This window comes from Nonomuraea sp. SYSU D8015, from assembly GCF_008065375.1.
Lineage (GTDB): Bacteria > Actinomycetota > Actinomycetes > Streptosporangiales > Streptosporangiaceae > Nonomuraea.
Genome location: NZ_VJYI01000007.1, coordinates 169053 through 281913, shown reverse-complemented (window position 1 = coordinate 281913; position 112861 = coordinate 169053). Strand labels below are relative to the sequence as shown.

Here is a 112861-nt window from a genome sequence, read left to right as displayed (position 1 = left end):
GTCGGTCATCACGGGGACGGGCAGGCCGTCGGCGGCGCGGGCGGTGGCGTACCACTCCCCCAGCCGTCTGGTGTCGAACGGCGCCGACTCGACCCCCCGCCCCACCTTGCCGCCGGGCCGGTCGGGGTAGTAGTCGGGATAGTCCGGGCAACGCCGCCAGCGGACCCCGAAGCGGCCGAGCAGCCGCATCACCTGCGGCCCGCTGTCCAGGAACGCCCGCCGCCGCTTGATCGACGAGGCCGGGCCCGCGTCGCCGATGGCCTCCTGCATGTACTGGAGGGCCTCCTCGACCGAGTCCCGGACACCGTCCCGGATCATGAGCGGATTGACCGGCATCCACAGGCCGCCTCCGGAGACGGCCGTGGTGCCGCCCCACTTCGGCGTGCTCTCCACGACGAGGACGTCGAGCCCGGCCTCGGCGGCGGTGATGGCCGCCGTCAGCCCGGCCGCGCCCGTACCGGCGACGAGCACGTCGACGACGTTGTCCCACTGGTCTGTCATCGTGCTGACCCTCCTGAAACCGGACAGCTATGTCCGGTTACACCGTAGCCGCTGGCCCCGACGTACGTCGAGACCAGCGGTCATCCTTAGGCTCCGGCCGAAATGTCAGACCCCTAGGTTGGCAACACCCGGAACCAGAGGAAGGACGAGCATGACCGACGGGATCCCGGCCACCGACGAACGCGAACCGGCGCTGGTCGTGACGACGATGATCGACCACGTCCTGGAGCTCGCGACGACATGGACGGCGTGGGACCGCCGTCCACTGCCTGCGGACGACCGGATCTACACGCCGCACAAGGCGATCCGCCGGGTCGCCGACCATCTCGTCGATCACCTGGCGGAGATGGAAGCACGCCTGGCCGGTCATGAGCCGCTCCCCGACCACTGGCACGCGTCGGCCGTCACCACGCCCGCGGACCTGGCGCCCTTCACCGAGCAGGACCTGGACGAGGCCAGGAGCCGGCTCACCCGGCTGGCCCAGATCTGGACCGCCCGGCTGAACGCGCTCACTCCGGAGCAACTCGACCGTTCGCCCGGTGAGGGGTGGACGTTCCGGCAACTCGCGTTCCATCTGGCCGGATCGGTCTACTATGCCGACTCCGTCGGGGATCTCTCGAAGGGCTCAGCGGGCTCCACGACGTCGTAGTGCGTGACGGTGGAGTCGGAACTCTTCCGGTCGCCTCCTCATCAAACCTGACATGAGCCATACGTCAGGGCGAACACGCATCGCGACCGCGCTCATGTGGTCGGCGCTCCCGAACGGCCTGGTGATCGTGGCGGCGCTGGCCGTCGCGGCCGTCATGACCCACCGGCGGCTGCCGTTCATCCCGGTGCTCACGAACGAGCCCATGGTTCAGGCGGCGGTCGCCGGCTACGGAGGCTTCGCCGCCGCCCGCATCGCGCTGATCGCGGCCTTCCTGCTGCTGGCCGGGATGCCGTTCGACCCGGAGATGGCGGCTCCGGCCGGCTATCTGACCACGCTCGCCGGCATGCTCCTGCTCGCGGGATTCGCGCAGGCCACGGCGCTGGTCCTGGTGGCTCGGTCCATTCCTGGCGCGGCACGCCGCCGGAGCGCGGCGCCGCTCAGGCTGGCCCCCGCGTTCGTCGCGGCGTACGCCGTGATCAATCTTGTGATCGCGCAGATCGCCTGGAACGAGACCGGCGTCGACTACGTGGCCGCCGACGCCCGCGCCGCGACCCTCTTCAACACGGCTCTCCTGGGCGTGCCCGCCCTGGTGCTGGCGTTGCGCCCCCAGGCGACGGCGATGTGCGGCTTCATGACCGTCGTCTACTTCCTCGCCCTGCTGGAAGCCTGGTGGTTCAACCCGTTGGGCACCAAGGTGCTGTACGACGACCAGTCCGGCTTCAGCGAGGCGCTGCCCTCGTGGCAACCGCACGCGATCACGGTCGTCGTCGTGGCCGCCGCCCTCACCCAGCTGGCCGGTGTCTTCTCCCTGATGCGACGACCAGGTGAGACGGCCACCGGCCGGTCCACGGCCGCGGAGGTCTAACCGATCAGGGAGCGGACGTACTCGCCGATGGGCTGGGTCGGGCGGCCGGCGAGGTCGCGCAGCGTGCCCGGGGTGTCGGCGAGCCAGCCGCGGGAGATCTGGACGTCCACGTCCGCCAGGACACCGGCGTACGGGGCGGGGACGCCGGCGCCGGCCAGGACGCCCGCGTAATCGTCCTTAGGCAGGTCCTGGTAGGCGATCTCCTTGCCGGTGACCTCGGAGATCGCGGCGGCCAGCTCGGCGAGGGTCCAGGCGGTGTCACCGCTCAGCTCGTAGACCTTGCCCTCGTGGCCGTCACCGGCGAGCACGGCGGCCGTGGCGGCGGCGTAGTCGGCGCGGGAGGCCGAGGCGATCCGGCCGTCGCCGGCGGCGCCGTACACGGCGCCGAGCTGGGGAGCCATGGTGATCGACTGCTCGTAGTTCTCGTGGTACCAGTTGTTGCGCAGGATCGTGTACGTGACGCCGGACGCCTTGATGTGCTCCTCGGTCGTCCTGTGGTCGGCGGCGAGCGCGGCCTCGGTGGTGTCGGCCTTGGGCGCGCTGGTGTAGACGAGCGCGGCCCCGGCCTCCTTGGCCGCGTCCACGACCGCGGCGTGCTGCTGCGCCCGGTGCGGGTCGAGGCCCGAGATCAGCAGGACCTTGGTGGCGTCCTGCAGTGCGCTCTTGATCGTCTCGGGCCGGTCGTAGTCGGCCTCACGCACCTCGACGCCGAGGTCGGCGGCCTTTTCGGTGGTACGCGCCGCCGCGACGATCTCCGCGGCGGGGACCCGCTTCTTCAGCTCTTCGACCACGAGCCGGCCCAGGTGCCCACTGGCTCCCATGACGACGATCATGATTACTTCCTCTCAGTGCTGATGGTGTAGTTAGTGCTTTCTATCAGAAAGTGCTGCGACCGCGTACAGTAGCACCCATGGAGGAGGATTTCGAGACCCTGGTAGCCGACGTCTTCTCGCGTAAGTGCACCTCCCGCACGGTGCTGGAGACGATCACCGGCCGCTGGGCGATCCTGGCGCTGGCGGCCCTGTACGAGGGGCCCTATCGCTTCAACGCACTGCGCCGCCGGGTCGACGGGGTCAGCGAGAAGATGCTGTCCCAGACCCTCCAGGCCCTGGAACGCGACGGCATGGTGCTCCGGGAGGCCGAGCACACGATCCCGCCCCGCGTGGAATACAGCCTCACCCCGCTCGGCCGCGAGGCCGCCGAGCATCTGCTCCCCCTCATCACCTGGGTCGAGGACCGCATGCCCCAGGTCATGTCCGCCCGCGAGGACTACCAGGGCCGTTAGACAGGCCGCTTCACCGCTCGTGCCGAGCCCGGCCGAACCAGGTGGCCGAGGCGGCGGCCAGGGTGCCGGCGGGCTGCGGGCCGGCCGTGGTGGAGACCCACGCGGTGTGCCCGTCGGGACGGATCAGCAGTCCTTCGAGGTCGGGCCGCTCGGGACAACGGGCCCGGTAGGCGTCCACCCCGCCGGCCACGTGTGACGCCAGGGGCCGGTCGCCGAGCTCGAGCAGCACCGGACGGGCGGCTCTGAGCAGCTCGGCGACACTGGTGTGCCGGTCGCCGAGGACCAGTTTCAGATTGGGTGTGAGCCTGCCCAGCCATGGATGACCACCGGGGATCCCCGGGTCGTAGCGGGTGCTCACCCCGGCCAAGAGCTCGGCGAGATGTTTGCCGACCGGAGCCAGCTCGGTGAGCTCGCCGAGCAGGTCCCGTAGCGGATCGAGGGCGGGATCGCGACGCCCGAGCACGGCCAGCGCGCGCGTGGTCCGCAGCACGCGGGCCCCCGCCTCGTGCCGTTCCCGGTGATAGCTGTCCAGCAGGCCGTCCGGCGCGTGCCCGAGCACGGTGGCCGCCAGCTTCCAGCCGAGGTTGACCGCGTCCGCCAGGGCCACGTTCACGCCCACGGCCCCCGCCGGCGGATGGATGTGCGCGGCGTCCCCGGCCAGCACGACGCGGCCGGCCACGTACCGATCCGCCTGCCTGGCCGCGTCCGAGAACCTCGTGAGCCAGCGCGGCTCGCGAAGCCGCACCGAGCGGCCGAGCACGTGGTCCAGCACCTGCTGGAAGTAGGCGAGCCGGACCGGCTCGTCGCGGTCGGCGGGCGGCTCCGGCTCGTCGAGCACGATCCGCACGTAACCGGGTCGCGGGATGACGAACACGGTGCCGTGCTCGCCCTCGGTCATCCCGAACGGCAGGTCGGCGGGGTCGGCCATCTCCACGTCCGCGAGCAGCCCGTACGTGGCGGCGGGCGTGCCGGGAAAGCCGATCCCGGCGAGCTTGCGCACGGTGCTGCGGCTGCCGTCGCAGCCGGCGAGGTAGTCCACCCGCCTCAGCTCGTCCACGCCGCCGGCCCGGACGGTGACGCCGACCCCGTCGCCGTCCTGCGCGACGCCGGCCACCTCGTGCCCCCAGGACACCGTCACGCCCAGCTCGGCCAGCCACAGCTCCAGGAGCTCCTCGACCCGGGTCTGGGCGATGCCGAGCACGTACGGGTGATCGGTGTCCATCGCGGTCAGGTCCAGCGGCCGGCCCGGGTCGGCGAACATGCCGTACGGCACCGTGGGGCCCTCGGCCAGGAACCGGTCGACGATGCCGCGCCGGTCCAGCAGCTCCAGGCTGCGGGCGTTCAGGGTGAACCCGCGGCAGTATGGCGAGCGTCCCGGCAGCCGGTCGACCACGGTGACGCCGACGCCGGCGAGCGCGAGCTCCGCGGCCAGCATCAACCCGGCCGGCCCCGCCCCGGCCACCATGACCTGCGCTGATCCCTCGGTGTTCATCGGGCCTCCTCAGTGGCGTCGTCCCGGCTGATCGCGGATTCGGGCCACGTCAGGCGGCCCGCCTCGATGTCGTCGACGATCTCCTCGATCCAGGCCAGCTCGGCCTCCTCCATCCGCACCGCGTACTCGGCCTCCACCACGAACAGCCGCGGCACCTCACCGGCCTCCAGCACCTCGCGGTGCGCCTGCCGGGTCTCCTCCATCGAGGCGCGCACCCGGCCGGCCCGCTCCCGCAGCGCCGCCACGGCGCCGTCGGGGCCGAGCGCACCGAGGTAGCTGACCGCCGACAGGAACTTGGGGTATTCGTCGGCGGGGACGCGGATCAGCTCGTCCACCCACCGCGTGAACTCCTCGCGCCCCAGCTCGGTGTACTGGTAGACGGTCCGCTCCGGCCGGCCGCCGACCCGGATCGTCTCCTGCGCCTCGATCCATCCGGCCCGTTCCAGCGCCCGCACCACGTCGTACAGGGAGCCGGTCGTCACCTTGAACGCCCGGTCCATGCCGCGTTCGCGCAGGGTGGCGGCCATGGCGTGGGGATGCGCCGGCGCCTCCATCAGCAACCCCAGCACGGCCAGGCCCAGCGGGTTTGACACCTTGCGTCGAATACTCGAATCCAAGCGCTCGTCTCCTATCACTCGGATCCGAGTATTCGACGCCAAGCGAGTTCTGTCAACTCACCAAAGGGCGTTGCGGACGCTCCGTTCAACGGAATACTGTCTTTCCCCATGCCGAGGGGAACGTCAGAAGTCAGCGAGCCGATGTACTTCGTGCTCGCCGCCCTGCGCGCGGAGCCGCTGCACGGACACGCGATCAGCAAGGCGGTCAAGGAACTGTCGGGGGGCCGGGTCCAGCCGTCGGTCGGCACCCTCTACGGCATCCTGGAACGCCTCAACGAGCGCGGCGTGATCCAGGTGGACCGTGAAGAGGTCGTCAACGGCCGCAACCGGCGCTACTTCCGGATCACCGACGACGGCCGCGCCCTCGTGGAGGCCGAGGCGCGGCGCATGCAGGCGGCCGCCGCCCTCGTCCTGCGCCCGGCCGCCTCGTGACGACCACGGGGCCGAGCCGCCCCGCCGCGAGCCCGGCCCGCACCCCGTCGGCGCTGGAGCGGCGCTACCGGCGGCTGCTGCTGGCCTACCCGCGTCCCTACCGCGCGGCACACGGCGACGAGCTCCTCGACGTCCTCCTCGAGTCCGCCGACCCGGGCCGGACCGTCCCCGCGCTCAAGGAGGCGTGGGGCCTGCTCGTGGGCGGCGTACGCAGCCGCGTCATCCACCAGGCCAGGGGGAGCGCGTGGGCGGACGGCCTGCACCTGGCGGTCACGGCGGTGGCGGCGGCGAACCTGGCGGCGCTGCTGCCGTACGCGGGCACGCTGCCGCTCTGGACGCCGCTCTCGGCGCTCGCGCTGCTGGCGATCCTGCGCGGACGGGTGCTCGCGGCCTTCCCGCTCACCCTCCTCACCGGCGTCAAGGCGGTCGCCATTGCGGGCGGCTGGCAGCCGCTGGACCTGACCCTGCTGCCGGTCCATCCGACGTTCCTCTCGGACCTCCCCCTGTACGGGGACAGCAGCCCGCCGGCGGTGGCCGCCGGGTACGCGGTCGTCCTGACCGGCCTCCTGGTGCTCGCCTCGCGACGGCAACCGGTGCCCACCCGGTCGTGGTGGTGGTGCGCGGTCGTCCCGGCGGCCGCGTGGGCCGGTCCCGACTGGATGGCCGAGTCGACGGCGCTCCCGCTCAGCCTGAGCAGGATGGCCGTGGAGACGGCGGCGTTCGGGCTGGCGGCGGCCGCCTGCTACCTGGCGCGCGACCACCGGTGGGCGCTCGCGTCCGGCGTCTACCTGCTGGTGGCCTCCGGCCGGTTCATCGAGTTCGCCGATCACCTGACCAGGCAACACCTGGCCTACTGGGGCGTGCTGCTCGTGCTGACCCTGGGCGCCGCCTTCGCGCCCTTCCGCCAGCGGCGCCACTGTCTGGATTGACCATGCTTCGTTGAACGGAGTATGGTCGTCGCCATGCCGAACAGATCCCTGCTGTTTCTGGCCGTGCTCTGCCTCGTCGGGACGGCGGCTTGTGCCTCCGCGACGCAGGCGCGACCCACGCCGGAGACGACCAGCGGCAGGCCGTCCGATCAGCCGCAACGCATCCAGTCGATCATCGCCGACTGCATGAAGCAGAAGGGCTTCAAGTACGTCGCCTGGGTACCCGACCCGAAGATCGACGACGAGTGGAAGAAGGCCGCCTCCGGCGACTACGCGGCGATGCGGAAGGAGCGCCGGGAACAAGGCTTCGGCGTCTTCTTCCTCCTCGCCCACCCAGACCGCAAACAGGTGCTCTGGAGCGAGACCGACAGCCCCAACTTCGCGATCGAGAACGAGCTCTCGCCGGCCCAGCAGACCGCCTACGACAAGGCGCTCACCTCCTGCAAGGCACAGGCGGTCAAGCAGGTCACCGGCAAGGTCGTGAAGTCCGACGAGGACCGGGCCGAGCAGGAGAACCAGATGATCGAGCAGACGCTCGACCGCGAGCTCAACGGCGATCCCCGGCTCGTCGAACTGGCCTCCGCCATGGGCGACTGCCTCAAGGGCAAGGGCTACCGGGTCGACTCCGTCAAGCCGGTGGACATGAGCCACCGGGGCTGGAAGGAGTTCGAGGAGCAGAAGAAGCGGATCGCACTGAACGACGACATCCCCGAGAAGGACCTGCCCGACGGGAAGTACATCGAACCGCGCCTCGCACCGGCCACGGCCCGGCAGTACCTGGCCAAGGAGGTCAGGGCGGCCCTGGACGATCTGGAGTGCGGCAAGGACTTCTACGCCGCCTACATGCCGAAGCAGAACGAGATCAGCCGGCGGGTCGTCCAGCTGTTCGGCGGGGTGGAGCTCGCATGAGGGTCGGGAGCACGTTCCTGGCCGTGGCGGCGGCCGCCGCGATCTCCGGCTGCGGGGGCGCCGCCGAGAGCGCCGCCCCCTCGCCGAGCCCGTCCCAGGACAAGAGGCATCAGCTCGAAGCGGCCAAGGCCGACTGCATGAAGCAGAAGGGCTTCGAATACGTCGCGTTCGTGCAGGAGTTCAAGGGCACGGACCAGGACGACAAGCGCGCGGCCGGCGACTACCAGGCCATGCAGAAATATCGGGAAAAACATGGGTTTGGGGTGTTCTCCCGGCACGTCTACCCCCAAGCGGCCAGCCGGGGCGCCGATCCGGTGAGCAACCCCAACGGGAAGATCCAGTCCTCGCTCTCCTCAGCCCAGATGGGGGCCTACCGGAAGGCGTTGGACGCCTGCACGAGCACGTCCATCAAGCAGGTGCTGGGCTTGGAGGTGAAGTCCGACCGGGACTACTACACCCTGCGGAACAAAGCCGCCAGGAAGGCCGTCGACGGCACGCTCAACACCGATCCCACGCTGGTGGAGCTGGCCTCCGCCATGGCCACGTGCCTCAAGGGCAAGGGCTACTCCATCGCCGACACCACGCCGGCGGCCATGTCCGGCCGCGGCCAGAAGGAGTTCCTCGTCCAGGAGGACAAGCTGGGCCGTGAGCAGTTCGACGACGTGCCCGACGTCACACCTCCGGCGAACGAGGACGAGATCCCGATGTACGTCGCGCCGAACCTCACTCCCGAGCAGGCCAGACCGTACCTGCAGAAGGAGGTCGAGGCGGCCCTCGACGACCTGGAGTGCGGCAAGGACTTCTACGCCGCCTACATGCCGAAGGAGTCGGCGATCCAGAAGCAGGTCAACGACCAGTTCGGCATGTGACGACGCCATGAGGTCCCCCCGCAAACTCCTCGCCGGCGTCCTCACCGGGGTCGTGGTCATCGCCGCACTCGGCTGGGCGCTGAGCACCAGGCTGCGCTCCCCCGCCGACGAGGCGGCCCGCCGCGCCGCGCCGAGGCCCTCGCTCATCACCGCCGCCGTCGAGCGCCGCAAGCTGGCCAGCACGGTCGTGGTCAGCGGCACGCTGGAGTACGGCTCGCCGCTGCCCGTCACCCTCGCCGGCGCGGTCGGCGGCTCCTCCGAGCTGCAGCGCGCCACCCGGCCGCCGCGCAAGGGCCGGCTGCGGGAAGGCGCGGTGCTGATGGAGGTCAACGGCCGTCCCGTGTTCGCGCTGCGCGGCTCGGTGCCGATGCACCGCACGATCGCCCCCGGCGCCGAGGGTGACGACGTCGAGCAGCTGCAACGCGCTCTCCGCAGGCTCGGCTACGGCGCGCCGCGCTCCGGCGTGTTCGACCGGGCCACGATCGCCGCCGTCACCAGGATGTACGCGGCCAAGGGCTACGAGGCCCAGCAGCCCACGCTGACCGACCGGCAGACGTACGACACGCTGCGCAAGGCCGTGCAGACGGCCCAGGAGACGCTCGCGACCGAGCAGAAGGCCCTCGACCAGGGGCGTGACGTGCTCCCGCTGAAGCTCAAGGTCCGCAACGCCGAGGCCGACCTGGCGGCGGCGAAGAAGGCGCTGGCGCAGGCCGGGTCGCGGCGGCTGACGCCCGAGGAGGAGAACAAGCTGGCGGCGGCCGACGCGGCGGTGCGGGCGGCGGAGGAGAAGCTGGCCGAGGCCGAGCAGGCGCTCAACGCCGCGAGGAACCAGCCCACCGGCGCCCCCGCGCCCACCACCTCCCCAGCCGCCGACACAAGCCTGCTGGAGATGCGCGTGGCCAACGCCGAGGCGGACCTGGCGGCGGCCCGCGAAGCCAGGGCCCGGGTCATGGAAGAGGCCGGGCAGGCCCGCGAGACCAGGCTGGCGGAGCTGCGCAAGGGCCTGCGCACCGCGCGCGAGGCGCTGGCCGGCGCCCAGCAGCAGCTGCGCCAGGCCAGGCAGCTCTCCCCCACCAGGCTCAAGGTGGCCAACGCCAAGAAGGACGTGGCGGCGGCCAAGGAGATGCTGGCCGAGTACGCCCGCACGTACGGGACCTCCATCCCGCCCGGCGAGCTGGTGTTCCTGCCGAAGCTGCCGGCCCGGGTGCACAAGAGCTCGGTGCGGGCAGGACAGCAGATCGAGGCCGAGGTCGCCACCGTGACGAGCTCCGCGTTCATGGTGACGGGAGCGGTCGACGCGGCCGAGTCGGAGCTGCTGCGCGCCGGCATGAAAGCGGAGATCGAGCTCGACACCGGCAGGACGCACCCCGCGACGCTCACCGCGGTCGGCGCGGAGGCCAAGGTGCCCGGCGCCGAGGAGCCCGCGAACGGCGCGCAGCCGGTCCTGCTCACGCCCGCCGCGGCCAAGGGCCTGCGGGCGGGAGAAGCCGTCACGGCGCGGGTGACGGTCGGGGCGACCGAGGAGCCCGTGCTCGTGGTGCCGGTGGCCGCCGTGATCACCGGCGCGGACGGCAGGGCGCGGGTGCGCGTCGAGTACGCCCCCGACCGGACCAGGGACGTCGAGGTCCGCACCGGCCTGACCGCCGACGGGAACGTCCAGGTCACCGGCGCGCTCAAGGAGGGCGACCGGGTGGTGGTCGGAAATGGCTGAGCCGGTCATCGAGCTGCGCGGGATCGACAAGGACTTCCCCTCCCAGCCGCCGGTACGCGCGCTCGACGACGTCTCGCTCCGGGTGGACCGGGGCGAGCACGTGGCGATCGTCGGCCCGTCCGGCTCGGGCAAGTCGACGCTGCTGAACGTGCTCGGCCTGCTGGACCGCCCGAGCGCGGGCACCTACCGCCTCGACGGCGTCGAGACCACGAAGCTGACGGACGGGGCCAGGACCCGGCTGCGCGGTGGCCGCATCGGCTTCGTCTTCCAGTCCTTCCACCTGCTCTCCCACCGCAGTGTGGTGGAGAACGTCATGCTCGCCGAGGTCTACGGCAGGCATCCGCGCAGGGGCAGGCGAGAGCGGGCCCTGGCGGCGCTGGAACGAGTCGGCCTCGCACACCGTACGGGCTTCCCGCCCGACCGGCTGTCGGGCGGCGAGCGCCAGCGCGCGGCCATCGCCAGGGCCCTCATGGGCGGGCCGTCGCTGCTGCTGTGCGACGAGCCCACCGGCAACCTCGACAGCCGCAACACCGAGGCGGTGCTCGACCTGTTCGACGAGCTGCGGGCGCAGGGGCTGACGATCGTGGTGATCACGCACGAGCAGGAGGTCAGCGAGCGGGCCGGGCGGCGGGTGCGGATCACCGACGGCGTGCTGGCGGAGGCCTGAATGGACCTTCGCGACCTGGCCGGCGAAGCGCTCGCCGGACTCCTCGCCCGGCCCGTGCGCGCGGCGCTCACCACGCTCGGCACCGTGCTCGGCATCACCACGCTGGTCGTGACGCTGGGCGTGGCGGCCACGGCGGGCAACCAGATCGTCGGCCGCTTCGACGAATTGGTGGCCACCGCCATCACGGTGGAGGTGCCGGAGTCGGAGAACGCGCCGCTGGTGGAGTGGACCGCGATCGACCGGCTGACCAGGCTGCGCGGCGTCGAGTCCGCGGCCGCGGTGTCCGAGTCGGACGACGCGGACAACCTGTACGTGCGCTCCAACGACATCGTGGACCCGACCCGGGTCACCACGCAGACCCTGACCGTGCTGGCCGCCACGACCGGGCTGCCGGAGGCGGCGCGCGGCAGGATCGTGCAGGGCAGGTTCTACGACGACGGGCACATCCGGCGGCGCGACCGGGTGGCGGTGATCGGCGACCAGGCGGCCAAGATGCTCGGCATCACCCGGCTCGACCGGGCGCCGGCGATCTTCATCGGCGAGCACGCGTACACCGTGATCGGCATCCTCGGCGACCTGCGCCGCGAGCGGAACCTGAGCACCGCCGTGATCGTGCCGCCGACCGTGGGGCGGCGGTTCGGGCTGCGTGACGTCACCCGGGTGCTGGTCAACACCGGCCTGGGCGCCACCGGGCTGATCGCCCGGCAGGCCCCGGACGCGCTCAGCCCGGCCAACGCCGACATGCTGCAGGTGATCGCGCCGCCCGGCCCGACCAGAGCACGCGACCAGGCGCAGGAGGACGTCAACGCGTTGTTCCTCATCCTCGGCCTGGTCTCGCTGATCGTCGGCGCGGTCGGCATCGCGAACGTCACGCTCGTCACCGTGATGGAGCGCGTCGCCGAGATCGGCCTGCGCCGCTCGCTCGGCGCGGCCAGGCGGCACATCGCGGCACAGTTCCTGCTGGAGTCCACGCTGATCGGGCTGACCGGCGGCGCGATCGGCGCCAGCCTGGGCGTGGTCACGATCGTCGCCGTGTCGGCGGCCAAGCAGTGGACGCCGCTGCTCGACGTGCGCCTGGCCATCGCCGCGCCCGTCGCGGGCGCCGTGGTCGGCCTGCTGGCCGGGCTCTACCCCGCGCTGCGCGCGGCCGGGATGGAGCCGGTGGACGCGCTCAGATGAGACAGGCGTCCATGCCGGCCGGCACGCGAGCGGGGTCACCCGGTGGTGTCCCAGCGGTCGAGGACCGTGGGGACGGGGTGGCTCTCTCGCAGCCGAGACAGCTCTGCTTCTGTGAGCGAGGCGGCGCCGGGAAAGCTGTCGCCCACTTTCCACCCCGCGTGCAACACGGCGTCCTCAAGCGCCCACACGGGGTTCTGGGTGGCGAGCCAGCCGTGGATGAACGACGCGAAGAGCGCGTCTCCTGCTCCCGCCGTGCTGACCACACCACGCGGCGCGACGGCCGAGGCCTCGACCAGGGTGCCGTCGGCCAATCCCATGAGGCAGCCTCGCCCGCCGAGGCCGACGGCCGCGATCGCACATCCCGGATAGCGTGCGAAGATTTTCGCCACCCACTGTCGTGGCGGGCAGGTCAGGCGTTCGTGACTGCAGAAGATGATGTCAGCGACCTCCAGCCAAGGTCGGTTGTACGCGTCGTCGACATCCGTGATCAGATGGACGTCGACAGCGATCGGCACGCTCTGCTCGCGCGCGTGCCTCAGCAAGGGCCGGACGAACGCCGTGTTGGTGAGTACGGTCAGATCGGCGCCATGGACCAGGCGGCGGAACACCTCGACGGGATACTCGACGGCGTTGACAGCTGCGACGTAGGGATGGCCGGAGCGCCGTCCGTTCGGAGCCACGAGTACCACGCCTAGCGAGGAGCAAGGCGTGCTCACCACCCCGGGGCCCAACAGGCCTCGTGATCGCAGCGACGCGGTGATCGCCTCTCCTGCGATGTCCCGGCCCACGAAGGTGCACAGGCGAGCCTGGTCGCCGAGGGCGTGAAGGGTGTCGGCGATATGGCAGGCGGCCCCGGAGACTTCCGCCCTCATCCAGTCGGGAAACTGCAGCGGCGTGTACGGCAGCGGGAATCCCGCCACCGGCATGGCCATGTACAGACTGGTGACACCGGCTACGACGATTTTGCTGCCCATCTCTTCTCCTCGAAGGCATCGGTCAGAACTAGTCGGTCAGATAGGGCGGTGGGACCGGGTCGGCACGCGGAAGCGTGAGCGGTTGCGGCAACCGCATGAGGCGGTACATCAGGCGTCGCATGTTCAGGTTGAAACGGCCCGGGGCCGAGGTGAGGCGGGCCACGACCGCGGCATGCCGTCCTGGGTGGTTGTGGGCGGCGGCTTCGCGCAGTTGGGCGGCCAATGGCAGATCGGATCGCAGCCAAGGGCCTGCGGAGGCCAACAGTCCCCCGGCGGACTCCGGGTCCACTTCGTCTGCCGCATCGCCCACCAGCAGGACGGAGGCACCGCAAACCGCCGCGTACACCGCGATGGAACCGTGGTCGCCCACCACGTGGTCAGCGGCGACGAGCGCACCGCGCCAGTCCGCCTCCGGCGGTATCAGCGCGAGCTCATTGTGCAGGCAGTCGGCCAGCCAGGTGCGGATCTGCCAGACGCCGTGGCCGAACCAGATGTTCGGATGGAAGAGAGCGGCCACGCGGTAACGGTCGCGAGGCAGTTCGGCCAGCATCCGCTGGAGCAGCCCCGCATGCCGGCCGAAGAGGGACCGTGTTCCCCAGGTGGAAGTCACCAGCACGAGCTCGCGATCGTCCGGGACGCGCAGGGCCCGGCGATAGGCGCGGCGCTCATGCGCGCTGGCAACCAGCCGATCATGAGAGGCGTCGCCGACGATTTCGGCGACCGCCACGGCTTCCGGACAGCTGCGCGCCAGCCGCCGGCGTTCCGCATCGTGGGCGAGCACGATGGCCGACGGAATCACCATGCCGTCCCGGATCAGCTCCTGAGTGCTCAGCCCGTACACGCCCCGAGCCGCCATCGCGCCACCGGCGAGCCGACGACTGACGAGTTTGTTGTAACCGGCGCCATGGGGCACGACTAGGAGCGGCGCGTGGACGTCCTCGATTCCCCCGTAGGCGGCGCAGACGGCGAGGTCGAAGCGCTGGCGGACGGCCAGATGCCAAGGCATTACCACCCCGCCGATGCGCTCGAGGAACTCGCCGACCCCGTTGTTGAAGACATCAGGGCCCATCGTGAAGACCACTTGGACGCGAAGGTCGGTGGCGAGAAGGCGGACGACGTCCAGGAGACGCTGGCCGGACGTGACCGTGTGGACGATCACGAGCACGGTTCGCCGAATCCGGCACGTCACCCAGCGCGGCGCATCCGGCCCTACCGGCACGCGGTACCCCTCTGAACAGGACATCGGACTTTCGAACCCCCCTTTCACATACGGCACGGTTTCGCATCGCCGTTTCACCCGGCCGTAATCCCCGTTTCAATGCTCAATCCGAGAGTCCGCGACTTGCCTGGACAAAACCTTGCAACAACCGTGAAGCAGCAGAGTCAGAGAGTACGCCGCGTATGGACCACTTACCGGGTCTGCGGGAAACTGTCGGCGGGGGTCCTTTGGTCACGGGAAGGACATTCATGGAGTTCCGAATACTCGGCTCCGTGGAGTTGTGGGCCGACGGAGAGGCGTGTGAGCTCGGATCGGCCAAAGAACGCTATGTTCTGGCCATCCTGCTCCTGACCCCCGGACAGCCCGTGCCCATCAATGCCCTGATCGGCCGGATCTGGGGCGACGCGCCGCCGTCAAAGGCGCGCGAGAGCGTCCACAGCTATGTCGCACGCCTACGCGGCCGCCTTAATCGACGGCTCGGCGACACCTCGGCACGGCTGAGTTCCCGCTCCGGCGCATACGTGCTGGAGGTCGATCCCCAAACAGTCGACCTCCACCGTTTTCGACGGCTGAACGCCCAGGCACGGGCCATCGCGGACAGCGGCAATCCGCACGACGCCCTACGCCTGCTGCGAGAAGCCGAGAGCCTGTGGCGAGGCGATCCGCTTTCCGGGTTGTCGGGGGAATGGGCGGCGAAGTTCCGGACCAGTCTGGAAAGCGAGCATCGCGCGGCCATCGGCATGCGCCTGACGCTGGAGCTCGACGAGGGTCGCCACGCCGACCTCGTCGGAGAGTTGTACGGACTCGTCGACCAATATCCCTACGACGAGTCGTTCGTCGAGAATTTGATGGTGGCCCTCTATCGCTGCGGACGCCAGGGGGAGGCGCTGGAGGCCTACCACCGGGCCAGTCATCGACTCGTCGAAGAACTGGGAGCGGAGCCAGGGCCCTCCCTCCGCGGCACCTACGATCGCATACTGCACGGCGATCGGGATCTGGCCACGCCACCCGCACGCCCCCGCGCCCCCGGTGGGCTGCTCGCCGGCAATCTGCCTCGTGACATCCCGGACTTCACCGGCCGGGAGGCGGAGCTGAACCACTTGTACACAGAAGCAGATCGCTCCCCCACGACGGCCGTGATCGAGGCCATTGACGGGATGGCCGGCGTCGGCAAGACGGCGCTCGCCGTCCACATGGCGCACAAACTGGCGGACCGGTACCCGGACGGGCGGTGGTACCTGCATCTTCGGGCGCACGATCCCCACCAGCCGCCGATCGACCCCGCGGAAGGTCTTGAAATCCTGTTACGGCTGCTGGGAGAGGAACCACAGCGCATTCCCGAGGCGCTGGAGCCGCGTGCGGCGCTGTGGCGGGCGCGGCTTGCCGGCCGACGGATGTTGATCGTGCTCGACGACGCGGCCAGCGCCGATCAGGTGAGGCCGTTCCTTCCCGGGGGACCCGGATGCCTGGTCCTGATCACGAGTCGGCGGCGGCTGGCCGGACTGGAGGGAGCGCGACCGCTCTCGTTGGATGCTCTCGTGCCGGCTGAGGCGGCCTTGCTCTTCCGCCGGATCGTCGGTCAGGAGCGGCAACTCGACGCCGGCGACGTCAACCGGCTCGTACGTCTCTGCGGATGCCTGCCGCTCGCGGTCACCATCATGGCGAACAAGCTCCGCCACCGGCCGGCGCGGGGTGTCGGAGACCTCGTGGCGAAGCTGTCGCGCTCCAAGGGCCGGCTGGCCGAGATGTACGCCGGCGACAGCGACCTCGTCACCGCGTTCGACCTGTCGTACCGGGAACTGTCCCACGAACGACGGGAGGCGTTCCGCCGCCTGGGCCTGCACGTCGGCACCGACCTGACCGTCGGTGCCGCGGCCGCGCTGATCGGGTGCGATCTGGCTCGGGCCGAACGCGCGTTGGAAGAGCTGATAGACCGGCATCTGGTGGAAGAGCCTGAGTCCGGGCGGATCCGCTTCCACGATCTCCTGCGGGCGTACGCGCGAGAACGCGCCACCGAGGAGGAGCCCCCGGAGGAACCGCGTCGAGCCGTCCGCCGGTTGCTCGACTTCTACCTGCACACCGCCGACCGGGCCGATCGTCTCCTCTACCCGCACAGGCGCCGCCCCGACGTGGAGATTTCCCATCCGCCCCTCAACCCACCGCCCGTTGACGACCCGCGTTCCGCCGCGGACTGGCTACGAGCCGAGCGCGTCAATCTGCTGATGTGCGTCCACTACTCCGCTGAGCAGGGATTTCTCAGACATGTGGTTCAGCTGTCGCAGGTGGTCGCGACGCATCTGGAACGGTCGGCGCACTGGGAGGACGCCGCCCGGATTCACGATCTCGCGCGTCGCGCCTGCCAGGAGATGGACGACGAGGTGGGGAAAGCGCGGGTGGAGCTCGAGCTCAGCCTGGTGCGAAGCCGCACCGGCCACTACGCCGTGGCCTTCGAGCACGCGAACAACGGCCTCGGCGTCTTCCGCGCACTCGGCGACCGGCGAGGCGAGGCCGAGACAATGGATCATCTCGCCCGCGTGTGCTGGCTCTCTGGGCGCAACAGGGAGGCGCTGGGATATGCGGAGAGGGCTCTCGCGTTGTTCCGCGCCGCGGGGGACCCGCATGGCGAAGGCAATGCGTTGCTGCATTCGGGGATCGCGCTGTCCTATCTGGGGCGCGCGGAAGAGGCGGTGGCGGCCTTCGAGAGCTCGCTGAAGATCGCGAACGGGACGGGCGACGTCGCCACCAAGGCAATGATCCTGAACAATCTTGGCGAGCTGCATTTCAACCGCGGTGATTATCACAACGCGCTCAGGCTCTTCCGGGACGCCCTCACCATTCTGCGCGAGACGGGGTGGCGCCAAAACGAGGCCGTGGCGCTCAACAACATTGCGAATTGCCTCCAGCGAGAGGGACGCTCGGATGAGGCATTGCATTTCTACCGCGAGGCGCTGACGATTTACCGGGAAACGGGTGACCGCCGGAACGAAGCCGACGCACTCAGCAACATCGGGTCGACATATCTCGACATGGCCCTCAACGCCGAGGCGCTGATCCATTTTCAGAAGGCGCTTTCCATTGCCCGGGACATAGGCGACCCGTACGAATCGGCACGCGCACTCCAGAAGATCGGCGACACCCAGCGGTACATCGGCCAGTTCACCCTCGCCCAGGAGACCTACGAGCGGTCGCTCGCGCTCGCTCGCGAGGTCGCCGACCCATTACTCGAGGCCGGCTCACGTCAGGGGCTGGGCGAGGCCCTCCTGTGCACGCGTGGAAGGCAGGCGGCGGAGCGGCAGTGGCAAGAGGCGCTCTCGATCTTCGAGCGGCTCGGCGCGCCAGAGGCGGGCTCCCTGAGGGAACGCCTCGAGACGCTCAAGGCTACTGGGGCATGATCGACCAAAGCGGTAGCGGACCGTAGCTTTCCTGACTACTCTGGCATTGCTCTCGGGGAAGCACTGATATCCCGTGAAACACACAGTGCCGGAGGAAAGCAATTTGTCCACCTTCGTCGTGATTGAGATGATGATGGGCCTTGTGGCCCATATGATGATGGGCTAACCGCACACTCAGTCCATCATGGCCATCGTCCCAGTGGGACGATGGCCAATATCATGTCGCAATTCACGAATAATTCTTCAGACGTTCCAGACGGGCACGAATCCGGATATATCCCACCGATCCTTCCTCTCCCAGTATTTCCAGTGCACTCTCGTACCTCTGTCTCGCCTCGTCGCGGCGACCGGTGCGCTCCGCCAGCTCGCCCAACCCTTCCAGGGCAGCGGCACGACCTGCTGAAGATCCCAGCTCGGACATCGCCTCGAGTCCGGTACGCAACTCTCGATCGGCCTCATCGTGATTCCCCGCGCCGGCATGGGCGTGACCGAGAAAGATGCTCACACGTGCCCGGTTGTAGGCGTCGTCCACGCCGCGAAGCAGGGCACGCGCCTGTTCAAGATGAACAACCGCGTCAAAGGCCTGGCCTCGGGCCAGGAGAACCCCGGCGAGGTCCATGAGTGCGAGCGCGGTGTTTCGCCCGGAGCCGAGCTCACGGTACGCGGCGATGGCCGCCGTGAGCTCGGCGATGGCCGCGTCATGGTCGCCACGACCGGCGGAGACGAGCCCGAGCCGCCGCCGTGTGCCCACCTCCCTCTCCCGCTCTCCCAGCTGACGCCAGAGCTCAAGCGCCTCACCCAGTCGTGCGACGGCCTCGTCGTGGCGCCCCAGGGCGTTCAGGCTCAGTCCCAGGCGGTTCAGCATTTTCGCCTCGGCATACCGGTCACCACAGGAGCGGGCGGCGGCCAGCCCTGTCTCCTCTACCGCAACGCGCTCCATGTGATGCCCCATGAAAAGAAAGAGCGCCCACATGGCGTCGGCGAGCTGCCATGCGGTCGCTTCCCTCCCGCGGTCGTGTGCCATCTCGACGGCGGCGCTCAGGTTCGCGCGTTCGGACTCCAGCCACTGGAGCGCGTCCTCCGGACCACCGAAGTCCGTCAGCTCGGCAGGGCGCGGCTCGGCGTCGCGAGGCAGGCCGGTACGGTGCGGGCGGAGCCGCCGCTCCGCACACGCGGCCGTGGCGAGGTACCAGGCGAGCAGGCGTCCAACGGCGGCCTCCCGCGCCTCGCCCGGGTCTTCGGTCTCGATCAGCTGGTAGGCGTGCGACCGGACCAGCGCATGATGAAAGCGGTAACGGCCGTCCTCGATGTCGGTCAACAGGTTCGCGTCGGTCAGCTCGCCGAGCAGTCGTCTCGCCTCCATTCTCGAGACGCCGGCGAGCGCGGCTGTCGCATCGGCCCCGAACCTGTCTCCGGGAATGAGGCTCAGCAACCGATACAACCGGGCGGTGTCGGGACGGAGCGCCCGGTAGGAGAGGTCCAGCGCGGAGTGCAACGCCACGTCGTCTCCGATCGTCAACGCCGTCAGGGCTCTCTGCTCCTCGGTCAACGCGGTGACCATCTCGCGCAGCGGCCAGCTGGGACGCGCGGCCAGGCGCGCCGCCGCGACGCTCAGGGCCAGCGGCAGGCGCATGCACAGCTCGACCAGTTCGGAGGCCGCCTCCCGGTCCTGCTCCAGCCGTTCGCTCCCTAGCGCGTCGCGGAGCAGAGCGAGGCTCGCCTCGGCGTCGAAGCGGTCCACGTACACACTGCGCGCTCCCCGCATCAGCAGGCTCGCCAGCCGATGCCTGCTGGTCACCAGGGTGATGCTCGCCGGTGAGGCCGGGAGCAGCGGCTGCACCTGAGCGGCGCTCATCGCGTCGTCGAGCAGGACGAGAAGCCGCTGATCCTGGGTCACCGTGCGATACAACGCCGCGCGCTGAGCCAGGTCCCCGGGGATGAGCTCCGCCGGGATGCCGAGCGCTCGAAGAAAGTCGCCCAGCACCTCCCGAGGAGACACCGGCGCGACGTCGGAGTATCCGTGCAATTCCGCGTACAACTGCCCGTCCGGGAAATGTCGGCGGATCATATGCGCCCATGCCAGGGAAAGCGCAGACTTGCCTACTCCCGCCGAGCCTGTGATCAACAGGGTGATCGGGGCATCTGTCGGCGCCTCCCGGAGGCTCTGCAGTTCAGCGAGGGCGGCTTCGCGATCGACCAGGCGGGGGCGTGGCGGAAGCTGGCTCGGCGGAGGCAGGGAAGCCACCTCGTGAAGGTGGACTCCGCCGAATATGTCACGGGCTTGAACCAGCGAACCGTAAATCACCCCGGTCACATCGTTATACAGGATTTCGGACAAATTTCGGTTCGCAGCCCGGGATACTGGCACATCTGCAACAATGACGGATGTTAAAACACGCCGCAATATGAGCGCGTTTATGGCGGGCAGACCCTGACGCTGCATTCCCGTGGGACCGCGACGGGCGGAGCGACCGTGCGCCGGCGGGAACACCCGCAGAGCACTGATCAACGGGCGAGAGCACGCGCATGAGCTGCTTCGGCGTTCCGAGCCCCGGCTATAAGGTGAGTTCTCGTCGAGGAATCGTGACGGTGTGATTCCCTGAGCGGCCGGTCGGAGTGGTGGTGAGCGGCGATGGTTGGCTGCGGGTGCCGATAGGGGCCGAGGCCGGCCTCTGGCGCACGGTCAGGGCCGACCGCAATGTTCTCGCCGTGGCCCGCACGGTGACCTCGGTCAGCAGGCTCCTGGAGTTGTTGCCGCTGTTCCGTTCCGACCCCCGGGTCCAGGTGTTGTTCACCGTCGCGGAGGGGTCGGCCTTCGACGACGGCGTCGGCGACTATCTGCGCAGCGTTCAGGCGCGTACCGTGTCCTGGGCGCAGGCCGTGGACACGCCGTTCCATCTGGCGATCTCCGCCAGTGCCAACGGCGGCCTGCATCGGCTGAAGGCTCCGGTGCTGCTGGTGCCGCACGGTGCCGGGCACAATCGCCTGCTCAGGTCGGCACGCGGTTACCGGGGCGAGGTGTCGGGCCTTGCGCGGCGCCAGCTCGTACGCGGCGGGCAGATCATGCCGGCGGCCATCGCCCTCTCGCACCACGAGCAGCTGACCCGGCTGGAGCGTGACTGTCCCGAGGCGGCTCCCCGCGCCGTGGTGACCGGCGACCTGGTCTTCGATCGAATTGTGGCGAACGCGGCGCGGCGCGACCGCTATAGGCGGGCGCTGGGCGTCCCCACGATCGCCGGCTGGTGCTGGTGAGCTCGACGTGGGGGGAGCATTCCCTGCTCGGGTCGAACGGCGATCTGCCGGCCCGCCTGGTCGCCGAGTTGCCCGTGGACGCCGAGGAGCTGGATCGGGCCCTCCTGGAGAACGCCGCCATCGTGCTACGCCGCGAGGCCGGGGAGCCCGGATGGGGAGAGAGCATCCTGCGACGCTACCCCGGCTGCTTCATGGCGGCCGAGATCATCAGTGACCGGTCGATCCGCCTGACGCTGAAAGCCGGGCGCCGCCTGCGGATCAGCACCACGCCCTCCCCGCGCGGCGATCCGGATCCGCGGTGTCTGCCGTCGGCCGTGTACGCCTGGCTGACCAGCGGCCGGACCGTGGAAGACCTGGGCAAGGGGATCACCGTCCGCGTGGGCGGCCGGACATGCGTCATCACAGTGGCCCCTCGCCCTTTCTGACGTCCAACACCCGTTCCAGACGGGCGCGCAGCGCCGCGGCCTTGGGCCGGTTGCCCGAGGCGAGGCAGACCTCCACGGCCCGGCGTAGCTCGGCCGCGGCGCCCTCACGATCGCCCGCGTCCTCGGCGAGCGCGGCCAGCAGCTCGCGGGCCCGCGTCTCCTTCACCGGTACGCGGCACTCGCGCATGGTGGCCGCGGCCCGCTCCGCGGACCGGATCGCCTGGGCACGGCGGCCGAGCCCGCGGCGGGCCTCTGCCAGGCCCAGGTGGATCCTCCCCTGGCTCAGCTCGTCTCCCACCTGCGCCATGAGCGGCAAGGCGCGGTCGAAGGCGGCCACCGCCTCGTCGTACCGGCTCGCGCGGACGATCGAACGATCGCTCCGCGGTCGCCAGGCGCTCTCGGTGATCGGCCAAGCGCAGGCGGGCGCCCATCGCGGCGTCGGCCGCCGCCACGGACGTCAGATAGCACTCCGCCACCCGGCGCAGCGCCGCCTCCTGCGCCTCGGAGGACTCGGCCCGCCGCGCGCACCGGGCCGCGTGAGGCGGGCCAGGTCGTGCAACCGGTACCGATCTTCTTCGGGCTCCTCCACGAGATTGGCGTCGAGCAGCGCCTCCAGCACCGGCACCGGCTCCTCCTCCAAGAGGGCGCCGGCCACCGCCGGCGTGAAGTCCGCGCCCGGGAGGATGCCGAGCAGGCGGTAGAGCCGCGCCGCCCGCTCCGGGAGCGCTGCGTACGCGGACTCGAAGACCGCTTCCACGATCGCTCCGCCCTCCGTCGTCAGGTGGTCGAGGCGTCGCTCGGCATCGGCGAGCTCACCGGCCAGCCGCTCGATCGACCAGGCCCGCCGCTGGATCAGCCGGGCGGCGGCCACCCGCAGCGCGATCGGCAACCCGCCGCACAGTCTCACCAGCTCTCGGGCGGGCTGCCGCTCGGCGGTGACCCGCTCCTCGCCGAGCATCCCCGCCAGCAGCCGTACGCCCTGCTCCTCCTCCAGCGGGTCGATCCTGACCGGCGCCGCGCCCTCGACGAGCAGCCCGCGCAGTTGCCGGTGGCTGGTCACCACGACAGCGCTGCCTGCGGACGCCGGGCACAACGGCGTCACCTCCGCCGCGTGCTCCGCGTCGTCCACCAGCACCAGCAGCCGCAGCCCTGCCGTCATGGAGCGGAACATGGCCGCCCGCTCCGGCAGCTCCGCCGGGATCCATTCCTCGTGGACGCCGAGCGCGCGCAGGAAACCGCCGAGAACATCGCTCACCGAGGTGCCGCCCCGGCGTCGCACAGCCCCCAGGTCCACGTACAGCTGACCGTCGCTGAAGCGCTCCTGCGACTGGTGCGCCCACCAGCGGCTGATCGCGCTCTTGCCCACGCCTCTCAGACCGCTGACGACGGCGACCGCGGGCCCTTCCTGAAGGAGACGATCGAGCAGCTCAAGCTCCGCCTTCCTGTTGACGAACCCGCGCGGCGTCGCCGGCAACTGCCGCGGAACCCGTGCGGGCGCCGGCGGTGCCCCGGCCACGTTGACCACCCCGATGTCTCGCGCCTGCACGACCCCGCCGGTGACCTGCCCGGACACCTCGTTGCGCACGCGGCCGCCCTCCGCGCCCTCGCCAGGACCGTTCCGCGTACCGCCTTCGCCAGCCACGCTTCAGGAGTGTTCCGCGTCGAACTGGATCGTGGCAACCTCGCCGCCGGCGATCCATATGCATCGGGACAAGCCTCGGCCCATCCCCACGGAGACGTTTTACGCTGACGGTATGGACCCGAGCGTCATCCCCACTCTGGCAGCGGTCATCTCCGCGATCGTCGGTGGCGCCGCAGGAGAGGTCGGCAAGAACGCCTGGACCTCCCTGACCGCCCTCGTACGCCGCCGCTTCGGCGACGACGCCCCCGCCGTCGCGGCCCTGGAGGGTCCGCCGGAGGAGGTGACACGTGCCCTGGTGGACCATGCACAAGCGGACTCCGAATTCCAGCAGGCCCTCACCAAGTGGACGGTCGACACAGCCCGTCTCATTCAGAGCAAGCATGACGTGAGCAACACCATCGGTGGCGAGGCCCGCATCAGCGGTCCCGTCATTCAAGCCGGCGACGTCTACGGCTCGATCAATCTCGGCAAGTCCTGATCGGGCCGGTCGAAGGCCCTCAGCTGCTCACGTGGGCCCTGAACCGCTCGTGGGCGGCCTGCTTGGAGATCCCCATCGCCTCCCCCACCTCCGCCCAGGAGGCGCCCGCCTCCCGGGCGCCGGCGACGGCCTGGTCGAGCAGGGTGCGCTGCCAGCTCTCCACCTGGGACAGCAGGGTTAGGGCGGCGAGCGGGCGCTCCGCCGCGAGCTTCACGATCTGCTCGCACAGGAGGTTGGACTTGGTCACGAGCCAGCTCGGCGGTGCGGCGGCGAGCAAGGGCGGCGTGTGCCTGCTCCACCACCGGTATTCCGCCTCCTTGGCCCCCTCCGGGGTGGCCGGGAACCGGCGCCGGTCGGCCCAGCCGCACGAACATGCGGCCTGGTAGCCGACGAAGGTCCTGGTGAAGGCGCCGGCCGAGGAGGCCAGCCGGCCGTCGGGCAGCACCGGCGCGGCGAAACCCTCGTGATCGGGGATATCAGCGATCTTCAACGTCACAATCGTCAAGATACCCTGACGCCTACCCGGGCACGCAAAGGCTTCTTCAGCGTCGGGCGAGGGTGATCATGTGGCCGCTGACCCCGAGGAGCGACGGCACGGACTCCATCGACCGTTGGGCGTCGAGCAGGAGCGCCCGGCGTTCCGGGTCGTCGAGCCAGTCGTCGACGTCGCCGTACAACCAGAAGGCGCCCTCGAGCCCGTACCGCTCGACCTCGGGGAACCCTGCGTCGGCGAACTCCCCCGGGACCTCGTCCGGATCGTGGAAGTAGGCGGTGAACCCATGTCCGGGAGACAGCATGATCCCATCCGCCACGGACGCGTGCGCGGCCCGCCTCTCCCGCTCGTCCAGGTAGTGACCGGTGCGGACCGTGTCGAGCACGGCCGCGTGGCGGTTGATGGTCGCGGCCGCCACCAGGCCGCCCGGGCGTACGACCCGCCGCGCCTCCGTCAGGGCCCGCACCCGGTCGGCCCGCTCGGCCAGGTGGTAGAGCGGCCCCAGCAGCAGGACCACGTCCACGCTCGCGTCCGGCGCCGGTAGTTGCCGTGCGTCACCCAGCCGCGCAGTCACCCCGGCCAGTTCCGCGGCCCGCTCCACATGAAGAGGGACGGGATCCAGCAGTTCGACGTCGTAGCCGTCGGCGCTCAGCCACTCGGCGTGCACACCGGTGCCGCCGCCGACGTCCAGCACTCGAGCCGGGGTCGGCGGCAGCGCCCGGCGCAGCACGTCCTGTGTGCGCCAGAACTCCAGCCGGCCGCGCCCCTCGCGCAGCCGGACATGCTCTCTGTCCTGCTCGTAGTAGGCGAGCAGTTCCCGTGTCACCGTCATACCTGATCATGTCGGGCGGCCTGCGCCGCCGACAAACGATTTCCACGGCGCACCGGCCGGGCATTCCCTCACCAGGAGCGCCGCTCGATGGAGTAGCATGCCCTCACCCGCCGAGATCGGGTAACCGCCACCTGACCTCGGCTGACTGCTGCAAGTCAGCCCTCCGGCGCCCCAAGTCGGCTCCAAGCCATGTACAAGAGCGCTCTCCCATGATTTCCCGCTGTGAGCGGATATTTCAAAAAAAGGTTTACCAAGATCGCCGCAGCCGCGGCGGTCGTCATGGCGGTCGCACTGCCCGCCTCACCGGCGATGGCCGACGGCGAGCCCGATGAGCGGCCCGACGTGCCGGTCGGCACCTGGCTGGCCGCGCGTACCCAGCCCGCCGTCCAGCTGACCAGCTTCACCTACACTGCCACGGTCACCGTGCCGTCCAACGCGATCGACGAGGCCGCGTACAACCAGCTCGTCCAGCGGGCCGCCGCCGCGGTGGCGGCGGGCAAGATCGCCTCGGACGAGCGCAGCATCGCCAAGTGGGTGTTCCAGGAGATCGCGGCCAACGTGGACACCTACGTCTCCGCGACCACTCCGGAGCGCACGATCGATGCCGAGGTCGGCGGCATGTGCACCGGCTGGTGGATCACCCCTGACGGCTACATGGTCACCGGGGCGCACTGCGTCCAGGTCGGCGAGACCGAGCTCGCCCAGCTGTTCGCGCAGAAGGCGCTGGCCAAGCTCAACCAGCAGGACGCCAAGGAGATCATCAGCGGCCTGGGCGACCTCAGCAACGACGAGGAGATCGTCAAGCTCGCGCAGCAGATCTACATCACGTTCAACACCACGAACATGAAGATCGGCAACCTGAAGCAGAGCCTGTCGGTGCTGCAGAGCCTGCCCGGCGGCGGCGTGGACAAGACCGCCAAGGCGGTCCCGGCCGAGCTGGTGTCGGTGGGCGAGAGCTACCCCGGCAAGGACTTCGCGCTGCTCAAGGTCAACGGCCAGCAGAACCTGCCGACCGTGCCGCTCGGCAACGACTCCGACGTGCGCACCGGTGACACGCTCTACATCAGCGGCTTCCCCGGGCTGGTCACGAACACGCCCTTCTTCAGCCTGGAGTCGAAGCTGGAGCCGGCGCTGACCGAGGGGCCGTACAACGCCACGCGCACCACGCAGAGCGGCGTGCCGTACATCCAGACGCAGGCGCCCTCCTACAAGGGCAACTCCGGCGGCCCGGTGTTCAGCAAGGACGGCAAGGTCATCGGCATGCTGATCGCGGGCACGGTGAGCGAGAGCGGCGAGGCCTCGGAGAGCGAGAGCTTCGTCCTGCCGGTCGGCATCATCAAGGAGAAGCTCGGCGAGAAGAACGTCAAGCCCGCCCAGGCCGTCACGACGACCCGGTACAACGAGGCGCTCAACGACTACTTCCGTCACTACTACGAGGACGCGCTGCCGAAGTTCCGCGAGGTCCAGGCGCTGTTCCCGAACCACCCGTACGTGGCCAAGTACATCAGCGACACACAGCAGGCGATCTCCGCGGGCAAGGACGAGTCGCCCAAGCCGATCATGATGTGGGTGCTGATCGGTGGCGGCGTGCTGGTCGCCATCGTGATCGTCATCGTCCTGGCCAAGATGCTCGGCGGACGCCGGCGCCGGCGTACCGCTCCGTCCTTCGCCTCGCCGCCCAACGGGTACGGCGCGGTGCCGCCGCCTCCGTGGCAGCAGCTCCCGGCGGCCCCCGTGGCGCCTCCGGCGCAGCCCGCGCAGGGCGCGTACGGGCCGGGCGGCTACGGGCCGTACGGATCGGCCCCGAACAACGGCAACCTCCACCAGGGAGCCGGCCCATACGGAGCCGCGGCCCAGCACGGTCACCCGGCGACCCCGCACGGTCACCCCGCGCCCCCGCACGGTCAGCCGCAGCCGCCCCTGGACGGCCAGACGCGTAACGTCCGCTACGGCCAGTTCTCGCCTCCGCAGGACGGAAGGTAGACACCGGCTCAGCAGGCAACCGCCAACCGCTCGCACGCCTGCCTCCGGCATCCTCCCCTCGGATGCCGGAGGGGCGGGCCCGCGGCCGTTGCATTCTGTACCTACTAGTATGTACGCTCTCGGTCGTGGACACGAAGGAACGGCTGATCGAGAGCACCCGAGAGCTCCTGTGGGAGCGCGGCTACGTGGGCACCTCGCCGAAGGCGATCCAGCAACGGTCCGGAACGGGCCAGGGCAGCATGTACCACCACTTCCGCGGCAAACCAGACCTGGCGCTGGCCGCGATCAGCCGCAGCGCCGAGGAGCTGCGCGCCCGCGCCGAGTCGGAGCTCTCCGGCCCCGGAGCCCCGGTCCAGCGGGTCACCGCATACCTCCGCCGGGAGCGGGACGCCCTGCGGGGCTGCCCGGTCGGCCGGCTCACCCAGGACCCTGACGTGATGGCCGATTCCGCGTTGCGCCGTCCCGTCGAGGAGGCCTTCGCCTGGCTGCGCACCCGGATCGCCGGGGTCCTCACGGAAGCCAGGGCGAACGCCGAGCTCGACACCGCGCTCGACCCGGCCGCCACCGCCACCGCGCTCGTCGCGGTGCTGCAGGGCGGCTATGTGCTGGCCCGCGCCGCAGGCGACGCAGACGTGTACGCCCAGGCCGTCGACGGCGCGCTCGGCCTCCTCGCCGGCCACGTCCGCTGAAACCCCACGCGAAATGAGGTAACGATGCCCTTCGTCCGCATCGACGCGCTCCGTGCCGACCCGCAGCGGCTGGAGGCCCTGGGCCGGGCCGTGCACGACGCCCTGGTCGAGGCCATCGGCATTCCGACGGACGACCTGTTCCAGGTGCTCACCAGCCACGACGGCACGCGGAGCACGCTCCGCCACGACGACTACCTCGGCATCCGCCGGGACGACGACATCGTGTTCGTCGCCATCACCCTGCGCTCCGGGCGCACGGCGGAGCAGAAGCAGGCGCTCTACCGCAGGATCGCCGAGCTCGCCGAGGAGTACGCGGGCACCGAACCACGGAACGTCCTCGTCACGCTGACCGAGAACGAGCCGATCGACTGGTCCTTCGGTGAAGGCGTGGCGCAGTACGCGGAGGCCGGCCTGCCGCGCGGATGAACCCGCGGTCTTCTTTCGCCGGACGTTGTCCGGATCCGGCGAGCTCGTTCGTCATGCTGATGACAGCACGACAACGAGGAGCGATGGCATGAAGTACATGATGTTCGTCTGCACCGACGCCGAGCCCGACACCGACTCCACCGGCAGCGAGGACATCGAGAAGTGGGTGGCCGACAACGATTCCCGCGGCCGGCGGCTGGACGGGCATGAGCTCGGGCCGGTGTCGGCGGCGACGACGGTCCGCGTCCGCAACGGCGAGCTGCTGGTCTCCGACGGTCCGTTCACCGAGACCAGGGAGGTGATCGTGGGCTACGACATCCTCGAGTGCGCCGATCTCGACGAGGCGATCGACGTGGCTCGGGCCCACCCGATGGCCCGGCACGGGCGGCTGGAGCTGCGGCCGTTCGCGGCCTTGTGACGATGGGGAGCACGGCGCGGCCACGTCCCGCCGCGACCGCCGACGCGGTCGCGGCGGCCGGCGCGGATTCCTACACCCGGATCGTCGCCACCCTGATCCGGGTCACGGGGGACTGGACGCTCGCCGAGGACAGCGCCCAGGAGGCGCTGGCCCTCGCCCTGGAGAAGTGGCCGCGGGACGGCGTGCCGGACAATCCGGGCGGCTGGCTCATGACCGTGGCCCGCAACCGCGCCACCGACGTGCTGCGCCGCGCGTCCGTCGAGCGCCGCAAACTGCACGAGCTCGCGGGGCTCACGCTCACCGACCCTGACACCTCGCGAACGGATCCGGAGGAGGAGGTCGTGGACGACCGCCTGCGGCTGATCTTCACGTGCTGCCACCCCGCGCTCGCCCTGGAGGCACGCGTGGCGCTGACGCTGCGGACCGTCTGCGGAATGCCGACCGCCGACATAGCGCGGGCCCTGCTGGTCTCCCATGCGACCATGACGCGGCGGCTGACCCGGGCCAAGACGAAGATCGCGGCCGCGCGGATCCCGTACCAGGTCCCGCGCGGTCCGGCGCTGACCGAGCGGCTCCCCGGCGTGCTGGCGGTGCTGTACCTGCTGTTCACCCGCGGCTACGAGGCCGACGGCGAGCCGGCCTTCGCCGCGGAGGCGGTCCGGCTGGCCCGCCTGCTCCACGAGCTGCTCCCGGACCAGGACGAGGTCGCCGGACTGCTGGCGTTGTTCCTGTTCCAGCACTCGCGGCGCGACGCCCGCCGGGACGGCGAGGGCAACCTCCTCACGCTCGACAAGCAGGACCGGAGCCGCTGGGACCGGGCGGCGATCCGCGAAGGGCTCGACGTGCTGGACGCGGTGCGGTCCGACGGCCCGTACGTCCTGCAGGCCAGGATCGCGGCCTGCCACGCCACCGCGCCCCGGGGCGAGGCCACGGACTGGCGGGCCATCGCCGGATGGTACGACGAGCTCGTCCAGATCCATCCCTCACCGGTGATCGCCCTGAACCGCGCCGTGGCCCACGGGTACGCGCACGGCCCGGCGGCCGGGCTGGCGCTGCTCGACCAGGCCCGTGCCACCGGCGCGCTGGAGGACTACCCGCTCGCCGTCGCGGCGCAGGCCGATCTCACGGCGCGCCTGGGGCACCCGGACGGGGCCGCCGCGCTGTTCCGCCGGGCCGCCGCCCTCCTTCCGGCCGGCGCGGAGCAGCGAGCGCTGCTGGCACGCGCCGACGACCTCACCGGCGGGGACACGGGCTGAGCCGGCGCTGCTCTCAGCGCCATGGGTGCCCTTTGCCCTTCGACTTCCCTCTCCAGATTCGACGTCCCTCTTCAGAAGGGACCCCCGCCGAAGTGCGGGGGCGGCGGAAAAGACCCGGGTGGGTCGTGGCGACCTGCGGAGAACGAGGCTAGGTCTCGCTGGGGAACAGGATCGGGCTGATGAGGTAGCGCCTGCGGTCCGGGGCGGGCTCGTGGTCGAGGTGGGGGACGATGGCGGCGCGCATCCGGCCGATCAAATCGTCGAGCTCCTCCGGGCTGAGCCAGAGCGCGTGCTGCCGGTAGCCCACGGAGTCGGCGACCGGGTCGGCCCCGTCCCGGTCCAGGTAGGCGTTGAACTCGGCGAGCAGGGTCGCGATGGCGGCGGCGAAGACCCGGCGATGGTCTTCGGGGGACAGCGCCGCGACCATCTCGGGGTCGATGGTCGCCCGGTCCCGGCGTAGCCGGTAGCGGCGTTCCACGGCGCCGCGGACGCGCTCCTCCCCGTCCACTTCCAGGACGCCCGCATCGGCCAGCACGCCGACGTGGCGGTAGACGGTGGCCTTGGAGACCTCGGGCATGAGGTCGCAGAGCTGGGAGGTCGTGAAGACCCGCCGGCCGGCCATGGCGTGCACGATGCGCAGGCGTACCGGATGGGCGAACAGTTCCAAGGCGTCCACCTCGCCATGATCTCATGACACGAGAACATTCTCATACATTGCGAACATTCGCGCTCGGCGATACCGTAGCTCTTACGCAACACACGACATATCGCCTTTGGGAGAGGGAGTGGTGGACGATGGAGGCCACGCCGCGCGAGATCGATCTGGCGCTGACGGCGGACGACGGGTTACGCCTGTCCGGCACGCTGACGTTGCCCGCCGCCGAGGGCCCGCACCCCGCCGTGCTCCTGCTTCTCCCCGGCAAGCTCGACCGGGACGGCAATCTCGGCAAGGGGCGCGTCGAGCTGGGCGGAGCGCTGGCCGAGGTCCTGGCCGGCAAGGGAATCGCGACCTACCGTTACGACCGCCGCGGGGTGGGCGCGACGCCCGGAGACTGGCTGAGGACGGGGTTCTACGAGCACCGACGCGACGCCGCCGCGGCATTCCACCGGCTGGCCGAACGCCCGGAGATCGGCCCCGTCGCCGTGATCGGCTACAGCGAGGGTGCGCTCCACGCCGCGGCTCTGGGTGCGTACGAGGGCGCCAGGGCGGTCGTCATGCTCGCCGGCCATGCCCGGACCGGCGAGGAGACCCTGCTGTGGTGGGCCGGGCGGAAGGACGAGGAAGAGCTGTCGTGGCTCAGCCGGCTCCTGATCCGACTCGTCGGATGCCGGACGATGCGGGACCTGGCGGCGCGGATGGTCCGCAAGGTCAAGGCGACCGAGGGCGACGTGGCCCGCCTCTTCGGCGTGAGGATCGGCGCTCGCGCCTACCGCGAGTTCCTCGCCTACGATCCTGCGAAGGATCTGGCCGAGGTCCGGGTGCCGCTGCTGGCCATCACGGGAGACAAGGACGTCCAGGTCGATCCCGGCGACCTGGAACTGCTCGCCGATCTGGTGCCCGGCCCGGTCGAGACGCGCCGTTTCCCGGACCTGACCCACCTGCTCCGCCGCGACCCGGGCCCGGCCACCCAGCGCACCTACGGCGAGCAGTATCGCCGCCCGGTGGATCCGGGCCTGCTCGAGGACGTGGCGGCCTGGGTCGCCGCCCACCTCGTCAAGGAATGACGGCTACCTCACGCATTCGGGCTCGCCGGTGAGGCGGACCCTGATCGGTTCCGTGTCCGGCGTGCTCAGGACGACCTCGTCGCCGTCCACCCGCACGTCAGGCACGGGCGGCTCCTGGCCCGCCGCCGTCAACAGCACCAGGCTGACGTACACGGCGGTGCCCCCCGGATGGTCGGCGCAGATCACGTACGGCGTGGCGGAGTGCGGGCCGAAGGCGTTCACGCCGCGCGCGGTCGCCACGCCGGCCCCGGTGTAGCCGTGCAGTCCGCGCACGACGCTGGTCAGGCCGTCCGCGCGCCGCGCCAGCGCCCAGGTGTCCGCCGCGTCGGCGGCGGGCGGCTCGTGGGCGGCGAGCGCGTGGCCGCCGTCGCGTATGCCGTGGCCGGCGGGCGCCGTGACCTTGTGGACGCGGATCTCGGCCGGGCCGTCGAGGACGGAGGCGGTCACCACGCGGACGGGGCCGTCCTGGTAGGCGGAGGCGGCGAAGCCCTCCGCCACGGTGAGGGGCTGGATGTGGCGCCGGAGCGAGGGGACTCCCTCCGGCGAGACGACGGCGAGTTGCCCGTCGATCGCCTCGTCGCCGATGTCGGGGCCGGTGTGGCTGGTGTAGGCGAGCCTGAGGTAGTGCGGGTCCGGCGGGCCCGCCGGGTCTTGGACGCGGTCGCGGTCGCTCCCGTGGTTGACCAGCCGGACGACGCCGTCCTCGCGGGTGGCGTGCAACAGCCAGCCGGGCGCGGGCATCGCCACCGACTGGTCGGCGAGGTCGATCGGCGCGGCCGCCTCAGCGTCCGTCCAGACCGGGTGGCGCGGCGGCAGCAGCAGGCCGAGGAAGGCCTTGCTGGCCCAGTACGGCGAGGCGGGGCCGGAGTAGTCCTGCGTGCCGGGCGGGAAGGCGTCGTACCAGCCGCACGTGAGCAGGCCGCGGCGGTCGGGCACGCCGCGCTCGGCGAAGTGGCGCAGCACGCCGCTCGCGATCCGCCTGGTCCGCCCCGGCGGGAGGGGCGAGGCGCCGGTCAGCGCGCCCAGCCACAGCGGGGCGACCGTCGCGAACCGGTAGATCAGCGAGCGTCCCTGGTGGACGGGGCCGCCGTCGGCGGCGAAGAGGTGCTGGTATTGCGTCAGGAACCGGTGCAGCCGGGCCGCGTACAGCTCCTGGCGGGCGGTGTCGCCGGCCATCCTGGCCCACAGCGACGGATAGAGGTGCATCGCCCAGCCGGCGTAGTAGTCGAAGTTCTTGCCCTTGCCGTCGGAGTACCAGCCGTCGCCGACGTACCAGTCCTCGATGCGCTCCAGCCCGCCGATGATCTCGTCCGGCTCGTGCGGCCCGCCCACCTCGGCCAGGAACTGCTCGACGACCACCTGGAACAGCACCCAGTTGTTCGCCGGCGTGCGCCGCCCGACGAATCCGGCCAGCCACGCCACCACCCGATCCTGCTGCGCCGGCGACAGCCGGTCGAACAGCCAGCGGCGCGTCTCGTGCAGCGCGAGCGCCACGGAGGCGGCCTCGACGAGCGGCTGTGACATGTCGGTCAGGGCCGGCCAGGCGTACCGGCGCGCGGGGTCGGTGCCGGCCACGAGTCCCGCCGCGTAGCGCTCCAGCAGGGCGGGGGGCACGGCGCCGCCCGCCCCGGCGATGCGGAAGGCGGCGAGCAGGAACGTGCGGGCGAACCCTTCCAGCCCGTCGCTCACGGGACCCGACCGGCTGGCCCGGCCGGGCAGGCGGTATTGGGCGAAGTCGTCCGTGGCGTACGGGACCACGGAGTTGAGCAGATGGTCCGCGACGCTCTCCCAATGGGCGCGGGTCCACCCGGTGAAACCGGACAAACGGGGGTCGAGTGGCGGGAGGCGCAGGTGGGAGGGCATGAAGCGGATCCTATGGCATTCGTCTCAGGAGGGCCGCGGACCCCCTGTAAACGGTTTAACCCGGTGAGTGCAGGAGGGGGCGGACCGAGTCGCGGACGATGATGTGCGTGCCGAGCAGGAAGTGCTGGACGGTGCCCGGCGTCTCGCTCTCCAGGGCCAGCCGCACGGCCGTGCGGCCCAGCTCCTCGTGCGGCACGTGGACGGTGGTGAGGTCGATGTCGGCGGCCGGCGGGAGATCGTCGAACCCGACCAGCGAGACGTCGTCGGGGATGCGCAGCCCGCGTTCGCGCAGCGCCGCGCGCGCACCGGCGGCGATCAGGTCGTTGCCAGCGAAGACGGCGGTGAAGTCGCGCGGACGGGCGTCGAGCCGCTCGCCCATCATGCGATAGCCCTCGGACCGCTCCATCGTCCCCTCGACCTCCAGGCCGGGGTCGTGCGGGACGCGGTGCGCGGCCAGCGCCGCACGGTAGCCGGCGATCCGGCTCTCGGGCGTGGTGTAGCCGTCCCGCCGCCCGAGGAACAGGATGCGTTTGTGGCCCGCCGAGAGCAGGTGGCTCGTGATGGCGTAGGCGCCGCCGGTGTTGTCGTATTCGACCACGATGGCCGGCACGTCGGGCCCGAGCGGCGGGCGGCCGCACAACACCAGCTGCGAGCCGGCCAGGGCCAGCGCGCGGGCGTATTCGGCCATGCGCTCGCGATAGGCGTCGTCGGCCTGGATGTTGCCGACGAGGATCACGGCTTCGGCGTGCTCCTCGCGCATCAGCTGGATGGTGGCCAGCTCCCGCTCGGGGTCGCCGCCGGTGGTGCCGACGATGCACAGCCTGCCCTCGCGTACGGCCTGGTCCTGCACACCCTGGGCGACATGGGCGTAGTGCGGGGAGATGACGGAGTTGACCACGATGGCGACGCTCTTGGGGCGTACGCCTGCCAGGCCGCGGGCGTGGGCGTTGGCCACGTAGTCGAGCTCGCGGACCGCGCGCATGACCTTGCTGCGGGTGGCGGGGGCACTGGGGTAGGTGCCGGACAGGATGCGGGAGACGGTGGCGACCGAGACGCCGGCGTGCCTGGCGACGTCGCGGATCGTCGAGGGGCGAGGCCGTCCGTCTTCGGGCATGGCCCGGCGGGGCATCCGACCTCCTCAGTGCATGTAACCGCTTAAACGGATAGTGGCCCAACTCCTCCAGCGCGTCAAATGCCCCGCCGGGTGAACCGTTCATCGCGCGTGACGCGGGCAGAGCGAGCCACCTGCGTAAACGCATTCAATGTTTCCGTCCGGCGAACGCCAGATCTTGACGTGACTCCTAGCTCATGGTCCTATCTCGTCCGTGTAAACGGTTTAACCGATGGAGTCCTCATGGCGACGATGTCCCGACGTACCCTGATCAAGAGCGCGGCGCTGGTGGGCGCCGCCGGGCAGATCGGCTGGAGCGCCGGTGCGGCGCACGCGGACGAAGGCGTCCGGCTGACGTGGCTGGAGGGCCTCCCCCGCCGGCTCGCCGCCGGGACGACCTGGGGCGTCCCCTGGCCCAAGGGCACGGTTCCCAAGGACCAGACCTTCGCCCTGCGCACGGCGGCCGGCACGCAGGTGCCGATGCAGACGTGGGCGACGGCGTACTGGCCGGACGGGTCGCTGAAGTGGACCGCGCACGCCATCGGACCGGAGATCGCGCCGTCGGAGCAGTACGTGCTCGGCCCCGGCTCCCCCGCCGCCCCAGCCAAGGCGGTCACGGTCGAGGACGGCCGCGACGAGGTCGCGGTCGACACCGGCGTGATCAGGTTACGGATCCCGAAGAAGGGCGAGCGCCTGGTGGGCTCGATCATCCGCGGAGACCGCGAGATCGCCCGCGCCGGGCACCTCATCTGCCTGCGGCAGGACGAGTCGGGCGACGACGAGTCGGGCTCGGTGAAGGTCGAGCGGTTCGAGGGCCGGACCGAGAAGGTGACCGTCGAGCAGTCCGGCCCGGTGCGCGCCGTGGTCAAGATCGTGGGCAGGCACCGGCGCGGCGGCCGGTCCTGGCTGCCGTTCGTGGTGCGGCTGTACCTGTACGCCGGCGGCGACGGCATCCGCGCGGTGCACACGTTCGTGTACGACGGGAACGAGAAGAAGGACTTCATCAGAGGGCTCGGCATCCGGTTCGAGGTGCCGATGCGCGACGAGCTGTACAACCGGCACGTGCGCTTCGCGGGAACGGGCGACGGCGTCCTGGCGGAGGCGGTGCGCGGCATCACCGGCCTGCGCCGCGACCCGGGCGCCGCGGTCCGCCAGGCGCAGGTCGCCGGGCAGGCCACCCCGCCGGTGGAGACCTGGGACACCCGGGTCAGCTCCCGGCTGCACCTCATCCCCGCCTTCGGCGACTACTCGCTGCGCCAGCTCACCGCCGACGGCTTCCAGGTCCGCAAGCGCACCAAGCCGGGTCACGGCTGGATCCCGGTGGACTCCGGCGGCCGGGCGGGCGGGCTCGGCTACGTCGGCGGCCCCAGCGGCGGCTTCGCGTTCGGCCTGCGGAACTTCTGGCAGCTCCACCCCACCCAGCTCGACATCCGCGGCGCGGCCGGCGACGTCGCCGAGGCCACCGTGTGGCTGTGGTCGCCGGACGCCGGGCCCATGGACCTGCGCTTCTACCACGACGGCATGGGCCAGGACACCTACGCCGAGCAGCTGGAAGGGCTGGAGATCTCCTACGAGGACTACGAGCCCGGCTTCGGCACGCCCTACGGCGTGGCGCGTACCAGCGAGCTGATGTTCTGGGCGCTCGAGGCCACGCCGGCCGCCGAGAAGGTGGCGGAGCTGGCGGAGGCCGTGCGGACGCCGCCGCTCGTCGTCGCGCCGCCCGCGCACCTGCACGCGGCCAAGGTGTTCGGCGACTGGTCTCCGGTCGACCGCTCCACCCCCGCCAAGGCCCGCATCGAGGACCGTCTGGACTTCCTGTTCGACTTCCACAGCGAGCAGGTCGAGCAGCGCTCCTGGTACGGCTTCTGGGACTACGGCGACATCATGCACAGCTACGATCCCGACCGGCACGTCTGGCGTTACGACGTCGGCGGCTACGCCTGGGCCAACTCCGAGCTCTCGCCCGACCTGTGGCTCTGGTACCACTACCTGCGCACCGGCAAGGCCGAGGCGTTCCGCTTCGCCGAGGCGATGACCCGGCACACCGGCGAGGTCGACGTCTACCACCTCGGCAAATGGCGGGACCTGGGGACCCGGCACGGCGTGCAGCACTGGGCCGACAGCGCCAAGCAGCTGCGCATCAGCACCGCCGGCTACCGGCGGTTCCTGTACTTCCTCACCGCCGACGAGCGCATCGGCGACCTGATGCGCGATCTCGTGGATTCCGACAAGACGTTCCTGGTCCTGGACCCCATCCGCAAGATCCGCACGGGCCCGTACGAGCCGGACCCGCACGCCCTGTCCGTCGGCACCGGGACCGACTGGAGCGGCCTCGCCCTGGCCTGGCTGACCGAGTGGGAGCGCGGCGGCGACCCCGTCGCCAAGGAGAAGCTCCTGAACAGCATGCGTTCCATCGCCGCGATGCCCAACGGCTTCGCGCGCGGCGGCGGCCTGTACGACCTCGACGACGGCACCTTCAAGCCCACCGAGCCGGCCGTCAGCGTCGGCTCGCTCGGCGCCGTGTTCGGGCTGGTCGAGGTCTGCAGCGAGCTCATCCACCTGACCGGGGACGAGGCGTTCACCAGGGCGTGGCTGCAGTATTGCCGCCTCTACAACGGCACCGCCGCCGAGCAGCAGGCGGAGACGGGCAAGTCCTGGGGCAACCTGAACCTGCGCCAGGCCCACTCCCGGCTGACCGCCTACGCCGCCGCCAAGCTCGGCGACGCGACGCTGGCCGCGCGGGCGTGGAAGGAGTTCGACACCGGCCACGCCGGGTACCCCAAGAGTCTGGAGTTCAAGGCGGTGCGCGTGGAGGGCTCGAAGGTGCTCAAGCCCGTCGACGAGACCGCCTTCGCCTCGACCAACGCCTCCTCGCAGTACGGCCTGGCCGCCATCCAATGCCTCGCCCTCGTGGGCGACCACCTTCCCGCGTAAACCACCAGCCGCCCACACCTCATCGATCCCGATATGAAGGAGCTCCGTCCGTGCCACGGCGACCCGTCGCGGTCTTCGCGATCGCGCCCTGGGCCTTCCCCGGCGTCTTCCCGTCCGGCCTCCTCCTCCGGTTGCGCCGATCGGCGGACCTCGACGCCGCCACGGCGTTCACGTCCTTCGACGGCCCGGAGGCGGCCAGGGCGCTGGCACGGGCGGAGATCCTCCTCACCGGATGGGGATGCCCGCGGATCGACGCCGGGGTCCTCGACGCGGCGCCCGGCCTGCGGGCGATCCTGCATGCCGCCGGCACCGTCAAGGCCATGGTGGATCCCGTCGTCTTCGACCGCGGGATCGTCGTGTCCTCGGCGGCGCAGGCCAACGCCGTGCCCGTGGCCGACTTCACCGTCGCCGCGCTCGTCATGGGCGCCAAGCGCGCCTTCGGCCGGGCCCGCCACTACGCGAACGGGGACGACGAGTCCCTGTGGCGGCCCGGCGCGGGCACCGGGTTGCACGACTGCACGGTCGGCGTCATCGGCGCCTCGCGCATCGGCCGGCTCGTCCTGCACCGGCTGCGGGCCTTCGACGTACGCGTCCTGCTGTCGGACCCAAGGTCGGTCCCGACGAGGCCGCCCGGCTGGGCGCCGAACTGGTGGACCTCGACGCGCTGTGCCGGCGCAGCGACCTGGTCACCGTGCACGCCCCCGCGCTCCCGGAGACCCGCCACCTGCTCGACCGGCGCCGGCTCGGCCTCCTGCCCGACCAGGCCGTAGTGATCAACACCGCGCGCGGCTCGCTGATCGACACCGACGCGCTCGTCGGCGAGTGCGCGTCCGGCCGCATCTCCGCCGTCCTCGACGTCACCGACCCCGAGCCGCTGCCGGCCGGTCACCCGCTCTTCGGCCTGCCGAACGTCTTCATCACCCCGCACCTGGCCGGCGCGCAGGGACGCGAGCTGCGCCGGCTCGGCGAATTCGCCGTCGCCGAGCTCGAACGCCTCCGCGCCGGACACCCGCTGCGCGGCCAGGTGCTGCCCGAGCACCTCCCCTACACCGCGTAGCCCTCGCGCTCGCGCGGCGTCAACGCCTCTCAGGCGGCCCACCCCCGGGCCGACGACGGGCCCCGGGGGCGGGTCGCCGAGGGCGTGCAGGAGAGCGAGCGCGCCGAGCCTGGCCCACGTCCCCAAAGGCCACACAAGCCCCTCTGATGGCATAAAATCCGGCAAATGTCCCCAACCCCCGCCCGGCTGGCCTGGTTGGACGCCCTGCGGGGGCCGGCAGCGCTGGCCGTCAGCATGCATCACGCCGGCTGGACGTTCGTCCCGGCCTTCTGGGCGGCGGTGGACAGCCGGGTCGATCTGGGCACGTGGGGCGTGTTCGTGTTCTTCCTCGTCAGCGGCTACATCATCCCGGCCTCCCTGGAGCGGCGCGGCGACCTGCGCGCCTTCTGGGGCGGCCGGGCCTTCCGCCTCCTGCCGCTGCTGCTCGCCGCCTGCGGCCTGGTCCTGCTCCTCGCCCAGCTGGGCGCGGTGCCGCTCGAACCGAAGCTGAGCGAGCGCCCACTCCCCCTCGTCGTGCTCGGCAACCTGACGATGCTGCAGGAACTGCTCAACCTGCCCGCCATCATCAGCGTGACGTGGACGCTCTCGTACGAGATGGCGTTCTACCTGATGAGCGTCGCGCTGCTGGCGGCGCGGCAGGCCGGTAGGTCGGCGGGGATCGCCGTCGTCCTCGCGCTGCTGGCCGTGCCCCTCGGCCTGCTGATGCCGCGGACCGCGATCAACGGCCGCGCCGACCTCGCCGCCGCGCTGCTCGGCCTCGCGGTCGTCGCGGCCATCGCGGTGACCGTGCTGGCGAGCGGCAGGACACGTACGGTGGCCGCGGTCGCGGGCGGTCTGCTCGGCCTGGCGCTGGTGGCCCTGGGCAGCCGGGGCGGCACCTGGCAGGGCATGATCGCCCTGGCGACGATGTTCGCGGGAACGGCGATGTACCGGGCCGAGCAGGGGACGATCTCCTGGCGCACGGCGGCGGTCGCCGTGGCGGCGGTGGTGGGGTGCGGGATCCCCGCCAAGGAGGATCCCGCCTGGGCGCCGGCGCTCGTGCTGGCGTTCGCCATGTTCGGGCTGACGCTGGCCCTCCGCGGGCGGGCGTTCCCCGGTTGGCTGCAGCGCCTCGGCGTGATCAGCTTCTCCGTCTACCTGCTGCACCCGATGCTGCTGTACGTGGTCCCGGACCTGGCCCTGTTCTTCCTCGTCCTGATCCCGCTCAGCCTCCTGACCCACCACCTGATCGAGGCCCCGGCCCAGCGCCTCGGCAGACGCCTGCTGCACCGGGCCGACCTCGGCAAGCAGGGGGCGTGAGGCGAATGCGGATCATCGCGTGCCGCACGTGCGGAGCATGTTGTGCAGGGCCTCCCGCTCCCTCCGGGTCACGAAGAGCCGGTAGTGGTGCTTCACCGTGATCCATGAGATCGCGTAACGGCACCAGTAGGCGCGGCGCTGCGGGCGCCAGCTCTGCGGTCCCTGGCCCCCCTTGGCGATGTTGGCGGAGTGGCTGACCGTGATCAGCTCGGGACGGGCGAGGTCGTTGGCGAAGGCGCGCCGCCGCGCCTGGCTCCATCTCTTTGCGCCGGAGCGCCACGCGTACGCCAGCGGCACCAGATGGTCGACGTCCACGAGCTTCTCGCTCTTCAGCCGCTTGCCGTCGTACGGGCTGTACCAGACGCCTTTCACGGGATGGCAGGCCGCGTTCCTGCGTACTTTTCGCCCGTCGCGGGCCAGGACCACCTCTCGCGCGTCGCATGTCCCCTTGTGGTGCGCCCAGCGGGGCTGGAACCGCTTGTGACTGTAGCCGCGGATGGACAACGGCCTGGCGACCTTCAGCTGGGCCAGCATGCGGCGGGCCGCCGCCGCCCCGCTCTCGGCCGGTAACCGCTTGCGCGGGGCCGCCTCCGCCGGCTGCGGGGTGGCGACGACGGCGCCGACAGGGATGACCAGGAGCGTGAGGAGGGCGACTCGGACCGCCCGTCTCGTGAAGATCATGATTCCAGCCATACCAGCGATTGCCCATCGGCGACAGCGATATGCACACCTCGACCGTGGAGAAAAGGCGGGGCGGAGGTCAGCGGCCCGGGTCGAAGCGGCCGTCCATGATGGTCCAGCCCGCGTCGACGACGAGGTTGGCCCCGGTGATGTACGAGGCCGCGTCACTGGCCAGGAACGCCACCGCGGAGGCGACCTCGTCGGCGCTGCCCCACCTGCCGAAGACGGTGTGCGCGCTGTAGGCCTCCCTGGCCTTGACGTCGTCCCACAGCGGCCGGGTGAGCGGCGTGTCGATGACCCCGGGGGCGATGGCGTTGACCCGGACCCCCTGAGGGCCGACCTCGGTGGCGAGCCCGCGCACCATCTGCAGGATCGCCGCCTTCGTGGAGGCGTACACGCCGAGCCCGGGCTCGACCATCAGCGCCCGCATGGACGAGCACGCGATGAGGCTGCCGCCGCCCTGCTCGGCCATCACCGCGCTGGCCTGCTGCAGGAAGGAGAACGTGCCCTTGAGGTTGAGCCCGATGATGCGGTCGAACTCCTCCTCGGTGTAGGCGGCCAGGCGCTTGCGGATGTTGATGCCGGGCGTGGAAACGCCGATGTCGAGCCTGCCGTACGCGTCCACGGTGGCCCGCACGGCCCGCGCGACGTCCTCGCGGTCGCTCAGGTCGGCGGCGAGCCCCCGGGCGGTGCCGCCCTCGGCGGCGACGGTCTTGGCCGTCTCCCGCGGCGCCCTCGCCGTCGAGGTCGGCGCAGACGACGCTCGCCCCGAGGCCGGCGAGCATCTGGGCGGTGGCCCGGCCGATGCCGAAGACCGGCTCGCCCTGGGCGGGGACCTCGTCTCCGCCAAGAAGATCAGCACGTCCCCGCCGGACGGCCCGGCCGCCTGACAGCCCCCTCCCGGCTCGCGGCATCGGGGATCGCCGCTTCCCTCTGTCCCCATCGCCCCGGCGCCGCTTCCGCGTGCCTGCGGGCATCCCGATCCCTCTGAGGGGTTGCTCCATGTACCAGCAGATCTTCGACCGGGCTCGATCTCGGTGAACTAGATGCGCACGAGGTGGCGCGGCGCGCCGAGGACGTCGACGACGGCGTCGGTCACCACGCGGGCGAACTCGGCGCGCTGGGCCGCCGTCCGCCCGGTGAGGATCTCGACGGTGATGTTGGGCATGGTGAGGCTCCGGGAGGTCAGGCGGTGACGATCGCGGCGTCCTCGCCGAGGAGCGCGAGGACGACGGCGGTGTCGAGCAGCAGGGAGGGGATCAGGCGGAGCCGGAAGATCGCGAGGATCGCCCGCACGTCGTCCGCGTGCGCCGTGTCGACCCCGGGGACGGGCAGCGTGGCGGCCGCGGCGGCGGCCTTGGCGAGCACCTTTTCGCGTGCGGTGGCGTAGTCCGCGCCGCGGGCGATGGGTTCCAGCCGTTTCCACACCTCGGGCAGGAAGCCGGGCCGGCTCCCGATCGCGCGGTAGTAGCTCAGCACGCGGGGGTGATCGTGCAGAATGCGGATCTCCTCGTACACGCGGACCAGTTCCTCGTCGGGCGGGGTCGCGTCGGGAACGAGGTTGAGCGCCTCCGGCGGGATGCCGCGCGGACCCGGGTCGGGCGGCACCGGGACGGCGCTGTCGCCCACGGCGAGTCCCCGGTACCAGCACGAGGCGAGCAGCAGGAGCTCCGGCAGCAACCGGTGGAAGGTCACCGTGGAGAGCCGGAGGTCGTGGCCGGCGGCCGCCGGCCACGCCTCGCGCGGCGGGAGCAGCCCGATCGGCACGCCCAGCCCGGCCGCGGCCTGCTTGAACGCGGGCGAGCCGAGAACCGGCTTGAACCGGTCCCACGCCGGGACGAGGTAGTCGGGATAACCGGCCAGCGCCTGGAAGATCGGGCTGACGAACGGCACGCCGAGATACCCCGGCACCTCCTCGAGCACCCGGGCGGCCTCGGGGCTCGGCTGGGGCTTGGCGGGCAACGTCGGGAGCAGCACGGCGCCGCGGGCGGCGTCGCTCCGCTCCGTCGTGATGATCGGCTCCGTGGTCGTCCGGCCGGCCACCTTCCTGGCGATCCGCAGGGGGTTGGCGTCCCGCAAGGGCGGCGGGAGCTGGTCCTGCGGGCTGTCCTGGTACGCCACCGGGCGCAGGAACCTGGCGATGCCGTTCGTGCCCACCGAGGTGGCGGCGGCGTTCGTGGTCGCCGGGTACGGCCCGCCGTGGTGCATGGCGCCGGTGACCGCGACCCCGGTGGGCCAGCCGTTCCACACGATGCGGCCGACGCGGGCCGTCAGTTCGCCGGCCAGCCGCCGCCCGAGCTCGCTCTCCCCGGGCCCGAGGTGGATCGTCCCCGTGAGGTGGCCGTCGAGGGAGCGCGCCACAGCCGTCAGCTCGGCGGGATCGTCGTAGCGGACGACGACGCCGAACGGCCCGAACCGCTCCTCGCGCAGCACCGGGTCGGCCAGGAAGGCGTGCAGATCGCTTTCCAGAAGAGTGGAGGGGAAGGCGAACCCGGCGCCGTCCGGGGCGCTCTCCCCCGCGAGCAGGCGCACGCCGGGCCGCTCGGCCGCCTCGGCGACGCCCACCACCAGCCGCTCCCACATGGAGGCGTTCAGCATGATCGCGGGCGGCCGGTCGCGCAGCCGGTGCGCGGCGTGCGTCAGGAACCGGTCGCCGGCCTCACCGCGGGGCAGGAAAAGCACGCCGGGCTTGGTGCAGAGCTGGCCGTTGGCGCTGGTCAGCGAGTCCGCGTAGGCCTCCGCCAAGCGCTCCGGGCTCTCGGCGAGCGCCCCGGGGAGGAGGAACACCGGGTTGAGGCTGCCCATCTCGGCGTACACCGGGATGGGGCGCGGGCGGGCGGCGGCGAGATCGAAGATCGCCCGCCCGCCGGCGAGTGAGCCGGTGAAGGCCACGGCCGCGATCTCCGGCGCGGTGACCAGCCGCTGGGCGATCTCGAGCCCGCTTGCCTGCAGGAGGTGGAAGACCCCGATGGGCGCTCCGGCCGCGGCCACCGCCGCGGCGGTCAGCTCCGCGGTCTCCGGGTGGGACGGATGCCCTTTGACGATGACCGGGCACCCGGCGGCCAGCGCGGCGGCGGTGTCGGTGCCGGCGACGCTGAACACGAACGGGAAGTTACTCGCCGCGAACACGGCGACGGGCCCGAGGGGCACGTTGACGCGGCGGACGTCGGGGGCGCCGCCCGCGGCCGGGTCGATCACCGCGTCGAAGTGGTCACCGTTCTCGATCAGGCGCGCGAACTGGGTGAGCTGGAGCGAGGTCCGCTCCACCTCGCCCTCCAGCCGCCGCTCGGGGAGCCCGGTCTCCTCGCCGGCGACCTTCACGAGCTCGCCCCGGCGGGCCGTCAGCTCGTCGGCGATCCGGCGCAGCAGCGCCGCGCGCGGGGCCGGGTCGAAGCCGCCCCAGAGGGGGAACGCCTCGGCCGCGGCCGCGAGGGCCTTATCGAGATCGGCCGCCGTCGCGTCGGCGAACCTGCGCCGCTCGGCCCCGGTCCACGGGTCGATCGACGAGAAGCTGGTGCCTGGTTGCATGCAACGTAGGATACAAAATTGGATCCAAAGCCAGGAGGCTGTTTCGTCACCGTTTGGCATCTGTCGCCGCGGCCGTACCGGACGCGTGAAAAGCAGGCGTCAGGAAAGGTAGAGGCCCGCGGAGGCGTGCAGGGCGTCGAGCCTGCGGCCCGCCGCGGCCTGCACGTCCTCGACGTGGAGTCGCGCCTCCCGCTCCGCGCTTTCGCGGTCGCGGCGCACCAGGGCCTCGACGATGCGCTTGTGGCCCTCCACGCAGGTGACGACCTCGTCCCTGGTGAAGACCACGGCCATGTTGTACGTGATCCCGAAGTCCCGGTTGCGCAGCCACTCGGCCAGCAACCGCCCGTTGCCCGAGGCCTGCACGATGGCCTGGTGGAACTCGCGGTTCATCCGGCCCAGCTCGGCGCGCGGGCGGTGGACGAACTCCTCGACCGGCCCCTCGTAGAAGGCGGCGATCCGCGCCAGCTCCTCTTCGGACGCCCGCACCGCGGCCAGCCCCGTGGCCATGGACTCGAGGGCGCAGCGCACTTCGTAGATCTCACGGATCTCGTCCGGCGTGTGCTCGCGCACCACCCAGCCCGACCGCTCACGCACGACCAGACCCTGATCGACCAGGCGCATCAGGGCGACGCGCACCGGGGTGCGGCTGCTGTTGAGCTGCGCCGCCACCTCGTCTTCGGGGAGCCGCTGGTTGGGGCGGTATTTCCCTTCCAGGATCGCGGCGCGGATGTGGGCGTACGCCTGGTCGCCGAGCGACTCCCCGCTGCCCGCACGGGGGCGCCGGCGCTTGACCGCAGGCTCCTCCACGTCGGCCCTGCCGAGTCGTTCGGCCATCAGTCCTCCGGTCCGCGCCTTCCAGGCATCTCCTGCCGAGATTCTTCCAGTATGCGGCCAGATCCAAAAATCAGCCGCTCACCACCGCTTTCATGATTCGTGGGCGGGGGAATCCGCTCGCCGCAGGTTCCTGACGGCGGGGACCGACAGCAGCAGCACGCAGATCACCGCGACCATGGCCGAGCTGAACAACAGGTACGGCCGGACGCCGACCTGCTCACTGACCGGCCCGGCCACCGCCCGGCCCACCGGCTGCATGATCAGCGATCCCGCGACGTCGTAGGCGTGGACCCGGCCGAGCACGGCGGGCGGAATGTGGGTCTGCACACTGGTGTGGAACATGACCAGCCAGAACGCGATCGCGCCGCCGGCCGCCGCGTAGCCGGCGGCGATCAGCGGCACCGGCAGGTCGAGCGCCACCACCAGCGGCGCGAGGACGAACAGCACCATGGCGCAGGCGCCGCCGCGCAGCGGGTGGCGCGGCCGGATCCGGGTGGCCAGCAGCCCGCCGAGCACGCTCCCCGCCCCGAAGGCCGACATCACCGCGCCGAAGGCCGAGGTGCCGTGCGTGAGGGCGATCGTGCTGAAGCCGAGCGTCTGGTTGGGCCCGAAGGCGGTCAACGCGCCGAGCATCCAGATCGCGATGGTGCTCCACAGCCAGGCTCGGGAGCGGAACTCCTGCCATCCCTCGACGAGCTGGCTGCGCAGCGAGGGATGACCGCCCCGCGCCCGCGTGTGCGCCAGACTCCGCATGCCCAGCAGGCACAGCCCGCTCACGCCGAAGGTGGCGGCGTCCACCGCCAGGACCACGGCGGGAGTGGACACCGCGAGCAGCAGGCCGGCCAGTGCGGGGCCGAGCACCGTCATCAGCGATTCGGCGACCCGCAGGGTGGCGTTGGCGCCCTGCACGTCCTTGGCGATCCGCGGGATCACGCTGGCCACGCCGGGCTGGAAGAGCGCCGAGCCGAGGCCGATCAGCACGAGCAGGGCGAGCACCAGCCACAACGGTGGTCTGGCGATGAAGAAGCACGCGGCCAGCAGCCCTTCGACGAGCAGCCGGCCGCTGTCGGCGCCGATCATCATGCGCCGCGGGCCGAACCTGTCGGCCAGCACCCCGCCGAACACCACGCAGACCGCGAAGGGCGCGATGTGGGCGGCCAGCGCGTATCCGACGCCGCTGGCGCCGTACCCCGCCTCCACCATGGCGGCGGTCAACGCCACGGGCAACATCATGTCGCCGGCCATCGACGCGGTGCGCGCGACGAAGAAGAGGAGGAAGTCGCGGGACCAGAGCCGGCCGGAGGGGGTTTCGTCATGGCTGAGGGGCACGAAGATCGACGCTACTTCACGACCCGGGCTCGCATGCGCGGTGCGCGGTTCCGGCCTGGCGGCGCGAGTCGATAGAGCCGGTGACAAGTCGCGTACAAGTCGGGGCCGCCATCGTGGGGCCATGAGCAGACGCCGTCGTGGAGGCCGGAACCGATACCGCCGATACGGCACGAGCCCCACCCGCACGGACAGCGCCGGCCCTCGCCCGGCCGCGGTCCCCGCCTCCGGGAGCCGGACCCCCGGGTCGATCGGCAAGCTGCTGATCATCGTGATGTGGGCGGGCATGTGCCTGGTGCCGATCCCGCTGTGGGTGCCGCAGGTCCAACTGGCGGCGGGGGGCGTCGGCACGCCGGGCTCGCTCACGGTGGCGGCGTGCGAGCACCTCTACAGGAGCAGGTACCGCTGCGGGGGCACGTTCACACCGGACGCCGGCGGGCCTGCGATCACGGTCCGCGCCCCGGCCGACCTGGAGGCGGGCGACACGGCGCGGGCTCAGCTCACCCCCGAGGGCGATCGGGCGGCGCTGGCGGGGCCGCGCGGCGTGCTCGGCTCCCTGATCCTGCCATTCCTGTGCGTAGGCCTTTTCGGCTTCCTCCCGTACGTCGTCCTGTACTGGAGCTCCCGTGCCACCCGCCGCCACCTGGACGCGGCCGTGATCGTCGGCTGGACGCTGACCGCCGTCTCGGTCGTGGGCGTGACCGGCGGGCTCATCGCGATCTACTCGATCTGAGCAAGCGGCTCCCGCCTCACAGACTCTTGACACGGCCCTCCCGATTTGAAAAGTTCCTTAACAGATCGGTGTTGACAACGTTGTCATAACTCCTCCAGGGAGACCGCTGTGAGCACCCCCTTGCCGTTCCCCCGCCGTCGATCCGTCCTGACCGCGGTCTTATCCGCCGTGGTCGCACTCGTCCTCGCCGCACCCGCCGCCGCGCTGACCGTCCAGGCCGGCGGCCCCGACCCCATCCCCAATCCCGGCCCCTCGGGCACTCCGGCCCCGAACCCGTCCCACAGCCCGCCCCCAGACCCGCGGGCGGCCGAGCCTGCTCCTCCCCCGGCAGAGGTACGGCGCGCCGCGCAGGACGGGCAGGCGCTGGCCCGGGCCGAGGGGGCGGCCTTCGCCTCCTCCTTCGAGCCCGGCGATCCCCAGCCGACGTGGGTCAACACCGCCGAGAAGTCCAAGAACGTCATAGGCACCCTGCCCGGGGGCATCGAGGGCAGCATCGCGGACAAGATTGCCCAGATCAGCGCCAGCGGCGAGTACGCGGCCGCGGGCGAGGTGAAGGAGAACCTGGCCGACGGTGACGCGAACACCAAGTGGCTGGTGTTCACCGGCACGGGCTGGGCGCAGTACGGCCTGTCCGGCCCGGTCGCGGTCGTGCACTACGCGCTGACCTCCGCCGGCGACGCGCCCGAGCGCGACCCGCGCGACTGGCAGCTGCAGGGCTCCCAGGACGGACAGAACTGGACCACCCTGGACACCCGCACCGGCGAGACGTTCACCTCGCGCCTGCAGCGCAAGGAGTACCGCTTCTCCAACGCCACCGCCTACGCCCACTACCGGCTGAACGTCACCCGCGTCGGCAGCGGCTCGATCCTGCAACTGGCCGAATGGGAGCTGTCGGACGGCACGACCGGGCCGAAGCCGCCCACCGACATGCGCAGCCAGGTGGGCACGGGGCCGACCGGCGGGTTCGTCTCCAAGCCGCGCGCCGGCTTCTCCGGGTTGCGGGCGTTCCAGTACGCGGGCAGCACCACCGCGCAGCGCGGCGGTCACTCCACCAACAAGGTGTTCGAGGTGGACATCCCGGTCACGTCCACGACGGAGCTGTCCTACCTGGTCTTCCCGGAGTTCACCGCCGCCGATCTGCGGTATCCCAGCACGTACGTCTCCGTGGACCTGGCCTTCCGCGACGGCACGTACCTCAGCGACCTGCGGGCCGTCGACCAGCACGGGGTCCGGCTGGCGCCGCGCGAGCAGGGCGAGTCCAAGACCCTGTACGCCGACCAGTGGAACTTCAAGCGCGCCAGGATCGGCGAGGTGGCCAGGGGCAAGCGGATCAGCCGCATCCTGGTGGCCTACGACAGTCCCGCCGGGATGGCCGGGTTCCGCGGGTGGCTCGACGACATCAAGATCGTATCGGACGGAGCTCGGCGGAGGCGGCAGCCGTACGAGGGTCGCGACGATCGCGGGGCAGGACCCTCGCAGTATGTGGTGACCACCCGGGGCACGCACTCCACGGGCGGCTTCTCGCGGGGGAACAACTTCCCGGCCACCGCGGTGCCGCACGGCTTCACCTTCTGGACGCCGATGACCAACGCCGGCTCGACGAGCTGGCTCTACGAGTACCACCGGGCCAACAACGCGGCCAACCTGCCCGAGATCCAGGCCTTCACCGCCAGCCACGAGCCCAGCCCGTGGATGGGCGACCGGCAGACGTTCCAGTTCATGCCCTCGGCGGCCGAAGGGGTGCCGAACCCGTCCCGTACGGCCCGCGCGCTGCCCTTCCGCCACGAGCGGGAGGTCGCGCAGCCGCACCTGTACGCGGTCACCTTCGACAACGGGCTCAAGACCGAGATCGCCCCGGCGGACCACGCGGCCGTGGCCCGCTTCACCTTCCCCGGCGACTCGGCCAAGCTCATCTTCGACAACGTCGACAACAGCGGCGGCCTCACGCTCGACCTGGAGGGCGGCGTGGTGACCGGCCATTCGGACGTGCGCAGCGACCTGTCCACCGGGGCCGCGCGGATGTTCTTCTACGCCGTCTTCGACCGCCCGGTCACCGGCGGCGGCAAGCTCACCGGCCAGGGCCGGGACAACGTGCTGGGCTACCTGGCCTTCGACGCGGGTGAGGCGCGCACGGTCACCATGCGCATCGCCTCCTCCCTGATCAGCGTGGAGCAGGCCAAGCACAACCTGGAGCTGGAGATCGGCGCCTCCGACACGCTGGATACGGTCAGCGAGCGGGCACGCCGCGCGTGGGACGCCAAGCTGGGCGTCATCGAGGTCGAGGGAGCGAGCCGGGACCAACTGGTCACGCTCTACTCAAACCTCTACCGGCTGTTCCTGTATCCCAACTCGGCCTTCGAGAACGTCGGCACGGCGGCGGCGCCGGTGTACAAGCACGCCGTGCAGTCGTCCACCGCCACCCCGCCCGAGCCGAGGGTGGCGGACGGGAAGGTGTACGTCAACAACGGCTTCTGGGACACCTACCGCACCACCTGGCCGGCGTACGCGCTGCTCACGCCACGGGCGGCCGGGGAGATGGTCGACGGGTTCGTCCGGCAGTACGAGGACGGCGGATGGATCGCGCGGTGGTCCTCCCCCGGCTACGCCGACCTGATGGTCGGCACGAGCTCCGACGTCGCCTTCGCCGACGCCTATCTGAAGGGGGTGACCGGCTTCGACGCCGCGACCGCGTACCAGGCCGCGGTCAAGAACGCCACCGTCGCCCCGCCCACCCGCCACGTGGGGCGCAAGGGCCTTTCCACCTCCGTCTTCCTCGGCTACACGAGCATCCAGTCGACGGGCGAGGCCATGTCGTGGGCCATGGACGGCTACATCAACGACTTCGGGATCGCGAACATGGCCAAGGCGCTGGCCGAGCGGTCCACGGGCGCCCAGCGTGCCCGCTACCTGGAGGAGTACGAGTATTTCCGGAACCGGGCCCTCAACTACGTGCACATGTTCGACCCGGCGGTGCGCTTCTTCCAGGGCAGGAACGCCGACGGCTCCTTCCGCCTGAAGCCGAGCGCCTACGACCCTCGTACGTGGGGTTTCGACTACACCGAGACCAACGGCTGGAACATGGCCTTCCACGTCCCCCAGGACGGCCGCGGCCTGGCCAATCTGTACGGCGGCGCCGACGAACTGGCGGCCAAGCTGGACGCGTTCTTCGCCACCCCGGAGGCGGCGACGTTCCCCGGTTCGTACGGCGGGATCATCCACGAGATGCGGGAAGCCCGGGACGTCCGGATGGGTCAGTACGGGCACAGCAACCAGCCCTCGCACCACATCCCCTACATGTACGACTATGTCGGGCAGCCGTGGAAGACCCAGGCCAAGGTCCGCGAGGCGCTCTCGCGGCTGTACCTGGGCAGCGAGATCGGCCAGGGCTACCCCGGCGACGAGGACAACGGGGAGCTGTCGGCCTGGCAGATCTTCGGCGCCCTGGGCTTCTATCCGCTGCAGATGGGCAGCCCCTATTACGCGATCGGCTCGCCGCTGTTCGAGAAGGCGACGGTGCACCTGGAGGGCGGCAGGAAACTGGTGATCAAGGCGCCGGGCAACAGCCCGCGCAACGTCTACGTGCAGGGACTGAGGGTCAACGGCAGGGCGTACGACAAGACGTACCTGCCGCACGACCTGATCGCCAAGGGCGGCGAGCTGGTGTTCGAGATGGGCCCGAAGCCCTCGCGCTGGGGCACCGGCAGGAACGCCGCCCCGCCCTCGATCACCGGCGACGACCGCATCCCCGCGCCGCTGCACGACGCCACGGGGCCGGGGCGCGGCACGGCGTCGGCAGCGGGCGGCGCCGACGTGAGCGCGCTGTTCGACGACGACTCGGCCACCCGGGCGAGGCTGCCCGAATGGGTCCGATACAGCTTCGCCGACGCCCGGCAGGCGCGCTTCTACACGCTCACCTCCGGAGCCGACCCCGGGGACCCGGCCGGGTGGGTCCTGGAAGGCTCCGCCGACGGCACCACGTGGAAGGTGCTCGACGAGCGGTCAGGCGAGAGCTTCTCCTGGCGGTCACAGACCCGCCCGTTCAAGATCGCCAATCCCGGCGCGTACGCCCACTACCGGATCAGGTTCACCGGCGGCACGTCGCTGGCGGAGATCGAGCTGCTCGCCCCCGAGTCGCCGGCCACGTCGCCGCTGGTCGTCGAGGCCCGCGGGGTCTTCGCCGCACCGGGTGAGACCGTGGCGGTCCCGGTGACCGTGTCCAACCACGCCGACCGGCCCGCCACCGGGCGGCTGACCGCGACCGGACCCGACGGCTGGACCGTCCAGCCCGCCTCCGCCGGCTTCGGGCCCATCGCGCCGGGCGCGTCCGCGACCGTGTCGTTCCAGGTGACGGCGCCGGCGACGGCGGGCCCCGGCAGCCATCCGCTGCTGTTCGCCGCGACCTCCGACCGCGGGCCGGCCGGCGAGCAGGTGACGGTCACGGTGATCGGCGACACCGTGGAGTTCACGCCCGGCACCCCTGCCGAGGCGCCCTGGCTCCTGGAGGCGGACGGCTCCCAGCTCGACGGCGAGGTGTACGACGGCCGCGCCCGCTTCACCGACGGCGACAGCCACGCCACCTACCGATTCGAGCTGCCGGCCCAGGTGACCGGGGGCTCACTGACGCTGGACATCGGCAACCAGTTCCTGGTGCAGGTCTCGGCCGACAACCGGAGCTGGCGGACCGTGCTGCAGGAGAGCGCCGACGTCCGCGACCTGTCCAACCGCGCGCCGCGCACGCTGGACCTCAACGAGCTGCGGGGTGAGGCCAGGGCGTTCTACCTGCGCATAGGAGACAGCCAGCCGCAGGACGGCTGGGGGTCCTGGCTGGCCAGGGTGCGCCTGGACCTGCGGCGCTAGGGGTCTCGTGCCCGGGGTCTGCGGACCCCGGGCACGGCCTTCAGGCCTCCCTGCGTCGGAAGGTCACGAGCACGGCGGCGGCGGCCTCGTGGACCACGTAGCAGGAGGTGCTGGTCTGCCTCCATTCCCATCTGCGACGATTCGACGCCACGGGTGGGCACCCGAGAAACCGGCGATCCGTCCGGCGAGGAGTGGGTCAACCGCCCTCATACGGGAAGTGAGCGGCAGATCGGAGGAGTGCCCTGATGAGCCTGTCAGAGTTGTACGGGGTCCTGCTCGCCGGCGCACTGGTGCTGCTGGCCAGCATCGCCGCGGCCCGCACGGCCAGCCGGCTGGGGCTGCCCGGTCTGCTGCTGTTCCTCGGCCTCGGCGTGGTCCTGGGTGAGGACGTGCTGGGCATCGAGTTCGACGACGCCCAGCTGGCGCAGACTCTGGGCACCACGGCGCTGGCGCTCATCCTGGTGGAGGGCGGTCTGAGCACCCGTTGGGCCGACATCCGCCGCCTGTTGCTGCCGTCGGCCCTGCTGGCGACCGTCGGGGTGGCGGTCAGCATGGTGGTCACCGCGGCGGGGGCGCATCTGCTGCTCGGCATGGACTGGCGGCTGGCGCTGCTGCTGGGGGCGATGGTGTCGTCCACCGACGCGGCGGCGGTGTTCTCGGTGTTCCGTGCGCTGCCGCTGCCCCGCCGCATGGCGGGGATGGTGGAGGCGGAGTCCGGATTCAACGACGCCCCCACGGTGATCCTGGTGCTGGTGTTCAGCACGGCCACCGCGCTGCCCGATCCGGTGGTCACCGCCGTTCAGGTCGGCTACGAGCTGACCGTGGGCGCGGCGGTGGGCCTGGCGATCGGCTGGGCGGGGGTGGCCGCGCTGCGGTACGTCGCCCTGCCCGCCAGCGGCCTGTATCCGCTGGCCACGCTCGGGCTGGGCGTCATCGCCTTCGCCGCGGCGGGCAGCGTGCACGCCTCGGGGTTCATCGCCGCGTACCTGGCGGGCATCGTGCTGGGCAACGCCGTGCTGCCGCACCGCGCGGCCACCCGGTCCTTCGCCGAAGGGGTCGGCTGGCTGGCGCAGATCGGCCTGTTCGTCATGCTCGGCCTGCTGGTCACCCCGCGGGAGCTGGGCAGCGCTCTGCTGCCCGCGGCGCTCATCGGCCTGGTGCTGGTGCTCGTCGCGCGGCCGGTGTCGGTGGCGGCCTGCCTGAGCGTCTTCCGGGTCGGCTGGCGCGAGCAGGCGTTCATCTCGTGGGCCGGGCTGCGCGGCGCGGTGCCGATCGTGCTGGCCACCTACCCCATCGTGGCCCAGGTGCCCGGCAGCGAACACCTGCTGAACATCGTCTTCGTGCTGGTCGTGCTGTTCACCCTGCTCCAAGGCCCGACCCTGCCGGTCATCGCGCGGCTGCTGCACGTCGTCCAGCCGGGCCAGACACGGGAGGTCGGCATCGAGGCGGCGCCGCTGGACGTGCTGAACGCCGACCTGCTCACCCTGTCCATCCCGCGCGGCTCCCGCCTGCACGGCGTGGAGATCTTCGAGCTGCGCCTGCCGCATCCGGCCGTGGTCACCCTGATCATCCGCGACGGCGACACCCTGGTCCCCGAGCCCGACACACAGCTCCGCGAGGGCGACGAGGTGCTCATCGTCACCACCAGCGCCGTACGCGGGCGCGTCGAACGCCGCCTGCGTGCCGTGGGCCGCCGCGGCCGCCTGGCGCACTGGCACGGCGAGCACGGGCACCCCGAACACGACCCCCGAGACCGGGAGATCAGCGCCTTATCGAGCCGTGAGCCCACCGTGCCCGGGACGTCGGCGCCGGCCGCCCTCCACAAGATCAAGTACGTTTGGTGACGGCCGTGATGAACGGCTGCACCAGGCGAGCAGCCAGCGGCCCGAACGCGGCCAGGATCAGCACGTACGCGGCCGCCAGCGGCCCCAGGTCGGGGTGCGCCCCGGCGGCCACCGCCAGCCCGGCGATGACGATGTTGAACTCCCCTCGCGGGATCAGCGCGATCCCGGCCCGGGCCTGTCCAGGCCGGGCGATCCCGGCCCGGCGGGCCGCGTACGCGCCCGTCACCAGTTTGGTGATCATGCTGACCAGCGCCAGCAGCGCCGCCAGCCCCGCCACCGGGCCGATCTTCGCCGGGTCGGTCTGCAGGCCGAAGAACACGAAGAACACCGCCGCGAACAGGTCCCGCAACGGCGCCAGCAGCGCCTGGGCGTCCTCGGCCAGCTCACCCGACAGCGCGATGCCGACCAGGAACGCCCCCACCGCGGCGGACACCTGCAGCTGCTGGGCCGCCCCGGCCACCAGCAGGGCGAGCCCCACCACCTTGAGCAACAGCACCTCGGAGTTCGGGCTGGCCACGAACGCCTCGATGAAGCGGCCGAACTTGAGCGCCACCACCAGCACCACGCTGACCGTGCCGAGCGCGATGGCCACCGTCACCGCGCCGCCCAGCAGGCTGAGCCCGGCCAGCATCGCGGTCAGCACCGGCAGGTAGATCGCCATCGTCAGGTCCTCGAACACCAGCAGCGACAGCACCACCGGCGTCTCGCGGTTGCCGATCCACCCCAGATCCGACAGCACCTTGGCGGTGATGCCCGACGACGTGGCGTAGGTGACGCCGGCCAGCGCCACCGCCGCCACCGGCCCCCAGCCCAGCAGCAGCGCGCAGATCGCGCCGGGCGCCGCGTTGAGCAGCAGGTCCACGATCCCGGCGCGGGCGTTGCCCCTGAGGCTGGTCACCAGCTCGTCGGCGTTGTACTCCAGACCGAGCGTGAGCAGCAGTAATATCACGCCGAGTTCGGCGCCGACCCGGATGAACTCCTCGCTGGTGGCCAGCGGCACGATCCCGCCGGTGCCGAACGCCAGCCCGGCGATCAGGTACAGCGGGATGGGCGAGATGCCGACGCGCAGCGCCAGCGCTCCTAGAATGCCCAGCCCGAGAACGACAGCACCGAACTCCAGGAACAAAATCGCGGTGTGGTGCAACCGGTCCTACCCTCGGGCCAGGATGTCGTCCACCGCGCTGGTGCTCTCGGCGCTGCCCACCACGACCACGAGGTCGCCGGGGACGAGCACGAAATCGGGGGCGGGGCCGGTGAAGATCTGGGTGCCGCGGGCCACCGCCACGATGGAGGCGCCGGTACGGGTCCGCACCCGCGCGTCGCCCATCGGGCGGCCCGCGTACGGCGAGCCCTCGCTGATCGGCAGTTTCACGCTGACCAGCCCCTCGACCTCGCGGTGCAGATCGTTGAGGCGCTGGACGACACGTGGCGCGCCGAGCAGCTCGGCCAGCGCGTCGGCCTCCTCGTCGTTCAGTTTGACGGTCTCACAGGCGCGGTCGGGATCGTCGGGGTCGTAGATCACCAGGTCGCGGCGGCCGGTGCGGTGGGAGACCACGCCGATCCGGCGCCCGGACCGCGTGGTGAACTCGTGCCGCAGCCCGATCCCCGGCAACGCCGTCTGCTCGATCTCCACCTCTACCCCACCCTGTCAAGCCGGTCTTCACTTGCCCATACCGTACCAACCGGGCCTCTTCGTCGGATGATCGACATCGGGATCACGGTGCCCGTCCAGGGGACGCAGCCGGAGCTCCTGCTGGGTGGCGTGGGCGAGGAGTTCGTCGTCGTGGCTGATGAGCAGGACCACGGCGCCGTCCGCGGCGAGGTCGCGCATGATCCCGGTGATGGATCGCAGGTGGCGGCGGTCGACGCCGGAGCTGGGCTCGTCGAAGACGACGATGCGCCGGCCGCTGAGCCTGGCCGCCGCGACGACGAGGCGCTGCTGCTGGCCGCCGGAGAGCGACAGCGGGTGCCGGTCGCCGAACGGCTCGAGGTCGAGGTCGGCGAGCAGTGTGCGGGAGCGCTCCTCCAGCTCGGCGCCGGGCGGCACGCCGAGGCGGAGCTCGGCCTCGACGCTGTCGGTGAACAGCTGCCGTTGCACGTCCTGCATGACGATCGCGCTCTCCCGCAGCCGCCGCGCCGGTTTGAGCGGCCGTCCGTCGAGCAGCACCTCGCCGTCGTGCCGTTGCAGCCCGGTGACGATGCGGGCGAGGGTGGTCTTGCCGGCGCCGTTCGGGCCGGTGATGGCGGTGATCACCCCGGCGGGCAGGTGCGCCTCGTCGATGGCGAGCACCCGCCGCCCGCGGAAGGCGCAGCGAAGAGCGCGCAGCGTCAAACCCGCCCCGGAAGGAGCAGAGGGAGTGGCGTCGTGGTCGATGCTGGGCCCGTGGGCGTACGCCGGGAGGGGGCGGGTGCGCTCGGGTGCCGTGCGGGCGCGCAGCCCGCGGGCGCGCAGGGCCTCGTCGTCGAGCGTGGCGAACTCCTCTCCCGGCCATTCGGCGTCGACGCGGCCGTCGCGCATGGCGACGACCCGGTCGGCGAGCCCGTGCAGGTAGTGCAGCCGGTGCTCGGCGATGACGATCGTGGCGCCCGCCGCGCGGAGCCTGCGGAGGGTGGCGGTGAAGCGTTCGATCGCGGCGGTGGAGAGGTTGGAGGTCGGCTCGTCGAACAGCAGCAGCGGCGGCCGGTGCGCGGCCGCGGCGGCGCAGGCGACCTGTTGCTGCTGGCCGCCGGACAGCTCTTGCAGGCGCCGGTCCGTGAAGGCGGCGAGCCCGTGCTCGTCGATCGCGGCGGCGACGCGTTCGCGGATGTGCTGGGGCGGCTCGCCGAAGTTCTCCAGAGCGAAGGCGAGCTCCGTCTCGGTGCTGTCGGTGAAGAACTGGCGGCGGGGATGCTGGAGCACGGTGCCGGTACGGCGGCCGAGCCGCTCCAGCGGGGTGCCGGCCACGGCGAGCCCGTCGACGTGGACGGCGCCGTCGAGCTCGCCCTCGTGGAAGTGCGGGATGAGGCCGTTCATGAGCCGGAGCGCCGTGCTCTTGCCGGATCCGCTCGGCCCGCACAGCACGACCGTCTCGCCTTGCCGCACGTGCAGGTGGAGCCCGTCGAGCGTGGGTGTGTCAGCGCCGGCGTACGTCCAGCGCACCGCCTCGACGCGGATCACCGTACGGCTCCGCTGAGCAGCGTGACGGCGGCGAGCACGGCGACGACGAGCACGGCGGCCGCGTCGGCGGCGCCGAACCTGGGCGGGCGCATCGTGGTCGGGCGGGTGGCGGCGCCGAGTCCGCGCAGCAGGGCGGAGGCGGACAGGTCCTCGGCGACGCGCAGGGTGGAGGCGATGAGCGGCACGGCGAAGTGCTCGATGCTGCGCAGCGGATGGCGGAGCAGGCCGCTCCAGCCCCCGATGCCGCGCAGCCGCATGGCGTCGCGCACGGCGCGGGCCTCGGCCACGATGGCCGGCAGGAAGCGCAGCATGACGGCGCCGGAGACGGTGATCGCGCGGGGGACGCGGGCGGCGCGCAGCGCGGCGGTGAGCTCGGTGGGCCGCGTGGTGTGCACGAGGTGCAGGGCGACGCCGCCGACGGCGACGAACCGCAGCGCGAAGGCCGCGGCGACGGCGACGATCCCGACGGCGGGGTGCGGAAGGGCCACGGGCAGCAGATAGGCGACGGCGGCCACCCCGGATGCGGCCAGCGGCAGGCCCAGCGCGCGGGCCCAGGCACGCTCGGTGAGCGCGAGCAGCACGCCGAGGACGACCGCGGCGGGAACGAAGGGCTGCCCGCCGGGCGCCATCACGACGAAACTGGAGGAGAGCACGAGGAGGATCTTCGTACGCGGATCCAGCCGAACCGTCCGGCGCGTCCGGACCGCGGTGGGGGGAGCGCTTTCGACGCTCCCCGTACCGAGCGTGAGGCTCACGCGAGGCCCGCTCGCCGGAAGTGCTTGCGCAGCAGGCGTAGCCCGAGCAGGCCGCCGAGCAGGCCGAAGACGACGGTGGAGACGTCGAAGGCGATGAGGACGGCAGGCGAGAGCACGGCCTCCATCTGGGCCGTGTAGTCGGGGCCCATCTGCCGCATGGCCGGGCTGGAGAAGTAGTCGTCGCGGGCGTAGAAGATCGGCATCATCGGCCCGACGTACCAGGCGGAGTAGACCGCGTAGGCGAGCACGCTCATCCGGCTGGACCGGTAGCCACCGGCCAGCAGCATCGCCTCGGCGGCGAGGGCGCACACGATGGTGATGGCGAAGCTGATCGGCGGGTGACCGGTGAGGGCCAGGATGCCGGAGGTGACGATCGCGAAGATCGTGACCATGCCGGCGTGGCGCACCCGGGTGAGGAAGAGCATGAACGGGATCGCCCCGGCGACGATGCTCGCGACGAGCGAGACGAGCATGACGGCCGGGTTGATGAACCCCAGCATGGTGATGGCGTACACCATGACGAGGTAGAGCGCGCCGAAGACGCCGATGTTGATCAGATCTTTCGGAGTCATGCGCAGGTCGATGCGGCGTTCGGTCCGCGTTTCCTGGACGGCCACGGGAACTCCTTCCGGGGTGAGTCGCCGACGGCAGGCAAATGATAATCACATTCATTTACGCGCGTCCATATTCGTCCCCGATAGGACGTCCCATGGCATGCCGAGACATGGCGAAGCTCCGGGAACCGCCGGCCCCCGGAGTGGACCCCGCGACTAACCCACCACGACGCCGCTGCCGGGCAGCCCCGCCCGGTCGGGCACCACCCGGGGCAGCCCGCGCAGCCACGCCTCCAGGTCGGCGGGCCACCACCGCCCCGCCGCCAGCCGTCCCAGCTCCTCGGCGATCGCGGCCGCAGAGGCCTGCATCGGCACGACCCGTACGGGTGCGGCCCCGGCCAGCACCCCCAGCCACCAGTGCCGCCACGTCTCCGTCATGCCGTCGGGGTCCAGCACCAGGTAGTAGTCGGGCAGCACCAGCCGGTCGGCGCGCAGCTCGCCCAGCGCGGCCTCGACGGCCACCTCCAGTGTGCCCACCGGCGCCGTGCCGTCGAAGAAGGCCGTCCACGCCGCCGCCACGTCGGCCAGCGGATCGGCGTCGTGCACGACGTACGTCGCCGCCGAGCGCGCCGTGATCTCCATCACCTCGGCCGGCCGCCGCTCCCCTCGCGGGATCGCCCGCACGTTGTGCAGCCCGTCCAGCCCCGCGACCACGTCTCCGGCGCCGTGCCCCGCCACCACGATCACCGTACTGGTCAATCGCCGCATACCAGGCAGTTTACGGGCAGGCCGGTGTCAACGGACGTAGGGTCGGGAAGCAGAGCGGAAGATCCGAGAGGGATGACGCGGATGGGGTTGGAAGTCGAGAGCCGGCCGTCCGATTCGCCGTACATCGAGCGGGTGTGGCGGAGCAGCAGCTCGGACGTCAACCAGATGATGTCGATCGCGACCACCTGTTGCGAGCTGGTCTTCTGGGAGCACCGCGGCCGGTTCAGCGCGGCAGTCCAAGGGCCGGAGACGAGGGCGGCTCACGCCCCCGTCCCCGAGGACGCCACCTTCTTCGGGATCGACTTCGCGCTCGGCACGTCGATGCCGCATCTCCCGATCGACCGGCTCGTCGACGGCTCCGTGGAGATCCCCGACGCGACGCGCCGATCGTTCCGGCTGAAGGATTCCGCCTGGCGCGTCCCCGGCTACGACAACGCCGAGGAGTTCGTCCGGCGACTGGTCCGTGAGGACGTCCTGGACCGTGACCCGATCGTCGCCGACGCGCTGCGCGGCGCGTCGCCGGACGTGTCGGAACGCACTCTCCAGCGGCGCTTCCTGGCGGCGACCGGCCTCACCCGCGGCGCCGTCCGGCAGATCAACCGGGCCAGGCAGGCGGCGATCCTGCTCCAGGAGGGCGTGCCGGCCCGCGACGTGGTCCACCGGCTCGGCTACTTCGACCAACCGCACCTGGCGCGGTCACTGACCCGCTTCGTCGGGCGGACCGCCACACAGCTGAGAGACCGGCATCCGGCGGAGCCGCTGTCGCTCCTGTACGACACCTGAGCACCCCGGGAACGTCCGTCACGCCGGGCGATCACGCCGGGCGATCGCGCTGGGCCGCGTACAGGTCGGCGACCCGGGGAGGCGAGCCCTGCTGGGCGAGCAGGCTCTGCAGGTCGCCGGTGAAGTCCGGCGGGAGCCCGCTGGCGGTGCCGCCGACCCCCTGGATGCCGAGGGTCACGCTGCACGGGGCGACGTCGGCGATCGTCACGGCGTACGGGCTGCCGCCGGTGATCCGGACGTTCCAGTGCGCCGTCCTGGCGCCGAACAGCGGGCCGGAGGCGGCTGAGCCGCCGACGCGGCCGTTGTTCACCAGGGTGATGTCGGTCCGGGCGTTCTCGAAGGGAAGTGCCCGGTGGGTGTCGAACGTGCCCTCCGCCATCCGGCCGCGCCGCCACACGTTGCCCGACGACAGGCCCTCGACGTTGAGTCCGTGGTGGACGGCGCCGGACGGCACCGGCACGGTGAACGCCTCGATCTGGAAGTCCTCGACGAGGTTGTCGTGCGACTGCATCCGGCAGGCGAAGCTGTGGTGGGCCGACCGGCCGCCCACGACCACCCTGGAGAGGGTGATCGACTTGGCGGAGGTGAAGCCGAAGCCGAGGTCGCAGTTCTCCACGCGTACGTCGCTCGCCCAGCAGTCGTGCACGGCCTGGAAGCACACGCCGTTCGAGCCCGGGTGCTTGTTGTGCGCGGTCATCGCGACCGGCTCGTTGCGGATCGTCAGGTGCTCGACGCCACTGTCGCGAACCGTGGGGCCGATGGCCCGCAGCCGCGCCGGCCAGCCGGGGCGCAGATCGTACTTGAGCGGCTGGGCCAGAACGACCAGCCGGTCGCCGAGGATCGCCTCGATGCGGACGGGCCACTGGAGGGAGGCGTACTGGACGTATTGGCCGCCGGAGCCGGTGACGAGCTGCGGCGCCCTGCGTGGCCAGTCGTAGGACAGGGCGCCGGGGACGTCTCCGGCGAGATGCGCCAGCAGGCTCGCGTCCGGCGGGTTGTCACACTCGAGCATCACCATGTCGCCCGCGCGCAGGCCGCTCGTTCCCGAGACCAGCAGCGTTCGCTGGCCGCGCGCCGCGGGGGCGATGTCGGCGAAGGTGTCGCCCAGTAACCAGCCCTCCGTGCCGGCGAAGTCCTCGGCCTCGGACCGGGCCAGCCGCTCGGCCGCCACGAACCACACCTGCCCGCCGGTCCACGACCAGCGGCTGTTCCCGTTGGACTGCCGGGCGGGCCGGTAACCGTCCTCGAGCGTCCGGTCGAAGTGCAGCACGGTCGCGTCGCGCCCGGCGCCCCGGAGCACGACGCCGGAGCCGTGCACGAAGACCGGCGAGGCCAGCCGGTAGGTTCCGCGGGGCACCAGGACGACCCCGCCGCCGCGCTCTCCGGCGGCGCGCAGGGCCGCGTTGAACGCCGGGGCGCAGTCCGTCGCGCCGTCCGCGCGGGCGCCGTGATCGGTCACCCGGGTGACGACCTTCGGCCGCGGCGGCCTGGAGCCGAGGCGGTAGCCCGCGCCGGATATATCGGGTATCAGGGGGTGGGATCCAGGGGCCTCGGCCCACTGGTCCAGCAGCGCGGCCGACACGTCCCGCGACCGGTCCTTCGTGACGGCGTTTGCCGCCACGGATCTGTGCGCGAGCGCGGGCACGGTGGCGATCCCCGCCGCTCCCCCGATCAACATCCGACGACTCAGCCTGACAGGATCCTGGCGCATGCTGCTCCCTCGGCCCATGAGCGCTCACGGGGCTTCAAAGATAGGACCTCTGGATGGTGATCTCACAAATCCGAAGGGCCGTCAATGAGTTCTCCTCCCCCTTGAGCGCGCACGCCGGGACAGCGCGGCATCCCGCCGAGAGCCGGCCGCACCTGGGCTCGCTGTGATCGATGCCACAGCGAAACGGCTTTGACCAGCGGATTTCTCAGCCGGCGTTAATGATCGGCCAAGGGAGCTCCCATGCCCGGCCCCGATCCTCGACATCATGAGCGCCACGATCGCCACCCCCCAAGCCCCCGCCACCGGGGCAGGTTCCGCCCCCACCGCACTCACTCGCCGGCTGCCGTCGTACGCGGTCGTCGGGTCCCTGTGCACGGTGGCCTATCTGGTGCTGTTCTGGGCGCTCTCCGCGATCCTGCCGTCGACGGCCGCCAACACCGCCGCCATGCTGATCACGACGGTCGCCAACACCGCCGCCAACCGGCGGTTCACGTTCGGGGTGAGCGGCAGGGCGGGAGCGGTGCGCGACCACGTCGGCGGGCTCATCGCCTTCCTCATCGGGCTGGGGATCTCCACGCTGAGCCTGGCCGTCCTGCCCGCGGACTCGTCGCAGGCGGCCGAGCTGACCGCGGTGATCCTGACCAACGCGCTGGCCTCCGCGATCCGCTTCGCGCTCCTGCAGGGATGGGTGTTCAACCCGCGGCTGCGCCCGGCTCGATGACCGTCTCCACGACGTAGGGTATGGACTGCTCTTCATATTCGCTATGAAAACCTGAGCGTCTGACCTGATCTCGATACTCGCGATCTCGGGGTTGGCGGCGACGGGCAACCTGGGTCGGGATCATCCCGCCAGGCCGGTATGCGTCGGCGAGCCACCCGCCGATGGGTTGTCCCGCGATGCCGCCCGTGTTCCGGGTCAATCCGGTTGGCAAGAGGGGCAGTTTGTCGTTCACGTGTTCTACCCGGCGGGGCCACATCTTGGTAGTCTTACGGTTACTGAGGGTGAAAGGTTGGAGCGGAGCGGGGGTGCGGGCGTGCCGATCGTCGAGCGTGGCGCCCGATCCGGGCGCAGCCTCGGCCCGCCCCGCGGCCGGGGCCGGTGGATGAATGAGTAAGCTCACCGCGACGGCGACCTGCACCGCTCACGGCGCGATCGCAGAGCAGACCGGTCAAGTCGTCTCGCAGCCGCTGCTGGTCCCGCGGGTGGGCTGGCTGGCCGGCCTGGCCCGGGACTGACCGCCGATATCGTGGCCGCCCGGTGGAACCCAGCCGATCTGGACGCGTTGGCCTCTGGGGTGGGACTGGACGGGCGGGCGTTCAGATGGTGCTGGCCGCCGCCGACCGGCAACTGGCCGTCCTGGGACGCACCGGGGAGCGTAGCGCTCGGCTGCGGGTGAAGCTGCCCCTGACCGCCTGCCCAGCCTCCGCCAGGGGCTGGGCCTGGCACGTGCTGCCGATCACGTTGCCGCCGACCGTGCCTGCGGAGGCGAAGCTGTGCTCCCCGACCCTGCGGGTGGTCAAGGGACGGGTACGCATCGATCTGCCGTTCCAGACCCCGATCGGCCTCGCGCCCGCGACCGGTCATGTGCTCGGGTGCGGCTTCGACTGGGGGGGTGAACGCCCTGCTGACCGGCGCGGTCGGACGGCTGACGGGCGAGGGCCGGGTCGTCTCGGATGGGCGGCCGTTGGTCTACGACGCGACCGGGGTGTCGGCCAAGCTGCACCGGTTGCGGGCCGAACGCGAGCACCTGGCCGCCAAGCGGACGCGTCTGGAGCGGCTGCTGGCCGGGATCACACCCGCCGACCCGCGCTTCGCCGCGTTGAGCGCGGCGTGTGAGGTCCTGCGGGTGGAGCATGAGCGGGTGTGCGCGAAGATCCGCAACCTGAACCACGCGCTGGCCTGGTCGGCGGCCCGCTGGGCGGTCGACCAGTCCATCGCTGCCGGGGCGACGGTCATCTATCTGGAGGACTTGGCCAGCCTGGAGGCGCGCGGGCGGCGGGGGCGGGCGAACGCGCGGTTGTCAGGTCAGGTGCGCGGGCAGGTCGTGGAGGCGATCCGGCACCTGGCGGCCAAAAGCGCCATCGCCGTGGTCACCGTCCCGGCGCGCGGCACCTCCAAATTCTGCCCGCGCTGCGGTGACGGCACGTCGCTGCTTCAGCATTGCCCGGCTCCCGACCGGCGCACCGAGCGGGGCTGGGCGTGGGCGTGGTGTCCGGCCTGCGGCCTGTCGTGCGACCGCGACTGGGCCGCGGCCGAGCGGATCCTCGCGCGCGGTTTGCTGGGGCAGCAGTCCACCCGCACCGACCGCGCCACCGGGATCCGCACCATCCGCACGGTGGTGGAGGGCAATGTGGCCCGCGCCCGCCGGACGCGCAGGCCCACCCGGGCCGCCCGCCGCGCCCGCCGCACCAAGACGGATCTGCACCCCCGCCCAGAGGCGCGGGACCGCTCCAAGAGGCGGCCCACCCCGAAACGACCCACCCGCACCCCGGCGAACACCTCAAGGACTTCCAGCCATGTGCCCGACCGGCGCACGGTGCCCGCCCCATTCCCTGCCGGGAGTGGACAGCGTCCGGCGGGCCAAGCACCCCAGACGACCCGCCCCGCGGGACGTACAGTGCTTGTACGCGATCCTCAACACCGGACCGGCTTCCACCGCGTCGCGGCCACCCCCGTACTCCCCCTGGGACCGTACGCAGACGGCCCGCCACGGCCACGCCCGCCCGATTTGCCCGACATACTCAGGTAAACATAGAGAATTGCAGACGCTCCAGATCACATCGACCAGTCCCCGGCCGCACCGGCGGCGGCCCTTTGCGAGATGGATGCCCGCTTGACCGTCACTCCCGCGCACCTGCGCGCTCTCGCCAACCGTGCCGAGGCGCTCACCGCCGAGGTCCGGGCGCTCTGCGACAGCACATCGATCGGCTCTCCGGAACACGACGCCCTCGCGGCGGCGCGGCATGCCGCGGACTGGCTGGCCCGGGGAGCCGAGGATCTGCTGCGCTCGGCCCAGGACCTGACCGCCGTCCAGCCGCAGCCGTGCGGCATGCCGTGGGGCGTCTGCCCCGAGCACGGCAACACCCTCTCCTCCAGGGCCGGCGTCTCCACGTGCCGGGTGTGCCGCCGCGACTGGGCCTACGACCGGCTCGGCCAGCCGTGCCGGGAGCCGGTGACGTGGAAGGTGATCGACCGGTCCGGGGTGGAGACGCGGATGTGCGACGGGCACGTCCTGGGCGCCCGTGCGGCCGCCGCGGGCTCGACCTTCATCCGCCTGGACCAGGCGACGGCGATCAGGCACGGCGAAGGGTCGCCCACGGTGTGACGACGGGGTCAGCGTCCGAGGCCGGCGTCGCGGGCCCGGACGATGGCCTCGGCGCGGTCGGCGACGTGCAGCTTGGCGAAGATGTTGGAGACGTTGTTGCGTACCGTCTTCTGCGACAGGAACAGGGCCGAGGCGATCTGCGTGTTCGACCGCCCGGCCGCGACCAACGCCAGGATCTCCCGCTCACGCGGCGTGAGCTGCGGAAACACCGAGTCGTCAGCGGCCGGGACGCTCTGGAAGAACTCCGCCACCCGCATCGCGACGGCCGGGCCGAAGATCGCCTCGCCGTGCGCGACGGCCCTGATCGCGCGTACGATCTCCGCCTGGCCGGCGCCCTTGAGCAGATAGCCGCGAGCGCCGGCGCGCATGGCGGCGAAGAGCGTGGCGTCCTCCTCCGACATGGTCAGCACGACGATGCCGACGTGCGGGCTGTCGGCGACGATGCGCCTGGTCGCCTCGATGCCGTCGAGACCGGGCATCCGCACGTCCATCACCACCACGTCGGGCTGCAGGTCGGCGGCGCGCTGGACGGCCTCGGCGCCGTCCGCGGCCGTGCCCGCCACCTCGATGCCCGGGATCGAGCCGAGCAGCACCGCGAGCCCGTCCCGGTAGACCGGGTGGTCGTCGGCCAGCAACACGCGGATCGCCTCGTCGGACATCCCGCACCTCCTAAATCGTCGCGGTCTCTATCGGCAATCGCGCGCTGACCAGGGTCCCGCCGCCGGGCGGGCAGCTCACCTGGCAGTCACCGCCGAGCTCGGCCGCGCGCTCACGCAGCGACAGCATGCCGACCCCGGCCGCCACGTCGGGGCCGATCCCCTTGCCGTCGTCGCGTACCGCCACGTCGAGCCCGCCCTCCCGCACGCTCAGGGTGATGTCACAGCGCGCCGCGCCCGCGTGCTTGACCACGTTGGCCAGCGCCTCGGACACGATACGGTAGGCCGCCACCTCCACCGCCGCGGGAAGCGTGTCCAGCGCTCCGTCGCCGCCGACGCGGACGTCGAGCGCGGGCGAGCGGAACCTGGCGGCCTGCTGCTCGATCGCGCGCAGGACGCCCAGCTCGTCGAGCGCCGGCGGGCGCAGGTCGTGCACCAGCCGGCGAACGTCCGCCAGCACGCCGCCCACCTCCTTCGCCGTCTGCTCGAGTAGCCGGTCGGCCCGGTCGGGCGCGGTGGCCGTCAGGTTCCGCGCCGCCTCGATGCGCAGCACCAGCGCGCCCAGGCTGGGGCCCAGCCCGTCGTGCAGGTCGCGGCGGAGCCTGCGGCGTTCCTCCTCGCGGGCCCTGATCAGCTGGGCGCGGATGCGTTGCAGGTCGGCGCTGAGCTCGGTGGCCCGGGCGGCCGCGGCGGCCTGCCGTACGAGGTCGCCCAGCAACCGCTGGTCGCGCTCGCTCAGGTCGGCGCGGCACAGCACCAGCCGTCCCACGACCTCGCCCCGGTAGGCCACCGGCAGCGACACCGAGGGGCCGCGCGGTGTCCCGTGCTCGGCCACGGAACGCGCGCCGTCCGGGCGTTCGATCTCCACCCGCACGTACGCCAGCCGGAACGCCTCGGCCAGCGTCGTCGCGAGCGCGACGAGCTGCTCGTCCGCGTCGGCCGCCAGCTCCAGCCGCTCGGCCAGCGTGGAGACCGCGGCGTAGGGGTCGTGCCTGGTCCCGCGTACGAGCCGGCGCGCCCCGCGCCACAGCCAGCCGCGCAGCGGCGCGTAGAGCACGGCGACGATGGCGATCGCGGCCAGCGCGGAGTCGCGCTCGCCGAGCACGCTGCCCGCCACCGTGAACACCGCCACGTCCACCAGCACCACCAGCGCGCCCAGAACGCCGTAGGCCACGGTGGCCGACAGCAGCCTGTCCACGTCGTACAGCCGGTATTTGGCGACCGCCACGACGACCGCCGCCGAGGTGAGCGCGACGGCGATGACCAGCAGGACCGCCGGCACCTCGGGCGGCACCCGCAGCGGCAGCAGCAGCACGACCATGTCCACCAGCGCCGCCCACATCAGCCATCGAATCTGGGCCCGCCGCTCGGGATCGGCCGCCCGGTAGCGGCGCACGGTCGCCGCGAACGGCACGACCAGGCTCACCAGGATCGACAGGTACGCCACCCGCAGCGCGGGCTCCCAGAACCCGTACGGCAGCGCGACCGCCATCGGGTCGAGCTCCAGACGGGCGATCTCCGGCGGCAGCGCGACGCCGTGGAACCGCGTCATCATCGTGACCGGAGCCGTGATCAGCAGGGCGGGCAGCAACCCGGTCAGCGCCAGGCTCGTCACCGACAGGACGCGCCAGATCCGGCCCACCGGCAGCCGCCCGTCCGGGAACAGCAGGATCAGCACCGGCAGCCCGAGCAGCAGCGTCGCGCCGAAACGCGCGTAGAACCAGTAGGCGGCCGACGCGCCCGGCGTCCCCGGCGCCACGTAGACGGCGTAGGTCGCCCAGCTCGACGCCAGGCCGTCCACCAGCCACAGCAGCCCGAACCCGGTCAGCACCCAGGCCACGGCGTGGCGCGGCAACAGGCGCAGCAGCAGCACGCCGGGCACGAGCATGGCCAGCCCCGACAGCGCCGCCGGCCAGCCCGCCTCCAGCTCCGCCGCGTCCGGGACCGGCACGCCGGCCGCGCGGACGTCCAGCGCCACCGTCGTGACCGCGATGGCCAGCGCGACGGCGGCCAATACGGCCGGCAGCCAGCCTCGTCCCTTTCCTGTCATGCCACGCATTACATCCGATTCGCGTCCCTTTAGTCCCGGGACACCGGTCCCGATCGGAACGGGACACCGGGCCCTGCCCGCCCGGGTCTCCCGTCGCGGAGCCTGGTGCCACGACGAGAAAGGAACTTCCATGAACGCCCACATCAGCACCACCCCGGCCAGAGCCAGGACCGACGTCCCCACCGACGACCGGCCGCCCACCCCTGCCGCCATCGCCCCGGCCACCGTGCGGCGGCTCGGCCTCGCGCTCACCGCGGGCACCCTGGCCTGGGCCACGAGCATCTTCATCTTCGGGACCGTGGGCGACGGCCTCGGGCAGCGCGTCGGCGACCTGACCGCGCTGGCCTTCCAGTTCGGCGTCTTCGGCCTGCTCACGGTCCAGATCCGGACCGCGGCGACGGGTGTGTCGCGGGTCTCCCGGATCATGCTCAAGGTCGAGCTCGTCCTGCTCGGGCTGGCCAGCCTGTGGTCACTGCTGCACGGTGTGCTCCCCAAGCCCGCCCAGGACCACGTGGCGCTCGCCGTCCTTGACGTGTTCTGGCCGCTGTCCATGCTGGGCATGATGATCATCGGCATCAAGCTGGCGGTGGCCGCGAGGTGGCGCGGGCCGCTGCGCTGGTGGCCGCTGATCGCGGAGAGCTGGGCCGTGGTGACGGTGCCGATGTTCATCATGTTCGGCGAGGGCGCGTCGCGGTGGGTCGGCGGCGGGCACCTGCTCATCGGCTACGCCACGCTCGGCCTGCTCCTCGCCCTCCGTCCCGGGCTCGTCCTCCCGCGCGACTGACAGTGACCGACCAGTGGGCTCCAAGGCCGTCCTGCTAGATCAGAGAGCATGAGCGATGACGTGCATCCCCTGAGCCGGCGGGAAGGCCCGGGGCCGTCCCCCGAGCCGGGGAAGCCGGCCGTCCCCCTCGACGCCTCGCTGCCGGACGTGTGCAGGGAGCAAGCGGGGTGTTTCGCGCTGCACGTCCAGTCGGAGGGCGGCATGGGCTGGCTGCTGGGCGGCCTGGCGTTCCAATGGGCGGTGTACGTGATCGCGTGGACGGCGGGCGTGATCTGGTGGCTGCCGATGCCGGGGCTCGCGCTCATGCTGGTGATGACGCTCCCGCCCCTGCTGTTCTCCTTCGTGGTGTACCGCAGGTGGGGGCACCGGGGCTGGTGCTGGATCCTCCGGTCGCTGGATCCGGAGATGATCGGGCTGGTCCTCTCCGCCGTGGTGAATCCGTTCAGATGGATCGAGCTGCTCTTCCGGTGGATCCTGTGGCCTTTCCGCTGGATCCTGCGGGGGCTCGCCTGGATCGGGAGGATCTTGGCCGGGCTCGGAGACCTCTAGGTTTTAAGGCAAATCTCATCCCAACACCATGCGGTTCGAAGAATGCTCCACGACTCTGGGTCTCACAGGGGAAAGAGGGGGTGTCATGACCGCGGTGTCGGAATTGGCGAGTCGCCCGTCGCAGGTCACGGGCCGTACGTTGCGGGAGTCGGTGGAGGCGTTCGTGGCCGGCTGGGAACGGCAGACGGAGATCCCGGTCGAGGTGTGGGCGCTGCCGGAGCGCACGGTGCACGACGAGGCGGCCCGTCTCGCGTTCGCGGTGCTCGTCGACGCGTTCTCCGCCGTCGAGCGGGCCACGTACGTGTCGATGGCGCTGACGGCCGGGGCCACGTTGAGGCTGACCGTGTGCGACGACGGGCGGGGGCTCGGATCGCAGGAGGTGCTCGACCGCGGCGAGCTGCGCGCCCGCGCCGCCGCGCTGGGAGGCCGGTACGGCCTCGCCTCCGCGGCCGGCGAGGGAACGACCGTCAGCCTGGAACTGCCGCTCTGAGCCCGGTCAGGGCTTGCGGGCCACCGCGCCGTACGCGTCGATCGCCTCGTCCGCGTCGGTGCCGGGGCGCCAGAGCGCGATCGGCACCACACCGGGCTCGACCAGCTCCAGGCCGGCGAAGCACTCGGCGAGCTGCGCGGGGCTGCGCAGGTAGTACGGCACGGCGCCGCTCTCGGCGAGCTTGGCGCTGCCCTCGTTGACGGCGTCGCCGGTGTCGGTGCCGTCCCAGAGCACCAGGTAGCTGCCGGAGGGCACGGCGTCCATCACCCGGCGGACGATGGAGAGCAGCACGTCGAAGTCCTCCACGTAGCCGAGCACGCCCATGAACATCACGCCGATCGGCCGGGTGAAGTCGAGCACGGTGCGCGCCTCGGAGACGATCACCTCGGGCTCGTGGTAGTCGGCGTGCACGTAGGTGGTCACGCCGCCGGCGGTGGTGTTCTTCAGCAGGGCGCGGGCGTGCACCAAGACCAGCGGGTCGTTGTCGACGTAGACGATGCGGGAATCCGGGGCGATGCTCTGCGCCACCTCGTGGGTGTTCTGCATCGTGGGAAGCCCCGTGCCGATGTCGAGGAACTGCCTGATGCCGGCCTCGGCGGCGAGGTGGCGCACGGCGCGGATGAGGAAGCGGCGTGACTGCTTGGCCATCGTGACGATGTCGGGATAGACCTCGGCGACGGCGTCGCCGGCGGCGCGGTCGGCCTCGAAATTGTCCTTGCCGCCCATCCAGTAGTTCCAGATGCGCGCCGCGTGCGGCACGTGGGCATTGATCTGCGCGGCTAGATCCGAGCGCTGCTCGTCGGCCATTCACGGACTCCCAAGGCTTTTCGGAAGATCGTATAGGTTGTGGCAATGGACGCGGATCCCAGGATCGACCCTACGACGCCACATTCCGCCCGAGTTTGGAACTATCTTCTCGGCGGGAAAGACAACTATGCCGTAGATCGCGAAGCCGGGGACAATCTTCTGCGCATGTTCCCCGATTTCGCGCAGGTGGCCAGGCTCCAGCGCGAGTTCCTCAAGCGCGTGGTGACGTACCTCGTCGCCGAGGCGGGCATCAGGCAGTTCCTCGACATCGGCACGGGTCTGCCGACCGCGGACAACACCCACGAGGTGGCGCAGCGCATCGCCCCGGATTCCCGCATCGTGTACGTCGACAACGACCCGCTGGTCCTCGTACACGCCCGCGCCCTGCTCACGGGCACGCCGGAGGGCATGACCGACTACATCGAAGCCGACGTGCGGGACCCCGGCGCCATCCTCGACGGAGCCGCCAAAACGCTGGATTTCTCCCGGCCCATCGGCCTGATGATGCTCAGCATCATCGGCCAGGTGCCCGATTCCGGCCTCGCCGCCGACCTCGTCCGCCGGTATGTCGCGGCGTTGCCGTCCGGCAGCCATCTGGCGCTGTCCGACGGCGTCAACGCCAACCCGGCACTGGTGGAGGCGGTGAGCTTCTACAACGAGCGCGCCGCCTTCCCCTACACGCTGCGCAGCCCCGAGCAGGTGGCCGATTACTTCGACGGGCTCGAGCTCGTGGAACCGGGTGTGGTCTCCACGCCGCTCTGGCGCCCGCCGCCGGGGGCGGGGCAGCAGCCATCCACGGTGATCAGCGCCGTCTGCGGCGTGGGACGCAAACCGTAGGAGCCGCGCTGCGCAGCCTCCGATGAGTTCTCCGTCGTCCCGCCGTCTTGACCCTGTGACGGCACCGACCATCGGAGATTGGACACGTCATGCGACTGACCGTGACCGCTTACCTGACCCTCGACGGCGTCATGCAGGCCCCGGGCATGCCCGGCGAGGACCGCGGCGGCGGCTTCGAGCAGGGCGGCTGGCAGGCACCGTACATCGATGAGGCGCATGGCAGGCTGGCCGCCGGCTGGTTCGAGGCGGCCGACGCCTTCCTGCTCGGGCGCCGGACGTACGAGATCTTCGCCGGGCACTGGCCGAAGGTCACCGACGAGCGTGACGTGATCGCGGCGAGGCTGAACAGCCGGCCCAAGTACGTCGTGTCCACGACCCTCGACCACCTGGCCTGGGACGACTCCACGCTGATCAGCGGCGACGTCGCCGACGCGGTCGCGGAGCTCAAGCGCCGGCCCGGCGACGAGCTGCAGGTTCACGGCAGCGGACAGCTCGTCCGCACGCTCATGGCCCACGACCTGGTCGACGAGTACCGCCTGTACATCTACCCGGTCATCCTGGGCGGCGGCCGGCGCCTGTTCCCCGAAGGCGTCGTGCCGACCGCGCTCACGCTCGTCGAGCGCACGAGCACCCCGAGCGGCGCCATGGTGGGCGTCTACCAGCCGGCCGGCCGCCCGCGGTACGGCATGGCCGCCCTGGAAGAGCACGACGGCGTGGTGCGGGACACGTTCAGCCGGCAGGCCGGTCTGGGCTGACCCGCATGAGCCTCCCCAGATCATGCCGATTCGAGGCAATTGTCTTAATAAGGCGATCGACTTATATTCGCAGGGTCGGGCTCCACGCACTGGAGGACGTATGACTGCTGACGCGATCCCCGATTTCCCCTTCGACCGCCCCACCGCCCTGGAGCCGCCGCCCAAGCTGGCGGAGCTGCGAGCGCAGTGCCCGGTGGCGCACGTTCGACTGCCGAGCGGCGACGTGGCCGCGCTGGTGACCAGGTACGACGACGCCCGGATGGTGATGGCGGACCCGCGGTTCAGCCGCAACCTCGCCAGGGAGGGCGCCGCCCGGCTGTCCACCACCGAAGACGGCGGCCTGTTCAGCCGGCGCAAGGAGGGCACCGACGACATCAACGAGGGGCAGGGCCACATGCGGTGGCGGCGGCTGCTCAGCCGCTGGTTCACGGCGCGGAAGATGGAGGTGTGGCGGCCCAGGGTCCAGGCCATGACCGACGAGCTCCTGGACGCCATGCTGGCCAAGGGCTCCCCGGGCAACCTGTCGGCCGGACTGGGCCTGCCGCTTCCCGTACGGGTCATCTGCGCCCTGGTCGGCGCGCCGAGCGAGGACCAGGACAAGTTCGCGCACTGGTCCCGCACCATGCTGACGCTGACGCGCAACACCCAGGACGAGGTCGACCAGGCCTACCGGGAGTTCAACGCGTACGTGTCGGACCTGATCGACCGCAACCGCGCCGACCCCGGAGACGATCTGCTCAGCGAGCTGACCCAGATCTCCGACGCCGAGGACGGCCGGCTCAGCCAGGACGAGCTCATCGCCACCGTACGCGGATTGCTGCTGGCCGGCCACGAGACGACCTCGAACATGATCGCGATCATGGTGGCGATGCTGCTCTCCGAACGGGAGCGCTTCGAGGCCGTGATCGACGACCCCGACCTGATCCCGGGCACCGTCGAGGAGGTCCTGCGCCTGGACACCACGCTGTCGGCCATCGGCGGGGTGCCCAGGTTCATCACCGAGGACATCGAGCTCGGAGGGGTTACGGTGCCCGCCGGCACCACGCTGATCCCGACCATCCCCTCCGCCAACCGCGACCCCGCCAAGTTCCCCGACCCCGACCGGTTCGACCCGCGACGAGAGAACAGCAACCAGCACCTCACCTTCGGCGCCGGACCGCACTACTGCCTCGGCCAGCCGCTGGCCAGGCTCGAACTCCAGGTCGTGCTGGGCACGCTGACGCGGCGGCTGCCGGGCCTGCGGCTGCGGGACTCCCCCGCTGACCTGCGGCTGCGTACGGGAGGGATGTCCGGCGGGCTCCAGGACGTATGGGTCACCTGGTGAATTACTGAGCGCTCACGGCGGCGACGATAATCAATCGGGGGCGGTGCAGAAAGACACGATCAAGGACCGGTCATGAAAGTCAGTACGTCGGTCGCCACGCCGTCCACCCGGTCGATGCGCGCCAGGGACAAGCTCATGCACACCGCGGAGCGGCTCTACGCCGAACACGGCTTCGCGAACGTGTCGATCAGGATGATCCGCGAGGCGGCCGGCCAGCGCAACAAGTCCGCCGTGCAATACCACTTCAGCACCCGCGACGAGCTGATCCAGGCGATCCTCGCCCGCCACGCGGCCGCCATCGACGAGCACCGCCTCCCGATGGTGGCCGCTCTGGAGGCGTCGGGCGAGGTGTCGCTCCGGGACTGGATCACCTGTGCCATCGCGCCGAGCATCGAGCACCACATCGAGCTGGGCACGCCGTCCTGGTACGGGCGTTTCCTCGCCCAGGCCGTCGTGGAGCCCACCCTCCGCGAGTACGCGGACCAGGCGCATCGGGGCACGCCCTCGTTCCGCCGCCTGGAACGGCTCCGCCCCTCGCGCGGGCGGGACCACGACCGCGAGCTGTCCGCCCGACACGCGACCATGATCCGCCTCCTCATCGTGCACATGAGCGCCGAGCTGGAAGCCGACCTGGCCGCCGGCCGGGTCGACGGCCGGGTCGACGGCCGGGTCGACGGCCGGGTCGACGGCCGGGTCGACGGCCGGGTCGACGGCCGGGTCGACACGGCCGGTGCCGAGCAGGCGTGGCGCCGGCTGGGCGAAAACCTGATCACGGCCGTCTGCGGGCTCAGCTCCGCCCTGCTGGAGACCTCCGCCTCGTAGGGACGCTGTCCTGCCCTCCATCGGCTGAAAGAGGTGAATCGCGTTCATACATGACTGTGTGCAGCGTTACATGTGATGAGCGTTACATTTTCTAGCGCGTGATCGTTCCGGAGGCGCATACTCCACGCCATGCGAAATCACATGATCGGCCGGCGAGGGCTCCTGCGCGCCGGCCTCGTCGTCGGGGGCCTCCTCACTGGCACGGCGGCCGCGGGCAGCGCCGTATTCGCCCAGACCGCTCAACCCAGCGGTGGGAGCGCTCCCGACCCACGTCCCGCCACTCCCGATCAGGCATGGGCGACCCTGCGCGAGGGCAACCGCCGCTGGGTGGCCGGCACCGCCACCCACCCGCACCAGGACGCCGCCCGGCGCACGCAGGTGGCGCAGAAGCAGGACCCGTTCGCGGTCGTCTTCTCGTGCATCGACTCGCGAGTGGCGCCCGAACTCGTCTTCGACACCGGGCTCGGCGACCTGTTCGTGGTGCGGACCGCCGGGCAGACCATCGACCCGCTGGTCACCGGCGCCGCCGAGTACGGCCCCGCCGAGTTGGGCACCCCGCTCGTCGTCGTGCTCGGTCACCAGCGCTGCGGGGCCGTCACGGCCGCCGCGGAGTCGCTGCACGATCACGAGAAACTGCCCGGCGAGCTGAACACGATCGCCGACTCGCTGCGCTCGGCGTACAAGCGCTCGGGCGGCGACGTCGACAAGATGATCCGCATCAACACGCTCGACGTGGTGAGCCGGCTCAAGAAGGACAAGCTCTTCGCTCCCCGCATCGCCAAGGGCAAGCTCAAGGTGATCGGCGCGTACTACTCGATCGACACCGGCGAGGTCACCCGCCTCGTCTGACCCGGTGAAGGCCCTTCTGACCGGCGGCCCCGGTGTCCCGGCCTCCTGCTGGAGACCCCGCCCGTCGCCCCCGGTCACCAGGACTCCAGCCGCGCGCGGATCTCGTCGCGTACGGGACGGGCCAGCGCGTCACGATGGGCCTGCTCCAGCAACGCGCCGATCTGGACCCGGGTGCCCGACTCGGCCGAACGCACCGCCGCCTCGACCATGGCGAGGCTCCGGATGTTGCCGGCGATCGCCCCTGACGGCTCCACCCCCGTGCGCAGTGCCGCGACGAACTCGGCCAGCGCCCCGGCGATCTGCTCGCCGGGGCCTGGCGGCACGTCCGCCGCGCCGCTGACGCTGGAGGTGACGCGGCCCTCGCCGTCCCAGGTCGCGGTGCCCGCGGAGCCGGTGGCCCGCCACTCGCCGTTCCACGACGTCTCCAGCCCGTCCGCGCACCAGGCGCCGGTGAACACGTACCGGGTGCCGCCGTCGAAGGTGAACATCGCGGTCGCCGCCGCGTCACCCCGATACCAGCTCCAGGCGGGATTCCAGCTCTCGCAGACAACTGAGACCGGCTCGGCGTCGAGCAGGTAGCGGGCCGCGTCGAAGGCGTGGATGGCCATGTCCACCAGCAGCGGCTGCTCCATCTCGTCCCTGAAGCCGCCGAAGCGCGGGCCGCGGAAGAACCCGGTGGTGAGCAGGCCCGGCGTGCCGACCTCGGCGATACGGCGCCGGTATTCCGCCAGGGCGGCGTAGTAGCGCCGCGACTGGCTGATCATCAGCAGCCGGCCGGTCGCCTCGGCGGCGGCGACCTGGACGACCGCGTCGGCCAGCGTCGGCGCCGCCGGCTTCTCGCACAGGACCGGGACCCCGGCGAAGAGCGCCTCGATGTTCACCGCGGCATGGGCCGCCGGGACGGTGACGTTCACGACGGCGTCCGGCTCGGTGACCGGGAGCAGGCTGCTGAGCGAGACGTCGACCTTGGCGTCGGCGCCGACGGCGCGCACTGCCGCCTCCGCCCGATCGACGTCGAGGTCGGCCACCCCGACGAGCTCGACGTCCTCGGACGCGGTCAGCGTACGCATCCAGGCCAGGCCCATCGAGCCCGCCCCGACCTGCACCACGCGGAGCGGGCGCGCCGGATCGGCGACGCGGGCGAAAGCGCTCACTCGGCGGTCTCCTTGTTGTGCATCGCGCCGCGATAGCCGTGCCCGTTGAAGAAGTCGCCCATCTCGTAGCGGAGCAGGGTCGGCAGCTCGCGCCGCGACCGGTCGCCGGCCGCCCACTCGACCCCGTTGGCGATGACGTGCAGGACGTCCGGATGGTGGTAGACGGGATAGTCCTGGTCGCCGGGGCTGAAATAGAAGATCTTGCCGTTGCCGCGCCGGAAGGTGCAGCCGCTGCGGAACACCTCGCCGCCGGTGAACGAGCTGATGAAGATCAGCTCGTCGGGCGTGGGGATGTCGAACTGCTCGCCGTACATCTCCTGGGCGGGGATCTCGATGGGGTGCGGGATGCCGCGGGCGATGGGGTGGGCCGGGTTCACCGTCCAGACCAGCTCGCGGTCGTCGGCGCTGCGCCAGCGCAGCGTGCACGTGGTGCCCATGAGCCTGGTGAAGATCTTCGACCAGTGGCCCGAGTGCAGCACCACCAGGCCCATCCCCGACAGGACGTGCCGGTGCACCCGGTCGACCACCTCGTCGGAAACCTCTCCGTGAGCGGCGTGGCCCCACCAGGTGAGCGCGTCGGTGCCGGCGAGCACCTCCTCGGTCAGGCCGTGCTCGGGTTCGTCGAGCGTGGCGGTGGCGACGGTCGCCTTCTCCCCCAGCCAGTGCTCGATCCCGCGGCGGATGGCGTTGTGCATGCCGTCCGGATAGATCTCGGCCACGCGGGGTTCGACCTGCTCGTGCCGGTTCTCGCCCCACACCGTGACGTGGATGGGCATAGGAGCTTCCTTTCGCTGAGGGTTGTCACATGACGGCGCCCGCCGCGATGGAGCGCTTGATCTCGATGTCGGCGCCGAGGCTCCTCGCGCACGCCTGCCGCGACAGCCCCTTCGGGCGCCTTCCCGCGGCGCTTCCGTGCTGTCTCCATGAGTGAGCCACTCCTTCCGCGGAATGCTTCCGGCGGCGTACCCGTGCCTGACCGCCTCCTCAGGCGGCGCACGGAATTCGGGGGATTTTCATCGGGTCGCGCCTCGTCCGGCGGGAACCGTCATGGGCGCGTCGTCCGGCGGGAACGAATCATGAGGAGCCGCGGCCGTCCTCGCCCGTCACCTGCGGTTTCGCGGCGGTCGCGGAAGGGGGGCCGATTGTTTCCTGACGATGGACACTGATCTGTCAAAGCGCTTAACCGACAAGCGCTTGTCGATATGTTGCGCCCCTCGTGCGGTGATGTCAACAACAAGTTAAGCGTTTTACAGCGGGAGCTTCCGGGATATAGTCACAGTGCTTCGCGAGTCCCCGCACTCCGCGCGCCCTCACGATCGGGAGGCGGCACCCATGGTCACGATGCGCGACGTCGCCGAGCGCGCGAACGTCTCCATCGCCACGGTCTCCTTCGTCATCAACGGCACCAAGCCCGTCGCGCCGGAGACCCGCGCCCGCATCGAGGCGGCCATCAGCGAGCTGGACTACCGGCGGAACGTCGTCGCCCGCGCCCTGGCCAGCTCCCGCACACGCATCCTCGCGCTGCTGCACCCCGACCTCGAGGCCCGGCCGAACGCCACGGTGATCCAGTTCGTCATGAGCGCCGCCCACGGCGCCCGCGAGCGCGGCTACGACCTCGTGCTGTGGCCCGTGAACGACGACGAGCAGATGTCGCACCTGCTCGCCGGCGGCCTGGTCGACGGGGCGCTGCTCATGGAGGTCCAGATCCACGACTCGCGCGTCGACCGGCTCATCGCCTCGCGGGTCCCGTTCGCGCTCATCGGCCGGACCGAGAACGACGACCTGCCGTTCGTCGACATCGACTTCACCGCCACGATCAACCAGGCGGTCGACCATCTCCGCTCGTACGGCCACCAGCGCATCGCGCTCGTCACCCAGCGCACGAAGGCGGCGCCGGACAACGAGCCCGGCCGGATCTTGCGCGCGGAGGCCGCCTACCTCGACGCGATGGCGGCGCTCGACCGCCCGCCCGCTGTCATCACCGTGGAGGGCACCTCGGCCGGCGGGCGGGAGGCCGCGCGCACGCTGCATGAGCACTTCCCCGACGCGACGGCCGTAATCCTCGTGAACGAAGGGGCCTCGGCGGGGCTCGTCAAGGGCGCACGCGCACTCGGCCGCAGCGTGCCGGACGACCTGTCCATCATCTCGGCCTCGACCACGCGGGAGCTCGGCGAGATGATCGAGCCGTCGCTGACCGTCATGGCGGCACCGGCCGCCGAGCTCGGCCGCCTCGCCGCCGACGCCCTGATCGACCAGCTCGAAGGGATCCAGGACACACCGCCGCACCTCCTCATCCCGTGCACCCTGATCCCCGGCCAGTCGGTCGGCCCCGCCCCGGCCCGCCCATCGGGCGGTTAGTCTCCGGCCGCGCTACACGATCAAACGTTCCCGCATGGCGCCCGCCCGTCTGCCGGTTCGCGGGCGAGCGCGGCCGCCTGCGCCCAGCCGGCGTCACGTACATTTGGACGCCGACGCTGCTTCCCGCTCATGGACGACTCATCGTCGCCGGATGGCCGGCGAGACTGGTCAACTTCGAGATCGTCCGGTCATCGGCTCCGCCCGCGGTCTCGGCTGAGCACCCGCCGCGACTTAGGATGCGGGAATGATCCCGAGCGCCCTCGGGCCTCGTACGCCGCTACGAATCGGGCGAGACGACGGTCACCGAGACCGTGCGCGACGTGCTGGACCGATTGGCCGAGCTCCGGGAGAGCGTCGGCGGGGTGGCCGCGGCGGGGCCGCCGCCGTGGAGAGAATCTGCCGAATCCGACTATGTCTGGACACTGCCGTGGAGCCTGACCGGCGCGCCCGTCGTCGTCACGCCGTCGGGGTCGGCAGACGGCTGGCCGGGCGCCGTGCAGATCATCGCCCGCCCATGGGAGGACCACGTCGCCCTGGCCGCCGCGCTCGCGATCGAACGATCTTCACGGTGACGGACTCACGCGCCGGCGGATGACGCCCGCGGCGGCGAGACCGGGCTGCCGGGCGGCGAGCAAGCCCGGAGCCGGTCGTCGAAGCCGTCGTCTGCTGATCGGCGACGCCGCGCACGCCATGTCGCCCATCTGCGGGCGTGGGCATCAACCCCGCCGTCCAGGACGCCGTCGCCGCCGCGAACCTCCTCACCGGCCACCTCCAGCGGGCGCAGGTCACCGGCGAGCCGATCCCCGAGCGGGCGGCCGCGGCCGTGCAGAGGCGCAGACGGGCGCCCACCGTGGCGGCCCAGGCCCTGCAAGCGGTTCGGCGTCGACCGGGCGTTACGCGGGCAGGTCGACCGGGCGTTACGCGGGCAGACCGCGCCCGATGACAGCGCGGTCGCCAGGACCGGGCCGGTGCGCAGACCGCTGGGCCGCCTGCTCCGGTGGCCAGTCCCGCGCTGCCATCGTGCGCGTGCGGACCGTGGAGCTGCTGGACCGGCTGGGGCACGCCGGGCGTCCGGCGCGCACGACATGGCCACGGCCCGGCGCTCGCCGAGGTCAGCGGAACATGTCGATGTGCTCCCTCACCCAATCGTCGTAGGTGCGCAGGGGACGGCCGATGATCTCCTGCACGGACGGCCGCTGGTCGAGGGTCCACTGCACGAGTTCGGCGCGTCGGGCGCCATACTCTTCGAGGGCGTACAGTGTCACCTCGATCGCCCCGTCGGGCCAGCCACGACGTCGCCAGATCGCCCGGCTCTCCTGCGGCGTCAGCTCGACCGTGTCGATGGCGCGGCCGAGAGCGGCGGCGATGCTCCGCACCCGTGAGCGAGTGCTCAGCGGCAGGCCCACCGCCTCGAGGACCATCCCGTCGTATGCATCGCCGACCAGGGCCGCGGCCGCGACGGCGGCGAGGTCGTCCTCGTGGATGAAGGGGTAGTGGCCCTGGCCGAGGAAGGCCTCCCGGACCTCCCCGCCGGCGCGGACGGTGTCGGGCCAGTCCGATCCCGTCGCCGGGTAGGTGCCCTCGATGACGGCACCCATCACCGCTGACGGCCGGATGTGCGTCCAGGCGAGGCCCGAGCGCTCCACCGCCTTCTCGATCGCCAGCCAGAACCAGGTCTCCGGCGGATTCGCCACCTCGTACTCCGGCCCGTGGGACGACAACACGACGATCTTCCTGGCGGCGGCGTCCCGCGCCTGCGTCAGGGCGTCGTGGACCGTCGACGGATGGGCGCCGGCGAGGAACACGGCCTCCACTCCTTCGAAGGCTCCGGCGCACTCCAGCGGCCGGGTGATGGAGCCCTCGACGACTTCGACCGCGTCCGGCCAGCCGCCGCGCTGGTCCGGCTCGGCGATCACCCGAACCCGCCGGCCCATGGCGAGCAACTGCCGGGCCAGGCACCGGCCGACGATCCCGGTCGGGCTGTTGCCTTCGTCCTTGCACGGGCTGACGACGGTCAGCAGGCAGACACCCCTGGATTCCGGCGCTTTCGTATTCCGCTCGAACCTGTCCATGGCAAGACCTTTCAACGCGTCAGCGGAGATCTTGCACCTGGCGAACCAGGCTGCGGATCGGCATGGAGAACCGTACCAGAACGATGGCGGCGCCATGCCGGGAAGATCTGCGACCCTTTGAACGAACAACGGCGCCCGGCAAACAAGCGCTCTGTCTATTTTGAGAGCATGCAGGCAGACAACGCCGCGGCGACGACCACATCTCACGACGACTCCCGATACCTGCCGATCGGGGAACACGGGCTGATCGGCGACCTGCGCACCGTCGCGCTGGTGGGCACCAACGGCACGATCGACTGGTACTGCTGCCCGAGATTCGATTCGCCCAGCGTGTTCGGCTCGATCCTGGACGCCGACAAGGGCGGCTCGTTCCAGCTGTCCGCCGACACGCCGGCCACGACCAAGCAGTTCTATTTCCCCGACACCAACGTCCTGATCACCCGGTTCTACGCCGACGACGGGGTCGGCGAGATCCAGGACTTCATGCCGATCGCCGCCGACCGGCTCGAGGCCGACCGGCACCGGCTGATCCGCCGGGTCACCTGCGTCCGCGGCGCCCTGCCGTTCCACGCCCGGGTGGCGCCCCGCTTCGACTACGCCAGGCAACCTCACAAGGTCCGGCAGGACGGGTCGCGGACGACCTTCGAATCGGAGTCGCTCTGCCTCGCCCTCTCCGCCAGCGTGCCCGTGGAGACCGACGGGCGCGACGCCTGGAGCCGGTTCGAGCTGCGGGAAGGAGAGTACGCGGTGTTCGCCCTCGACCGCGTCGGCGGGGACATCACGCCCCGGGGCTGCCCGATCGAGGAGGCGGAGGACGAGTTCGCCGCCACTGTGGGGTACTGGCGGAACTGGCTGTCACACTCCCGCTACCGGGGCCGGTGGCGGGAGGTCGTCCACCGCTCCGCCCTCACGCTGAAGCTGCTCACCTACGCCCCGACCGGCGGCATCGTCGCGGCCGCCACCACGAGCCTGCCCGAGCAGATCGGCGGCGGCCGCAACTGGGACTACCGCTACGTGTGGGTGCGCGACGCCGCCTTCTGCGTGTACGCCCTGCTCAGGCTCGGCTTCACCGAGGAGGCCGAGGCGTTCATGGGTTTCCTGTCCAGGAACGTCGGGCGCGACAGCAACCACGGCGCCGGCCCGCTGCAGATCATGTACGGCATCGACGGCCGCAGCGACCTCCCCGAGTACGAGCTGACCCACCTGGAGGGCTACCGGGGATCCGCCCCCGCGCGCGTGGGCAACGCCGCCGTCGACCAGCTCCAGCTGGACATCTATGGAGCGCTCGTCGACTCCATCTACCTCTACAACAAATGGGGCACCCCGATCTCCAGCGACCGCTGGGAAGAGGTGTGCACGCTGGTCGACTGGGTCTGCGGCAACTGGGACCAGCCCGACGAGGGGATCTGGGAGACCCGCGGCGGACGCAAGAACTTCGTCTACTCGCGTCTGATGTGCTGGGTGGCCATCGAGCGTGCCATGCGCATGGCCGCACAGCGTGGCCTGCCCGCCGACATACCGCGCTGGCGGGAGACCCGCGACACGATCTACCGCGACATCATGCGACACGGCTGGTCGGACACGCTGCAGGCGTTCGTCCAGCATTTCGACGAGGAGGTCCTCGACGCGTCCATCCTGATGATGCCGCTGGCCAAGTTCGTCTCACCCACCGACCCCAAGTGGCTGTCCACCTTGGACGCGCTCGGCCGCGGTCTGGTGTCCGACTCGCTGGTCTACCGCTACGACCCCGAGGTGAGCCCGGACGGGCTGCAGGGCCCGGAAGGCACGTTCTCGATCTGCTCGTTCTGGTACGTCGAGGCCCTCTCCCGCGCCGGCCGCCTCGACGAGGCCCGGCTGGCCTTCGAGAAGATGCTGACCTACGCCAACCACCTCGGGCTGTACGCCGAAGAGATCGGGCACACCGGAGAGCAGCTCGGCAACTTCCCGCAGGCCTTCACCCACCTCGCGCTCATCAGCGCCGCCTTCCACCTCGACCACGCGCTCGGCTAGAGGACAGCGCGGCGGCGAACCGTTCGGCGGGCATCAGCGTCGGCAGGTTGGTGTTCGCCCGCGGGATGCCCGGCATGGCCGAGGCGTCCACCACGTGCAGCCCGTCGACCCCCCGCGCACGGCGCCTCGGGTGTCGGTCACGGCGGACGGGTCGTCCTCGGGTCCCATCCGGCCCGCGCGGCATCCGGCTCACTGGTGTATCCCCCGTCGTACGGGGTTTCGGTGAGGTCGCCGGCGTCGACGATCAGGTCGTAGCCCATCGCTGCTCTATCCCCTTTTGTCGCATGGGATCTTTCATGGCGGGCTGTCCACCGCGGCCGTCTACTTGGGGCCGCAGATTCCCAGAGCCTTGCCGATGAGCCCAGGGTCCTCGACCGTGTCGAGCAGCGCCATCGCGTAGTCGGCGCGGGAGAGTCGCATCGCCCCGCCGGTCGCGTCGGCCTCGAAGTCGATGTGCACCCCCCGGCCGGCGGCTTGTCGTTGAGCATGGTGGCGCGTGCGATGCTCCAGTCGAGGCCGCTGACCTGCAGCATGCCCTCGGCCCGCGCGAGGTCCACGTACGCCTCGCGGAAGAACAGCCAGGCCAGGGTGACCGCGAGACGGGGGCGGGTGGCGGGCACCGAACGGCTGCCGGTCATCACCAGCCGCGACACGCCGCTCTCCCGCATGGCCACGATGAGGTTGCTCGCGATGCGGCTGCCGCCGACGGCGGCGATCACCGCGTCCTGGCCGTGCACGGCCTTGCGCACCGCCTCCAAGTCGTGCGCGTCGCCCTGATGGACGCCGGCGAGCGCTGCGCGGTCGGGGAGCAGCTCCGGGCGGCGCGCGAAGGCCGTGATCTCGTGCCCGCGCTTGATGCCCTGTGGACTCCTTGACCGGAGGGGATCATGTACGCACGCGTGCTCGGCCGCAGCGGGACAGTCGTCAGCGCCCTCGGTTTCGGGGCAGCCGGCGCCCTGGCACGGCGAGACCGCCCAGATCCACCTGGGCGACCGGAACTGGCGATCGAGTGCGGGCCGGTACGCCGAAGACGTCGGCGCCCGCCCGGCCATGCCGCAGGTCAGGCGACCTCGACGGCAGGCGCCTCCCGTGGGAAGAGGCCGTCGAACACCACGGCGCGGTCGAAGGACATCGCGCGGGTGCGGGCGCGTAGCTCCAGGTCGTGCCGCTCGGTGGCGGACATGTCCAGGACCACCCGGTCCACGGCGGCGGCCAGACCCGGGATGTCCCCGGGCTCGACGATGACGGCGGTGTCGCCGACCGCCTCGAGGGTGCCGCCCGTCGCGGTGGTGACGATCGGTCCGCCGCCGGCCAGCATCTTCTCGGCCAGGGCGATGCCGAACGTCTCGACGAAGTCGGGCTCGGGCTTGGTGGGCAGGGCGTAGGCCGCGCAGCCGCGCATCAGCAGCGGCTTCTCCTCGTCGTCCACGTCGGTGAGGAAGACCACCCCGTCGTCGTCCCGGGCCTTCGCCCGCACCTGCTCCAGCATGGGCCCGGTGCCGGCGACCACCAGCTTCACGCGCGACCGGCAGCGCATCCGGCCGAAGGCGGCCAGCAGGTCGTCGATCCCCTTGGCCCGGGTCACCCGGGACAGGAACAGGATGTACCCGTCACGCTCCAGACCGCGTCGCGCGAGCGCGGCGTCCACGTCCGCAGGGTCCAGGTCGAGGAAGGCGGCGGAGTCGATCGGCGGGTAGCTGACGGTCACGCGGCGCCGGCATTGGTCGGCGAACGTGGTGCCGCACTGAGCGTCCACCAGCTCGGCCGAGGCGACGATCTCCTCTCGGGTGTACTCGGAGACCGCCACGACCTCGTCGTTGGCCAGGAACGTGGTGAACAGCACGGTCGCCGCGCCGAACCGGCCGTCCCTGAGGCACGACCGGATCACGTTGGTCACGTCGGAGCCGACCGCTTTCGCGACGGTGTGGACGTCGGGCGCGAACCCCGCCGCACGCGCGGCCGCGACGGCGTCCACGACCACTGCGGTGTGCGGAGCCAGATACATGGACAGGCAGGTCGTGGGCACCGGTTCGGCGAGCAGCTCGACGAGGCGGCCGGTGAGGCCGGCCTGGTGGCGCCCGTCCGGCACCCGGTAGTCCCCGACCGCCTCCGGCCGCTCCACCGTGATCCCGGCGCTGTACGGCAGCAGCCGGTCCAGCGGCTTGAGCGGCAGCCCCGCCGCCTTGAGCGTCGGAATCGGCCAGGTCAGCAGCCGTACGTCATCGAACCCGCGGGTCAGCGCCACCTCGGCGAGGTTGCGCGCTTCGCCGGAGTGGCCGCAGATGACCGGGTCGGCCCTGACCACGATGACGAGACGGCGACGGGGGTGGGTCATCGTGCTTCCTCCGGTGTCGAAGGTGGAACTGAAAGGGACGGCGGGCGGACGCCCCGGCCCCAGGCCGACGGCTCCGGCCCCAACCGCAGGTGGAGCAGGCCGCCGCGGTGCACCGTGGCCGCGCTCAGGTGCGTCGCGTGCAGGGGTTCGCCGTTGAGGGTAGCCGACTGGACGTACTGCGCCGGTGGGTCACGATCGATGCCGTCGACGCCGATGGGGGTCTCGCGGTGACCGCTGGTCTCGATGACGAATTCGTTGCCGCCGACCCGGAGCACCGAGCGCGCGAAGGCGGGCGCGTTGACGAGGAACAGGTTCTGCCCGGCGACCGGGAACAGCCCCAGCGACGCCCAGACGTACCAGGAGCTCAGGCCGCCGGAGTCGTCGTTACCGGGCAGGCCGCCGGGGCCGGTGCCGAACTGCCAGGTCAGCGCCGCGTGCACCACCTCGGCCGTGCGGTCGGGCCGGCCCGCGTAGTGGTACGCCCACGGCGCCTCCATGTCGGGTTCGTTGTTCAACCCCTCGAACCGGTTGAGTGCGTACCCGGCCGCCATCTCCGCCGCCTTCGGGCGCCGGCCGGGCTGCGTCACCGGCGGGGCGCCGAAGCCGAAGAACCTGTCCAGCTTGTCGACGAAGGCGTCGTCGCCGCCGGCCAGGGCGATCCTCGCGGCCATGTCGTGCAGCAACCGGAACGAGTAGTTCCACTTGCCGCCCTCGTAGAACTCCGAGTCGCGCAGCAGCCCCGTGCTCGGGTCGAAGGCGTTGGACCACTGGCGGCTGCGGTCCTCGAGATCGTCGGCCAGGTGGCGGTCGTTCAGCGCCCGGGCGACCTGGGCCGTGCAGTGGTGGCCGTAGGCGAGGTCGAGGGTATGGGTGATCGGGTGCACCATGCCGTGCTCGAAGAAGTCCTCGCCGTACAGGCGGCGCAGGTCACCGACCATGTGCACGAGCGCCCAGCTCCAGTCCAGGTCCACCCGGCCGAGAGCGTGGGCGTCCGCGAGCGCGGTGTGCACGAGCGCGCTGGCCTGGCGGAAGAACCGGTCGGCGCCGCGCGCCATCCGGTATCCGATGGGGAAGTTGCCCTCCTCCTCGCAGACCCGGATCAGCGACTCCAGCAGGTCACCGAACCGGTCCGGGGCGATGGCCGCGAGCAGCGGCAGCTGTGTCTTGTAGATGTCCCACATGGTGCAGACGTCGAACGCGTACGGCCCGGAGGTCGGCCAGAACGGGCTCTCGTCGTCGGCGAAGCACGGCTTGATCAGCGCATGGTAGAGCGCGGTCGCGAACACGGTGCGGCGGGCCGGCGTGCCGCCCTCGACCTGGACCCGGTCGAAGTGCCGGCCCCAGCGGCTGCGGGTCCTGGAGCGTACGGCGTCGAATGCCGGCTGCACCTGCCCGCACTCGCGCTCCAGGTTGTGCCGCGCCTGGTCGCACCCGCGCAGCGAGAACCCGAGCCGCACCTCGACGGTCTGCCCCGGTGCGGCCGGGCCCATGAAGAGCATGCCGAACGGCCGCAGCGTGGTGTGCCGGATGCTGTCGAAGTCCAGGCGGGTGCCGCCGTCGATGAGCCGCCGGTCGTACCAGAGCATCTGCCGCCAGCCCGGGCTGTCGACGTCGATGTGGACCGACAGCGGGACGCCCTCCATCACCACCGTGCCCTGGGCCCGGCCGTGGCCCATGCTCTCCACCTGTGCCCGCAACGGCACGGTGCGGCCGAGCTCGATGTCCAGGCCGCCGCAGGACAGGTCGATCACCACCCGGGCGCTGCTGTGCTCGGGGAAGGTGTACCGATGCACGGCGACCTTGGTGCCGACGGTGAGCTCGCAGCGGATCCCCGTGTCGAGGGTGGCCGCGTAGTAGCCCGGCTCCGCCACCTCGTCGTGCAGCGGCCATGACTCCCCCAGCGCGTCGAGCGGCTGGACCATCGGGGTGACCCGGACGTAGTTGTAGTACTTGCGGATCGCGCCGGTGCCGGACTGCTGGAAATGGGTGAAACCGGACGCCTGGAGCCGCTCGAACATCTCTTCGGGCACGCCCTCGGTGTTCTTCGCGTACCGCCCGTACCCGGTGGGGTACGCGCCGGAGTAGGCGCATGCCGACACCATGCCCAGCGGCGACGTGGCACCCGGATGGGTGTTGCCCACCTGCGGTTTCGGCCACCACCAAGTGGCGGCCAGACCGCGTGCTCGAGGCAGGTCGGTCGCCGCTGTGCCAATGAACGGGTCAACGTTGTCGAGGATGGCGGGACTCTACCTAATGCGGCCCCACCTTAGGTTTCAGAGAGGTGAACTCCATACAGAGGGCAGGCGGAAACGCTGTACTCCGGGCCTCACGCTTCTCGGACGCTGACGGCGGCGCGGTGGTGGCGGGGCGCCTCGATCTCGTCGATCAGCGCGATCGCGAAGTCCGCGGAGGAGATCCGGCTGGCCGGGTCGCCATGCTCGGCGACCCGGTACCGGCCGCTGCGCGTGCCGCCATGGTCGAAGTCGCCCGCGGGCGCCACGTACGCCCAGTCCAGGTCGCAGGCTCGGAGCTCGTCGAGGCCGGCCGCGTGGCCGAGGGAGAAGAAGCGGTGTTCCCGCGGGTAGCCGGGCTCGTCCATCAAGAGAACGCCGGACGCACCGGGCATGACCGACGCGGCGCCGACCACCACCAGGCGACGCACGCCGGCCTTCGCCAGGCCGGTGGCCAGCGCTCGGGATGAGGCGGTGAAGAAGTCGTGCGGGGGCACGGACAGGGACAGGTCCGCGGCCGCGCTGATGGCGGCGTCCTGCCCGGCGGCCGCATGCTCGACGCTCGCCGCGTCCGTGACGTCGCCCGCCACCACCCGCACGTCGGTGAGGTCGCCGTGGGCCGCGGGGTCGCGTACCGCCGCGGTGACCCGATGGCCGCGCCGGCGCGCCTCGGCGACGGCCTGACGCCCGGCCCTGCCACCCGCGCCGAAGATCACGATATTCATGACGAACCGCCTCTCGCCAGGGCCGGGGCCCCGTGCGCCCGGCCGGTTCGCCGACGCTAGCCGGGGCCGCGGTTACCGGGGGGATACCGGCTATCGTGAGATCATGAGGGAAGCGCTGCCCGCCGACATGTTCGACGAGCTGTGCCCGTCCTCGCTCAATCCCATCCGATTCGGCGACAAGTGGGCGGCGCTCATCATCCGCTGCCTCGAGCACGGGCCACGCCGGTTCTCCGAGCTGCGCGTGCCGCTGAGCCGCGTCACTCCCAAGGTCCTCACCCAGTCGCTGCGCTCACTCGAACGGGACGGCCTCGTCAGGCGCACCGTCTACGCCGAGACGCCGCCGCACGTCGAGTACGCGCTGACTCCGCTGGGCCGCACCCTGCTCGAACCGCTGGCCGTCGCCGTCGCCTGGGCGCAGGAACACTGGGACGAGCTGCTCGACGCCCGCGAGTCCTACGACGCCGCCGCCCGCCTGGACCGCGCCGGATGACAAGTCCGGCGGGAGGCCGGCCCCGCCGAAGGCAGCGTGCCGGATGTCGGCGACACCCGGGCAGATGTGCAGTTACCTCCACCCCCAGCGTGTGTTCACGTTCATTCCGCCTCCAGGAGCCGGGCCTTTAACGTCGGGAATCGCGAACTCACGACAGACCCCGGAGGAGATGAGTGTTGAACACATCGGCTGGGACGCCGGCTGCCCCACACGTGCCGTCCGGCACCGCCACTCGGGCTCTGGCCCCCGATCTGGCCCGGGGCATCATGCTCCTGGCGATCGCCTTCGCGCACGCGCCGCTGTTCGTGACAGCCGTCGACCGGGGCGGGGCGGTGGCCAACGAAATCTCCGAGATCTTCCTTCTCCTCTTCGTCAACAATCACGCGCGGCCGATGTTCGCCTTCCTCTTCGGCTACGCGCTGGTGCAACTGATGAATCGGCAGCAACAGCGTGGCGATGACTGGGTGACGACGCGCAGGCTGCTGCGCCGCCGGGGATGGTGGCTGGTGGTGATCGGATTCGCACACATGGCGCTGCTGGTCCCCATCGACATTCTCGCGGTTTACGGATTGGCCGCCGTCCTGGTCGCCGGGACGCTGAAGCAAGGGGACGCGGCCCTCCTCTGGATGGCGGGCCTGACCCTGGTGCCGGCCACCATCCTGATGGGGCTCGCCATGTGGTATCCGATGACGCAGGACATCTCCACCTACACGGCGGGGAGCATCGCCGCCGGCACGACGAGCCCTTGGGACTTGTTCGTCGGCCGGCTGGAGGGTTGGCCGCTCACCGTGCCCTTCGGCGTCCTGGTGGTCATTCCCGGCGTCCTGCTCGGCATATGGGTGGCCCGGCGTCGCGTTCTCGACGAGCCCGCCGATCATCGGAACTTCCTGGTGCGCGCCTCGGTGACCACCACGATCCTGTCTCTCGCGGGTGCCGTACCCGCGGCTCTCATCCAGTCAGGGGTGTGGGCGGCGCCATCGGATATCGCGCTTCTGGCGGCGGCGATCGCACAACCGCTCACCGGGTATTTCGGCGGGATCGGCATGGCGGGAATCATCGGACTGATCGCGCTGAAAGCAGGCCGGGCACGTCATGGCCTCACGATCGCCATTCAGGCGCTCGGCCAGCGGTCCATGAGTCTGTACCTCTTCCAGTCCCTGGCGTTCGTCGTGGTGTTCTATCCGTACGGATTGGGGTTGCAGGACGATCTCGGGCTGGCGGGCGCCACAGGCGTGGCCATCGTGACCTGGTTGATCTCGCTTCTCCTCGCCGACCTCATGCGGCGTGCGGGCCACCGCGGACCGGCGGAGATCCTGCTTCGCCGCCTCGCCTACCGTCGACGCCGAGCCCGCTAGCGGGAGGGGAATCCGTAGGATCGCGGCATGGCCCTCGACTTGTTCGCAGGAATCCCGGTCACCGAGTACGCGGCGGCCCTGAAATGGTACGAGCGGCTGCTGGGCTCCCCGCCGACGTACGTCGCGAGCGACACCGAAGCCGTGTGGGAGCTCGCGGAGCATCGGTCGGTGTTCATCGAGCAGCGACCCGAGCGGGCCGGCCATGCCATGCACACGATCTTCGTCGACGACTTCGACGCTCTCGTGGCGCGGATCGCCGAGCGGGGACTCGAGCCCGCGGAGCGGGAGACCTACTCCAATGGCGTGCGGAAGGCCATTTACCGCGATCCGGACGGGAACGAGATCCAGTTCGGCGGCGCGCCCTTGTAACCGGCGCGGGGGCGCGCTGCCGCCTCCGCAGCAGCGCGCCCCCGCGAGCCGAAAAGCAGGGTTCAGGAGGCGGTGAGCGGGACCTTCTCGGTCTCCGCGGCGGGAGCGGGCGCCGGGCGGCGAAGCACGAGGAGGCTGACGACGAGGGCCGCGGCGAGGAGGGCGGCCGAGACGGTGAAGGCCAGCCGGTAGCCGCCCGTCAGCGCCGCCGCCTGCGACGCCCCCGCGGCGAGCAGGACGCCGGTGCGCGAGGCCGCGAGCGTGGACAGCACGGCCACGCCGAGCGCCATGCCGATCTGCTGCGTGGTGTTGAACAGCCCGGACGCCAGCCCCGCGTCGTCGGCCTTGGCGCCGGACATGCCCAGCGTGGTCAGCGCCGGCAGCACCAGCCCGCCGCCGGCGATGAGCAGCATCACCGGCAGCAGGTCGACCACGTAGGATGCCTGCACCGGCACCCGGGTGAGCCAGCCCATCGCCGCCAGCAGCAGCACCAGGCCCGCGATCAGGACGGTGCGTTCGCCGAAGCGGGTGTTGAGCCGGGCGGAGACCCCCAGGGACACGGCGCCGATGGCCACCGCCGCGGGAAGCATCGCCAGCCCCGTGGCCAGCGCGCCGTAGCCGAGGACCTGCTGCAGGTAGAGGGCGACGATGATCTGGAAGGCGAACATGGCCGACAGCGTCAGCATCTGCACCAGGTTGGCGCCGACGACGTTACGCGAGCGGAAGATGCGCAGCGGCATCAGCGGAGTCCGCGCGGTCGCCTGCCGGACGACGAAGGCGGCCAGCAGCACGGCGGACACGGCGCCGAGGCCCAGCGTGTGGCCGGCCAGCCAGCCGTACTCCTCGACCTTGACGACCGTGTAGATCCCCAGCATCAGCCCCGCGGTCACCAGGAGCGCGCCGAGCACATCGGCGCCCTCGCCCAGGCCGAGCCCCCGATCGGCCGGCACCACCTTGATCGCCAACACGACCGTGGCCAGCCCGATCGGCACGTTGATGAAGAAGATCCAGTTCCAGCTGAGCGCGTCGGTGAGCACCCCGCCCAGGACCTGCCCGATCGAGGCCCCGGCCGCGCCGGTGAAGCTGAAGACGCCGATGGCCTTGGCACGCTCACGGGGCTCGGTGAACAGCGTCACGAGGATGCCCAGCACCACCGCCGAGGCCATCGCGCTGCCCACGCCCTGCAGGAACCGCGCGGCGATCAGCACCCCGGGGCCGGTCGCCAGCCCCGCGAGCAGGGAGGCGGCGGTGAAGACCACGTTGCCGGCCAGGAACATCGTTTTGCGGCCGACGAGGTCGCCCAGCCGGCCGGCCAGCAGCAGCAATCCGCCGAACGCGATCAGGTACGCGTTGACGGTCCAGCTCAGCCCGGCAGGGGTGAAGCCGAGATCACGCTGGATGGCGGGCATCGCCACGGTCACGATGCTGCCGTCGAGGATCGTCATCAGCATCGCGGCCGAGAGCACGATGAGGGCGTGAAGTTTGGAATGCGACATGGTCTCTCCTGTTCAGAACCAACAGGAGAGACCGTAGCAGATAGTTCCGTTACAGACTATCCCTAAGGGTCGCATCTTCGGACGGCCCTTCTCATCGCCCCGCGTCGAAGGTCACGACCACCTTCTCCGCCGTCACCTCGAAGATCTCCGTGGGGTAGCCCTGGGAGCCGAGGATGGTCATCTCGCTGCGCAGGATCGCGCCCAGATCGATGGGCTCGGGCTTCTTGTGCACCGCGACGGTGACCAGCTTGGCGCCCCACTTGGCCGATCGCAGCGCGGTGTTGACGACGGCGGCCCCGCCGGCGGCGTCGATGTAGACGTCGGTGCCGGGGCGGGGCCGGCCGAGGGAGTTGACGCCCTGGCCGTGCAGGTCGGTCAGGCGCGCGGCGACGGCGAACGGCACCGTGCCGGGGAAGACCGCGACGCTCTTGCCTGCGACGGCGTCCTCGATGAGGCGGCGCGAAGTCGCCGCGCAGCGTGTCGTTCACGCCGACGAGCACGGTGGCGACGGACGGGCGCAGCGCCAGGGCCCGCGGCAGCTGGCCGCGTACGACGTCGGCGACGCGCGCGCCGCAGACGGCGAGGTTGCTCAGCTCGGCGGGCGCCAGCGCCTCGGCCAGGAAACCGGCCCAGCCCCGCCCGGGCACCGAGTCGCCGAGGCCCACGGTGACCGAGTCGCCCAAGGCGGCGATCCTGATCATCGCGGCGCGCCGATCAGGCCGTGCGCGTGCAGGAATCCCCGGACCGCCGCCGGCCAGCCGTACCGCTCGGCCTGGGCCCGCGCCGTCGACCGGCGCGCCGGGTCCGACAGCAGCACTTCAATCGCGTCGGCGTAGGCCGCCGGCTCGTCGCGCACCGCCGCCCCCCGCCGGGCCGACCACCTCCGGCAGGGCGCTGTGGCGGGAGACCACGACCGGGGTGCCGCTGGCGAGGGCCTCCAGCGCGGCCAGACCGAAGGTCTCCACCGGTCCGGGGGCGATGGCCACGTCCGCGGTCGCGAGCAGGTCCGCCAGGGTGTCGCGGTCGCCGATGTGGCCGAGGAAACGGACCGGGAGGTCGCCCGCCAGACGCATGAGTTTCGGCCGCAGCGGTCCGTCGCCGGCCACCGCGAGGACGGCGGGAACGCCGCGGCGGCGCAGCTCGGCGAGGGCTCGGATCGAGCGGTCCGGCCGCTTCTCGGGGACAGGCGGCCGCAGTGCACCAACAGGGCCTGGCCGGTGGCGGCCAGGCGGGAGCGCAGCCCGGAGTCGAAGCGCCCGGGGTCGAACGTCTCCAGGTCGACGCCCAGGGGGACCTGTGCCAGGTTCCGCACGCCCAGCCTGGCGAATTCGGCCGCGGCACAGGCGGTGGTGCAGACCACGGTGTCGAAGTGGGTGGCGGTGGCGCGGTTGAGCGGGTCGGCGAGCCAGCCGAGGGGACCGTACAGGCGCAGCAGCGCGGACAGGCTCTCGTGCGAGACCATGACCGAGCAGATGCCCCGTGCCCTGGCCCAGGCGCCGGTCCAGCGCAGGGTGGTGCGGTCGGACACCTCGATCCGGTCGGGTGCCAGCTCCTCCAGCAGCCGGCGCAGCCTCCGCCGGCCGATGACGGCCCGGTAGCCGCCGAGCCCGGGGATCACGGGGGCGGGCAGGGTGATGATCCGCCCGGCGGGGGTGGGCTCGTCGCGGGCGGCCGCGCCCGGGATGACGAGCACGGGTTCATGGCCGGCCGCCGCGTATCCGGCGCCGAGCTCGTACAGGGCGGTGCGCAGCCCGCCCGACGTGGGGGTGACGAAGTTCGCTAATCGAACGATGCGCACACCAGGTTGGTTGCCGGGCGGGCGTCCGAATGGGCTAATTCAGCATGAATGCGGCTATAAGCCTGTTCAACGGTCGTACGGCGAGGTCCTCGCACGCCGCGCGGCCGCGCCTTCGGCGGCCGCAGGCCGTCGCCCGCGAGACGTGGTTGTCACCGGAAATTCCGCCACAATTGGCCCACAGCTGGATTTCGGTCTTTACCATAATCGCCGCGGCGATCACCGGTGAAAGTCTCCGGTGCAGCTGCCGCAGGGAGTCTCACGTGCGAAAGATCGCAGCCACCACCCTCGTCGTCCTCACCCCCCTGATCGGAGCCGGCGCCGCTCCGGCCGCGGCCGAACCCGCGAAGGACCGGTCCCAGGTCGTCGTCATCGGCCACCGCGGCTCAGCGGGCCACCGCCCCGAGCACACGCAGGGGAGCTACGAGCTGGCCGTGGCCATGGGCGCCGACTGGATCGAGCCGGACCTGGTGCCGACCAAGGACCACGCGCTGGTCGCCAGGCACGAGAACGAGATCTCCGGCACCACCGACGTGTCGCTGCGCCCCGAGTTCGCCGCGCGCAAGACCACCAAGGTCATCGACGGGCGCAACGTGACCGGATGGTTCACCGAGGACTTCACGCTGGCCGAGCTCAAGACGCTGCGCGCGGTCGAGCGGCTGCCCTCGGTCCGCCAGCGCAACACCGTCTACAACGGCTACTACCAGGTGCTCACCTTCCAGGAGATCCTCGACCTGGCCAAGCGGCTCTCGCGCCAGTACGGCAAGCAGGTCGGCGTCTTCCCCGAGACCAAGCACCCGACCTACTTCAGGTCGATCGGCCTGCCGCTGGAGGAGCCGCTGATCGAGACGGTCAAGCGCAACGGGCTCGACCGGCCGAACAGCCCGGTGGTGGTGCAGTCGTTCGAGCCGTCCAGCCTGAAGTGGGTGGCCAAGGGGTTGCGCGTGCCGCTGTGGCAGGCGCTGGGCACCACCGGCCAGCCGTACGACCTGAAGGCGGCCGGAGACCCGACGACCTACGCGGACATGATGAAGCCCGAGGGCCTGGCGAAGATCGCCGAGTACGCGCAGTGGATCGGGCCGGACAAATCTTCGGCGATCCGGATCAACCCGGACGGCAGCTGGGGCACCCCGACGACGTTGGTGTCCGACGCGCACAAGGCGGGGTTGAAGATCGGCGTGTACACCTTCCGCAGCGAGAACCAGTTCCTGCCCCTGCAACTGCGCCGGGGCCAGAACCCGAACGACCACGGTGACGCGCTGGCGGAGTACCGCGCGCACCTGGACCTGGGCGTGGACGCCTTCGTCACCGACTACCCCGACACCGCCGCCCTGGCGAAGGCCGAGCGGGGCGGGCCGCACAAGCACGTCCAGCCGAAGCAGTTCGACAACGGCCTTCCCGAAGAGGGCCAGGAGTAGGGGAAAAGGGGCCGCCGCCGTACGGAGGCGGCCCCTGGCTCACAGGTCGCGGCGCCAGAAGACCAGCGCCGCGACCCCGAGGACCAGGACGACCCACAGGCCGGCCCAGGCGAGGTATGCGGTCGTGACCGGGGCCTGGCTCAGGAACGGGAAGTCGCCGAACGCGGGGAACTGCTCCAGCAGGGCCGGGTCCTGGAGCCCGTGCATGGCCCCGCGCCACAGACCGTCCGTCGGCAGCAGCATCCGGGAGACGGTGCCGACCAGGGCCACGCCCTCGTTGCCGAGAGCCTGGCCCACCCCGCCGACCACGCCGGCGATCCACGTCGCGCCGAAGAGGCCGACCGCCACGATGCCCGACGCCATCGGTGAGATGACGGTGGACAGCAGCAGGCCCAGGGTGAGCAGCACGGTCGTCTGCGCCCCGAGCAGCGCCAGACCGGTCACCGGCTGCGGTGGCCAGTAGTCGACGGTGGCCCAGACGATGCCGAACTGGGTGAGCCCGGCCACGACCACGAAGCCGCTGCCGAAGGCCACCAGCCCCAGCCACTTGCCCAGCAGCACCGACGAGCGGCGGACCGGCCGCGCCAGCATCGCCAGCGACGTCCCCGACTCGATCTCGCCGGCCACGGTGGGGCCGGCCAGGAACGCCGTGCCGAGTGCGGCGATCAGGCTCAGGCCGAACATCACCAGGTTGAGCACCTGGGTGGCGGCCATTCGCGCCTCTCCGCTGGTGAACGTGCCGAACTCCGCGTCGAGCCGGGAGAACCCCCAGGCGCTGAGCGCGAGCAGCACGATCGTCATCACGGCGAGCGAGCGCACCACGCGCCGGCGGGCGGCCTCCTGGAGGGTGAGGGCGGCGAAGGCGAGCACGATCCGGGCGGTCATCGACGGTCCTCTCCGGGATCGGCGCGGAGGATGTCCAGCAGCCGCTCCTCGAGGCTGATCCGCACGGGCTCGACGGCGTGCACGCGCACCCCGAGCCCGACCAGGTCGGCGACGAGGTCCGGCACGGTGGTGGCGTCCTGGTCGGCGGGCAGCGCGACGGTGAACGAGCCGCCGCTGCGGGTGAGCGGGCCCGCGACGGCCAGCCGTGCCTCCGCCTCCGCGCTGACCCCGTCGAGCCGCAGCCGCAGCTCGCGCCGGCCGAGCAGCTCCCCCAGGGTGCCCGATGCGGCGACCTGGCCCTTGTCGAGGATGACGACCCGGTCGCAGACCCGCTCGACCTCGCCGAGGAGGTGGGAGTTGAGCAGGACGGCGACCTGCCGGGCCTTGAGGGACAGCAGCAGGTCCCGGACGTCGGCCCGGCCGATCGGGTCCAGGGCGCTCGTCGGCTCGTCGAGGACGACGAGCTCAGGGCGGGCCACCAGCGCGACGGCCAGCCCGAGGCGCTGCTGCATGCCCTTGGAGAAGCCTCCCACCCGGTCGCCGGCGCGGTCCGCGAGGCCGACGGCGGCCAGGCACTCGCGCCGCTCTTGAGCCGGCACCGCGGCGCCTGCCAGCCGGACGTGCAGGTCCAGCACCTCGGCGGCGGTGAGCCACGGCTGGTACCTGAAGAGCTCCGGCAGGTAACCGACGCGCGCCCGGGCGCGCGGGTCCCGCGCCGGCCGCCCGAGCAGCAGCACGTCGCCCGCGTCGGGCCGGACCAGGCCGAGCAGGATCTTGATGACGGTGGTCTTGCCTGCCCCGTTCGGCCCGAGCAGGCCCATCACCTCGCCGCGGCCGACGGTGAAGGACACGTCGGCGACCGCGGTGCGCCGCCGGTATCGCTTGCGCAGGCCCGAGCACCACACCGCCGGGGCGGCAGGCAGCTCGGCGAGCAGCCGCTCCGCGGGGTCGAGGGACAGGGCTCCGGCGGAGTCCGCGTTCATCGGTGCCACCTCAGCCCGCGGGCCACCGAGAGCACCTCGTCGGCGCTCAACGAGCCGGCCACCACGGTGACGGCACCGTCTTGCATCCAGACCACGCCCGCCATCGTGCCGTGCCGCGAGGCGAGCACCGTGGCCGGGGTTCCGCCGACGTCGGCGGCGGAGACGGCCAGTTTCTCGACCGACTGGAACAGGGGCAGCGTCGTCCCGTCGCCGGAGAAGCTGCGCAGCTGCGACGCGACGTTCTCCGGCAGAACCTGCAAGGAGAGCAGGTAGTCGCGGGCCGTCTGGAACGGGACGCCCGAGGAGTACGCGGTGGGTGCGACCGCGCGCGCCACGATCAGGGCCGGGACGGGGCGGCCTTCCGACCAGACCGCGGCGAGCCCCGGGCCGGCGACCAACCGGAACCGGCTGCCGTCGAGGCCAGGGGGCGCCGGCGGCGCCGTCCTGCCGGCTGCCGCAGCGGTCTGCGCCGCCTTCTCCGCCGAGAAGGTGAACATCGCGCTCACCCGGCCGGCGACGTGGTACGTGGGCTTTCCCGTGACGCCGCGGGGCAGCTCGCCCGCCCGCGGGACGGAGAGACCGGTGGCCTTCTCCGCGGCGGCGGCGTCGGCGACCGGGCGGATGTTGATCTTTTCGGTCACCTCGACCTCGCCGAAGGCGGAAAGCTCGGGCATTTTGACCAGGTCGGCCGCGGGGGCGGTGACCGGCGTGATCTGCTCGGTCCGGAAGATCGGCAGCCAGTCCGCGGCGGCCGCGGCGCCACCCCCGATGAGGAGGGCGGCGACGCCGAAGATGGCGACCACCGGGCTGCGCAGCTTCGCACGCCACCGCCGAGCGGGCGCGGCCGTGGCCGCCCGCCGCCCCTCGACCGCGAGTTCGCGTGAGAGGCGGTGCCAGCCCGCCTCCACGTCCACGGTGAATTCGGCGTCCAGCGCGGCGGCGGCGAGCGCCGCGTCCTCCTGAGCGGCAGCCAGTGCCGACAGGCACACCGGGCAGTCCGCGACGTGCTCGCGGTCGGCGTCGGCGACGCCGGCCGGCTCGTCCAGGAGCCGGCGCAGCGTGCCGTCAGTCGGATGACGCATGACGGTTCAACTCCTTGCGCAAGGCGGACTCGGCGCGTCGCACGGTGGTGCCGACGCTGCCGGGGGAAAGATCGAGGGCGGCGGCGACCTCGGCGTAGCTGAGGCCGCTGTGCCGCAGGACGAGGGCGACGGCCTGCCTGCGGGGCAGCCGCGCCAGCGCCGCCCGCACGCGGCGGCGCTCGTCGCGGGTCACGACCGCGTCGGCGACGTCCGGGGAGACGGCATCGCCGCCGTCGGGGGCCTGTCCCCGGGCGGCCTCTTCCCGGGAGGCGCGACGACGGCCGGAGCGGAGGTGGTTCAGCGCGGTGTGCGCCGCGGCGACGGACAACCATCCCAGGGCCTCGCCGGCCGGCACCGAGGAGCGCCCGAACGTCAGGAACACCTCCTGAGCCACGTCCTCGGCCTCGTCCCGGGAACCGAGCACCCGGGCGGCGACCGCGACGACCCGCGGATAGGCCGTACGGAAGACCTGTTCGAGGTCGGCTCGGACAGCCCCTCGTCCCGGAGGACTCGACACCACCACGCCGTCCTTCCGCTCGGCTCGCCTGATCACCGCGCCGTGTCCTTCACCGGACAGGCCGACCGGCAGCGCGGCGGCCGGTGCGCTCCCACCATGCCCAACAACGTCCACACCTGTAGAGCACCGCCGACGCCCCACATGTGACACCGGCCGTCCTCCGCATCACAACGGGCTCGCTGTCGGCTCCGGGCGCGCCCGAGGGCGCTTCCCTGCCGAAGGTGTCGGCTGGAACTGCCAGTATGCCGGGATGACCTTCGAATGGCTCTCCGAGGAGCGCTTCCCCCTGTTGGCGGGCTCCTACGGCTTCACCTACGTCCACGGCCTGACACCGGAGCAGCTGATAGCCCGATTAGGCGGCCGAGTCGAGCACTTCGTGCCCATGACGGCCAACGAGCTGGAAGACCAGGCTCTCCGCAGGTTCGACGACGGCGGCCTCTTCTTCGGCGTCGCGGCTGTCGGCGCCTGGACGCTCATCGTCGAGACCTTGGCCGAGATCGCCCCCTCCGAGGAGATCCTCCTGCCGCTGTCGGCCGGCACCCGGCTGGTCTCCCAGTACTACCTCGACGTCAAGGGCCTGGACTCCTTCTACTGGATCGAGGACGGGGAGATCCGCTTCGCCTTCTACGCCCAAGAGGGCTACTCGGAGGAGGTGCCGGACGAGCTCGCGCAGATCATGCGCCGCATCGAGTCCGACCACCGGCACGCCTATCCCCACGAGGGACCCGGGTTCGTCCTGGCCGAGCACCTGACCGGAATCAGGCTGACCCCGCAGATGGTCGAGGGAGCCACGTACCTGTGCGGGTCCGTCCCCCAACCCCCGCGAACATCCCACTGACCGGAAAATGGCCCGTCACCACCCTGTGGGGCGACCTCACGGGGCGGTGGCGCGGATGAACGCCTCGGCGAATGCCCGTGCGGACTCGTCAACCGGAGGCAGTACGTTCCCCAGCGCGTCCTGCAGCACGAGACGCAACAGCATGTGCCCTGCCATCGGACCGATCATGAGCTGGATGAGGACCGGCAGCGGGAGCGGCCGCAGCCGGCCGGCTTGGATCTGCGTGGTCAGCAGGGTGCCGAGGCTGGCGAACATCCTGGGCAGGTTGGCCTTCAACATCCGGGCGGCCGTGCCGTCGGGGCGGGTGAACAGGTCGCCGAAGAGGGCCGGCAGCACCCGCGGCTCCCGGGCGAAAGCCTCGGCCAGTGCCGTGTAGACGGCGTGGACGGTCTCCTCGAAGCGCTCAGGGGGATGGGCGGCCAGCGCCTCCAGGTCGGGCACGGGGACGTACCGGTCGAACATGGTGGCGAGCAGGCCGTCGCGGCTGCCGAAGACGGCCTGCTCCTGTACGCGGCCGCCGGATGGGCGGTGACGGCGGCGTTCGTGCGCTGGTACGAGGAACCGACCCTGAAACGCCGATTCGGCGCAGACTACGAGGCATTCCGTCGGGCCGTGCCCGCCTGGTGGCCCCGGCTGCGGCCATGGAGCCCGGAGGAATCCCGATGAACTCATCAAGCAGCGAACGCACGCCCCCTCCACCTTGCGCCTCCTCGATGAGCTGGGTCTCATCGAACGGTTCACCGCGTTGCCGCACAGCCGGCTCCATGAGGTCGCCTTTCCGCTAGACGGCGACCGCAGCGTGGTCATCGCGGACTTCCGGCGGCTGGACGCCTACCCGTCGAGGCACCCGCAGGCCACGATGGCGCGACCGACGGAGCTCATCCGCGAGTCAGGACGCGTGCAAGGCGTTCGATACCGGACACAAGACGGCACGGTCGGTGAAATCCGCGCCGACCAGCGGCCGTCGCACCAACTGGCCTACATCGCGAGGAAAGGCATGGACCTGCAGCTGCGGGCGAGCGGGGCTGCTGTGCATCGAAGACGCCGCGCAGGCCATGTCGCTCACCGACCGTCCTGGTCCAGCGGCTGCAACGCCTGTTGCACCGGCATGGTCACACCCATCATCGAAGGGCGGCACATGGGACCGCCGAAACCCGTGCTGGAACTGGTCCGGCGCATTCCGTTGACGGCCAGAACGCATGACACGTCAAGCGTTCGGCTAAACTAAGGAGCCATGGACGAGACGCCCCAGTGGCTCAGCCCGGCAGAGCAGCAGGCCTGGCGCGCCTTCATCCGCGTGCACCAGCAGCTCAGCGCCACCTTGAGCCGTGACCTGCAGGCGCACTCCAAGTTGTCCGGCCCCGACTACGAGATCCTCGTCGCCCTCACCGACGTCCCAGAGGGCCGGCAGCGCTTCCAGGACCTCGCCAAGTCCGTGGACTGGGAGCAGAGCCGCCTGTCCCACCACATCGCCAGGATGTGCAAACGCGGCCTGGTCGGCCGCGAGGAGTGCGCCGAGGACGGACGCGCGGCCTACGTCGTCCTGACGCCCGCCGGCCGCGAAGCCATCGAAGCCGCCGCCCCGAAGCATGTCGCCGCGGTCCGGCGCCTGGTCATCGACGCTCTCACCCCGGACGAGCTCGCCACGCTCGAGCGGATCTCCAACCGCATCCTCGACCGCCTGGACAACGCCTCACCCTGACCGACCTCATCCGGCTCGGCGCCTGGCTCACCGCATGTCGCCGAACCGCTCGGCGAATGCGGCCCGGTTCGCCGAGTCCGGCACCCGGTCCCACACGGCGAACACCACCCGCTCGAACGCCGCCGCGAAGGCGCCGTCCCCCGCCAGGTGGGCGTGGAAGGCCCCGGCGACCTCGCGCGGATCGTTGCGGAACACGCCGCAGCCCCACGCCCCCAGCACCAGCGTGCGGGCACCGTGATGCGCCGCCACGGCCAGGACGCGACCCGCCCGCTCGTGCAGCGCCCGCCGGATCCGCTCTCCCGCGTCCGGGTCGCGGCGCAGCAGCTCACCGGCGTTGGGCGCCGGCGAGGTGAGGAACGAGACCAGGTACGGCTCGGCCAGCAGCCGGCCGTCCTCGCCGCGGTGCACCGGCACGTCCGGCGACCAGATGACGCGGTGGCTGTAGAGCAGGTCGGACGAGGCCCGATGCGCGGCGTAGTAGTCGGCCGCCTGGAGGAGGCACGGGTACAGCAAGGCGTGGCGGCACAGGTCCTCCTCCTGGGCCTTGGCACCACCGAGGTAGCCGCCTCCCGGGTTGCGGGCGGAGGCGAAGTTCAGCACGGCGATCCCGGACGGCCCCTTCCCGGTGCAGCCGCCGCGCCGCCTGCAGGCTGCTCTCGCCGGTGACCTCGAAGACCGTCCGGTACGAGCCGGCCCCCGGCCGATCGAGGGGGCCGTCCGGCGGGTGGCTCACGGTCGCGTCGACCGCGGCCCGCAGCGCGGCACCCACCTCCACGACCGTGCCGTCGGCGGCCGAGTACCGGCCCTCGGCGACGATCCGCCCGTTGTCGGCCGCGACTTGGCGCAATCTTCCGCTCACGCGTCCCCATCGTAGATCGCTACCGCTGTTCGCCAGGAGTGGTTTTCTCCCGGCCCGGCGCCGGCGACCCCGGCGGGCGGCCATGCCCCGGGCAGACATGTCTTCCGCCCGGATCAGCTCAGCAGTTCCCTGACCAGGGCCTCACACCACCACTGCTCGACCCGATCGGGCGACCAGCCGCGCTCGGCGGTGAGCGTGGCGTACACGTCGATGGTGCACAGGGCCGCGTAGATGTCGGTGGCCGCGGGCACGTCCAGGCCGTCGCGGAGGACGCCGGGAGGCCACGAGGAGAACACCGCGACGCGCGTCTCGTCGGCCCGCCTGCGGCCGTCGCGGTAGAGCCCCGCCAGCTCCGGCTCGACACGGCCGGCCTCGCGCAACAGCGTGATGACGTCCCCCGCGCGCTCGTACAGGCGGCGGTCGAACCCCGCCATCGCGGCCAGCTGCCTGCGGGGATCGCTCTCGGCCGCCTCCAGCTCCGCCAGTTGCCGGGAGGGATCGGCCGACAGATCGGCGGCGTCGGCCAGCGCCCGGGTCAGGCCGGCCTTGTTGCCGTACACCGCATAGACCGTCGGCACCGAGACCCCGGCCTCGCGCGCCACGTCGCGCACGGTGGTCGCGGCCCAGCCGCGCTCGACGAAGAGCCGGCGCGCGGCACGGGCGATCTCGGCCCGCGTCTCCAGCGCCTGCGCCGTACGGCGCAACGAGTCGTACCGACGCCGATCCGCCTGTGCTCCCATGCTCAGCACCCTAGTGACTCCCCCTCGCCACGACGATCACCTCATTGGTTTTACGATGCATATAATCAATATAATCAGCGTCAAATATCCATGAGGAAGCCAGGAGGAATGCACGTGAAGCTCGTGATCTTCGGGGCCAACGGCCCGACAGGGCGGCTGGCGACCGCCCAGGCGCTCGCCGAGGGCCACACCGTCACCGCGGTCACCCGGCATCCGGAGGCGTTTCCTTTCGACGATCCAGCACTGCACGTCGCCAAGGCGGACGCGCTGGATCCGGAGGCGGTGGAGCGGGCGACGGCCGGACACGACGCGGTGATCTCCACGCTGGGCGTCCCCTACGGCTCCGAGGCCCCCACCACGTTCTCCGTCTCCATCAAGAACATCACCGAGGTCATGACCGCCCACGGCATCCGCCGCCTGGTCTGCGTGACCTCCACTGGCGTGCCGATGAAACCGCCACCCGGCGAGACCCTCCTCTACCGCAAGGTGATCGTGCCGCTGCTCCTCAGGATGGGCCGCCCGCTGTACGAGGACGCCCGCCGCATGGAGGAGATCGTGGCCCGCACCGGCCTCGACTGGACCGTCATCCGCCCGTCGGGGCTGTTCGACGGCCCCGCGGTCACCGCCTACACCGTCGGCCCGCCACAGATGGTCGGCCGGTTCACCTCGCGCCGTGACCTGGCCGACGCGCTCATCCGCGAAGCCGTCGACAACCGCAACGTCCGCTCCGTCGTCGAGGTCATCACCACCGACGGCACACCGAGCGTCTACCGCGTGTTCCTGAAGGAGGCGCTTCGTATCGGCGGCGGCAGCGGCGCGTGAGCCGGCTGGGGCCTCCTCGCCGGAGCGCCGCCCCAATGGCCTGCCGCACGAGGGTATCCACGCGGAGGATGGTCCCGATCAGGATTATCGATCGCACGGAGCCTGGACACCCACGGTGAGCTGACCCATAGTCATCCCTAATTCCGGACTCCGCCTCGGATGTCCGCCTCAGGAAGACCGACAGCCGCCCTGACGGCCGAGCCGCATGTCCGGCGCGACGGCACGTCTTCGCCACCCATCGCCCCAGCCGAGTGGAGTTCCAGCATGCCCGGATCCGTGCCCCCAGCAGCCCACGCCGCCACCTCAGAGCACAGTCCGTCCGGCCCCGCGCACCTGGTGCGCATCACGCTGCTGATGGCCGGCAGTTGCCTGCCGGTGCTGGGTGCCGTGCTCATCGCCCCCGTGCTGCCCCAGATGCAGGCCCACTTCGCCACCGTGCCCGGCGCCGAGGCGCTGGTCCCGATGGCCCTCACCGTACCGGCCCTGTCGCTGGCGCTGCTGGCCCCCTTCGCGGGCGTCATCGTGGACCGGCTCGGACGCAAGCGACTGCTCGTGATCGCGACCCTGCTGTACGCGCTGTTCGGCACCGCCCCGCTGTGGCTGGAGTCCCTGCCCGCCATCGTGGCCAGCCGCGCCCTGGTCGGCATCACCGAGGCCGCCATCATGACCTGCTGCACCACGCTGATAGGCGACTACTACTCCGGCCGCGCCCGCGACCGCTACCTGGCCCTGCAGACGATGTGCTCCTCGATCTCCGCGACCGCGTTCTTCGTCCTCGGCGGCGCGGCCGGTTCGGCCGGCTGGCGGACGCCGTTCTGGATCTACGCCGTCAGCCTGCTGCTCGCCCCCGCCATGGCCGCCTTGCTGCCCAAGCCTCAGCCGACCGGCTCCCCCGAGGCCGCCGCCGACGCGGCGAGGCGTCCCTACCCGTGGCGGCAACTGCTGGGCATCTGCGCGGTGACGATCTTCGGTGCCGTGGTCTTCTACACCGTCCCGGTGGAGATGTCCTACCTGATGGACGGCCTGGGCGTGAAGGACCCCGGCATGATCGGGCTGGCCACCGCCGTCGCCAGCGCCGGCACCGTCGCGGGCGCCATCACCTTCGCCCGCACGCGCCGCTCCCCGGAACTCATGCTGCCCGCGATCTTCGCCCTGTGCGCCGCCGGCTTCGCGGTGATCGCCTTCGCGGGACACCCCGTCCTGCTCATCGCCGGCGCCGTCATCAACTGCTTCGGCACCGGCATGCTGCTGCCGTCCCTGCTCACCATCGCCATGTCCAAGCTCGAGTTCGCCGACCGCGGCCGCGGCACCGGCCTGTGGACCGCGACGTTCTTCATCGGCCAGTTCCTCTGCCCGCTGCTCCTGCTGGCCGTCTCGGGCGCCGTCGACGGCCTGGCCACGGCGGTCGGGCTGCTCGGCCTCGCCGCGATCATCATGGCCGCCGGGCTCGCAATGGCCGCCCGGCGGCGCGCTTCGGCACCACCGGTCAGCCAAACGCTTTGACCAGGCGCCTGATCGTCCCCGCGGTACGGGTCGTGGCGGGGACTTCGAGTCTCGCCTCCACCTCCGCGGTGGGACTGCCGGCCCGCGTTCCCGTCCTCCTGATGACGCTCAGCGCCACGCCATCGGCGATCTCGATGATGTCCACATCGCCTCGGTCGTTCGTCCAGGGAATCGGGGCTCCGAACTCCTGGCCGCCGTCGAAGAAGGTGAACGTCTCGCGGTAGGTGCGCTCGTCGCCGGCGCCGGCGAAGGGATCGCGATCGAGGATCGCCGCGAGCCGGTCGAGAGGACGCACGAACGCGGCGTCGTCGTAGCCGCTGACCGCCAGCAGGCGCGGCGCCGCCCGGCGCACCACCTCGCGGGGCGCGGCGTCGCCGGCCTCGATCACGACCGTCCCGTTCGTCTGGAACGACCGTGCCGACGACGCTCCCGCCTCGCGCAGCGCGTCCTCGAGCAGGGCCCGGCCGGGGCTGTTCGGGTGTCCCAGGTTCATGTTCCGGTAGAAGACGACGAAGGTTGTCGACATGCGCCAACTGCTCCAGATGTGGACGGACGTCATCGGCGGGCGGCGAAGAACGTGCGGATGTCGTCGGCGAGGAGTTGGGGTTCCTCCTGCGCGGCATGGTGCCCGCCTTTGTCGTACTCGGTCCAGTGCACGATGGCCCTGTGGTCGCGTTCGGCGAGGGGGCGGATGGAGGGGAAGAAGTCGTGGGCGAAGCAGGCCAGGCCCAGGGGGAAGGACGACGGCTCGGCCGGCGGCCGGTTCCCGTGATAGCCGATCAGGGCTGAGCTGCCGGCGGTGTCGGTCAGCCAGTAGATCGCGGCGTTGGTGAGGATGTAGTCGTCGCTCACCGCATCGCTGAAAAGCTGCAGGTTCCAGGCCAGTTGACCGGCTGGGGAGTCGGCGAGCGCGTGCGCGAGGGTCTGCGGCTCGGTGGACTGCAGCCTGAGGTAGGCGCTCCTGTCGGCCATGAAGCGTTCCAGGGCGGCCAGTTTCGCCAGGTCGTCCGGCCCCAGCGCGGCCCGCTCCGCCGGATCGCCGGAGGGCAGCGAGAAGATCTGGGTGACGTGCACCCCGACGACGCGGTGCGGATCCAGGCGTCCGAGCTCGATGGAGATCAGGGAGCCGACGTCGTTTCCGTGCGCGCCGTAGCGCTCGTAACCGAGCCGGCGCATCAGCTCCGCCCACGCCGCGGCGACGCGGCGGCGGTTCCAGCCCGGCACTCGCGGCGCGCCGGAGAACCCGAAGCCGGGCACAGACGGGATGACGAGGTGGAAGGCGTCGCTCAGCCGCTCGATCAGCGGCAGGTACTCCACGACCGACATGGGCCAGCCGTGCGTGAGGATGAGCGGCAAGGCGTCCGGCCGGGTCGAACGGATGTGGACGAAGTGCACGTCGAGCCCGTCGATCTCGGTCGTGAACTGCGGATGGGCGTTGATCCGCCGCTCCCAGGCGCGCCAGTCGTACCCGTCACGCCAGTACCGCACCAGTCGCCGTACGCGGTCGACGGGCACGCCGAGCCCGCGGCCGGGCAGCGGGCGGGTGAAGCGGGTCCCGGCCAGCCGGGCGGCCAGGGCGTCCAGGCCCTCCTGCGGGATCTCCACGTGGTACGGCCGCATCACGACCGGGCCACGAGAACGATGGTCGACACCAGCCGACTCCTTTCGGTCGATCTCTTGCGGCGCCAGGCTAGAAAGGATTGTGGACGTTTTCCGCCCTCATTAGGATCGCGATCGTGTCCCGTCCGGCGACCCGTGTCCTGGCGCTGCTGGAGATCCTCCAAGACCGCGGTCTGGTGCCCGCCGACGAACTGGCCCGGCGCCTGGACGTCGACGCCCGCGCCATCCGCCGGTACGTCACCGCCCTCCGCGACATGGACATCCCCGTCGAGTCGGTCAGGGGACGTTACGGCGGCTACCGGCTTGCCCACGGCGTACGTCTGCCGCCCCTGATGCTGGCCGACGACGAAGCGGTCGCCGTCGCGGTCGCGCTGGCCACCGGCAAGCACGAGCAGGTGGGCGAGCCCGGCCCGGCCGACCGGGCACTGGTCAAGCTCAACCGCGTCCTGCCCGTACCGCTGCGCCGGCGCGTCACCGCGCTGATCGCCGCCACCTCGGCGACGGCGGGCCCGCTGACCCCCGAACCGCAGCTGGTCCTGACGCTCGCCGCAGCCGTCCATGCGCGGCACACGGTCCGGATCGAGCACACCCGCGGCTCACGCGAGGTGGACCCCTACGGGCTCGTCGTGCACGCACGCCGCTGGTACCTGGTCGGGCACGACCACTTCCGCGACGCCATCCGCATGTACCGCCTGGACAGGATCGGCGGGACCGCCGAACTGCCCGGCCGGTTCACCCCGCCGGACGGGTTCGACCCCGTGACACACGTCCTGCACACGTTGACGCTCGGCGCCTGGACCCACCGCACCGAGGTGTGGCTCGACACCGACCTCGAGACCGCCCGCGACCACCTGCCGGTCACCTTCGGCGACCTGCAGCCCTGTCCCGGCGGCGGCGTGCTCCTGGTCAGCGGGGCAGAAGACCTGCCGGCCATGGCCCGCATCCTCACCGGCCTGCCCTGGCCCTTCACCGTCAGGACCCCACCCGCCCTGGTCGCGGCGCTCGCCGAGCACGTCGCCGCTCTCACCCGGGCCGTCGCCCGCTCCCGGCCCGCACCGTAGCCACGCAGCAGGGGCTAATCGGCGAACGGCGAGTTCAGGCAGCACCGGCAATACCGCCTGCAGGGACAGGATCCGCTTCACCGTTGCATCGCCGTCCAGGCCGGGGCCGGCCGCCACCACCGCGTCCCATTGCCTGTCGTCGGCGGCCAGCGCCCACAGCGTGTGCTGCCCGTCCGCGACGATGGCGACGTGGCGTGCCTGGTGGTGGCGGTCGACCATGCCCTCGGTGCCGGCGTGGTGGAGGACACGCCCGTTGACCGGTTCGAGGTCGGTCTGGCCGAAGGAGAGGACGTCCAGCCGGACACCCCGCGCGTCGGCGCGGCGGGCGGCGGCGGCCAGCTCGGCCGGCCCGGACGGGGTCGTGTGGCCTACGTCCGGCTGATGCGGGCCTGCAGCCGGCGCAAGGTGTCGTGCGTGCCGGGCAGCGTCAGCGACCACATCTGCTCCCGCGTCTCGGCGGCCAGCGCTTCCTCGTGCGTGCGGGAGGGTGCGGCGCCCAGGGATCGTTTGGTCCGGCGCACGAGCTCCGGGTCCGCTCCGGCCACTGCGGCCGCGAGCGTGCGTGCGGCGTCGAGCAGCTCGGCGTCGGGGACGCACCGCAGGGCCAGCCCGGCGGCGACGGCGGCGGCGCCGTCCAGCCGCTCGCCGAACAGGACCATCGCGGCGGCGGTCTGCGGCCCGACCAGGCGGTGCAGCATCCAGGTGTGCCCGCCGCCGGGATGCAGCCCGAGCTTGAGGAAGCGGGTCTCGAACCAGGCCGACGCGGCGGCGATCCGCACGTCGCAGGCGAGGGCCAGGTTCAGTCCCGCGCCGACCGCCGGCCCGTTGACGGCGGCGACGGTCGGCAGCCGGGACCGGGCGACCCGCAGGAATCCCTCGTAGACCCGCTCGACGCCCGACGTGTCGCCGTCGGACGCGGCCAGCAGATCCGCCAGGTCGGCGCCGGCGCAGAACGCCGGCCCGGCGCCGGTGAGCACGACCGCCCGCACCCCGGGATCGGCCTCCAGCGCGTCGAACGCCTCGACGATCTCGCCGACGAGCTCGCCGGACAGGATGTTGCGGCGATCCGGGTCGGCCAGCGTGAGCACGGCGGTGCCGGATTCGATCCGCAGATCCAGCAGGGTCACGGAGTCCTCCATCGTTTCAGGTGCACGCCCGAGGTCAGGCCACGGGGTGCGCCGTGGTGCGGGGCCGGGCGGCCATCAGGTGGTCGATGAGGGTCAGCAGCACATCGCGCCCCGCCGTCCGGTCGCGGGCGTCGCAGAAGGCCAGCGGCACCTGCGGATCGAGATCGAGCGCCCGTCGGATCTCCTCCGGCGTCCGGTCCTTGACGCCGTGGAAGCAGTTGACGCCGACGACGAAGGGGATGCCGCGGCTCTCGAAGAAGTCGATCGACGCGAAGCTCACCTCGAGCCGGCGCGTGTCGACCAGGACGACCGCGCCCATCGCTCCGTTGACGAGGTCGTTCCACATGAACCAGAAGCGTTCCTGCCCGGGGGTGCCGAACAGGTAAAGCACGATGTCGCGGTTGATGGTGATGCGCCCGAAGTCCAGCGCGACGGTGGTCGTGGACTTGGCGCCCACCCCTTCCAGATCGTCGACGCCGACGCTGGCATGGGTCAGATACTCCTCCGTACGCAGTGGGGCGACTTCGCTCACCGCGCCGACGAGGGTCGTCTTCCCGACGCCGAAACCACCGGCGATAAGGATCTTCACCGCCAGGGGAGCAGCGTTCCCGTGGTCAGAGTTTGCGTAGCCCATCCCTCACCGCCTCAAGAATTGCCATATCGGGAAAGCCGCCTGCCTGTGCGAAAGCCAGCGGTGGCCTGGCCCGCATCTGACCGGCCTCGATCAGATCGCCAATGAGGATCTTGGTCACTGACACCGGGAGGTTCAGCGCGGAGGCGACTTCGGCCACCGCCAGGGGCCGTTTGCACAGAGCGAAGATGGTGCGGTGCTCCGGCTGCATCCTCCTCAGGGCGCGACCGGCTTCCGAGGAGACCTCGGAAGCCGCGGTCACCAGGGTGATCAGCGTCAAGTCGTCCCGCTCGGGAGCGGTTCGTCCGCCGGTGATCGTATAGGGACGGACAAGGGGCTCGTCGGCGTCATCGTCCTCGAACCCCTCCGTCCAGTGCTTCATCCGTGGCCCCCCACGTCACGGGCCTCGGGGGCACGTGCGTCGGTTCCCAGCTTCTGCCCGACCTGCTGGATCAGGGTGTGCATCGCGACGCTCATCAGTTCGGCGTCGACCTCCTGGGAGGCGACCACGGCCAGGTGGGTGCCCCGGCCCGCGGCCGTGACGAACAGCCACAGGTCGGCCATCTCGATGATGACCTGGTGGACCGGCCCGCCGCTGAAGAGCTGCCCGACCCCGCGAGCCAGGCTCTGCTGTCCGGTGGCGATCGCGGCCAGGCGTTCGGCGTCCGAGCGCTCGATGGTACGGGACCGGCTGATCACCAGGCCGTCGTCGGACAGCACAATGGCGTGCCGAGTGCCCGCGACCTGATCGACCAGGCCGTCCAGGAGCCAGTCCAGGTCGATGTTGGTGGCGGTGGTTCGCTGGGTCATCTTCGCTCTTCCGTCGTAGGGGAACTGGGCTCAGGGGATCGGCTCGGCCGGGACTGGGAGGCGTCGTCACCGGCCCGGCGCTTGCGAGACTGCCTCTGGAACGCGCCGATCATGGCACCGGATCGGCGGGGCTCGTCGCGCACGGCCCAGCTCTCCTGGTCGGTTCGTTCATCGCCGTCCGCCGGGACCCTTAGCTCGGCGGCCAGGCTGGCCTGGCGCACCCGCTGGGGCAACGGCCTGCGGTCGGACGACGGCGGCGCGTCGTCCCGATCCGGCGATCCGGCGGATGCGGTGACGGACGCCATCGCGCGTCCCCTGGAGCGGGTCGGCAACTGTCCGTCCTTGCGTGGCGGGCGGGGGTCGACCGTGCCCTCCCGCGGGTGAGGCCGCGGACCGGTGGCGCCCTGGGGGGCCTCCTCGGGAGGGGCGGCCGGCCCGGGTGCCGTACGAGGGCGCTCCACCACCAGCGACTGCGGGATGAGCACGATGACACGGGTGCCGCCGAAGACCGACGACCGCAGCTCCACCTGGAGGCCCAGGGCGGCGGAGAGCCGGGCGACCACGTACAGGCCGAGCCGCACATCGTCGGCGTGGGTCATCACGTCGAGCTGCGGCGGCGACTTCAACAGCTCGTTCGCGGCGGCGTACTCCTCGGGCTCCATGCCCAGGCCGCGGTCCTCGATCTCCACGGCGACGCCCCGGCTGACCGGTGCCGCCCGTACCTCGACGGGGGTCTGCGGCTTGGAGAAGGTGGTGGCGTTCTCCATGAGCTCCGCCAGGACGTGGACCAGCGGTCCCACCGCGCGCTCGGCTATCCAGGGCTCGCCCTCGACGTCGATCGAGATCCGGCGGTAGTCCTGGACCTCGCCTTGCGCGGCGCGCAGGACGTCGAGCAGGTGCACCGGCTTGCGCCAGCGGCGCTGCGGCTGCCCGCCGCCGAGGATCACCAGGTTCTCCTCGTAGCGGCGCAGCCGGGCGGTGAGGTGGTCCAGGTCGAACAGGCCCTCCAGCACCTCGGGGTCCTCGTGCCTGCGCTCCAGTTCGTCCAGCTTCTTCAGCTGCAGGCCGATGAGGATCTGGGTACGGCGGGCGATGCGCTGGAGCATGCGTTGGAAGCCACGGTGCTGTTCGGCCTGCCGCACGGCGGTGAGGACGGCGCTGCGGCTTGCCATGTTGAGTGCCTGCCCGAGCTCGCCGAGCTCGTCGGGGGTCGGCTCGACCCTGTGCACTTCCGCGTCCACGTCGACGTCCTCGCCGCGCTCCAGCCGGGCGACCACCTTGGGCAGCCGCTCGCGGAGTTCCTGGGCCTCCTGGCGCAGGTGGAGGATGCGGCGGCGGAGGATGGCGGTGAGGCGCCAGCTCGTGAAGAACACCAGGCCCAAGGCGAGCAGGCCCACGGTGGTGACACTGATGAAGACCGTGAAGAGCATGTCGGCGTGGTCGTAGCCGATCCTGCTGACGTTGTCGAAGCGGAGGCCGAGGAGTTTCCGCAGTTGCGCGGTGACCGCGTCCACCGAGGAGCGCCACGCCGCGCTGTCGTCGCGGAGCGTCACCTGGTTGCCCCCGGTGCTGCTCCCGGAGGCGATCAACCGCCCTTCCAGAGCGGTCATGGTCTCCCACGCCTTGCCGGCCGTCAGCTCTCGGTACTGGGTCTCGTTCCCTGTGAGACTGGGAATCACGCGGGACTGCATGAGGTGCTTCCTGGTCCCGATGGCGTCGGCGACGAGGCCGTACTCGTCCCGCGTCAGGCGCCCCGTCGCCCAGCCGCGAGCCAGGACGGCGTCCTCACGGCCGATCATGTCGACGACCCAGTAGAGGTCGACCAGCGTCTGCGCCTTGTTGTTCACCTGGCCCTCGTCGGTGTTGCTGAGGGCGGTCAGGACGCCGAGGTCCGACTCGAGGGCTTCGCTGTAGTAGGCGAACGCCTTCTCTGCGCTGGACGAGCCGGTGTCGACCGCGCGGCGCTGCTCGGCGAGGCGGCCGAGAACGTTTTCGGTCCGGGCGATGGCGTCGCCGAGCCCCTCCTGGCCTTTGGTGACGTCGAGGGCTGTCAGGGGACGGAAGGCGCTCACGGCCCGGTCGGTGTCCGCGCGTTGCTCGGCGAGCTCGTCGCGGGCGGTGCTGCCGGGGTCGGCCTGGACCTCCGCGGTGAGCCGCCGCTCCCGGTCAAGGCTGAAGAACAGCTCGGCCGCAGGCCTGCCGACCGTGTCGGTGGCCAGATCCATCTGGACCTTCTCCGCCCGCCACTGCGAGGACAGCTGGAACATGCCCGAGGCCAACAGCGGGGTGAAGGTCAGGCTCGGCACGAACACGACGATGAGCAGCACCGTACGCAACGGCAGCCGGCGAGAACCGGTCAGACGCCGCGGTCCGCCGTCGGCCGCCCTCGTCGGCCCGTCACCGTCATCCATGGTCCTCGTCCGTCGTCGCCCGGCCCTGCCCAATCTAGCCACGTGCGGGACACTCTCCTCCGCCGATCGGTGAGTCCATGACGAAAATCGCCAAAGTAGGCGATCGGTGCCCGATAGTAGTCATACGTCACTTGAGTCGAAACCCCCACCACTCCGGCCGTGCCGGGGCAGCCGATCGGCGGACTGGACAACCCTTCGCCCGACATGATCACAATATGGGGCTATTCGCTTCCTTCTCCGCACGGAGGGCGTAAGTGCTCAAACGAGGCCTTACAGGACTTCTCGTCCCTGTTGTCTTATTCATCAGTACCGGCATCCCGGACGCGGCCGCGGACGACAGAGCCGTCAGCCCCACGCATCCCGGGCCGGTGTACGCGACGGTCACCGACAAGAGCGGCAAACTGTCCCTCCAGACGTTCGGGCGTCCGGACGGGAAGGACATGGTGTTCCGGATCTCCGGCTCGGTGTACGCCAACATCGAGGGCAACAGCCTGGACCCGGCGATGCGGCACGGCCAGAAACTCTTCAACATCGAGGGCTACAACATCCGGCGGCTCTACCGGGTCCCCGACACGAACCAGCTCTACCAGCTCTCCAGGGAGATCGTCTTCTACACCGACCCGGCGGATCCGCGGCGCATCGTGCGCGAGTGGAAGAACCCGATCGACGGCAAGACGTACCCGGTCGTCCCCATCAACAACGACACGGTGAACTTCGGCCCCTTCACCGTCACCTCCTCCTTCACGGGCCCGCCGCTGCAGCAGCTGCACGACGAGACCGTGTGGACCAGCGACATCCCCGTACGGGCGAACTTCGGCACCACGCTCGGCGAGCGGTTCGGCCTGACGGGCGGCGTGTACGCCGCGCAGGAGATGTTCGACTTCTCCGTCGACGACCGCGAGGTGGCGCTCCGCACCGGGCCCGGCGTCCCGCCCGGCGCGATGAAGACGAAGATCAGCTGGGCGCGTACCAGCCCGTGGACGCCGTTCATGTGCCTGGCGGAGACCGACGTGCGCGGCCAGCTCACCTACCACGCCCGCAGCTGGTCGCTGGCCTCCTACTCCGACATCGAGCCGTGGCTGCGGGCCGAGGTCGAGGCGAACCACCCG

109 protein-coding genes and 4 pseudogenes (2 of these 113 only partly in view) are annotated in these 112861 nt (G+C 71.3%); 53 read left to right on the top strand and 60 right to left on the bottom strand.

Annotation, left to right across the window (positions count from 1 at the left end; genetic code table 11):
• On the bottom strand, positions 1–501 hold the 5' portion of the coding sequence (locus ID574_RS62290; protein WP_188192180.1) for an FAD-dependent oxidoreductase. Its footprint begins 114 nt before the window's first position; only the first 501 of its 615 coding nucleotides appear in the window; the start codon lies at positions 499–501; the stop codon falls past the left edge of the window.
• A 151-nt stretch (positions 502–652) separates the two neighbouring features.
• Here ID574_RS62290 and ID574_RS29255 point away from each other — a divergent pair, with 151 nt between their 5' ends.
• A complete protein-coding gene (locus ID574_RS29255; protein WP_188192179.1) occupies positions 653–1150 on the top strand; it encodes a DinB family protein in 498 nt (165 codons plus the stop codon).
• Between the two features lie 52 nt (positions 1151–1202).
• A complete protein-coding gene (locus ID574_RS29250) occupies positions 1203–2015 on the top strand; it encodes a hypothetical protein (RefSeq protein ID WP_188192178.1) in 813 nt (270 codons plus the stop codon).
• On the opposite strand, the gene ID574_RS29245 is transcribed toward ID574_RS29250, so the two are convergent.
• A complete protein-coding gene (locus tag ID574_RS29245; RefSeq protein WP_188192177.1) occupies positions 2012–2848 on the bottom strand; it encodes an SDR family oxidoreductase in 837 nt (278 codons plus the stop codon). The two genes, ID574_RS29250 and ID574_RS29245, sit on opposite strands and share 4 nt — an antisense overlap.
• Before the next feature lie 77 nt (positions 2849–2925).
• Here ID574_RS29245 and ID574_RS29240 point away from each other — a divergent pair, with 77 nt between their 5' ends.
• Complete coding sequence (locus ID574_RS29240) at positions 2926–3300, top strand: winged helix-turn-helix transcriptional regulator (protein WP_188192176.1); 375 nt, start codon at positions 2926–2928, stop codon at positions 3298–3300.
• Positions 3301–3310: 10 nt separating this feature from the next.
• Here the strand turns inward: ID574_RS29240 and ID574_RS29235 are convergent, their stop codons facing one another.
• Positions 3311–4792 carry an FAD-dependent monooxygenase gene (locus ID574_RS29235; RefSeq protein ID WP_188192175.1) on the bottom strand — a complete coding sequence of 494 codons (1482 nt, stop codon included), beginning with the start codon at positions 4790–4792 and terminating at the stop codon, positions 3311–3313.
• The gene (locus tag ID574_RS29230; protein ID WP_223167187.1) at positions 4789–5385 is read right to left on the bottom strand and encodes a PadR family transcriptional regulator; all 597 of its coding nucleotides are present in this window, start codon (positions 5383–5385) and stop codon (positions 4789–4791) included. The genes ID574_RS29235 and ID574_RS29230 overlap by 4 nt, the downstream gene beginning before the upstream one ends.
• Before the next feature lie 132 nt (positions 5386–5517).
• Here ID574_RS29230 and ID574_RS29225 point away from each other — a divergent pair, with 132 nt between their 5' ends.
• From ID574_RS29225 to ID574_RS29195, 7 genes are read left to right on the top strand one after another with little or no spacing between them, the layout of a single operon-like run.
• A complete protein-coding gene (locus tag ID574_RS29225; protein ID WP_188192174.1) occupies positions 5518–5841 on the top strand; it encodes a PadR family transcriptional regulator in 324 nt (107 codons plus the stop codon).
• Positions 5838–6770 carry a hypothetical protein gene (locus ID574_RS29220; protein WP_188192173.1) on the top strand — a complete coding sequence of 311 codons (933 nt, stop codon included), beginning with the start codon at positions 5838–5840 and terminating at the stop codon, positions 6768–6770. Before ID574_RS29225 ends, ID574_RS29220 begins: the two co-directional genes overlap by 4 nt.
• Before the next feature lie 33 nt (positions 6771–6803).
• Complete coding sequence (locus tag ID574_RS29215) at positions 6804–7679, top strand: hypothetical protein (RefSeq protein WP_188192172.1); 876 nt, start codon at positions 6804–6806, stop codon at positions 7677–7679.
• Positions 7676–8548 (top strand): hypothetical protein, encoded by an 873-nt coding sequence (locus ID574_RS29210; protein WP_188192171.1) that lies wholly within the window; start codon positions 7676–7678, stop codon positions 8546–8548. The genes ID574_RS29215 and ID574_RS29210 overlap by 4 nt, the downstream gene beginning before the upstream one ends.
• Positions 8549–8555: 7 nt before the next feature.
• Positions 8556–10259 carry a peptidoglycan-binding protein gene (locus ID574_RS29205; protein ID WP_188192170.1) on the top strand — a complete coding sequence of 568 codons (1704 nt, stop codon included), beginning with the start codon at positions 8556–8558 and terminating at the stop codon, positions 10257–10259.
• On the top strand, positions 10252–10926 hold the full coding sequence (locus tag ID574_RS29200) for an ABC transporter ATP-binding protein (RefSeq protein ID WP_188192169.1): 675 nt from the start codon (positions 10252–10254) through the stop codon (positions 10924–10926). Before ID574_RS29205 ends, ID574_RS29200 begins: the two co-directional genes overlap by 8 nt.
• Positions 10927–12105 carry an ABC transporter permease gene (locus ID574_RS29195; protein WP_188192168.1) on the top strand — a complete coding sequence of 393 codons (1179 nt, stop codon included), beginning with the start codon at positions 10927–10929 and terminating at the stop codon, positions 12103–12105.
• Between the two features lie 35 nt (positions 12106–12140).
• On the opposite strand, the gene ID574_RS29190 is transcribed toward ID574_RS29195, so the two are convergent.
• Both ID574_RS29190 and ID574_RS29185 read right to left on the bottom strand, forming a co-directional pair.
• On the bottom strand, positions 12141–13037 hold the full coding sequence (locus ID574_RS29190; protein WP_223167186.1) for a carbohydrate kinase family protein: 897 nt from the start codon (positions 13035–13037) through the stop codon (positions 12141–12143).
• A 70-nt stretch (positions 13038–13107) separates the two neighbouring features.
• Positions 13108–14244, bottom strand: coding sequence for a hypothetical protein (locus ID574_RS29185; protein WP_223167185.1), 1137 nt, complete (start codon positions 14242–14244; stop codon positions 13108–13110).
• Positions 14245–14546: 302 nt separating this feature from the next.
• Between ID574_RS29185 and ID574_RS29180 the strand changes: the two genes are divergently transcribed.
• On the top strand, positions 14547–17690 hold the full coding sequence (locus tag ID574_RS29180; protein ID WP_188192165.1) for an AfsR/SARP family transcriptional regulator: 3144 nt from the start codon (positions 14547–14549) through the stop codon (positions 17688–17690).
• A 229-nt stretch (positions 17691–17919) separates the two neighbouring features.
• Here ID574_RS29180 and ID574_RS29175 read toward each other — a convergent pair whose 3' ends face one another.
• Positions 17920–20028 (bottom strand): ATP-binding protein, encoded by a 2109-nt coding sequence (locus tag ID574_RS29175; RefSeq protein ID WP_188192164.1) that lies wholly within the window; start codon positions 20026–20028, stop codon positions 17920–17922.
• 284 nt (positions 20029–20312) lie between these two features.
• On the opposite strand from ID574_RS29175, the gene ID574_RS29170 reads away from it, so the two are divergent.
• Both ID574_RS29170 and ID574_RS29165 read left to right on the top strand, forming a co-directional pair.
• The gene (locus tag ID574_RS29170; protein WP_188192163.1) at positions 20313–20942 is read left to right on the top strand and encodes a hypothetical protein; all 630 of its coding nucleotides are present in this window, start codon (positions 20313–20315) and stop codon (positions 20940–20942) included.
• Positions 20939–21367 (top strand): hypothetical protein, encoded by a 429-nt coding sequence (locus tag ID574_RS29165; protein WP_188192162.1) that lies wholly within the window; start codon positions 20939–20941, stop codon positions 21365–21367. The genes ID574_RS29170 and ID574_RS29165 overlap by 4 nt, the downstream gene beginning before the upstream one ends.
• Here ID574_RS29165 and ID574_RS29160 read toward each other — a convergent pair.
• Entirely contained in the window at positions 21342–21734 is a 393-nt protein-coding gene (locus tag ID574_RS29160; protein ID WP_336245564.1) for a tetratricopeptide repeat protein, read from the bottom strand. The genes ID574_RS29165 and ID574_RS29160 overlap by 26 nt on opposite strands.
• 90 nt (positions 21735–21824) lie before the next feature.
• A complete protein-coding gene (locus tag ID574_RS29155) occupies positions 21825–23009 on the bottom strand; it encodes a P-loop NTPase family protein (protein ID WP_223167184.1) in 1185 nt (394 codons plus the stop codon).
• 112 nt (positions 23010–23121) lie between these two features.
• Here ID574_RS29155 and ID574_RS29150 point away from each other — a divergent pair, with 112 nt between their 5' ends.
• Entirely contained in the window at positions 23122–23487 is a 366-nt protein-coding gene (locus tag ID574_RS29150) for a hypothetical protein (RefSeq protein ID WP_188192159.1), read from the top strand.
• Positions 23488–23506: 19 nt separating this feature from the next.
• Here the strand turns inward: ID574_RS29150 and ID574_RS29145 are convergent, their stop codons facing one another.
• Positions 23507–23977, bottom strand: a complete 471-nt coding sequence (locus ID574_RS29145; RefSeq protein ID WP_188192158.1) for a hypothetical protein — start codon at positions 23975–23977, stop codon at positions 23507–23509.
• A gap of 52 nt (positions 23978–24029) precedes the next feature.
• Complete coding sequence (locus tag ID574_RS29140) at positions 24030–24812, bottom strand: class I SAM-dependent methyltransferase (protein ID WP_188192157.1); 783 nt, start codon at positions 24810–24812, stop codon at positions 24030–24032.
• A gap of 222 nt (positions 24813–25034) precedes the next feature.
• Here ID574_RS29140 and ID574_RS29135 point away from each other — a divergent pair, with 222 nt between their 5' ends.
• The 5 genes from ID574_RS29135 (at position 25035) to ID574_RS29115 (ending at position 29584) form a co-directional block, all read left to right on the top strand.
• Positions 25035–26795, top strand: a complete 1761-nt coding sequence (locus ID574_RS29135) for a S1 family peptidase (RefSeq protein WP_223167183.1) — start codon at positions 25035–25037, stop codon at positions 26793–26795.
• A 125-nt stretch (positions 26796–26920) separates the two neighbouring features.
• Entirely contained in the window at positions 26921–27484 is a 564-nt protein-coding gene (locus ID574_RS29130; protein WP_188192156.1) for a TetR/AcrR family transcriptional regulator, read from the top strand.
• Positions 27485–27508: 24 nt separating this feature from the next.
• Positions 27509–27910, top strand: a complete 402-nt coding sequence (locus ID574_RS29125) for a tautomerase family protein (protein ID WP_188192155.1) — start codon at positions 27509–27511, stop codon at positions 27908–27910.
• Between the two features lie 88 nt (positions 27911–27998).
• Positions 27999–28328 carry a YciI family protein gene (locus ID574_RS29120; RefSeq protein WP_188192154.1) on the top strand — a complete coding sequence of 110 codons (330 nt, stop codon included), beginning with the start codon at positions 27999–28001 and terminating at the stop codon, positions 28326–28328.
• A 2-nt stretch (positions 28329–28330) separates the two neighbouring features.
• A complete protein-coding gene (locus ID574_RS29115) occupies positions 28331–29584 on the top strand; it encodes an RNA polymerase sigma factor (RefSeq protein WP_188192153.1) in 1254 nt (417 codons plus the stop codon).
• Positions 29585–29732: 148 nt separating this feature from the next.
• Here the strand turns inward: ID574_RS29115 and ID574_RS29110 are convergent, their stop codons facing one another.
• Positions 29733–30260: a helix-turn-helix domain-containing protein gene (locus ID574_RS29110; RefSeq protein WP_188192152.1), complete on the bottom strand. Its 528-nt coding sequence runs from the start codon at positions 30258–30260 to the stop codon at positions 29733–29735.
• A gap of 119 nt (positions 30261–30379) precedes the next feature.
• On the opposite strand from ID574_RS29110, the gene ID574_RS29105 reads away from it, so the two are divergent.
• Positions 30380–31309, top strand: coding sequence for an alpha/beta hydrolase family protein (locus tag ID574_RS29105; protein WP_188192151.1), 930 nt, complete (start codon positions 30380–30382; stop codon positions 31307–31309).
• Positions 31310–31312: 3 nt separating this feature from the next.
• Here the strand turns inward: ID574_RS29105 and ID574_RS29100 are convergent, their stop codons facing one another.
• Both ID574_RS29100 and ID574_RS29095 read right to left on the bottom strand, forming a co-directional pair.
• Positions 31313–33172 (bottom strand): DUF2264 domain-containing protein, encoded by a 1860-nt coding sequence (locus tag ID574_RS29100; protein WP_188192150.1) that lies wholly within the window; start codon positions 33170–33172, stop codon positions 31313–31315.
• Positions 33173–33227: 55 nt separating this feature from the next.
• Positions 33228–34301, bottom strand: coding sequence for a LacI family DNA-binding transcriptional regulator (locus tag ID574_RS29095; protein ID WP_188192149.1), 1074 nt, complete (start codon positions 34299–34301; stop codon positions 33228–33230).
• Between the two features lie 234 nt (positions 34302–34535).
• Here ID574_RS29095 and ID574_RS29090 point away from each other — a divergent pair, with 234 nt between their 5' ends.
• The 3 genes and pseudogenes from ID574_RS29090 to ID574_RS29080 all read left to right on the top strand — a co-directional run bounded on the left by ID574_RS29090 (position 34536) and on the right by ID574_RS29080 (position 39573).
• Positions 34536–37217 carry an exo-rhamnogalacturonan lyase family protein gene (locus ID574_RS29090; RefSeq protein ID WP_223167182.1) on the top strand — a complete coding sequence of 894 codons (2682 nt, stop codon included), beginning with the start codon at positions 34536–34538 and terminating at the stop codon, positions 37215–37217.
• Positions 37181–38274: pseudogene (locus ID574_RS62930) on the top strand (hydroxyacid dehydrogenase). Before ID574_RS29090 ends, ID574_RS62930 begins: the two are co-directional and overlap by 37 nt.
• Before the next feature lie 165 nt (positions 38275–38439).
• Positions 38440–39573 (top strand): acyltransferase family protein, encoded by a 1134-nt coding sequence (locus ID574_RS29080; protein WP_188192147.1) that lies wholly within the window; start codon positions 38440–38442, stop codon positions 39571–39573.
• Positions 39574–39585: 12 nt separating this feature from the next.
• Here the strand turns inward: ID574_RS29080 and ID574_RS29075 are convergent, their stop codons facing one another.
• The 6 genes from ID574_RS29075 to ID574_RS29050 form a co-directional block, all read right to left on the bottom strand.
• On the bottom strand, positions 39586–40254 hold the full coding sequence (locus ID574_RS29075; RefSeq protein WP_188192146.1) for an HNH endonuclease family protein: 669 nt from the start codon (positions 40252–40254) through the stop codon (positions 39586–39588).
• A gap of 79 nt (positions 40255–40333) precedes the next feature.
• The gene (locus ID574_RS29070) at positions 40334–41197 is read right to left on the bottom strand and encodes an SDR family NAD(P)-dependent oxidoreductase (protein WP_223167181.1); all 864 of its coding nucleotides are present in this window, start codon (positions 41195–41197) and stop codon (positions 40334–40336) included.
• Between the two features lie 99 nt (positions 41198–41296).
• Positions 41297–41422 (bottom strand): tautomerase family protein, encoded by a 126-nt coding sequence (locus tag ID574_RS29065; protein ID WP_188192144.1) that lies wholly within the window; start codon positions 41420–41422, stop codon positions 41297–41299.
• A 17-nt stretch (positions 41423–41439) separates the two neighbouring features.
• On the bottom strand, positions 41440–43782 hold the full coding sequence (locus ID574_RS29060; protein ID WP_188192143.1) for an aldehyde dehydrogenase family protein: 2343 nt from the start codon (positions 43780–43782) through the stop codon (positions 41440–41442).
• A 99-nt stretch (positions 43783–43881) separates the two neighbouring features.
• Positions 43882–44616, bottom strand: a complete 735-nt coding sequence (locus ID574_RS29055; protein WP_188192142.1) for a GntR family transcriptional regulator — start codon at positions 44614–44616, stop codon at positions 43882–43884.
• A 90-nt stretch (positions 44617–44706) separates the two neighbouring features.
• On the bottom strand, positions 44707–45945 hold the full coding sequence (locus ID574_RS29050; protein WP_223167180.1) for an MFS transporter: 1239 nt from the start codon (positions 45943–45945) through the stop codon (positions 44707–44709).
• Between the two features lie 121 nt (positions 45946–46066).
• On the opposite strand from ID574_RS29050, the gene ID574_RS29045 reads away from it, so the two are divergent.
• From ID574_RS29045 to ID574_RS29035, 3 genes are all read left to right on the top strand, one after another.
• Positions 46067–46675: a hypothetical protein gene (locus ID574_RS29045; RefSeq protein ID WP_223167179.1), complete on the top strand. Its 609-nt coding sequence runs from the start codon at positions 46067–46069 to the stop codon at positions 46673–46675.
• A gap of 108 nt (positions 46676–46783) precedes the next feature.
• Positions 46784–51532: a GH92 family glycosyl hydrolase gene (locus ID574_RS29040; protein WP_223167178.1), complete on the top strand. Its 4749-nt coding sequence runs from the start codon at positions 46784–46786 to the stop codon at positions 51530–51532.
• A 245-nt stretch (positions 51533–51777) separates the two neighbouring features.
• Entirely contained in the window at positions 51778–53376 is a 1599-nt protein-coding gene (locus tag ID574_RS29035) for a potassium/proton antiporter (RefSeq protein WP_188192140.1), read from the top strand.
• Here ID574_RS29035 and ID574_RS29030 read toward each other — a convergent pair.
• From ID574_RS29030 to ID574_RS29005, 6 genes are all read right to left on the bottom strand, one after another.
• Positions 53360–54520 carry a cation:proton antiporter gene (locus ID574_RS29030; RefSeq protein WP_188192139.1) on the bottom strand — a complete coding sequence of 387 codons (1161 nt, stop codon included), beginning with the start codon at positions 54518–54520 and terminating at the stop codon, positions 53360–53362. The genes ID574_RS29035 and ID574_RS29030 overlap by 17 nt on opposite strands.
• A 6-nt stretch (positions 54521–54526) precedes the next feature.
• The gene (locus ID574_RS29025; RefSeq protein ID WP_188192138.1) at positions 54527–55009 is read right to left on the bottom strand and encodes a cation:proton antiporter regulatory subunit; all 483 of its coding nucleotides are present in this window, start codon (positions 55007–55009) and stop codon (positions 54527–54529) included.
• Positions 55010–55036: 27 nt separating this feature from the next.
• Positions 55037–56533: an ABC transporter ATP-binding protein gene (locus ID574_RS29020; RefSeq protein WP_188192137.1), complete on the bottom strand. Its 1497-nt coding sequence runs from the start codon at positions 56531–56533 to the stop codon at positions 55037–55039.
• Positions 56530–57288, bottom strand: a complete 759-nt coding sequence (locus ID574_RS29015; protein WP_223167177.1) for an energy-coupling factor transporter transmembrane component T — start codon at positions 57286–57288, stop codon at positions 56530–56532. Before ID574_RS29015 ends, ID574_RS29020 begins: the two co-directional genes overlap by 4 nt.
• Entirely contained in the window at positions 57285–57905 is a 621-nt protein-coding gene (locus ID574_RS29010; protein ID WP_223167176.1) for an MptD family putative ECF transporter S component, read from the bottom strand. Before ID574_RS29010 ends, ID574_RS29015 begins: the two co-directional genes overlap by 4 nt.
• Before the next feature lie 153 nt (positions 57906–58058).
• Positions 58059–58610 (bottom strand): hypothetical protein, encoded by a 552-nt coding sequence (locus ID574_RS29005; RefSeq protein ID WP_188192136.1) that lies wholly within the window; start codon positions 58608–58610, stop codon positions 58059–58061.
• A gap of 81 nt (positions 58611–58691) precedes the next feature.
• Here ID574_RS29005 and ID574_RS29000 point away from each other — a divergent pair, with 81 nt between their 5' ends.
• Positions 58692–59393: an AraC family transcriptional regulator gene (locus ID574_RS29000; RefSeq protein WP_188192135.1), complete on the top strand. Its 702-nt coding sequence runs from the start codon at positions 58692–58694 to the stop codon at positions 59391–59393.
• 31 nt (positions 59394–59424) lie between these two features.
• Here ID574_RS29000 and ID574_RS28995 read toward each other — a convergent pair whose 3' ends face one another.
• A complete protein-coding gene (locus ID574_RS28995; protein ID WP_188192134.1) occupies positions 59425–61071 on the bottom strand; it encodes a glycosyl hydrolase family 28-related protein in 1647 nt (548 codons plus the stop codon).
• Between the two features lie 298 nt (positions 61072–61369).
• Here ID574_RS28995 and ID574_RS28990 point away from each other — a divergent pair, with 298 nt between their 5' ends.
• Entirely contained in the window at positions 61370–61825 is a 456-nt protein-coding gene (locus ID574_RS28990) for a GtrA family protein (RefSeq protein WP_188192133.1), read from the top strand.
• Between the two features lie 386 nt (positions 61826–62211).
• The gene (locus ID574_RS61805) at positions 62212–62340 is read left to right on the top strand and encodes a hypothetical protein (protein ID WP_262496061.1); all 129 of its coding nucleotides are present in this window, start codon (positions 62212–62214) and stop codon (positions 62338–62340) included.
• A gap of 81 nt (positions 62341–62421) precedes the next feature.
• Here the strand turns inward: ID574_RS61805 and ID574_RS28985 are convergent, their stop codons facing one another.
• Entirely contained in the window at positions 62422–62640 is a 219-nt protein-coding gene (locus ID574_RS28985) for a hypothetical protein (protein ID WP_188192132.1), read from the bottom strand.
• Positions 62641–62717: 77 nt separating this feature from the next.
• Here ID574_RS28985 and ID574_RS28980 point away from each other — a divergent pair, with 77 nt between their 5' ends.
• Both ID574_RS28980 and ID574_RS28975 read left to right on the top strand, forming a co-directional pair.
• The gene (locus tag ID574_RS28980) at positions 62718–63854 is read left to right on the top strand and encodes a zinc ribbon domain-containing protein (protein WP_188192131.1); all 1137 of its coding nucleotides are present in this window, start codon (positions 62718–62720) and stop codon (positions 63852–63854) included.
• 84 nt (positions 63855–63938) lie between these two features.
• On the top strand, positions 63939–64430 hold the full coding sequence (locus ID574_RS28975; protein ID WP_188192130.1) for a hypothetical protein: 492 nt from the start codon (positions 63939–63941) through the stop codon (positions 64428–64430).
• Between the two features lie 8 nt (positions 64431–64438).
• Here ID574_RS28975 and ID574_RS28970 read toward each other — a convergent pair whose 3' ends face one another.
• Positions 64439–65089 (bottom strand): response regulator transcription factor, encoded by a 651-nt coding sequence (locus tag ID574_RS28970; RefSeq protein ID WP_188192129.1) that lies wholly within the window; start codon positions 65087–65089, stop codon positions 64439–64441.
• 10 nt (positions 65090–65099) lie between these two features.
• Positions 65100–67136 (bottom strand): sensor histidine kinase, encoded by a 2037-nt coding sequence (locus ID574_RS28965; protein WP_188192128.1) that lies wholly within the window; start codon positions 67134–67136, stop codon positions 65100–65102.
• 130 nt (positions 67137–67266) lie between these two features.
• Here ID574_RS28965 and ID574_RS28960 point away from each other — a divergent pair, with 130 nt between their 5' ends.
• From ID574_RS28960 to ID574_RS28950, 3 genes are all read left to right on the top strand, one after another.
• A complete protein-coding gene (locus tag ID574_RS28960; protein ID WP_188192127.1) occupies positions 67267–67920 on the top strand; it encodes a hypothetical protein in 654 nt (217 codons plus the stop codon).
• 48 nt (positions 67921–67968) lie between these two features.
• Positions 67969–68469, top strand: a complete 501-nt coding sequence (locus ID574_RS28955; RefSeq protein ID WP_188192126.1) for a hypothetical protein — start codon at positions 67969–67971, stop codon at positions 68467–68469.
• 85 nt (positions 68470–68554) lie between these two features.
• Positions 68555–68959 carry a sensor histidine kinase gene (locus tag ID574_RS28950; protein ID WP_188192125.1) on the top strand — a complete coding sequence of 135 codons (405 nt, stop codon included), beginning with the start codon at positions 68555–68557 and terminating at the stop codon, positions 68957–68959.
• A gap of 6 nt (positions 68960–68965) precedes the next feature.
• Here the strand turns inward: ID574_RS28950 and ID574_RS28945 are convergent, their stop codons facing one another.
• Entirely contained in the window at positions 68966–69766 is an 801-nt protein-coding gene (locus ID574_RS28945; protein WP_188192124.1) for an SAM-dependent methyltransferase, read from the bottom strand.
• 45 nt (positions 69767–69811) lie between these two features.
• On the opposite strand from ID574_RS28945, the gene ID574_RS28940 reads away from it, so the two are divergent.
• The 5 genes from ID574_RS28940 (at position 69812) to ID574_RS28920 (ending at position 74353) form a co-directional block, all read left to right on the top strand.
• A complete protein-coding gene (locus tag ID574_RS28940; RefSeq protein ID WP_188192123.1) occupies positions 69812–70603 on the top strand; it encodes an SAM-dependent methyltransferase in 792 nt (263 codons plus the stop codon).
• A gap of 89 nt (positions 70604–70692) precedes the next feature.
• Complete coding sequence (locus ID574_RS28935) at positions 70693–71358, top strand: dihydrofolate reductase family protein (protein ID WP_188192122.1); 666 nt, start codon at positions 70693–70695, stop codon at positions 71356–71358.
• Positions 71359–71458: 100 nt separating this feature from the next.
• Positions 71459–72682, top strand: a complete 1224-nt coding sequence (locus ID574_RS28930; protein ID WP_188192121.1) for a cytochrome P450 — start codon at positions 71459–71461, stop codon at positions 72680–72682.
• A 72-nt stretch (positions 72683–72754) separates the two neighbouring features.
• The gene (locus ID574_RS28925) at positions 72755–73504 is read left to right on the top strand and encodes a TetR/AcrR family transcriptional regulator (protein WP_188192120.1); all 750 of its coding nucleotides are present in this window, start codon (positions 72755–72757) and stop codon (positions 73502–73504) included.
• A gap of 129 nt (positions 73505–73633) precedes the next feature.
• Positions 73634–74353 (top strand): carbonic anhydrase, encoded by a 720-nt coding sequence (locus ID574_RS28920; protein ID WP_223167175.1) that lies wholly within the window; start codon positions 73634–73636, stop codon positions 74351–74353.
• 74 nt (positions 74354–74427) lie between these two features.
• Here ID574_RS28920 and ID574_RS28915 read toward each other — a convergent pair whose 3' ends face one another.
• Together ID574_RS28915 and ID574_RS28910 are read right to left on the bottom strand one after the other, a co-directional pair.
• Positions 74428–75507, bottom strand: a complete 1080-nt coding sequence (locus ID574_RS28915) for a Gfo/Idh/MocA family protein (protein WP_223167174.1) — start codon at positions 75505–75507, stop codon at positions 74428–74430.
• On the bottom strand, positions 75504–76283 hold the full coding sequence (locus tag ID574_RS28910) for a ThuA domain-containing protein (RefSeq protein ID WP_188192119.1): 780 nt from the start codon (positions 76281–76283) through the stop codon (positions 75504–75506). The genes ID574_RS28915 and ID574_RS28910 overlap by 4 nt, the downstream gene beginning before the upstream one ends.
• A 556-nt stretch (positions 76284–76839) precedes the next feature.
• On the opposite strand from ID574_RS28910, the gene ID574_RS28905 reads away from it, so the two are divergent.
• Entirely contained in the window at positions 76840–77865 is a 1026-nt protein-coding gene (locus ID574_RS28905) for a LacI family DNA-binding transcriptional regulator (RefSeq protein WP_188192118.1), read from the top strand.
• A gap of 320 nt (positions 77866–78185) precedes the next feature.
• On the top strand, positions 78186–78437 hold the full coding sequence (locus ID574_RS28900; RefSeq protein WP_188192117.1) for a hypothetical protein: 252 nt from the start codon (positions 78186–78188) through the stop codon (positions 78435–78437).
• A 540-nt stretch (positions 78438–78977) separates the two neighbouring features.
• Here ID574_RS28900 and ID574_RS28895 read toward each other — a convergent pair.
• Complete coding sequence (locus tag ID574_RS28895; RefSeq protein ID WP_188192116.1) at positions 78978–79937, bottom strand: NAD(P)H-binding protein; 960 nt, start codon at positions 79935–79937, stop codon at positions 78978–78980.
• 168 nt (positions 79938–80105) lie between these two features.
• Between ID574_RS28895 and ID574_RS28890 the strand changes: the two genes are divergently transcribed.
• Positions 80106–81947: a glycoside hydrolase family 15 protein gene (locus ID574_RS28890; protein WP_188192115.1), complete on the top strand. Its 1842-nt coding sequence runs from the start codon at positions 80106–80108 to the stop codon at positions 81945–81947.
• Here ID574_RS28890 and ID574_RS62925 read toward each other — a convergent pair.
• The 7 genes and pseudogenes from ID574_RS62925 to ID574_RS28865 all read right to left on the bottom strand — a co-directional run bounded on the left by ID574_RS62925 (position 81910) and on the right by ID574_RS28865 (position 87238).
• The gene (locus tag ID574_RS62925) at positions 81910–82131 is read right to left on the bottom strand and encodes a GMC oxidoreductase (protein ID WP_188192114.1); all 222 of its coding nucleotides are present in this window, start codon (positions 82129–82131) and stop codon (positions 81910–81912) included. The genes ID574_RS28890 and ID574_RS62925 overlap by 38 nt on opposite strands.
• Positions 82085–82207, bottom strand: coding sequence for a hypothetical protein (locus tag ID574_RS61795; protein WP_262496060.1), 123 nt, complete (start codon positions 82205–82207; stop codon positions 82085–82087). Before ID574_RS61795 ends, ID574_RS62925 begins: the two co-directional genes overlap by 47 nt.
• Before the next feature lie 61 nt (positions 82208–82268).
• Entirely contained in the window at positions 82269–82406 is a 138-nt protein-coding gene (locus tag ID574_RS60230; protein WP_223167219.1) for a hypothetical protein, read from the bottom strand.
• A 44-nt stretch (positions 82407–82450) separates the two neighbouring features.
• Positions 82451–82999, bottom strand: a pseudogene (locus ID574_RS62920) (NAD(P)-dependent oxidoreductase); the annotation flags it as partial.
• Positions 83000–83007: 8 nt separating this feature from the next.
• Positions 83008–84282, bottom strand: a complete 1275-nt coding sequence (locus ID574_RS28875) for a glycosyltransferase (RefSeq protein WP_188192112.1) — start codon at positions 84280–84282, stop codon at positions 83008–83010.
• Positions 84279–86519 (bottom strand): GH92 family glycosyl hydrolase, encoded by a 2241-nt coding sequence (locus tag ID574_RS28870; RefSeq protein WP_188192356.1) that lies wholly within the window; start codon positions 86517–86519, stop codon positions 84279–84281. The genes ID574_RS28875 and ID574_RS28870 overlap by 4 nt, the downstream gene beginning before the upstream one ends.
• Positions 86520–86608: 89 nt before the next feature.
• A complete protein-coding gene (locus ID574_RS28865; RefSeq protein WP_188192111.1) occupies positions 86609–87238 on the bottom strand; it encodes an NAD(P)-dependent oxidoreductase in 630 nt (209 codons plus the stop codon).
• A 103-nt stretch (positions 87239–87341) separates the two neighbouring features.
• Between ID574_RS28865 and ID574_RS28860 the strand changes: the two genes are divergently transcribed.
• The 3 genes from ID574_RS28860 (at position 87342) to ID574_RS28850 (ending at position 89452) form a co-directional block, all read left to right on the top strand.
• Complete coding sequence (locus tag ID574_RS28860) at positions 87342–87728, top strand: winged helix-turn-helix transcriptional regulator (RefSeq protein ID WP_188192110.1); 387 nt, start codon at positions 87342–87344, stop codon at positions 87726–87728.
• Between the two features lie 173 nt (positions 87729–87901).
• Positions 87902–89083 carry a DUF418 domain-containing protein gene (locus tag ID574_RS28855; RefSeq protein ID WP_336245556.1) on the top strand — a complete coding sequence of 394 codons (1182 nt, stop codon included), beginning with the start codon at positions 87902–87904 and terminating at the stop codon, positions 89081–89083.
• A 27-nt stretch (positions 89084–89110) separates the two neighbouring features.
• Entirely contained in the window at positions 89111–89452 is a 342-nt protein-coding gene (locus ID574_RS28850; protein WP_188192108.1) for a VOC family protein, read from the top strand.
• Between the two features lie 62 nt (positions 89453–89514).
• On the opposite strand, the gene ID574_RS28845 is transcribed toward ID574_RS28850, so the two are convergent.
• From ID574_RS28845 to ID574_RS60215, 4 genes and pseudogenes are all read right to left on the bottom strand, one after another.
• Complete coding sequence (locus tag ID574_RS28845; RefSeq protein WP_188192107.1) at positions 89515–90948, bottom strand: DHA2 family efflux MFS transporter permease subunit; 1434 nt, start codon at positions 90946–90948, stop codon at positions 89515–89517.
• A 62-nt stretch (positions 90949–91010) separates the two neighbouring features.
• Positions 91011–91649, bottom strand: coding sequence for an SGNH/GDSL hydrolase family protein (locus ID574_RS28840; protein WP_188192106.1), 639 nt, complete (start codon positions 91647–91649; stop codon positions 91011–91013).
• Positions 91650–91766: 117 nt separating this feature from the next.
• Positions 91767–92105 carry a glycosyltransferase family 4 protein gene (locus ID574_RS60220; RefSeq protein WP_262496069.1) on the bottom strand — a complete coding sequence of 113 codons (339 nt, stop codon included), beginning with the start codon at positions 92103–92105 and terminating at the stop codon, positions 91767–91769.
• Positions 92106–92230: 125 nt separating this feature from the next.
• A pseudogene (locus tag ID574_RS60215) lies at positions 92231–92746 on the bottom strand (glycosyltransferase); the annotation flags it as partial.
• Positions 92747–93006: 260 nt separating this feature from the next.
• On the opposite strand from ID574_RS60215, the gene ID574_RS28830 reads away from it, so the two are divergent.
• A complete protein-coding gene (locus ID574_RS28830; protein WP_223167173.1) occupies positions 93007–94161 on the top strand; it encodes a glycerophosphodiester phosphodiesterase in 1155 nt (384 codons plus the stop codon).
• A 39-nt stretch (positions 94162–94200) separates the two neighbouring features.
• Here the strand turns inward: ID574_RS28830 and ID574_RS28825 are convergent, their stop codons facing one another.
• The 4 genes from ID574_RS28825 to ID574_RS28810 are packed head-to-tail and all read right to left on the bottom strand — an operon-like array spanning position 94201 to position 97742.
• Positions 94201–95046, bottom strand: coding sequence for an ABC transporter permease (locus ID574_RS28825; RefSeq protein ID WP_188192104.1), 846 nt, complete (start codon positions 95044–95046; stop codon positions 94201–94203).
• Positions 95043–96029 (bottom strand): ABC transporter ATP-binding protein, encoded by a 987-nt coding sequence (locus tag ID574_RS28820; RefSeq protein ID WP_188192103.1) that lies wholly within the window; start codon positions 96027–96029, stop codon positions 95043–95045. Before ID574_RS28820 ends, ID574_RS28825 begins: the two co-directional genes overlap by 4 nt.
• Positions 96026–97111 carry a hypothetical protein gene (locus tag ID574_RS28815; RefSeq protein ID WP_188192102.1) on the bottom strand — a complete coding sequence of 362 codons (1086 nt, stop codon included), beginning with the start codon at positions 97109–97111 and terminating at the stop codon, positions 96026–96028. Before ID574_RS28815 ends, ID574_RS28820 begins: the two co-directional genes overlap by 4 nt.
• Positions 97095–97742: a sigma-70 family RNA polymerase sigma factor gene (locus ID574_RS28810; RefSeq protein WP_223167172.1), complete on the bottom strand. Its 648-nt coding sequence runs from the start codon at positions 97740–97742 to the stop codon at positions 97095–97097. Before ID574_RS28810 ends, ID574_RS28815 begins: the two co-directional genes overlap by 17 nt.
• Positions 97743–97878: 136 nt before the next feature.
• Here ID574_RS28810 and ID574_RS28805 point away from each other — a divergent pair, with 136 nt between their 5' ends.
• Entirely contained in the window at positions 97879–98466 is a 588-nt protein-coding gene (locus ID574_RS28805) for a DUF6461 domain-containing protein (protein ID WP_188192101.1), read from the top strand.
• Positions 98467–98502: 36 nt separating this feature from the next.
• Here ID574_RS28805 and ID574_RS28800 read toward each other — a convergent pair whose 3' ends face one another.
• On the bottom strand, positions 98503–98928 hold the full coding sequence (locus ID574_RS28800; protein ID WP_188192100.1) for a hypothetical protein: 426 nt from the start codon (positions 98926–98928) through the stop codon (positions 98503–98505).
• Positions 98929–99166: 238 nt separating this feature from the next.
• On the opposite strand from ID574_RS28800, the gene ID574_RS28795 reads away from it, so the two are divergent.
• Both ID574_RS28795 and ID574_RS28790 read left to right on the top strand, forming a co-directional pair.
• Positions 99167–99694: a hypothetical protein gene (locus ID574_RS28795; RefSeq protein WP_188192099.1), complete on the top strand. Its 528-nt coding sequence runs from the start codon at positions 99167–99169 to the stop codon at positions 99692–99694.
• 6 nt (positions 99695–99700) lie between these two features.
• On the top strand, positions 99701–100168 hold the full coding sequence (locus tag ID574_RS28790) for a MarR family winged helix-turn-helix transcriptional regulator (protein WP_188192098.1): 468 nt from the start codon (positions 99701–99703) through the stop codon (positions 100166–100168).
• A gap of 27 nt (positions 100169–100195) precedes the next feature.
• On the opposite strand, the gene ID574_RS61785 is transcribed toward ID574_RS28790, so the two are convergent.
• The 3 genes and pseudogenes from ID574_RS61785 to ID574_RS28780 all read right to left on the bottom strand — a co-directional run bounded on the left by ID574_RS61785 (position 100196) and on the right by ID574_RS28780 (position 101767).
• Entirely contained in the window at positions 100196–100768 is a 573-nt protein-coding gene (locus ID574_RS61785) for a TIGR02452 family protein (protein WP_262496058.1), read from the bottom strand.
• A 76-nt stretch (positions 100769–100844) separates the two neighbouring features.
• Positions 100845–101111 (bottom strand): annotated as a pseudogene (locus ID574_RS61780) (hypothetical protein); the annotation flags it as partial.
• Positions 101112–101140: 29 nt separating this feature from the next.
• Entirely contained in the window at positions 101141–101767 is a 627-nt protein-coding gene (locus ID574_RS28780; RefSeq protein WP_188192097.1) for a TetR/AcrR family transcriptional regulator, read from the bottom strand.
• A gap of 114 nt (positions 101768–101881) precedes the next feature.
• Here ID574_RS28780 and ID574_RS28775 point away from each other — a divergent pair, with 114 nt between their 5' ends.
• Both ID574_RS28775 and ID574_RS28770 read left to right on the top strand, forming a co-directional pair.
• The gene (locus ID574_RS28775) at positions 101882–102589 is read left to right on the top strand and encodes an NAD(P)-dependent oxidoreductase (protein WP_188192096.1); all 708 of its coding nucleotides are present in this window, start codon (positions 101882–101884) and stop codon (positions 102587–102589) included.
• A gap of 264 nt (positions 102590–102853) precedes the next feature.
• Entirely contained in the window at positions 102854–104092 is a 1239-nt protein-coding gene (locus ID574_RS28770) for an MFS transporter (protein WP_188192095.1), read from the top strand.
• Here ID574_RS28770 and ID574_RS28765 read toward each other — a convergent pair.
• Both ID574_RS28765 and ID574_RS28760 read right to left on the bottom strand, forming a co-directional pair.
• A complete protein-coding gene (locus ID574_RS28765; protein ID WP_188192094.1) occupies positions 104076–104618 on the bottom strand; it encodes a DUF1697 domain-containing protein in 543 nt (180 codons plus the stop codon). The two genes, ID574_RS28770 and ID574_RS28765, sit on opposite strands and share 17 nt — an antisense overlap.
• A 29-nt stretch (positions 104619–104647) precedes the next feature.
• Positions 104648–105712 (bottom strand): epoxide hydrolase family protein, encoded by a 1065-nt coding sequence (locus tag ID574_RS28760; protein ID WP_188192093.1) that lies wholly within the window; start codon positions 105710–105712, stop codon positions 104648–104650.
• 116 nt (positions 105713–105828) lie between these two features.
• Between ID574_RS28760 and ID574_RS28755 the strand changes: the two genes are divergently transcribed.
• Positions 105829–106773 carry a helix-turn-helix transcriptional regulator gene (locus tag ID574_RS28755; protein WP_188192092.1) on the top strand — a complete coding sequence of 315 codons (945 nt, stop codon included), beginning with the start codon at positions 105829–105831 and terminating at the stop codon, positions 106771–106773.
• Positions 106774–107141: 368 nt separating this feature from the next.
• Here the strand turns inward: ID574_RS28755 and ID574_RS28750 are convergent, their stop codons facing one another.
• From ID574_RS28750 to ID574_RS28730, 5 genes are read right to left on the bottom strand one after another with little or no spacing between them, the layout of a single operon-like run.
• On the bottom strand, positions 107142–107900 hold the full coding sequence (locus ID574_RS28750) for an enoyl-CoA hydratase (protein WP_223167171.1): 759 nt from the start codon (positions 107898–107900) through the stop codon (positions 107142–107144).
• Positions 107901–107934: 34 nt separating this feature from the next.
• Complete coding sequence (locus ID574_RS28745) at positions 107935–108534, bottom strand: GTP-binding protein (RefSeq protein ID WP_188192090.1); 600 nt, start codon at positions 108532–108534, stop codon at positions 107935–107937.
• Positions 108515–108913 carry a DUF742 domain-containing protein gene (locus ID574_RS28740; RefSeq protein WP_188192089.1) on the bottom strand — a complete coding sequence of 133 codons (399 nt, stop codon included), beginning with the start codon at positions 108911–108913 and terminating at the stop codon, positions 108515–108517. The genes ID574_RS28745 and ID574_RS28740 overlap by 20 nt, the downstream gene beginning before the upstream one ends.
• On the bottom strand, positions 108910–109341 hold the full coding sequence (locus tag ID574_RS28735; protein WP_188192088.1) for a roadblock/LC7 domain-containing protein: 432 nt from the start codon (positions 109339–109341) through the stop codon (positions 108910–108912). Before ID574_RS28735 ends, ID574_RS28740 begins: the two co-directional genes overlap by 4 nt.
• Positions 109338–111752 carry a sensor histidine kinase gene (locus tag ID574_RS28730; protein WP_188192087.1) on the bottom strand — a complete coding sequence of 805 codons (2415 nt, stop codon included), beginning with the start codon at positions 111750–111752 and terminating at the stop codon, positions 109338–109340. The genes ID574_RS28735 and ID574_RS28730 overlap by 4 nt, the downstream gene beginning before the upstream one ends.
• A gap of 368 nt (positions 111753–112120) precedes the next feature.
• Between ID574_RS28730 and ID574_RS28725 the strand changes: the two genes are divergently transcribed.
• Positions 112121–112861 carry the 5' portion of a DUF1838 family protein gene (locus ID574_RS28725; protein ID WP_223167170.1) on the top strand. The gene runs 126 nt beyond the window's last position, so 741 of the gene's 867 nt are visible here — the first part of the coding sequence; the start codon lies at positions 112121–112123; its stop codon lies off the right edge, out of view.

Bases quoted from the DNA above. Each gene is read 5' to 3' on its own strand.
- ID574_RS29005 (WP_188192136.1), bottom strand. From the start codon at position 58,610: ATGCGGCGATTGACCAGTACGGTGATCGTGGTGGCGGGGCACGGCGCC.
- ID574_RS28840 (WP_188192106.1), bottom strand. From the start codon at position 91,649: ATGATCAGGATCGCCGCCTTGGGCGACTCGGTCACCGTGGGCCTCGGC.
- ID574_RS28765 (WP_188192094.1), bottom strand. From the start codon at position 104,618: ATGTCGACAACCTTCGTCGTCTTCTACCGGAACATGAACCTGGGACAC.
- ID574_RS28940 (WP_188192123.1), top strand. From the start codon at position 69,812: ATGGACGCGGATCCCAGGATCGACCCTACGACGCCACATTCCGCCCGA.
- ID574_RS29255 (WP_188192179.1), top strand. From the start codon at position 653: ATGACCGACGGGATCCCGGCCACCGACGAACGCGAACCGGCGCTGGTC.
- ID574_RS28790 (WP_188192098.1), top strand. From the start codon at position 99,701: ATGGACGAGACGCCCCAGTGGCTCAGCCCGGCAGAGCAGCAGGCCTGG.
- ID574_RS28865 (WP_188192111.1), bottom strand. From the start codon at position 87,238: ATGAATATCGTGATCTTCGGCGCGGGTGGCAGGGCCGGGCGTCAGGCC.
- ID574_RS28965 (WP_188192128.1), bottom strand. From the start codon at position 67,136: ATGACAGGAAAGGGACGAGGCTGGCTGCCGGCCGTATTGGCCGCCGTC.
- ID574_RS29190 (WP_223167186.1), bottom strand. From the start codon at position 13,037: ATGGCCATGCCGGTGGCGGGATTCCCGCTGCCGTACACGCCGCTGCAG.
- ID574_RS28960 (WP_188192127.1), top strand. From the start codon at position 67,267: ATGAACGCCCACATCAGCACCACCCCGGCCAGAGCCAGGACCGACGTC.
- ID574_RS28815 (WP_188192102.1), bottom strand. From the start codon at position 97,111: ATGCGTCATCCGACTGACGGCACGCTGCGCCGGCTCCTGGACGAGCCG.
- ID574_RS29115 (WP_188192153.1), top strand. From the start codon at position 28,331: ATGGGGAGCACGGCGCGGCCACGTCCCGCCGCGACCGCCGACGCGGTC.
- ID574_RS28995 (WP_188192134.1), bottom strand. From the start codon at position 61,071: ATGTTGATCGGGGGAGCGGCGGGGATCGCCACCGTGCCCGCGCTCGCG.
- ID574_RS29240 (WP_188192176.1), top strand. From the start codon at position 2,926: ATGGAGGAGGATTTCGAGACCCTGGTAGCCGACGTCTTCTCGCGTAAG.
- ID574_RS29205 (WP_188192170.1), top strand. From the start codon at position 8,556: ATGAGGTCCCCCCGCAAACTCCTCGCCGGCGTCCTCACCGGGGTCGTG.
- ID574_RS29070 (WP_223167181.1), bottom strand. From the start codon at position 41,197: ATGGGGACAGAGGGAAGCGGCGATCCCCGATGCCGCGAGCCGGGAGGG.
- ID574_RS28950 (WP_188192125.1), top strand. From the start codon at position 68,555: ATGACCGCGGTGTCGGAATTGGCGAGTCGCCCGTCGCAGGTCACGGGC.
- ID574_RS28890 (WP_188192115.1), top strand. From the start codon at position 80,106: ATGCAGGCAGACAACGCCGCGGCGACGACCACATCTCACGACGACTCC.
- ID574_RS28955 (WP_188192126.1), top strand. From the start codon at position 67,969: ATGAGCGATGACGTGCATCCCCTGAGCCGGCGGGAAGGCCCGGGGCCG.
- ID574_RS29235 (WP_188192175.1), bottom strand. From the start codon at position 4,792: ATGAACACCGAGGGATCAGCGCAGGTCATGGTGGCCGGGGCGGGGCCG.
- ID574_RS28800 (WP_188192100.1), bottom strand. From the start codon at position 98,928: ATGTTCGACCGGTACGTCCCCGTGCCCGACCTGGAGGCGCTGGCCGCC.
- ID574_RS28735 (WP_188192088.1), bottom strand. From the start codon at position 109,341: ATGACCCAGCGAACCACCGCCACCAACATCGACCTGGACTGGCTCCTG.
- ID574_RS28825 (WP_188192104.1), bottom strand. From the start codon at position 95,046: ATGACCGCCCGGATCGTGCTCGCCTTCGCCGCCCTCACCCTCCAGGAG.
- ID574_RS29100 (WP_188192150.1), bottom strand. From the start codon at position 33,172: ATGCCCTCCCACCTGCGCCTCCCGCCACTCGACCCCCGTTTGTCCGGT.
- ID574_RS29250 (WP_188192178.1), top strand. From the start codon at position 1,203: ATGAGCCATACGTCAGGGCGAACACGCATCGCGACCGCGCTCATGTGG.
- ID574_RS29210 (WP_188192171.1), top strand. From the start codon at position 7,676: ATGAGGGTCGGGAGCACGTTCCTGGCCGTGGCGGCGGCCGCCGCGATC.
- ID574_RS29075 (WP_188192146.1), bottom strand. From the start codon at position 40,254: ATGATCTTCACGAGACGGGCGGTCCGAGTCGCCCTCCTCACGCTCCTG.
- ID574_RS29140 (WP_188192157.1), bottom strand. From the start codon at position 24,812: ATGACGGTGACACGGGAACTGCTCGCCTACTACGAGCAGGACAGAGAG.
- ID574_RS29105 (WP_188192151.1), top strand. From the start codon at position 30,380: ATGGAGGCCACGCCGCGCGAGATCGATCTGGCGCTGACGGCGGACGAC.
- ID574_RS28760 (WP_188192093.1), bottom strand. From the start codon at position 105,712: ATGCGGCCGTACCACGTGGAGATCCCGCAGGAGGGCCTGGACGCCCTG.
- ID574_RS29055 (WP_188192142.1), bottom strand. From the start codon at position 44,616: ATGGCCGAACGACTCGGCAGGGCCGACGTGGAGGAGCCTGCGGTCAAG.
- ID574_RS28905 (WP_188192118.1), top strand. From the start codon at position 76,840: ATGGTCACGATGCGCGACGTCGCCGAGCGCGCGAACGTCTCCATCGCC.
- ID574_RS28985 (WP_188192132.1), bottom strand. From the start codon at position 62,640: ATGCGTACCCGTCCCTTGACCACCCGCAGGGTCGGGGAGCACAGCTTC.
- ID574_RS29215 (WP_188192172.1), top strand. From the start codon at position 6,804: ATGCCGAACAGATCCCTGCTGTTTCTGGCCGTGCTCTGCCTCGTCGGG.
- ID574_RS28920 (WP_223167175.1), top strand. From the start codon at position 73,634: ATGCGAAATCACATGATCGGCCGGCGAGGGCTCCTGCGCGCCGGCCTC.
- ID574_RS61795 (WP_262496060.1), bottom strand. From the start codon at position 82,207: ATGGGCTACGACCTGATCGTCGACGCCGGCGACCTCACCGAAACCCCG.
- ID574_RS29200 (WP_188192169.1), top strand. From the start codon at position 10,252: ATGGCTGAGCCGGTCATCGAGCTGCGCGGGATCGACAAGGACTTCCCC.
- ID574_RS28730 (WP_188192087.1), bottom strand. From the start codon at position 111,752: ATGGATGACGGTGACGGGCCGACGAGGGCGGCCGACGGCGGACCGCGG.
- ID574_RS28745 (WP_188192090.1), bottom strand. From the start codon at position 108,534: ATGGGCTACGCAAACTCTGACCACGGGAACGCTGCTCCCCTGGCGGTG.
- ID574_RS29035 (WP_188192140.1), top strand. From the start codon at position 51,778: ATGAGCCTGTCAGAGTTGTACGGGGTCCTGCTCGCCGGCGCACTGGTG.
- ID574_RS29245 (WP_188192177.1), bottom strand. From the start codon at position 2,848: ATGATCGTCGTCATGGGAGCCAGTGGGCACCTGGGCCGGCTCGTGGTC.
- ID574_RS29125 (WP_188192155.1), top strand. From the start codon at position 27,509: ATGCCCTTCGTCCGCATCGACGCGCTCCGTGCCGACCCGCAGCGGCTG.
- ID574_RS29150 (WP_188192159.1), top strand. From the start codon at position 23,122: ATGGACCCGAGCGTCATCCCCACTCTGGCAGCGGTCATCTCCGCGATC.
- ID574_RS28925 (WP_188192120.1), top strand. From the start codon at position 72,755: ATGAAAGTCAGTACGTCGGTCGCCACGCCGTCCACCCGGTCGATGCGC.
- ID574_RS29000 (WP_188192135.1), top strand. From the start codon at position 58,692: ATGGGGTTGGAAGTCGAGAGCCGGCCGTCCGATTCGCCGTACATCGAG.
- ID574_RS28895 (WP_188192116.1), bottom strand. From the start codon at position 79,937: ATGGACAGGTTCGAGCGGAATACGAAAGCGCCGGAATCCAGGGGTGTC.
- ID574_RS62925 (WP_188192114.1), bottom strand. From the start codon at position 82,131: ATGCCGCGCGGGCCGGATGGGACCCGAGGACGACCCGTCCGCCGTGAC.
- ID574_RS28740 (WP_188192089.1), bottom strand. From the start codon at position 108,913: ATGAAGCACTGGACGGAGGGGTTCGAGGACGATGACGCCGACGAGCCC.
- ID574_RS28805 (WP_188192101.1), top strand. From the start codon at position 97,879: ATGACCTTCGAATGGCTCTCCGAGGAGCGCTTCCCCCTGTTGGCGGGC.
- ID574_RS29120 (WP_188192154.1), top strand. From the start codon at position 27,999: ATGAAGTACATGATGTTCGTCTGCACCGACGCCGAGCCCGACACCGAC.
- ID574_RS61805 (WP_262496061.1), top strand. From the start codon at position 62,212: ATGAGTAAGCTCACCGCGACGGCGACCTGCACCGCTCACGGCGCGATC.
- ID574_RS28910 (WP_188192119.1), bottom strand. From the start codon at position 76,283: ATGCCCATCCACGTCACGGTGTGGGGCGAGAACCGGCACGAGCAGGTC.
- ID574_RS28845 (WP_188192107.1), bottom strand. From the start codon at position 90,948: ATGTCGCATTCCAAACTTCACGCCCTCATCGTGCTCTCGGCCGCGATG.
- ID574_RS28820 (WP_188192103.1), bottom strand. From the start codon at position 96,029: ATGAACGCGGACTCCGCCGGAGCCCTGTCCCTCGACCCCGCGGAGCGG.
- ID574_RS28930 (WP_188192121.1), top strand. From the start codon at position 71,459: ATGACTGCTGACGCGATCCCCGATTTCCCCTTCGACCGCCCCACCGCC.
- ID574_RS29080 (WP_188192147.1), top strand. From the start codon at position 38,440: ATGTCCCCAACCCCCGCCCGGCTGGCCTGGTTGGACGCCCTGCGGGGG.
- ID574_RS28850 (WP_188192108.1), top strand. From the start codon at position 89,111: ATGGCCCTCGACTTGTTCGCAGGAATCCCGGTCACCGAGTACGCGGCG.
- ID574_RS28875 (WP_188192112.1), bottom strand. From the start codon at position 84,282: ATGACCCACCCCCGTCGCCGTCTCGTCATCGTGGTCAGGGCCGACCCG.
- ID574_RS29065 (WP_188192144.1), bottom strand. From the start codon at position 41,422: ATGCCCAACATCACCGTCGAGATCCTCACCGGGCGGACGGCGGCCCAG.
- ID574_RS28970 (WP_188192129.1), bottom strand. From the start codon at position 65,089: ATGTCCGACGAGGCGATCCGCGTGTTGCTGGCCGACGACCACCCGGTC.
- ID574_RS29180 (WP_188192165.1), top strand. From the start codon at position 14,547: ATGGAGTTCCGAATACTCGGCTCCGTGGAGTTGTGGGCCGACGGAGAG.
- ID574_RS29060 (WP_188192143.1), bottom strand. From the start codon at position 43,782: ATGCAACCAGGCACCAGCTTCTCGTCGATCGACCCGTGGACCGGGGCC.
- ID574_RS29090 (WP_223167182.1), top strand. From the start codon at position 34,536: ATGTCCCGACGTACCCTGATCAAGAGCGCGGCGCTGGTGGGCGCCGCC.
- ID574_RS28860 (WP_188192110.1), top strand. From the start codon at position 87,342: ATGAGGGAAGCGCTGCCCGCCGACATGTTCGACGAGCTGTGCCCGTCC.
- ID574_RS29225 (WP_188192174.1), top strand. From the start codon at position 5,518: ATGCCGAGGGGAACGTCAGAAGTCAGCGAGCCGATGTACTTCGTGCTC.
- ID574_RS28935 (WP_188192122.1), top strand. From the start codon at position 70,693: ATGCGACTGACCGTGACCGCTTACCTGACCCTCGACGGCGTCATGCAG.
- ID574_RS29195 (WP_188192168.1), top strand. From the start codon at position 10,927: ATGGACCTTCGCGACCTGGCCGGCGAAGCGCTCGCCGGACTCCTCGCC.
- ID574_RS28990 (WP_188192133.1), top strand. From the start codon at position 61,370: ATGAGCGCCACGATCGCCACCCCCCAAGCCCCCGCCACCGGGGCAGGT.
- ID574_RS28945 (WP_188192124.1), bottom strand. From the start codon at position 69,766: ATGGCCGACGAGCAGCGCTCGGATCTAGCCGCGCAGATCAATGCCCAC.
- ID574_RS29045 (WP_223167179.1), top strand. From the start codon at position 46,067: ATGAGCAGACGCCGTCGTGGAGGCCGGAACCGATACCGCCGATACGGC.
- ID574_RS28780 (WP_188192097.1), bottom strand. From the start codon at position 101,767: ATGGGAGCACAGGCGGATCGGCGTCGGTACGACTCGTTGCGCCGTACG.
- ID574_RS29095 (WP_188192149.1), bottom strand. From the start codon at position 34,301: ATGCCCCGCCGGGCCATGCCCGAAGACGGACGGCCTCGCCCCTCGACG.
- ID574_RS28770 (WP_188192095.1), top strand. From the start codon at position 102,854: ATGCCCGGATCCGTGCCCCCAGCAGCCCACGCCGCCACCTCAGAGCAC.